This window comes from Pseudomonas sp. Tof1, from assembly GCF_055390395.1.
In genome coordinates this window covers 2,163,454-2,278,796 of sequence record NZ_AP024344.1, presented here as the reverse complement: position 1 = coordinate 2,278,796, position 115,343 = coordinate 2,163,454, and the positions used below count along the sequence as shown (strand labels likewise).

General features: G+C 64.3%; 86 protein-coding genes, 7 tRNA genes and 9 pseudogenes (2 of these 102 only partly in view). 31 read left to right on the top strand and 71 right to left on the bottom strand.

The window, feature by feature from the left end; all coding sequences use genetic code 11:
• Nucleotides 1-265, top strand: a pseudogene (gene ydiJ, locus ACZ5KU_RS10535) (D-2-hydroxyglutarate dehydrogenase YdiJ); it begins 2,788 nt to the left of the window's first position.
• Here the strand turns inward: ydiJ and ACZ5KU_RS10530 are convergent.
• The 8 genes from ACZ5KU_RS10530 to ACZ5KU_RS10495 all read right to left on the bottom strand — a co-directional run bounded on the left by ACZ5KU_RS10530 (nt 252) and on the right by ACZ5KU_RS10495 (nt 9,447).
• The gene (locus ACZ5KU_RS10530; RefSeq protein WP_464737106.1) at nt 252-1,241 is read right to left on the bottom strand and encodes a 2-hydroxyacid dehydrogenase; all 990 of its coding nucleotides are present in this window, start codon (nt 1,239-1,241) and stop codon (nt 252-254) included. The pseudogene ydiJ and the gene ACZ5KU_RS10530 overlap by 14 nt on opposite strands.
• An 11-nt stretch (nt 1,242-1,252) precedes the next feature.
• Nucleotides 1,253-2,533: an MFS transporter gene (locus tag ACZ5KU_RS10525; RefSeq protein ID WP_054061479.1), complete on the bottom strand. Its 1,281-nt coding sequence runs from the start codon at nt 2,531-2,533 to the stop codon at nt 1,253-1,255.
• Nucleotides 2,534-2,596: 63 nt separating this feature from the next.
• Nucleotides 2,597-3,547, bottom strand: a complete 951-nt coding sequence (locus ACZ5KU_RS10520; RefSeq protein ID WP_464737105.1) for a sugar kinase — start codon at nt 3,545-3,547, stop codon at nt 2,597-2,599.
• The gene (locus ACZ5KU_RS10515) at nt 3,540-4,319 is read right to left on the bottom strand and encodes a sugar phosphate isomerase/epimerase family protein (RefSeq protein ID WP_464737104.1); all 780 of its coding nucleotides are present in this window, start codon (nt 4,317-4,319) and stop codon (nt 3,540-3,542) included. Before ACZ5KU_RS10515 ends, ACZ5KU_RS10520 begins: the two co-directional genes overlap by 8 nt.
• A 61-nt stretch (nt 4,320-4,380) precedes the next feature.
• A complete protein-coding gene (locus tag ACZ5KU_RS10510; RefSeq protein WP_416772655.1) occupies nt 4,381-5,403 on the bottom strand; it encodes a LacI family DNA-binding transcriptional regulator in 1,023 nt (340 codons plus the stop codon).
• Nucleotides 5,404-5,606: 203 nt separating this feature from the next.
• Nucleotides 5,607-6,905 (bottom strand): c-type cytochrome, encoded by a 1,299-nt coding sequence (locus ACZ5KU_RS10505; RefSeq protein ID WP_464737103.1) that lies wholly within the window; start codon nt 6,903-6,905, stop codon nt 5,607-5,609.
• 13 nt (nt 6,906-6,918) lie between these two features.
• A complete protein-coding gene (locus tag ACZ5KU_RS10500) occupies nt 6,919-8,703 on the bottom strand; it encodes a GMC family oxidoreductase (RefSeq protein WP_464737102.1) in 1,785 nt (594 codons plus the stop codon).
• 3 nt (nt 8,704-8,706) lie between these two features.
• A complete protein-coding gene (locus ACZ5KU_RS10495; protein ID WP_054056574.1) occupies nt 8,707-9,447 on the bottom strand; it encodes a gluconate 2-dehydrogenase subunit 3 family protein in 741 nt (246 codons plus the stop codon).
• 335 nt (nt 9,448-9,782) lie between these two features.
• On the opposite strand from ACZ5KU_RS10495, the pseudogene ACZ5KU_RS10490 reads away from it, so the two are divergent.
• From ACZ5KU_RS10490 to ACZ5KU_RS10480, 3 genes and pseudogenes are all read left to right on the top strand, one after another.
• A pseudogene (locus ACZ5KU_RS10490) lies at nt 9,783-11,872 on the top strand (TonB-dependent siderophore receptor).
• A 15-nt stretch (nt 11,873-11,887) separates the two neighbouring features.
• Nucleotides 11,888-12,610, top strand: coding sequence for a DUF4198 domain-containing protein (locus ACZ5KU_RS10485; protein ID WP_054063700.1), 723 nt, complete (start codon nt 11,888-11,890; stop codon nt 12,608-12,610).
• A gap of 337 nt (nt 12,611-12,947) precedes the next feature.
• The gene (locus ACZ5KU_RS10480) at nt 12,948-14,657 is read left to right on the top strand and encodes an amidase (RefSeq protein WP_054056577.1); all 1,710 of its coding nucleotides are present in this window, start codon (nt 12,948-12,950) and stop codon (nt 14,655-14,657) included.
• A gap of 70 nt (nt 14,658-14,727) precedes the next feature.
• Here ACZ5KU_RS10480 and ACZ5KU_RS10475 read toward each other — a convergent pair whose 3' ends face one another.
• The 5 genes and pseudogenes from ACZ5KU_RS10475 to ACZ5KU_RS10455 form a co-directional block, all read right to left on the bottom strand.
• Nucleotides 14,728-16,254, bottom strand: a complete 1,527-nt coding sequence (locus ACZ5KU_RS10475) for an APC family permease (protein ID WP_054056578.1) — start codon at nt 16,252-16,254, stop codon at nt 14,728-14,730.
• Nucleotides 16,255-16,313: 59 nt separating this feature from the next.
• On the bottom strand, nt 16,314-17,069 hold the full coding sequence (locus tag ACZ5KU_RS10470; protein WP_054056579.1) for a gamma-glutamyl-gamma-aminobutyrate hydrolase family protein: 756 nt from the start codon (nt 17,067-17,069) through the stop codon (nt 16,314-16,316).
• A gap of 47 nt (nt 17,070-17,116) precedes the next feature.
• The gene (locus ACZ5KU_RS10465; RefSeq protein WP_054056580.1) at nt 17,117-18,394 is read right to left on the bottom strand and encodes an NAD(P)/FAD-dependent oxidoreductase; all 1,278 of its coding nucleotides are present in this window, start codon (nt 18,392-18,394) and stop codon (nt 17,117-17,119) included.
• Between the two features lie 33 nt (nt 18,395-18,427).
• Nucleotides 18,428-19,920, bottom strand: a pseudogene (locus ACZ5KU_RS10460) (aldehyde dehydrogenase).
• Nucleotides 19,921-19,931: 11 nt separating this feature from the next.
• Nucleotides 19,932-21,316, bottom strand: a pseudogene (locus tag ACZ5KU_RS10455) (glutamine synthetase family protein).
• Nucleotides 21,317-21,522: 206 nt separating this feature from the next.
• Between ACZ5KU_RS10455 and ACZ5KU_RS10450 the strand changes: the two are divergent.
• Entirely contained in the window at nt 21,523-22,410 is an 888-nt protein-coding gene (locus ACZ5KU_RS10450) for a LysR family transcriptional regulator (protein WP_464737101.1), read from the top strand.
• A gap of 35 nt (nt 22,411-22,445) precedes the next feature.
• On the opposite strand, the gene ACZ5KU_RS10445 is transcribed toward ACZ5KU_RS10450, so the two are convergent.
• Together ACZ5KU_RS10445 and ACZ5KU_RS10440 are read right to left on the bottom strand one after the other, a co-directional pair.
• Nucleotides 22,446-22,739 carry a metal-sensing transcriptional repressor gene (locus ACZ5KU_RS10445; RefSeq protein WP_054056584.1) on the bottom strand — a complete coding sequence of 98 codons (294 nt, stop codon included), beginning with the start codon at nt 22,737-22,739 and terminating at the stop codon, nt 22,446-22,448.
• 58 nt (nt 22,740-22,797) lie between these two features.
• The gene (locus ACZ5KU_RS10440) at nt 22,798-23,148 is read right to left on the bottom strand and encodes a DUF3147 family protein (RefSeq protein WP_054056585.1); all 351 of its coding nucleotides are present in this window, start codon (nt 23,146-23,148) and stop codon (nt 22,798-22,800) included.
• 213 nt (nt 23,149-23,361) lie between these two features.
• Here ACZ5KU_RS10440 and ACZ5KU_RS10435 point away from each other — a divergent pair, with 213 nt between their 5' ends.
• Nucleotides 23,362-23,712 (top strand): DUF7693 family protein, encoded by a 351-nt coding sequence (locus ACZ5KU_RS10435; protein ID WP_464737100.1) that lies wholly within the window; start codon nt 23,362-23,364, stop codon nt 23,710-23,712.
• A 138-nt stretch (nt 23,713-23,850) separates the two neighbouring features.
• Nucleotides 23,851-24,852 (top strand): tRNA dihydrouridine(20/20a) synthase DusA, encoded by a 1,002-nt coding sequence (gene dusA, locus ACZ5KU_RS10430; protein WP_081005861.1) that lies wholly within the window; start codon nt 23,851-23,853, stop codon nt 24,850-24,852.
• Between the two features lie 176 nt (nt 24,853-25,028).
• On the opposite strand, the gene rssC is transcribed toward dusA, so the two are convergent.
• Together rssC and rssB are read right to left on the bottom strand one after the other, a co-directional pair.
• Nucleotides 25,029-25,511, bottom strand: coding sequence for an anti-sigma factor antagonist RssC (rssC, locus tag ACZ5KU_RS10425; protein WP_054056588.1), 483 nt, complete (start codon nt 25,509-25,511; stop codon nt 25,029-25,031).
• Entirely contained in the window at nt 25,511-26,692 is a 1,182-nt protein-coding gene (gene rssB / locus ACZ5KU_RS10420; protein WP_054056589.1) for a two-component system response regulator RssB, read from the bottom strand. The genes rssC and rssB overlap by 1 nt, the downstream gene beginning before the upstream one ends.
• Nucleotides 26,693-26,967: 275 nt before the next feature.
• Between rssB and ACZ5KU_RS10415 the strand changes: the two genes are divergently transcribed.
• On the top strand, nt 26,968-27,264 hold the full coding sequence (locus ACZ5KU_RS10415; protein ID WP_054056590.1) for a PilZ domain-containing protein: 297 nt from the start codon (nt 26,968-26,970) through the stop codon (nt 27,262-27,264).
• Nucleotides 27,265-27,393: 129 nt separating this feature from the next.
• Here the strand turns inward: ACZ5KU_RS10415 and ACZ5KU_RS10410 are convergent, their stop codons facing one another.
• Nucleotides 27,394-28,080, bottom strand: a complete 687-nt coding sequence (locus ACZ5KU_RS10410; protein ID WP_054056591.1) for an MlaA family lipoprotein — start codon at nt 28,078-28,080, stop codon at nt 27,394-27,396.
• 197 nt (nt 28,081-28,277) lie between these two features.
• Between ACZ5KU_RS10410 and ACZ5KU_RS10405 the strand changes: the two genes are divergently transcribed.
• Nucleotides 28,278-28,886 carry a hypothetical protein gene (locus ACZ5KU_RS10405; RefSeq protein WP_054056592.1) on the top strand — a complete coding sequence of 203 codons (609 nt, stop codon included), beginning with the start codon at nt 28,278-28,280 and terminating at the stop codon, nt 28,884-28,886.
• Between the two features lie 121 nt (nt 28,887-29,007).
• Nucleotides 29,008-29,271: a DUF4404 family protein gene (locus ACZ5KU_RS10400; protein ID WP_054056593.1), complete on the top strand. Its 264-nt coding sequence runs from the start codon at nt 29,008-29,010 to the stop codon at nt 29,269-29,271.
• A gap of 77 nt (nt 29,272-29,348) precedes the next feature.
• Here the strand turns inward: ACZ5KU_RS10400 and ACZ5KU_RS10395 are convergent, their stop codons facing one another.
• The 6 genes from ACZ5KU_RS10395 to ACZ5KU_RS10370 all read right to left on the bottom strand — a co-directional run bounded on the left by ACZ5KU_RS10395 (nt 29,349) and on the right by ACZ5KU_RS10370 (nt 41,371).
• On the bottom strand, nt 29,349-34,205 hold the full coding sequence (locus ACZ5KU_RS10395) for an NAD-glutamate dehydrogenase (RefSeq protein WP_054056594.1): 4,857 nt from the start codon (nt 34,203-34,205) through the stop codon (nt 29,349-29,351).
• A 298-nt stretch (nt 34,206-34,503) separates the two neighbouring features.
• The gene (locus ACZ5KU_RS10390; protein ID WP_054056595.1) at nt 34,504-38,184 is read right to left on the bottom strand and encodes a rhamnan synthesis F family protein; all 3,681 of its coding nucleotides are present in this window, start codon (nt 38,182-38,184) and stop codon (nt 34,504-34,506) included.
• A gap of 15 nt (nt 38,185-38,199) precedes the next feature.
• On the bottom strand, nt 38,200-39,000 hold the full coding sequence (locus ACZ5KU_RS10385; protein WP_464737397.1) for a Wzt carbohydrate-binding domain-containing protein: 801 nt from the start codon (nt 38,998-39,000) through the stop codon (nt 38,200-38,202).
• Nucleotides 38,918-39,553, bottom strand: a complete 636-nt coding sequence (locus ACZ5KU_RS10380; RefSeq protein ID WP_464737099.1) for an ABC transporter ATP-binding protein — start codon at nt 39,551-39,553, stop codon at nt 38,918-38,920. Before ACZ5KU_RS10380 ends, ACZ5KU_RS10385 begins: the two co-directional genes overlap by 83 nt.
• Nucleotides 39,543-40,292: an ABC transporter permease gene (locus ACZ5KU_RS10375; protein ID WP_419737588.1), complete on the bottom strand. Its 750-nt coding sequence runs from the start codon at nt 40,290-40,292 to the stop codon at nt 39,543-39,545. Before ACZ5KU_RS10375 ends, ACZ5KU_RS10380 begins: the two co-directional genes overlap by 11 nt.
• 158 nt (nt 40,293-40,450) lie before the next feature.
• Nucleotides 40,451-41,371 carry a glycosyltransferase family 2 protein gene (locus ACZ5KU_RS10370; RefSeq protein ID WP_342633371.1) on the bottom strand — a complete coding sequence of 307 codons (921 nt, stop codon included), beginning with the start codon at nt 41,369-41,371 and terminating at the stop codon, nt 40,451-40,453.
• Nucleotides 41,372-41,683: 312 nt separating this feature from the next.
• Between ACZ5KU_RS10370 and ACZ5KU_RS10365 the strand changes: the two genes are divergently transcribed.
• The 10 genes and pseudogenes from ACZ5KU_RS10365 to ACZ5KU_RS10320 all read left to right on the top strand — a co-directional run bounded on the left by ACZ5KU_RS10365 (nt 41,684) and on the right by ACZ5KU_RS10320 (nt 54,758).
• The gene (locus tag ACZ5KU_RS10365; RefSeq protein ID WP_054056597.1) at nt 41,684-42,040 is read left to right on the top strand and encodes a hypothetical protein; all 357 of its coding nucleotides are present in this window, start codon (nt 41,684-41,686) and stop codon (nt 42,038-42,040) included.
• A 178-nt stretch (nt 42,041-42,218) separates the two neighbouring features.
• Nucleotides 42,219-43,178: an AAA family ATPase gene (locus ACZ5KU_RS10360; protein WP_054056598.1), complete on the top strand. Its 960-nt coding sequence runs from the start codon at nt 42,219-42,221 to the stop codon at nt 43,176-43,178.
• A gap of 8 nt (nt 43,179-43,186) precedes the next feature.
• Nucleotides 43,187-44,131, top strand: a complete 945-nt coding sequence (locus ACZ5KU_RS10355; RefSeq protein ID WP_054063801.1) for a DUF58 domain-containing protein — start codon at nt 43,187-43,189, stop codon at nt 44,129-44,131.
• Entirely contained in the window at nt 44,128-44,622 is a 495-nt protein-coding gene (locus tag ACZ5KU_RS10350; RefSeq protein ID WP_464737098.1) for a DUF4381 domain-containing protein, read from the top strand. The genes ACZ5KU_RS10355 and ACZ5KU_RS10350 overlap by 4 nt, the downstream gene beginning before the upstream one ends.
• A complete protein-coding gene (locus ACZ5KU_RS10345) occupies nt 44,615-45,691 on the top strand; it encodes a vWA domain-containing protein (RefSeq protein ID WP_054063803.1) in 1,077 nt (358 codons plus the stop codon). The genes ACZ5KU_RS10350 and ACZ5KU_RS10345 overlap by 8 nt, the downstream gene beginning before the upstream one ends.
• Nucleotides 45,688-47,451, top strand: a complete 1,764-nt coding sequence (locus ACZ5KU_RS10340; RefSeq protein WP_464737097.1) for a vWA domain-containing protein — start codon at nt 45,688-45,690, stop codon at nt 47,449-47,451. The genes ACZ5KU_RS10345 and ACZ5KU_RS10340 overlap by 4 nt, the downstream gene beginning before the upstream one ends.
• Entirely contained in the window at nt 47,451-49,097 is a 1,647-nt protein-coding gene (locus tag ACZ5KU_RS10335; protein WP_054063941.1) for a BatD family protein, read from the top strand. Before ACZ5KU_RS10340 ends, ACZ5KU_RS10335 begins: the two co-directional genes overlap by 1 nt.
• A 159-nt stretch (nt 49,098-49,256) precedes the next feature.
• Complete coding sequence (locus ACZ5KU_RS10330; protein ID WP_054063805.1) at nt 49,257-50,501, top strand: exonuclease SbcCD subunit D C-terminal domain-containing protein; 1,245 nt, start codon at nt 49,257-49,259, stop codon at nt 50,499-50,501.
• Nucleotides 50,498-54,139 (top strand): AAA family ATPase, encoded by a 3,642-nt coding sequence (locus tag ACZ5KU_RS10325; protein ID WP_464737096.1) that lies wholly within the window; start codon nt 50,498-50,500, stop codon nt 54,137-54,139. The genes ACZ5KU_RS10330 and ACZ5KU_RS10325 overlap by 4 nt, the downstream gene beginning before the upstream one ends.
• Nucleotides 54,136-54,758 (top strand): annotated as a pseudogene (locus tag ACZ5KU_RS10320) (glutathione S-transferase). Before ACZ5KU_RS10325 ends, ACZ5KU_RS10320 begins: the two are co-directional and overlap by 4 nt.
• Nucleotides 54,759-54,779: 21 nt before the next feature.
• On the opposite strand, the gene ACZ5KU_RS10315 reads toward ACZ5KU_RS10320, so the two are convergent.
• The 12 genes and pseudogenes from ACZ5KU_RS10315 to ACZ5KU_RS10260 form a co-directional block, all read right to left on the bottom strand.
• Nucleotides 54,780-54,986: a hypothetical protein gene (locus tag ACZ5KU_RS10315; protein ID WP_054059167.1), complete on the bottom strand. Its 207-nt coding sequence runs from the start codon at nt 54,984-54,986 to the stop codon at nt 54,780-54,782.
• Nucleotides 54,987-55,267: 281 nt separating this feature from the next.
• On the bottom strand, nt 55,268-55,447 hold the full coding sequence (locus ACZ5KU_RS10310; protein WP_054059168.1) for a hypothetical protein: 180 nt from the start codon (nt 55,445-55,447) through the stop codon (nt 55,268-55,270).
• Between the two features lie 157 nt (nt 55,448-55,604).
• Complete coding sequence (locus tag ACZ5KU_RS10305; RefSeq protein ID WP_054059169.1) at nt 55,605-56,777, bottom strand: lactonase family protein; 1,173 nt, start codon at nt 56,775-56,777, stop codon at nt 55,605-55,607.
• A complete protein-coding gene (locus ACZ5KU_RS10300) occupies nt 56,767-57,051 on the bottom strand; it encodes a DUF5629 family protein (protein ID WP_054059170.1) in 285 nt (94 codons plus the stop codon). Before ACZ5KU_RS10300 ends, ACZ5KU_RS10305 begins: the two co-directional genes overlap by 11 nt.
• Before the next feature lie 194 nt (nt 57,052-57,245).
• Nucleotides 57,246-59,620 (bottom strand): annotated as a pseudogene (locus ACZ5KU_RS10295) (efflux RND transporter permease subunit).
• Nucleotides 59,621-59,641: 21 nt separating this feature from the next.
• Entirely contained in the window at nt 59,642-60,694 is a 1,053-nt protein-coding gene (locus ACZ5KU_RS10290) for a WD40/YVTN/BNR-like repeat-containing protein (RefSeq protein ID WP_416772625.1), read from the bottom strand.
• A 435-nt stretch (nt 60,695-61,129) separates the two neighbouring features.
• Nucleotides 61,130-63,787 (bottom strand): aminopeptidase N, encoded by a 2,658-nt coding sequence (pepN, locus tag ACZ5KU_RS10285; protein ID WP_464737095.1) that lies wholly within the window; start codon nt 63,785-63,787, stop codon nt 61,130-61,132.
• 12 nt (nt 63,788-63,799) lie between these two features.
• The gene (locus ACZ5KU_RS10280; RefSeq protein WP_054059174.1) at nt 63,800-64,630 is read right to left on the bottom strand and encodes a DUF2797 domain-containing protein; all 831 of its coding nucleotides are present in this window, start codon (nt 64,628-64,630) and stop codon (nt 63,800-63,802) included.
• The gene (locus ACZ5KU_RS10275) at nt 64,627-64,887 is read right to left on the bottom strand and encodes a YeaC family protein (protein ID WP_054059175.1); all 261 of its coding nucleotides are present in this window, start codon (nt 64,885-64,887) and stop codon (nt 64,627-64,629) included. Before ACZ5KU_RS10275 ends, ACZ5KU_RS10280 begins: the two co-directional genes overlap by 4 nt.
• Before the next feature lie 33 nt (nt 64,888-64,920).
• Nucleotides 64,921-65,799, bottom strand: a complete 879-nt coding sequence (locus ACZ5KU_RS10270; protein WP_464737094.1) for a rhomboid family intramembrane serine protease — start codon at nt 65,797-65,799, stop codon at nt 64,921-64,923.
• The gene (locus ACZ5KU_RS10265; RefSeq protein WP_192842730.1) at nt 65,796-66,770 is read right to left on the bottom strand and encodes a metallophosphoesterase; all 975 of its coding nucleotides are present in this window, start codon (nt 66,768-66,770) and stop codon (nt 65,796-65,798) included. Before ACZ5KU_RS10265 ends, ACZ5KU_RS10270 begins: the two co-directional genes overlap by 4 nt.
• A complete protein-coding gene (locus ACZ5KU_RS10260; protein WP_054063812.1) occupies nt 66,767-67,657 on the bottom strand; it encodes an NAD(+) kinase in 891 nt (296 codons plus the stop codon). The genes ACZ5KU_RS10265 and ACZ5KU_RS10260 overlap by 4 nt, the downstream gene beginning before the upstream one ends.
• 106 nt (nt 67,658-67,763) lie before the next feature.
• Between ACZ5KU_RS10260 and ACZ5KU_RS10255 the strand changes: the two genes are divergently transcribed.
• Nucleotides 67,764-68,714, top strand: coding sequence for a DUF1853 family protein (locus ACZ5KU_RS10255; protein ID WP_054063813.1), 951 nt, complete (start codon nt 67,764-67,766; stop codon nt 68,712-68,714).
• A 16-nt stretch (nt 68,715-68,730) separates the two neighbouring features.
• Here the strand turns inward: ACZ5KU_RS10255 and ACZ5KU_RS10250 are convergent, their stop codons facing one another.
• Nucleotides 68,731-70,014, bottom strand: coding sequence for an arsenic transporter (locus tag ACZ5KU_RS10250; RefSeq protein WP_054061558.1), 1,284 nt, complete (start codon nt 70,012-70,014; stop codon nt 68,731-68,733).
• A gap of 285 nt (nt 70,015-70,299) precedes the next feature.
• Between ACZ5KU_RS10250 and ACZ5KU_RS10245 the strand changes: the two genes are divergently transcribed.
• Nucleotides 70,300-70,851, top strand: a complete 552-nt coding sequence (locus tag ACZ5KU_RS10245) for a cytochrome b (protein ID WP_054061559.1) — start codon at nt 70,300-70,302, stop codon at nt 70,849-70,851.
• Between the two features lie 180 nt (nt 70,852-71,031).
• Here the strand turns inward: ACZ5KU_RS10245 and ACZ5KU_RS10240 are convergent, their stop codons facing one another.
• Together ACZ5KU_RS10240 and ACZ5KU_RS10235 are read right to left on the bottom strand one after the other, a co-directional pair.
• Nucleotides 71,032-71,949 carry a 1-aminocyclopropane-1-carboxylate deaminase/D-cysteine desulfhydrase gene (locus ACZ5KU_RS10240; RefSeq protein WP_464737093.1) on the bottom strand — a complete coding sequence of 306 codons (918 nt, stop codon included), beginning with the start codon at nt 71,947-71,949 and terminating at the stop codon, nt 71,032-71,034.
• Between the two features lie 82 nt (nt 71,950-72,031).
• Entirely contained in the window at nt 72,032-74,068 is a 2,037-nt protein-coding gene (locus ACZ5KU_RS10235; protein WP_054061327.1) for an NADPH-dependent 2,4-dienoyl-CoA reductase, read from the bottom strand.
• Between the two features lie 209 nt (nt 74,069-74,277).
• Between ACZ5KU_RS10235 and ACZ5KU_RS10230 the strand changes: the two genes are divergently transcribed.
• The 3 genes from ACZ5KU_RS10230 to ACZ5KU_RS10220 all read left to right on the top strand — a co-directional run bounded on the left by ACZ5KU_RS10230 (nt 74,278) and on the right by ACZ5KU_RS10220 (nt 77,842).
• Entirely contained in the window at nt 74,278-75,417 is a 1,140-nt protein-coding gene (locus tag ACZ5KU_RS10230; RefSeq protein ID WP_464737092.1) for a nitrilase-related carbon-nitrogen hydrolase, read from the top strand.
• Entirely contained in the window at nt 75,414-76,454 is a 1,041-nt protein-coding gene (locus tag ACZ5KU_RS10225; RefSeq protein WP_464737091.1) for an AraC family transcriptional regulator, read from the top strand. The genes ACZ5KU_RS10230 and ACZ5KU_RS10225 overlap by 4 nt, the downstream gene beginning before the upstream one ends.
• A gap of 350 nt (nt 76,455-76,804) precedes the next feature.
• A complete protein-coding gene (locus tag ACZ5KU_RS10220) occupies nt 76,805-77,842 on the top strand; it encodes a transketolase-like TK C-terminal-containing protein (protein ID WP_054061443.1) in 1,038 nt (345 codons plus the stop codon).
• 33 nt (nt 77,843-77,875) lie between these two features.
• Here ACZ5KU_RS10220 and ACZ5KU_RS10215 read toward each other — a convergent pair whose 3' ends face one another.
• Nucleotides 77,876-78,346: a MarR family winged helix-turn-helix transcriptional regulator gene (locus tag ACZ5KU_RS10215; protein WP_054061442.1), complete on the bottom strand. Its 471-nt coding sequence runs from the start codon at nt 78,344-78,346 to the stop codon at nt 77,876-77,878.
• Between the two features lie 175 nt (nt 78,347-78,521).
• On the opposite strand from ACZ5KU_RS10215, the pseudogene aceE reads away from it, so the two are divergent.
• Nucleotides 78,522-81,199: pseudogene (gene aceE, locus ACZ5KU_RS10210) on the top strand (pyruvate dehydrogenase (acetyl-transferring), homodimeric type).
• Between the two features lie 9 nt (nt 81,200-81,208).
• On the opposite strand, the gene ACZ5KU_RS10205 reads toward aceE, so the two are convergent.
• Both ACZ5KU_RS10205 and ACZ5KU_RS10200 read right to left on the bottom strand, forming a co-directional pair.
• Entirely contained in the window at nt 81,209-82,102 is an 894-nt protein-coding gene (locus ACZ5KU_RS10205) for a DUF2242 domain-containing protein (RefSeq protein ID WP_464737090.1), read from the bottom strand.
• Nucleotides 82,103-82,186: 84 nt separating this feature from the next.
• On the bottom strand, nt 82,187-83,086 hold the full coding sequence (locus tag ACZ5KU_RS10200) for a LysR family transcriptional regulator (protein WP_464737089.1): 900 nt from the start codon (nt 83,084-83,086) through the stop codon (nt 82,187-82,189).
• Between the two features lie 124 nt (nt 83,087-83,210).
• On the opposite strand from ACZ5KU_RS10200, the pseudogene ACZ5KU_RS10195 reads away from it, so the two are divergent.
• Nucleotides 83,211-84,404 (top strand): annotated as a pseudogene (locus tag ACZ5KU_RS10195) (MFS transporter).
• A gap of 94 nt (nt 84,405-84,498) precedes the next feature.
• Here ACZ5KU_RS10195 and ACZ5KU_RS10190 read toward each other — a convergent pair.
• From ACZ5KU_RS10190 to leuC, 19 genes and pseudogenes are all read right to left on the bottom strand, one after another.
• Nucleotides 84,499-84,575: transfer RNA gene (locus tag ACZ5KU_RS10190), tRNA-Asp, on the bottom strand.
• Nucleotides 84,576-84,692: 117 nt separating this feature from the next.
• Nucleotides 84,693-84,769, bottom strand: a tRNA-Asp gene (locus tag ACZ5KU_RS10185).
• A gap of 72 nt (nt 84,770-84,841) precedes the next feature.
• Nucleotides 84,842-84,917, bottom strand: a tRNA-Val gene (locus tag ACZ5KU_RS10180).
• 136 nt (nt 84,918-85,053) lie between these two features.
• Nucleotides 85,054-85,812, bottom strand: a complete 759-nt coding sequence (locus tag ACZ5KU_RS10175; protein ID WP_192842717.1) for an SDR family oxidoreductase — start codon at nt 85,810-85,812, stop codon at nt 85,054-85,056.
• A 17-nt stretch (nt 85,813-85,829) separates the two neighbouring features.
• Nucleotides 85,830-87,041 carry an O-succinylhomoserine sulfhydrylase gene (locus tag ACZ5KU_RS10170; protein WP_054058660.1) on the bottom strand — a complete coding sequence of 404 codons (1,212 nt, stop codon included), beginning with the start codon at nt 87,039-87,041 and terminating at the stop codon, nt 85,830-85,832.
• 197 nt (nt 87,042-87,238) lie between these two features.
• Nucleotides 87,239-88,744 (bottom strand): amidophosphoribosyltransferase, encoded by a 1,506-nt coding sequence (gene purF / locus ACZ5KU_RS10165; RefSeq protein ID WP_017904424.1) that lies wholly within the window; start codon nt 88,742-88,744, stop codon nt 87,239-87,241.
• Nucleotides 88,745-88,785: 41 nt separating this feature from the next.
• Entirely contained in the window at nt 88,786-89,343 is a 558-nt protein-coding gene (locus tag ACZ5KU_RS10160) for a CvpA family protein (protein WP_054058661.1), read from the bottom strand.
• Nucleotides 89,344-89,437: 94 nt separating this feature from the next.
• Nucleotides 89,438-90,151, bottom strand: a complete 714-nt coding sequence (locus tag ACZ5KU_RS10155; protein ID WP_416772604.1) for an SPOR domain-containing protein — start codon at nt 90,149-90,151, stop codon at nt 89,438-89,440.
• Complete coding sequence (gene folC, locus ACZ5KU_RS10150) at nt 90,135-91,442, bottom strand: bifunctional tetrahydrofolate synthase/dihydrofolate synthase (RefSeq protein WP_464737088.1); 1,308 nt, start codon at nt 91,440-91,442, stop codon at nt 90,135-90,137. Before folC ends, ACZ5KU_RS10155 begins: the two co-directional genes overlap by 17 nt.
• Nucleotides 91,439-92,358: pseudogene (gene accD / locus ACZ5KU_RS10145) on the bottom strand (acetyl-CoA carboxylase, carboxyltransferase subunit beta). Before accD ends, folC begins: the two are co-directional and overlap by 4 nt.
• 106 nt (nt 92,359-92,464) lie before the next feature.
• Nucleotides 92,465-93,085 carry a phosphoribosylanthranilate isomerase gene (locus ACZ5KU_RS10140; RefSeq protein WP_054058350.1) on the bottom strand — a complete coding sequence of 207 codons (621 nt, stop codon included), beginning with the start codon at nt 93,083-93,085 and terminating at the stop codon, nt 92,465-92,467.
• Between the two features lie 63 nt (nt 93,086-93,148).
• Nucleotides 93,149-93,973 carry a tRNA pseudouridine(38-40) synthase TruA gene (gene truA / locus ACZ5KU_RS10135; protein WP_054058349.1) on the bottom strand — a complete coding sequence of 275 codons (825 nt, stop codon included), beginning with the start codon at nt 93,971-93,973 and terminating at the stop codon, nt 93,149-93,151.
• A 138-nt stretch (nt 93,974-94,111) separates the two neighbouring features.
• Nucleotides 94,112-96,733: a motility hub landmark protein FimV gene (locus ACZ5KU_RS10130; protein WP_464737087.1), complete on the bottom strand. Its 2,622-nt coding sequence runs from the start codon at nt 96,731-96,733 to the stop codon at nt 94,112-94,114.
• A 208-nt stretch (nt 96,734-96,941) separates the two neighbouring features.
• Entirely contained in the window at nt 96,942-97,943 is a 1,002-nt protein-coding gene (locus tag ACZ5KU_RS10125) for an aspartate-semialdehyde dehydrogenase (RefSeq protein ID WP_054063825.1), read from the bottom strand.
• Between the two features lie 233 nt (nt 97,944-98,176).
• Nucleotides 98,177-99,289: an aspartate-semialdehyde dehydrogenase gene (asd, locus tag ACZ5KU_RS10120; RefSeq protein ID WP_054059667.1), complete on the bottom strand. Its 1,113-nt coding sequence runs from the start codon at nt 99,287-99,289 to the stop codon at nt 98,177-98,179.
• 67 nt (nt 99,290-99,356) lie between these two features.
• Nucleotides 99,357-100,439: a 3-isopropylmalate dehydrogenase gene (leuB, locus tag ACZ5KU_RS10115; protein WP_054063826.1), complete on the bottom strand. Its 1,083-nt coding sequence runs from the start codon at nt 100,437-100,439 to the stop codon at nt 99,357-99,359.
• A gap of 57 nt (nt 100,440-100,496) precedes the next feature.
• Nucleotides 100,497-101,261 (bottom strand): class I SAM-dependent methyltransferase, encoded by a 765-nt coding sequence (locus tag ACZ5KU_RS10110; protein WP_054063827.1) that lies wholly within the window; start codon nt 101,259-101,261, stop codon nt 100,497-100,499.
• A gap of 154 nt (nt 101,262-101,415) precedes the next feature.
• On the bottom strand, nt 101,416-102,060 hold the full coding sequence (gene leuD, locus ACZ5KU_RS10105; RefSeq protein ID WP_017906554.1) for a 3-isopropylmalate dehydratase small subunit: 645 nt from the start codon (nt 102,058-102,060) through the stop codon (nt 101,416-101,418).
• A gap of 10 nt (nt 102,061-102,070) precedes the next feature.
• Nucleotides 102,071-103,489, bottom strand: coding sequence for a 3-isopropylmalate dehydratase large subunit (leuC, locus tag ACZ5KU_RS10100; RefSeq protein ID WP_054063828.1), 1,419 nt, complete (start codon nt 103,487-103,489; stop codon nt 102,071-102,073).
• Nucleotides 103,490-103,643: 154 nt separating this feature from the next.
• Here leuC and ACZ5KU_RS10095 point away from each other — a divergent pair, with 154 nt between their 5' ends.
• Complete coding sequence (locus ACZ5KU_RS10095) at nt 103,644-104,534, top strand: LysR family transcriptional regulator (RefSeq protein ID WP_054063829.1); 891 nt, start codon at nt 103,644-103,646, stop codon at nt 104,532-104,534.
• A gap of 65 nt (nt 104,535-104,599) precedes the next feature.
• Nucleotides 104,600-107,872 carry a sensor domain-containing protein gene (locus ACZ5KU_RS10090; RefSeq protein ID WP_464737086.1) on the top strand — a complete coding sequence of 1,091 codons (3,273 nt, stop codon included), beginning with the start codon at nt 104,600-104,602 and terminating at the stop codon, nt 107,870-107,872.
• An 83-nt stretch (nt 107,873-107,955) separates the two neighbouring features.
• On the opposite strand, the gene ACZ5KU_RS10085 is transcribed toward ACZ5KU_RS10090, so the two are convergent.
• The 10 genes from ACZ5KU_RS10085 to gltX all read right to left on the bottom strand — a co-directional run bounded on the left by ACZ5KU_RS10085 (nt 107,956) and on the right by gltX (nt 113,926).
• Entirely contained in the window at nt 107,956-108,405 is a 450-nt protein-coding gene (locus ACZ5KU_RS10085) for an Hsp20 family protein (RefSeq protein ID WP_054059674.1), read from the bottom strand.
• A gap of 124 nt (nt 108,406-108,529) precedes the next feature.
• On the bottom strand, nt 108,530-109,489 hold the full coding sequence (locus ACZ5KU_RS10080) for a tRNA dihydrouridine synthase (protein WP_054059675.1): 960 nt from the start codon (nt 109,487-109,489) through the stop codon (nt 108,530-108,532).
• A 76-nt stretch (nt 109,490-109,565) separates the two neighbouring features.
• Entirely contained in the window at nt 109,566-110,000 is a 435-nt protein-coding gene (locus tag ACZ5KU_RS10075) for an acyl-CoA thioesterase (RefSeq protein ID WP_054063831.1), read from the bottom strand.
• 43 nt (nt 110,001-110,043) lie between these two features.
• Nucleotides 110,044-110,877, bottom strand: coding sequence for an alpha/beta fold hydrolase (locus ACZ5KU_RS10070; RefSeq protein ID WP_273824979.1), 834 nt, complete (start codon nt 110,875-110,877; stop codon nt 110,044-110,046).
• A gap of 30 nt (nt 110,878-110,907) precedes the next feature.
• On the bottom strand, nt 110,908-111,447 hold the full coding sequence (locus tag ACZ5KU_RS10065; RefSeq protein ID WP_054057980.1) for a TetR/AcrR family transcriptional regulator: 540 nt from the start codon (nt 111,445-111,447) through the stop codon (nt 110,908-110,910).
• Between the two features lie 187 nt (nt 111,448-111,634).
• Nucleotides 111,635-111,710 (bottom strand) — tRNA-Glu (locus ACZ5KU_RS10060).
• A 126-nt stretch (nt 111,711-111,836) separates the two neighbouring features.
• Nucleotides 111,837-111,912: transfer RNA gene (locus ACZ5KU_RS10055), tRNA-Ala, on the bottom strand.
• A 57-nt stretch (nt 111,913-111,969) separates the two neighbouring features.
• Nucleotides 111,970-112,045 (bottom strand) — tRNA-Glu (locus tag ACZ5KU_RS10050).
• 85 nt (nt 112,046-112,130) lie between these two features.
• Nucleotides 112,131-112,206: transfer RNA gene (locus tag ACZ5KU_RS10045), tRNA-Ala, on the bottom strand.
• Between the two features lie 238 nt (nt 112,207-112,444).
• Nucleotides 112,445-113,926 carry a glutamate--tRNA ligase gene (gene gltX, locus ACZ5KU_RS10040; RefSeq protein ID WP_054057981.1) on the bottom strand — a complete coding sequence of 494 codons (1,482 nt, stop codon included), beginning with the start codon at nt 113,924-113,926 and terminating at the stop codon, nt 112,445-112,447.
• Nucleotides 113,927-114,155: 229 nt separating this feature from the next.
• On the opposite strand from gltX, the gene ACZ5KU_RS10035 reads away from it, so the two are divergent.
• Both ACZ5KU_RS10035 and ACZ5KU_RS10030 read left to right on the top strand, forming a co-directional pair.
• A complete protein-coding gene (locus ACZ5KU_RS10035; protein ID WP_464737085.1) occupies nt 114,156-115,202 on the top strand; it encodes an HlyD family secretion protein in 1,047 nt (348 codons plus the stop codon).
• Nucleotides 115,192-115,343, top strand: the beginning of a protein-coding gene (locus tag ACZ5KU_RS10030; protein WP_054059724.1) for an MDR family MFS transporter. It continues 1,399 nt past the right edge of the window; 152 of the gene's 1,551 nt are visible here — the first part of the coding sequence; the start codon lies at nt 115,192-115,194; its stop codon lies off the right edge, out of view. The genes ACZ5KU_RS10035 and ACZ5KU_RS10030 overlap by 11 nt, the downstream gene beginning before the upstream one ends.

Here is a 115,343-nt window from a genome sequence, read left to right as displayed (position 1 = left end):
CGGCCTGAAGTTGCAGGTGCTGGCCAGCGGCTGCTGCGGCATGTCCGGCACCTATGGGCATGAAACCCGCAACGCGCAGACCTCGCAGGTCATCTACTCGCAGTCCTGGCAACCCCTGGTGGAGCGCTACCAGCCCAGCGGCCGCCTGCTCGCCGATGGCTATTCCTGCCGCAGCCAGGTCAAGCGCCAGGCCGGTAAAGTGGTGCTGCATCCGTTGCAGGCCTTGCTGGGCCAGCTTCGCCAGCACGCGCCTATCGAGGCGTGAGGGCGTCCCAGGCGCCTTCGTTGACCAGGTTGGCCGGGCGTTTCCCGGCCAGTGCCTGCAGCAGGTTCTCCACCGCACAGCGGGCCATCGCCTCGCGCGTCTCCTGGGTGGCGGAGCCGATGTGCGGCGTCGCCACGACGTTATCCAGGCCGAGCAGGGGCGAATCCGGCGCAAGGGGCTCCTGGCTGAACACGTCCAGGCCCGCCCCGCGAATGCGCCGCTCGCGCAGGGCGTCGATGAGTGCGGCTTCATCCACCACGCGGCCACGCGCGATGTTCACCAGGATCGCTTCGGGCTTCATCAGGGCGAGTTCACGTCGACCGATCAGGCCCTGGGTTTCGGCATTCAAGGGCACGGTCAGGCAGACGAAATCCGCCTGACGCAACAGCTCATCGAGGCTGCAATGACGCGCTGCGTAACGGGCCTCCACCTCGGGCCTGGCGCCTCGACTGTGGTACAGCACGCGCATGCCGAAGCCCGCCGCGCCGCGCCTGGCCAGTGCCTCGCCGATGCGTCCCATGCCGACGATACCCAGCGTCTTGCCATGTACATCGCTGCCAAACTGGGCCGGCCCCAGGCTCGCCCGCCAATGGCCGTCACGCACCCAGCCGGCCAGTTCGACGACCCGGCGGGCGCTGGCCAGGATCAGGGCGAAGCCGGTATCGGCGGTCGTTTCGGTCAGCACATCCGGGGTATTGGTCAACAACACGCGACGACGGCTCAGCTCGGCCAGGTCATAGTTGTCCACGCCCACCGACACGCTGGAAATCACCTCCAGCTGGGGCGCCAGGTCCAGCAGGCTGCCATCGATCCGCAGGCTGGCGCCGAGCAGGCCCCGGGCCCCGGGCAAGGCATCGCGCAAGCGCGCCAGCCCATCGGGCTGGGCGATGTCGACCCAGGTCACTTCGACCTGCTCCTGCAAACGCGCCATCAGTTCGTCAGACAGCCGCTTGTACAGCACGATTCTCTTCTTCATTGCAGTATTCCCTAGAGTGTCACGGCGAGACGGGCACCACGGCGCCGCGTCTGCGCGGGGTTGAGCACGGCCGTCAGCACCACGGCGGTCAGCAGCGCGCCACACATGAACAGGTAGGAGGCCCCCGGCCCGCCGGTGACCCCGTTGAGGTAGCCCACCAGCCACGACCCGCCAAAGGAACCCAGCGCGCCCATGCTGTTGATCAGCGCCATGGCGCCACCGGCGACGTTGCTGGGCAGGATCTCCGGCACGATGGCGAAGAACGGACCATAGGGGGCGTACATGCAGGCCCCGGCGACCACCAGCAGCGCGTAGGACAGCCAGAAGTGCTCGGTACCCAGCGCGTAGGAACCATAGAACGCCAGCGCGGCGATCAGCAGCGGCGGCCAGACGAAGCGCTTGCGCTTCTGCAGGCGATCGGAGGCCCAGGAGACGCCGATCATCGCCAGCACCGCCGCCAGGTAGGGCACCGCCGACAGCCAGCCGGCCTGGACGATGTCGACCTTGGCCGCCTGCTTGAGAATGGACGGCAGCCAGAGCACGAAGCCGTACACGCCAATGCTCCAGCAGAAATACTGCAGCGACAGGACGATCACCTGCGGGGTGCGGAAGGCCTCACGGTAATTTTTCACCGGCCGGATGCCCTGCTGCTCGGCCGCCAGCGCCGCCTGCAGATTCGCCTTGTCCGCCTCGCTCAGCCAACGGGCCTGGGCCGGCCGGTCGTCCACCAGGCGCCACCAGAGCAAGGCCCAGATCACCGCGGGCAAGCCTTCGATGATGAACATCCAGCGCCAGTCGAAGTGCTGGATGAGATAGCCGGACACCACCGACATCCAGAGGATGGTGGCCGGGTTGCCGAGGATCAGGAAGGTGTTGGCCCGCGAGCGTTCCGCCCGCGTGAACCAGTGGCACAGGTACACCAGCATGGCCGGCATCACCGCCGCCTCCACCACCCCCAGCAGGAAGCGGATGGCGACCAGCATGTAGACGTTGCTGACCATGCCGGTCAGGGTCGCCAGGCCACCCCAGAGGATGAGGCTGACGAAGATCAGTTTCTTCACGCTGCGTTTTTCGGCGTAGATGGCCCCCGGCACCTGGAAGAAGAAGTAGCCGAGGAAAAACAGCGCCCCCAGCAGCGACGACAGCGCCGGGGTGATGTGGAGGTCTTCGGCCATGCCCGAGGCAGCGGCGAAGCCGTAGTTGGCGCGGTCCAGGTAGGCCAGGCTGTAGGTGATGAAGACGATGGGGATGATGTACCACCAACGGCGACGGGCGAGGCTTGTCGTTTGCATGATTCACTCTCCTGAGCTTGTTATTGTTGTCGCAACAGGTTTCGGCAATCCGGTCGGAATGGCTCAAGCGCTCCGGCGCTTGTCCCGATCCTCGAGTTCATGCCGCAAGGGCAGGCCCTCCATGTCTCCGCGGAACTGGACGGCGCGGCTGCCGCACCAGTTGCCACGCGCAACCGCCATCGGCAGCTCCAGCCCTTCGAGCAGGCCACTGAGCACGCCGACGGCAAATGCATCGCCGGCACCGACCGTGTCCACCACCTGCGGCACCGGCACGGCGGCGACCTGTCCCTCATCGCGCAGCGTACGGAAGTAGGCGCCCTGCTCTCCCAGCTTGATCACCACCCCTTGCGCGCCTCTATCCAGGTAGAACGCCGCGATGTCGGCAGGTTCGCGCTGCCCGGTCAGCAGGCGCCCTTCCTCCAGCCCCGGCAGCAGCCAGTCGGCCTTCAGCGCCAGGGCGTTGACTTCACGCACCATGGTGGCGGTGTCCGGCCACAGGGACGGACGCAGGTTCGGGTCGAAGGAGATGCTCCGACCGGCTTCACGCATGGCGTCCACCAGGGCATGGGAGAGCGCCCGGCAGGTCGGTGACAGCGCCAGGGGAATGCCGGTGGCATGCAGATGCCGCACCTGGAACCGTTGCCCGGCGATCATCGCCGGCGACAGGTGGCTGGCCGCCGAGTTGCGCCGGAAGTACTCCACGCTCGGGTCGCGGCCATCGTCGCGGCGCTCCTTGAGCTGGAAGCCGGTGGCGTGGCGCGGGTCAACCTCGACGCCTGCGCAATCCAGGCCTTCCTGGCGCAGGCTGTCGATGACGAAACGCCCCAGCGAGTCGTCACCGACGCGGCTCAGCCAGCGCACCTTGAAACCCAGCCGGGCGAGGCCGATGGCGACATTGCTGTCCGCACCCGCGATCCGTTTGCTGAACTGGCTGACATGGGCCAGATCGCCAGGCTGTTGCGCGACGAACATCGCCATGGTTTCCCCGAAGCACAGCACATCGTGTTCAAACATGGCTGACCTCCGCCACCAGCCCGAGCCGGGCCAGGTTGTCGACCTGGGCCCGTGTGACCGCCAACAGGTCATCGCCCACCAGGGGGTACTCCACGGCCCGCACGACGCCGGGGGTGAATTCACCCAGCAGCGCATCCCAGGCCATCAGGTCCGCCGCACGCGGCCTTACGGCGACCAGGCGCCCGGTGGGTTGGCGCTCCACCGCCTTGCAGTGCACATAGCGCACCCAGCGACCGAGCTGCCGGGCGGCCTGGGTCGCCGACTCGTTCTGCCACTGCCAGTTGCCGATATCGAAGGTCATGCCCACGGGAAGCGCCAGGGCCTCGACCTGTTCGAAGAACGCCAGCAGCGCCGCGATCCGCCCGCCTTGCGGGGTCTGGTCATTTTCCACCAGCAGCCTGGGGGCGTCCCGAGACACCAGCCCGCGCAAGGCCGAGACATCGCAACGGGGTTGGTAATGCCCCAGGGACACCTTCAGCGCTACCGCCCCCAGTCGGCTTGCCAACGCCAGCTTCTGCGACAGCAGCGGGTTGAGTTCGCCCTGTTCGGTCCACAGTTCCAGCGGCGAGGAGAACAGGCACTCCAACTGCAGTGCGCCTATCGCGCCGGACAGGGCCGTGGTGTCCGGTACGCCATCGAACAGCTCCTCGCGCAGCTCGACACGCGCCACACCGGCAGCCGCCAGCAACTCAAGAAAACTCTCCTGGCCGGACTGCCGAACGAAGTCGGCGCCATAGCTGGAGAGACTGATGGAAACGGGGTTCAAGCGCATTGTTGTGATCCTTTGAAACCGGTTTCATTTTTAGTCGGCAGGCAACCCCCTGCGCAACCGCTCACATACTCAGGTGGGTGGATCCTCGAACGATCAGTTCAGCCTTGAGGTCGATTCGCTTCGGCGCGTCGCCTTCTCCCCGCAGGCGCGCGAGCAGGCATTCGAACGCCGTCACGCCAATCGCCTCGGTCGGCTGGGCCAGGGCGGTGATGCCGCTGCCCACCAGCGGGTACCAGTCCAGCTCGTCCAGCGCCAGCAGGCCGACGTCGTCGAACAGGCGGCAGCCCCTGCTGTGCAGGGCACGCGTGACGGCCAGGGTGGCCACGCCGTTGCAAGTGAAAATGGCCTGTGGGCCGTGGCCGTTCGAGCCGAGGAACCTGGCCAGGTCCGCCTCCAGTTCCGCGCTGATCTCGAGGATCTGCTGGCGAATGCCCGCACGGCGCTGAAGGGATGCGCTAAAGGCCCGCACCCGCTCCAGGCGCGAGCTGGTGCCATCGAGGGGTTCGGTCACCGCCAGGATGTCGCGATAACCGCAAGCCTGCAGGTGATCCAGGGCCTGCTCGACCGCATCGGCATTGTCCAGGCCGACCATGTCGACATTCAGCTCCGGCAACTGGCGGTCGATCAGCACCATGGGCACGTCCCGCTGCAGCTCGACCAGTTCACCCCGATGGTGCCCCAGGGTGTTCACGATCAGGCCTTCGATGTTGTACGACTGCAGCATCTGCAGGTGATGGCGCTCCTGCTCGTCGTCGCGGTTGGTGTTGCACAGCAGCAGGGTGTAGCCATGCTGTCGGCAGGCTTTCTCGACGCCGCGCATGACCGCGACCGAATAGGGATTGAGGATGTCGGCCACCAGCATGCCGATCAACCGCGTCTGACCACGCTTGAGCCCCCGGGCCATCTGGTTGGGGCGGTAGCCCAGTTGCTGGATGACGTCTGCGAGGCGTTGTGCGGTCGCTTCGGCCAGCAACTGACGATCGCCGCCGATATAGCGGGAAACGGTCGCTTTCGACACACCCGCGGCGCGCGCGACCTGGCTGATGGTGACTCGCTCGCGCGAGCTGGAAGGAAAATCCGTCATCGAAGGGCTCTTGTGATTGTGGTCCGAGACGATGAATGAAACCGGTTTCAATACATCAAAACTGGCTCCAAACGTCATCTACCGTTCGTCGGATGTTAACAAACATTCGACGTCCACAAGCCGCCCGCCTTCGCCGGACCCTCCCGGCAGCACCGCGCAGAACCCGGGCCGGCCAGAGAGCACCGGCCGGCCCGGGTGGCCTGCTAGCGGTTGGCGTTCCCCGTGTCGCTGCCCGCGGTCCTGGCCGTTTCAGGCGTGCGCAGCCGGGCCACGTCGGCAGCCGTCACGGCAGCGCCCTGGTTGCCCCAACTGGAGCGGATGAAGCTGACCACTTCGGCCACCTCCTGATCGCTCAGGCGCCAGCCGAAGGCCGGCATGCTGATGGTCGATGGCGCCGCGTGCGTCGCCGGCACGGTGCCACCGGCCAGCACCACGTGGATGAGCGAGGTCGGGTCCTGGGTCTGCAGCACCGGGTTGCCGGCCAACGCCGGGAAGAACCGGGTGTAGCCATGGCCGTCGGTGCGGTGGCAGGCCGCGCAGTTGTCGATATAGATCGACGCCCCCGGCTGGCTGTCATCGCCCTTCCACAAGGCGTCCGCGACCTGCTTGTCATAGACGTGAGGCCCGTCGTCCGCCCGGCTCGGCGGCAGCGTCTTCAGGTAGCGGGCGATGGCGGTCAGGTCGGCATCGGTCAGGTACTGCAGGCTGTGCTCGACCACGTCGCTCATGCCGCCGAACACCGCGCTGCGCTTACTGCGACCGGTCTTGAGGAACTGTACCAACTGCTCCTCGCTCCAGTTGCCCAGGCCATCCTTGTGGTCACCCCGCAGGTTCTTGGCAATCCAGCCCTCGAGTGGCGCGCTGCCGGCCAGGAACTGCTCGCCGTCCTGCGGGTTGAGGGCCTTTTCCTGCATGGTCAACGCCCGCGGGGTATGGCAGGCACCACAATGCCCCAGGCCCTCGACCAGGTAGGCGCCCCGGCTGACGACCGGATCGGCGTTGGCGGGAGCGACCCAGGCCTTGGCTTCTGGCGCGAACAACCCACGCCAGATCGCCAGCGGCCAGCGCATGCTCAGCGGCCAGGGAATATCGGTGGCCCGGTTCGGCTGCGCGACAGGTTCGACACCCTTCATGAAGTAGGCGTAGAGCGCCTGCATGTCTTCGTCAGTGACGCGGGCGTAGGACGGGTACGGCATGGCCGGGTACAGCGTGCTGCCGTCCTTGCCGATACCCTTGCGCACCGCCTGGTCGAACGCTTCGAAGCTGTAGTGACCAATGCCGCTGGCATCCGGGGTGATGTTGGTGGAGTACACGGTGCCGATCGGCGTCGGCATCGCCAGGCCGCCGGCAAAAGGCTTGCCGCCCTTGGCGGTATGGCAGGCCACGCAGTCGCCGGCACGGGCCAGGTACTCGCCGCGCTTGACCAGCGCAACGTCGGTTTCGGCAGCCTGGGCCGTAGCGCCGGCACCGACCAGGAGGGCTGCGATCAACAGTCTCTTCATGTTCTCTCGCTCCTCAAGCCTGGACCAGCGGGCCGGGATTTTTCAGGTACTGCTCGCGAATGGCCCGGGCGGACCAGTAGGTCAGCGCCGCCACCAGGCCGGTCGGGTTGTACCCCAGGCCCTGGGGAAACGCCGAGGCCCCAGGGACGAACACGTTGTGCACGTCCCAGCTCTGCAGGTAGCGGTTCAGGGCGCTGGTCTTCGGGTCGGTGCCCATGATCGCGCCGCCGTTGAGGTGGGTGGTCTGGTAGCTGGCCGTGTTGAAGTGCTCCTTGACCTTCTTGCCGAGGATGGCAATGGACTTGGGGCTCATCGCCTGGGCGATCCTGCTCAGCTTGTCGACCATGAACCGGTTCATCCTGATGTCGTTTTCCTGCCAGTCGAAGGTCATGCGCAACAGGGGTTGGCCGTAGGCATCGCGGTAGGTCGGGTCCAGGTCCAGGTAGTTGCCGCGGTACGACTGGTGCGCGCCGTGGGCGTCCATCGAGACCTGGTGGGTGTAGTAGTCGGCGGTGGCCTTTTTCCAGGCACTGCCCCAGGCAGGGGTACCCGGCGGGTTGGCAACCCCGGCGATCGGCCGGCTGCCGGCCTGGTTCACCCACATCGGCGAGCCGCCGACGAAACCATGGGGGCCGTGGTCGAAGTTGTCCGCGTTGAAGTCATCGATCGCGATACCGTTGCCGCCAGCACCGATGAAGTTGTTGGTGTAGGTGTCCTTGTCGAAGAACGCCTTGACCGTGCCCATGTTCTGGTAGGCGAAGTTGCGCCCGACCACCCCTTCGTTGCTGATCGGGTCGTAGGGCTTGCCGATGCCGGAGAGCAGCATCAGGCGCACGTTGTTGAACTGGAAGGCGGCGAGAATCACGAGGTCCGCCGGCTGTTCGATTTCGCGGCCCTGGGCGTCGATGTAGGTCACGCCGGTGGCCTTGCGCTTGCTGTCGTCGAGGTTTACCCGCAACACATGGGCGTTGGCGCGCAGCTCGAAGTTCGGCACCTGGCGCAGCGCTGGCAGGATGTTCACGTTCGGCGAGGCCTTGGAGTACATGTAGCACACATAACCGCTGCAGAAACCGCAGAAGTTGCACGGCCCCATCTGCGCGCCGTAGGGGTTGGTGTAGGGCCCGGAGGTGTTGGCCGAAGGCAGGTTGTACGGCTTGTAGCCCAGGCTGGTGGCGGCCTGCTCGAACAGCCGGGCCGACACCACGTTCTTCTGCGAGGGCAGCGGGAACGGGTTGGAGCGGTCCGGCGCATAGGGGTTGCCGCCCTTGCCTTCGCCGACCACCTGACCGTTGACGGTCCAGGCCTGGCCCGAGGTGCCAAAGACCTTTTCCGCGAAGTCGAAATAAGGCTCAAGCTCCTCGTAGCTGACACCGAAGTCCTGGATGGTCATGCCTTCGGGAATGAAGCGCTTGCCGTAGCGTTCCTCGTAGTGGCTGCGCAGGCGCAGCTCGATCGGGTCGACGCGAAAATGCACGCCGGACCAGTGCAGCCCCGCCCCGCCGACGCCCTTGCCCGGCAGGAAGGCGCCCAGTTGTCGATTGGGCAGTGCCACGTCATTGACGCTGTGGCGGATGGTCACCGTCTCCTTCGAAACATCGACGAACAGCTTCTTGCGCACACTGTAGGTCAGCTCGTCGATGACCTGCGGGTAGCTGCCCTCCGGGTAGGTGTCCTGCATCGGTCCGCGCTCCAGCGCCACCACCTGCAGCCCGGCCTCGGTGAGTTCCTTGGCCATGATCGCACCGGCCCAACCGAAACCGACGATCACCGCGTCGACCTTTTTCATTGCGTTAGCCATGCCTTATGCCCTCTCGCCGCGAATCGAGACGGCCGGGAACGGGTAAGGCTCGTTGCGCTCGACCCAGTCCATGAAATCTGCCCGGGCACCGGGGAAGCCGATCTGCGTCCAGCCGACCATGCCGCGGTTGCCGCCGTGAATCGGGTCGCAGAAAAACCCTTCGCGGGTGTTCTGCACCAGCAGACTGAAAAACACCTTGGCCGGCACTGGCTCGAAAACGGCCTCACCAGACTCGATCTGGCGAAGAACATGGTCTCGGGTAGCGCTGTCTTGCTCGGCAAAATTTTTACCGGTGGTGGTTTTGCACCAGGCCTGCGCGGCGGCGATGCCCAGGCGGTAGATCTGCTGCGGACTGAGTTGCAACTGGTAGCCCAGCTCCGGGGCGGCGTCGGCCTTGAACGGGCCTTGCATGTACCACTGGGCACCCGTGGCGTAGGGCGTATTCATCTGCCGGTCGATGAACTCGGCAGCGCCCGCTTCCAGTGCCCCTGGACCGAGCTCGTCGGCCGGGATGATGCGTGACACCGCCGCCTGCAGGAATGCCCACTCTTCAGTGGTGAAAAAGGTTGGCTGGTACTGGCTGGGCGGCGGCGTCGCCGGAACCCGCGGCTCGCGCACGGGCGCCGCACTCAGCGGGCTGGAGCCGAGGCTCAGTCCGGTGCTCGCCACCGTCACGACGGGTATGAGGGTCAGCGTTTTGCGCAGGAAGTCCCTGCGCGGGTTATCGGGAGCATGCTCGGGCATTTTGATTCCTCATCGACTTCGGGCGACTGCTGAGCGACGCCTTCTGATTTTCGACTGGTCAGGGCTAAAGGGAGGGGGACTGCGTACAGCCGGCTAATTTAGCGTTTTTGCAGGGGCTTTGAAACCGGTTACATCCGCGATACCACTGGAAAGGCTCCAGCCTCCCCGGATCGCCCGATACGCCATCAGCGGTGGAACGCTGGCTGGCCTGGTGGTCGTCAACCCGTTGCCGGCGAGTCCTGGCCCTCCAGCCAGGGTTGCCACCCCCAATCCCGGGCATGGAATTTCCTCGCCTCACAATGTTATGTTATTACGTAATTAATGGAGATTTCACCTTGAGACAACGCGCACCGCTGCTGGCAGGCTTCACCCTCGGACTTCTCGGGCAACCGGTATCAGCAGCCCCCACCCTGATGCTGGAAGACATCACCATCACCGATTCGTACGTCGAAGAACGCGCCGAAGGCCCCGTGCGGGGCTATCGAGCCACCCGCTCGGCCACCGCAACCCGCACCGACAGCGACCTGCGCGACACCCCACAGAGCATCGACGTGGTGCCGGCCCAGGTGATCAGGGATCTCAATACGACCCGTATCGACCGTGCGCTGGACTTTGCCGGCGGGGTCTCGCGACAGAATAACTTCGGTGGCCTGACCTTCCTCAACTACAGCGTGCGCGGCTTCACCACCGGCGAACTGTACAGGAACGGATTCGCCATCAACCGCGGCAGCTACAGCGCCCCCGACACGTCCGGCATCGAACGCATCGAAGTGCTCAAGGGCCCCGCCGCCAGCCTCTACGGGCGCGGCGATCCCGGTGGCCTGGTGAACATCGTGAGCAAACGTCCGCAGGCCGAAACCTTCAGCACCCTGAACATCAGCGCCGGCTCCTGGGACCGCTACCGCGGCAGTCTCGACGTCAACTCGCCACTCGACAGCGAAGGCCAGTTGCTGGGGCGGGTGAACATGGCGGTGGAGGACAACGGCAGCTTTCGCGACCATGTCGACAGCGAACGCCGCATCGTCAGCCCGTCATTGAGCTGGCAGCTCTCGCCGGATACCCGGCTGATGCTCGACAGCGAATTCTCCCGCACCGAAGCGGTGTTCGACCGCGGCATTCCGGCCGTCAACGGAGAACTGGGTTCGGTCGGGCGTTCGACGTTCATGGGGAACCGAACGACGGACAGATCCGCAACGATAACCAGACCCTCGACCTGGCCCTCGAGCACTACCTGAACGATGACTGGAAGCTGCGCCTGGCCAACCACTACACCCAGGGCACGCTCAAGGGCGCAAGTTCCGAACCGCAGGCGCTGGTCGGTACCACCCTCACCCGCTTCTACCGCGAGCGCGATTTCGAATGGAATGACAACATCACCCAGGCCGAGCTGCATGGCACCTTCGACTGGGCCGGATGGCAGCACCAGACCCTGACCGGCCTGGAGTACGAAAACTACCGCAACAGCCAGAAGTATCCGCAGAGCGCCACGCTGCTGAGCTATGGCCTGGATATCCACAACCCCGTCTACGGCCAGCCCAAGCCGGCCCTGACCCGGCCCAACGACTTCTTCGAGCGCACCGAGAGCTACGCCCTCAACCTGCAGGACCAGATTGCCTTCACCGACCGCCTGCGCGGCCTGGTGGGCGTACGCCTGGAGCGGATCAGGCAGACCTCGCTGAACCGCGCGACGGCGGTCAGCAACAGCCAGGAGAAGAACGTGGCCACGCCACGCGCCGGCCTGCTCTACCAGCTCACCCCGCAGGTCGGTGTGTTTGCCAATGCCTCGACCTCCTTCAAGCCCAACGCCATCGGCACCCAGGGCCAGGTGTACCAGCCGGAGAAAGGCCTGGGTTATGAAACGGGGCTCAAGCTCGATCTGTTCGACAGCCGTATCGGTGCCACGGTCGCGCTGTTCCGGATCGACAAGGAAAACGTCGTCACCACCGATGCCACGGGTGAAAGCGTCGCCGCCGGCAAGGCCCGCAGCCAGGGGCTGGACCTGCAGTTCAGCGGCCAGGTCAGCGATGCCGTGCGGGTGATCGGCGCCTATGCCTACATCGACGCCGAAGTCACCCAGGGCGACACCGCCGTCCCCAAAGGCAGCGACCTGCTCGGCATCCCACGGCACAGCGGCAGCCTCCTGGGCGTCTACGAATTCCAGGACGGCCTCCTGCACGGCTCGGACATCGGCGCCGCCTTCAATTACGTCGGTGAGCGCTCCGGCCAGGCCGGCAGCCGCTTCACCCTGCCCGCGTACAGCACCGTCGACCTGCTGGCGCACTACAAGGCCAGCGAACAGCTCACCCTCGGCCTGAACCTGAACAACCTGTTCGATCGCCATTACTACGAGCGCGCCTACAACAGCACCTGGGTACTGCCTGGCGAACCGCGCAACTTCAGTCTCAGCCTCACCCTCAACCTCTGACAGAAAGGACTCACCATGCAACTGCCACTCAAACTTGTCGGCGTCCTGGCGCTGCTCACCGCCACCCACGTGAACGCCCACGGTCTATGGACCGAACAGCGTCGGGGCAATATCGAAGTCGTCTACGGGCACGGCGCGGAAGACGATGCGTTCCAGGCGCAGAAGGTCAAGCGCGCCTGGGCCTTCGACACGGCCGGCAAGATGATACCGGTGACCGTCCAACGCCTGTCCGACCATGCCCGCCTGCAGCCGCTGAAGCCGGCGGCGGTGATGGCGGTGGTGCTGGACAACGGCCCCTGGTCGCAGACCCCGGACCAGCGATGGGTGAACAAGGACCGCACCCAGGTGCCCAACGCCATCGACTCGACCCATGCGCTCAAGTACAGCCTGGCCATCAACCAGCCAGGCGCCCGCTTGCCCAAACTGGACATGCTGCGGTTGGCGATCATTCCGCAAACCGATCCGCTGACGGTCGGCCCGGGCAATGAACTGGACGTGCAGGTGCTGGTCGATGGCAAGCCCGCTGCGGGCATTGAGCTGTATGCGGATTTTCGCGGGGCGCCTGATGAAATCGGCGGCAAGACCGACGAGGCCGGCCGCGCCCGCATCAAGGTCCGCAACGAAGGCCTGAACGTCATCGCGGCCAAGGCCACGCTGACACTGCCCGACAACGGACCGGTGGCCAAGGAGAGCCTGTTCGCCTCGCTGACGTTCCTCGGCGAGGAACACCATGAATGAGCCGTGCCCGGGCTGAACCGATGCCCGCCCTGGAGAACCTCCCGCCGCCCTGCCATGGCGGCGTGTCCGGCACCTGATCGCAGCCAGGCGACTGCCGGGCAGGCAAGGCCGCCTTCCTGCCCGGCACCACCGAAAGCTTGCACCGCTGAAATGTCACCTTTCGGCCTTGCCAATGTCGCCCCCGACGCCATGCACTTATTCTGCCTGCGAACGGCCAGGCCTGGGAGGCAGGGCGCTGCCGGGGCCCTGGTCCGCTTCCGGCAGCGCCCCCATGCCCATGGGCAAGCGTCTCCAGACCCGCGGCGGATCTCTCTATAAAAAGCAAATGGCATACACCATGATCGAAGTGACCGAACGCTCCATCGCCGAGCTGCGCGATGCCCTTGAATCCGGCAGAACCACTGCGGTGCAGTTGGTAGAAGCCTATCTGGCGCGGATCGACGCCTATGACACCCCGGATACCGCCACCGCACTGAACGCCGTGGTGGTGCGCAACCCTTACGCGCTGGACGAGGCGGCCGCTTCGGACGTGCGTCGGGCGCAAGGCAAGACCCTGGGCCCACTGGATGGCATTCCCTACACCGCCAAGGACAGTTACCTGGTCAAGGGCCTGACCGCGGCGTCGGGCAGCCCCGCCTTCAAGGACCTCGTCGCCCAGCGGGACGCCTTCACCATCGAGCGCCTGCGCGCCGCCGGGGCGATCTGCCTGGGCAAGACCAACATGCCGCCGATGGCCAACGGCGGCATGCAGCGTGGCGTCTATGGCCGGGCCGAGAGCCCGTACAATGCCGACTACCTGACCGCGCCCTTCGCCTCCGGCTCGTCCAATGGTGCCGGTACCGCCACCGCGGCCAGCTTTTCCGCTTTCGGCCTGGCCGAGGAAACCTGGTCCAGTGGCCGTGGCCCGGCTTCCAACAACGGGCTGTGCGCCTACACGCCGTCGCGCGGAGTGATTTCGGTCCGCGGCAACTGGCCGCTGACGCCGACCATGGACGTGGTGGTGCCGTACGCCCGGACCATGGCCGACCTGCTGGAAGTGCTCGACGTGGTGGTCGCCGACGACCCGGACAAGTCCGGCGACCTGTGGCGCCTGCAGCCGTGGGTGCCGATCCCGGCTGCCTCGACCGTGCGTCCGGCTTCCTACCTGAAGCTCGCCGCCACTGCCGATGCCCTGGCTGGCAAGCGTCTCGGCGTGCCCCGCCTGTTCATCAACCGGGACCCCGAAGCCGGCACCAGCGAGAAGCCGGGCATCGGTGGCCCGACCGGCCAACGCATCCATACCCGCCCCTCCGTCATCAAACTGTGGGAAGCGGCCCGCCAGGCTCTCGAAGCGGCGGGCGCCACGGTGGTGGAGGTCGACTTCCCGCTGGTGTCCAACTGCGAAGGCGACCGCCCCGGCGCGCCGACGGTGTACAACCGCGGCCTGGTTTCGAAAGCGTTCCTGCATGAAGAACTGTGGGAGCTGTCCGCCTGGGGTTTCGACAACTTCCTGCGCGACAACGGCGACCCGGCGCTGAACCGCCTGGCCGATGTCGATGGCCCGAGCATCTTCCCCCACGACCCCGGTACCCTGCCCAACCGCGAGGACGACCTCGCCGCCGGCATGGCCGAATACGTGCGCATGGCGCAACAGGGGATCAAGCCGTGGCATGAACTGCCGTCGTTGCCGGACGGACTGCGCGGCCTGGAACGGACCCGCCAGGTCGACCTCGAGGACTGGATGGAGGACCTGCAGCTCGACGCCGTGCTGTTCCCGACGGTCGCCGACGTCGGCCCGGCCGATGCCGATGTGAATCCGGTGTCCGCGGACATCGCCTGGAGCAACGGGATCTGGGTGGCCAACGGCAACCTGGCGATTCGTCACCTGGGCGTGCCGACCGTGACCGTGCCCATGGGCATCATGGAGGATATCGGCATGCCGGTCGGCCTGACCTTCGCCGGCCGCGCCTATGACGACAACGCGTTGTTGCAACTGGCCTCGGCCTACGAGTCGACCGGTTCGAAACGGCTCATCCCGCCACGCACCCCGCCGCTCAAACGCGGCTGACCCTGCCATGCCTCGCAGCAGGCTCATCGGTTGCCGATGACGCCTGCCGCGAAGGACCTGCGCCCTCTTCTCAGTGCCTGGTCACCACCGACAAGGTACTGCCCAGGAAAAACGCCGGGGTCCGCCAACGGGCGAACAGCATCAGCACCAGGCCCAGCAGCAGGATGGTCATGGCGATGATGAACACCAGCCCCACGCCCGCGATATGCGAACCACTGCCGAACTCGGGGGAGATGCTGTCGAACGCCGTCTGCCAGAAGATCACCGAGAGCATCGTCGCCCCGAGCAACGGGCACAGGCCGCGCATGAGGAAATGCCGCAGGCTGAAGAACAGGCTGTGGCGGAAATACCAGACGCAGGCGAACGCCGTCAGCGAGTAGTAGAAGCAGATCATCATGCCCAGGGCGGTGATGGTGTCCGCCAGCACGTTGTCGCTCAGGGTGCGCATGGTCACGTAGAACGCCCCGGTGGCGATGCCCGCGGCGATCGTGGCGTAGCGCGGAGTGCGCGAGCGTGGGCAGATGCTGGCGAAACGTTGCGAAACCGCCCCGTAGTAACCCATCGCCAACAGGGTGCGCGCCGGCGAGATGAAGGTCGATTGCAGCGACGCGGCAGTACTCGCCAGTACCGCCACCGACATCAGGATCGCCAGCGGCCCCATCACCGGACCGGCCAGGTGGGCGAAGACGTTTTCCTGGATCTGCGGATTGCCCAGGCCCCAGCCCGTCTCGCCAATGCCGGCGAACTGCAGGGTCGCGGCAGCGGTGAACAGGTACAGCGCCAGGATCACCAGCACCGTCAAGGTGGCGGCACGTCCGGGCACTTTTTCGCTGCCGACCGATTCCTCACTGACGGTCAGGCACAGGTCCCAGCCCCAGAAGATGAAGATCGACAACGACAGCCCCGCGGCGAAGGCCGAGAACGACTCGATGTTGAAGGGGTTGAACCATTCGGCATGGAACACCACCGGTGCCGAGGGGGGCGCGGCCTGGAACGCCGCGACGGAGAAGCCGATCAGCACCAGCAACTGCAGGGCGACCAGGGCATACTGCACGCGCATGGTCATGCCGATGCCGCGGCAACTGATCCACACCGCGATGGAGATGAACACGCAGCAGGTGACGATGTTGACCAGCAGGTTTTCCCGCATCTGCGCCAGTTCCGGGATACCGGTGAGCTGGGCGAGGAACAGGTAGAAGAAGTCCACGGCCACGCCGGCGAGGTTGGACAGCACGATGGTGGTCGCCGTGACCAGCCCCCAGCCGCCGATCCAGCCGATCATCGGGCCGAACGCCCGGGCCGACCAGGTGAACGAGGTGCCACTGTCCGGCTCGGCCGCGTTCAGTTCGCGATAGCCCAGCGCGACCAGCAGCATCGGCAGGAAGCCGACGATGAACACCGCGGGCAGATACACGCCCACTTCCCGCACGGTGGGCCCCAGTGCGCCGGTCAGGGTGTAGACCGGCGCGATGGTCGATATGCCCAGCACCACACAGGCCAACAGCCCAACCTTGCCCTGGGCCAGGCCCTTGGCGTTCACGGAGTCGTCCGTGCCAGTTGTCTCGCGGCCCCGGGCGGCCTCGATGTATTCACTCATAAGCCTTTGTCACCTTTTGGAATTATTTTCAGTGCCGCTGGATCAGGTCCAGGTTCCCGTCAGCGCGCCGCACGTGCCTCGGCGTAGCGTTGGCAGGCCGCCCTGAATGCCTGGAACAGCGTGCGCGACTCGGGGTTGTCCTCCAGGCGCCACTCCGGGTGCCATTGCACGCCCACGACAAAGCCTCGCGAGTCATGGACGGAAACGGCTTCGACCAGACCATCCGGGGCCAGCGCCTCGACCCGCAGGGCGGGCGCCAGGCGGTCGATGCCCTGGCTGTGCAGCGAGTTAACGCGAAACTCGGCTGGCAGGCCGAGCTGCTCGAACACGCCGCCGGGTTGCACGTGGACCGCATGTTGCGGCGCGTAGTGTTCGGCCAGCGTTTCCCCTTGCGGTTCGCGGTGATCGAGGAAACCGGGCAGCTCCTGCACGCGCTGGTGCAGCGAACCGCCCAGGCTGACGTTGAGTTCCTGGAAGCCGCGGCAGATGCAGAACACCGGGATGCCCCGGTCGATCGCCAGGCGCAGCAGCGGCAAGGTGTTGGCGTCGCGGGCCGCATCGTGGGCGGTACCTTCCAGGCTCGGCTCGCCCTGGTAGAGGGAGGGATGGACGTTGGAAGGCGAACCGGTGAACAGCAGGCCATCGAGGTGTTCCAGCAGATCCCGCGGATCGCTGGGCCTGCTGCGCGCCGGCAGCAACACCGGCAGCCCGGCCTGGGCTGCGGCTTCGACATACTTGTCGCCGACGGTGTGGGAATCGTATTTGCCGAGCAGTTGTCGGCAGGCGGTGACACCGATCAGGGGCACGCGGGACATGGTCAATCTCCAGAAAATGCCGCCGGCGCAGGGCCGACGGCCGACACTCAGATACCCAGGCGATCACGCAACTGGTAGTAGGCGGCGCCCATGGCCGTGAACGGCACGCGCAGCAGTCGCCCACCGGGGAATGGGTAGTGGGTCAGGCCCGCCAGGGCGTCGAAACGCTCGGCCTGGCTGCGCAGGGCCTCGGCCAGCACCTTGCCGGCCAGGTGGGTGTAGGTCACACCGTGCCCACTGCAGCCCTGGGAGTAGTAGATGTTGTCGCCCAGGCGACCGACCTGCGGCAGGCGCGACAGGGTCAGCAGGAAGTTGCCGGTCCAGGTGAAGTCGATCTTCACGTTCTTGAGCTGCGGGAAGGTCTTGAGCATTTTCGGCCGGATGATCGCCTCGATATCCGCCGGGTCACGCGCGCCATAGACCACGCCACCGCCGTAGATCAGGCGGCGGTCGGCGGTGAGGCGGAAGTAGTCGAGCAGGTAGTTGCAGTCCTCCACGCAGTAGTCCTGCGGCAGCAGGCTGCGCGCCAGGTCCTCGGGCAGCGGCTCGGTGGCGAGCACCTGGGTACCGCACGGCATGGACTTGGCAGCCAACTCCGGCACCAACCCGCCGAGGTAGGCGTTGCCGGCCACCACGACGAACTTGGCCCGCACCTGGCCTTTCGGTGTGTGCACCACCGGGTGCTCGCCCCGCTCGATCCGGGTCGCCGGGCTCTGTTCGTGGATGGCGCCACCCAGCGAGGCGACGGCCGCCGCTTCACCCAGGGCCAGGTTGAGCGGATGAATGTGACCGCCGCTCATGTCGAGCATGCCGCCGACATAACGGTCGGTGCCGACCACCTCGCGGATCCGCCGCTCGTCCATCAGTTCGAGCTGGGTGTGCCCGTAACGCTCCCAGAGCTTCTTCTGCGATTCCAGGTGAGCCAGTTGCTTGGGGGTGATGGCGGCGAACACGCCGCCGTCCTTCAGGTCGCAGTCGATACCGTAGCGCGCGACGCGCTCACGGATGATCCGCCCGCCCTCGAAGGCCATTTCGCCCAGCAGTTGTGCCTGGCGGGCACCGGTCTGGCGCTCGATGACATCGATATCGCGGCTGTAGCTGTTGACGATCTGCCCGCCATTGCGGCCCGAGGCGCCGAAGCCGACCCTGGCCGCCTCCAGCACCGTGACCCTGAAGCCGTGCTCCAGCAGGAACAGCGCGGTGGACAGCCCGGTGTAGCCCGCGCCGATGATGCAGACATCCGTCTCCACCGACTCGGTGAGGGCTGGATAGTCGGTGTTCAGGTTACGCGACGCCGCGTAGAAACTTGCAACGTGATTGTTCATAGCGAAATTCCTCGAACATGAAAGCGATGCCCGTCAGAGCTTGATCCAGGTCGCCTTCAGCTCCGTGTATTTGTCGAAGGCATGCAGCGATTTATCGCGGCCGTTACCGGACTGCTTGAAGCCACCAAACGGCGCGGTCATGTCACCGCCGTCGTACTGGTTGACCCACACGCTGCCGGCGCGCAACGCCCGCGCCAGGCGATGGGCCCGCGACAGGTTCTGCGTCCACACGGCAGCCGCCAGGCCGTAGGGGTGTCGTTGGCGATACGCACGGCTTCGGCCTCGTCGTCGAAATCGATGACCGAGAGCACCGGTCCGAAAATCTCTTCCCGAGCGATGCGCATGGCGTTGTCAACGCCGTCGAAGACCGTCGGCTCGACGTAGCTGCCACCGGTATCCTGCAACGCCCGCCGGCCACCACTGACCAGTTGCGCCCCCTCCTGCCGGGCGGACTCGATGAAGCCCAGCACCGTTTGCAGGTGGCCGTCGTCGACCAGGGCACCGACGCGGGTGTCCGGGTCCAGGGCGTGGCCGGGTTTCCACTGTTGCAGCGCCTTAATCACCAGGGGCAGGAAGCGGGCCTTGACCGAGCGCTCGACCAGCAGGCGCGAGCCGGCGATGCACACTTCGCCCTGGTTGAAGGCGATGGCCGCGGCGGCGGCTTCGGCGGCGGCCTGCAGGTCCGGCGCATCGGCAAACACAATGTTCGGGCTCTTGCCACCGGCCTCCAGCCAGACCCGCTTCATGTTCGACTCGCCGGCATAGACCAGCAGTTGCTTGGCGATGCGGGTGGAGCCGGTGAACACCAGGGTGTCCACGTCCATGTGCAGGGCCAGGGCCTGCCCGACGGTGTGGCCGAAGCCCGGCAGCACGTTGAACACACCCGCCGGAATGCCTGCTTCGAGGGCGAGCTGGGCGATACGAATCGCGGTGAGCGGTGATTTCTCGGAAGGCTTGAGGATCACCGAGTTGCCGGTGGCCAGCGCCGGGCCGAGCTTCCAGCAGGCCATCATCAGCGGGAAGTTCCACGGCACGATGGCCGCGACCACGCCGACCGGCTCACGGGTGACCAGGCCCAACTGGTCAGGGGGCGTCGGGGCGACTTCGTCATACACCTTGTCGATGGCCTCGGCGCTCCAGCGAAGAGCGTTGGCCGCCGCAGGCACGTCGATGCTCAACGAGTCGCCGATGGGCTTGCCCATGTCCAGGGTTTCCAGCAGCGCCAGCTCCTCGGCATGGGCCAGCAGCCGGTCGGCGAAACCGATGAGCACGCGCTTGCGTTGCGCTGGCGCCTGGTTGCGCCAGTCACCGCGCTCAAAACTGGCCCGGGCGGCCTGCACCGCCAGCTCGGCGTCTTCGGCCATGCAACTGGCGATGTCCGCCAGCAGCCGACCGTCCACCGGGCTGGACTTGGCGAATGAACCACCGGCCACAGCGTCCCGATAGCTGCCGTCGATGAAGGCCCGACCTTCGATGCTCAAGCCGTTGAAGCGCTGTTCCCACTGTTCACGTGTTGTCGCTTTCATTGCCGGCTTCCTCAGACGGTGTGCAGGTACCAGTTGTATTCGAGGTCCGAAATGGTGGTTTCGAACTCCTGCATCTCGGCCTCCTTGCACGCCACGAAGATGTCGATGTACTCGGGGCTGATGTACTGGTTCAGCACCTCGCTGTCGTCCAGCTCGCGCAAGGCGTCGCGCAGGTTGTTCGGCAGGCTCTGCTCCAGTTGCTCGTAGGCGTTGCCATCGATGGGGTCGGTGGGTTCGAGCTGGTGGGTCAGGCCGTGATGAATACCGGCCAGGATCGACGCCATCATCAGGTACGGGTTGGCATCGGCACCGGCGACGCGGTGTTCGATACGAATGGCATCGGCGCCACCGGTGGGCACGCGTACAGCCACGGTGCGGTTGTCCAGCCCCAGCTCGGCGCGTTGGGCACATAGAACTGGGCGCCGAAACGGCGGTAGGAGTTGACGTTGGGGCAGAGAAAGGCCATCGACGCCGGCATGGTTTCCAGCACCCCGGCGATTGCGTGGCGCAACGGCGCGTGGGTCTGCGGGTCGTCGGTGGCGAAGATGTTCTTGCCGGTCTGCTTGTCGATCAGCGAGATGTGCACATGCAGGCCGTTACCGGCCTGGCCCGGATAGGGCTTGGCCATGAAGGTCGAGTCCATCTCGTGGTCGTAGGCGATGTTCTTCACCAGGCGCTTGAGCAGCACCGCGTAGTCACAGGCCTTGAGCGCATCCTCCACGTGGTGCAGGTTGACCTCGAACTGCGCGGGGGCACTTTCCTTGACGATCGCGTCGGCCGGGATGCCCTGCTCCTTCGCCGCTTCGAGCATGTCCTGGAGGCAGTCGACGTACTCGTCGAGGTCGTCGATCAGGTACACCTGGGTCGACATCGGCCGCTTGCCGGAGATCGGCGAGCGTGGCGGCTGCGGCCGGCCGTTCACGTTTTCCTGGTCGATCAGGTAGAACTCCAGCTCGAATGCCGCGCAGATGGTCAGCCCCAGCGCATCGAACTTCTGCACCACCTGCCGCAGCACTTCCCGCGGGTCGGCGAAGAACGGCCGGCCGTCAAGCTCGTGCATGGTCATCAGCAATTGCGCGGTCGGGCGCTTCTGCCAGGGCTCGGCGCTCAGGGTGTTGGGGATCGGGTAGCAGATGCGGTCGGCATCGCCGATGTCCAGGCCCAGGCCCGAGCTTTCGACGGTGGAGCCGTTGATGTCCAGGGCGAATAGCGAAGCGGGAAGATTGATGCCTTTCTCGTAAACCTTGTGCAGGCTGCCGCGCTCGACGCGCTTGCCACGCACGACACCGTTCATGTCGGTGATCAGCAGGTCGACGAACTGGATGTCGGGGTTCTCCTTGAGGAAGATGTTCGCTTCATTGAGCTGCACGACACGAGGGGAGACTGGGGAATTCATGACGGGGTACATCCTTGGCGCTGACGGGCTCCAGCGAAACGGTTCGCGAGCCTGCACAGCGTATTTGTTATTTGGCCAACGGCGGGCGGTGGTCCTGCACAGACCTGCGCGCCCGTCCGTGTGCCATTGATTCGCAGTAGCACGCCGAGTATAAGGTGGCACCAACGCAAGCCACATCGGCAAACTGGCAAAGGAAGATTGCAACGATGCAATATCAAGTCACCCACAGTGACCTGCACCTGGTGCTGGCACTGGTGCGCGGACGCACCCTGGCCAGGGCCGCCGAGCAACTGCAGGTGGACGTCTCGACGGTGTTCCGGGCGATCCGCAAGCTGGAGGCCAACCTGGAAGTCGCGCTGTTCGACAAGAACCGCCGCGGCTACACCCCCACCGAAAGCGCCAAGGCGATCGCCGAGCAGGCCGAACGGGCCGAGCAGGCGCTGGAGACGGCGCGCATCGCCCTGGCCCATGGGGAAAACGTCATCAGCGGCACGGTGCGCCTGACCTGCACCGATGCGGTGCTGCGCAGCCTGCTGCTGCCCGGGCTCTCGACGCTGATGCCGCGCTACCCGGCCATTTCCTTAGAGATCGCCACCTCCAACAACTTCGCCAGCCTGAGCCGGCGTGATGCGGACATTGCCCTGCGCCTGTCCAACTCGCCCCCCGAGCACCTGGTGGGACGGCGCCTGGGCAAGAGCTCCTACTTCGTCTGCGGGCACGCGAGTTTTCGCGAGGGCTATCGGCAGTCACCCACCGAGCAGCCCTGGATCGCCCCGAACGACTCCCTGGCCGAGCATATCTCGGTGGTATGGCGCCAGCAGGTCTACCCTGGCCTGGTGCCACGCTATCGTTGCAGCAGCATGTCCTCGGTCGGCGGCCTGGTCGGTGCCGGCCTGGGCGTGGCGGCCCTGCCCGACTTCATGGTCAACAGCCTGGAAGGCGTGGAACGGCTGAGCGGGCCGCTGGAGGGGTGTGATACGGATATCTGGCTGCTGACGCGGCCGGACAACCTGTCGTTGCGTTCGGTGCAGATTTTGTTCGACGAGATGGCCAACCTGCTCAGGAGCATGATCGAAACCGGCGGGGCACAGTAGACAACTGGCCGGTCACGCAGATGGCGCGCAGCGCCTTACAGGTACTTGGTGATCTGCCGGAACTCTTCCAGCGGCGCCCTTTCGCCATCGGCCAAGGCACCGACGGCGTGCTCCAGGCAATGGTCGATATGATCCTGGATCAGCGTACGCTTGGCCTGGCAGACCGCCTTTTCGACCGCGTGCAGTTGCTGGGCGATATCCACGCAGGCACGGCCATGCTCGATCATCGTGACAATGCTGCGCAGGTGACCTTCGGCGCGCTTGAGGCGCTTCACGATGGCCTCATGCGATTGATGCGTGTGGTCATGCGGCGGTGTGGGTTGGCTCATGGCACGGTCCGGCGGGAATAAACACTCAGTATCCCCCAGGAGGGGTTGCTCTCCAAGCTCAAAGCAAGTCGATGCCGAATCGACGCAACACCAGGGCGAACAGCAGGAACGCCGCCAGGCTGATCAGGATCCCGACCAGCAGCGCCCACCAGAACCCCAGCCGCGCCAGCAGCAGCGGAAACACCAGGAACATCGGCAGCGTCGGCACGACGTACCAGAAGGTGTACCAGGCATGATTGGCGATCTTTTCCGGGCTCTGCTGCTCATAGTACAGCCAGATCAGCGTCAACAGCGTCACCAGCGGCAGCGCCGCAACCAGCCCGCCCAGCCTGTCACTGCGCCTGGCGAACTCCGACACCAGCACGACGATGGCGGAGGTGACGAAGTACTTGGTGAGTAGCCAGGTCATGGGCTTGGCGTCCGGGGGCGTAGTAGCTTGGGAATGCCCTCATCCTATCCCCCCAGGGGGGATACCTCAATACCTATCGACACTGATGGGAAATTGGGGAAATTGGGACGGACTTATTTTTATAAGTACGGCAGGTGTAAAAGTAAGCCTTCTCCCGTCTTCCAAATATATGCTACGCCAGGCTCTGAAAATGTATGCCGGAGGTAAGCTGCGATGAGTCCTTCCACCATGGTTGGCGATTGCGATGAGGTATTCACTGGCGTGCTCATGACACGGGAAGTCTGCCAAGTGCTGCGAGATGTCGTTCTTGGACGACGAACGATGGTGAAAGCCGGCAGACAAACCGGGAACGGGGCCGACACCGGCCACTTTGCGGTCGATGTCGAGGGGTGGCAAATCACGATTTGCAACGATGGCGATAAGCTCGACTACTGCGAGCAGGCTGAGAGCCCGGATGGGAGGAAATGGCAGCTCGCGCCTGGAGATCGATACGGGACTGATCCCATTGCCCTGCTCAGCACCTGGGAGCACAGGGTGCTGGAAGGACTACTGAGGGCGCTTTGATCGTAATCCTGCTCTCTTACCCTACCCCCTTCCTGTGAGCCACCCCATATTCTGGTAAACTCCCTCATTCAGCCCCACGCCACTCAAGCCAGCGCCCTACCCATTCGCGCCGGCCGCGCCCACAGCGACCGATTTTCCATGCCCTTGAACGACGTTACCTCCTCCCGCCCCGAGCCCTCGCGCCGCTTCAGCGTGGCGCCCATGATGGACTGGACTGACCGCCATTGTCGGTACTTTCTGCGCCTGCTTTCCAGGCACACCCTGCTCTACACCGAGATGGTCACCACCGGCGCCATTCTCCATGGCGATCGTGAACGCTTCCTGCGCTACAACGCTTCCGAGCACCCGCTGGCACTGCAACTGGGTGGCAGCGTACCGGCCGACTTGGCCGCCTGCGCGCGGCTGGCCGAGGACGCCGGCTACGACGAGGTCAACCTCAATGTCGGCTGCCCCAGCGACCGGGTGCAGAACAACATGATCGGTGCCTGCCTCATGGGCCATCCACAGTTGGTGGCCGATTGCGTGAAAGCCATGCGCGATGCGGTGTCGGTTCCGGTGACGGTCAAGCACCGTATCGGCATCAATGGCCGCGACAGTTATGAAGAACTCTGCGATTTCGTCGGCACGGTGCGCGAGGCCGGTTGCGGCAGTTTTACCGTGCATGCGCGGATCGCGATCCTGGAGGGGCTGTCACCCAAGGAGAACCGCGAGATTCCACCGCTGCGCTATGACGTGGCGGCGCGCCTGAAGCAGGACTTCCCGCAGCTGGAGATCGTGCTCAACGGCGGGATCAAGACGCTGGAGCAGTGCCAGGAGCACCTGCAGACCTTCGACGGGGTGATGCTGGGGCGCGAGGCCTATCACAACCCGTACCTGCTGGCTGAAGTGGATCAGCGGCTGTTCGGCAGCACGGCACCGGTGATTTCCCGGGCCGAGGCGCTGGCGCAGTTGCGGCCGTATGTGGCCGAACATATTGCCAGTGGCGGGGCCATGCATCATGTGACCCGCCATGTGCTGGGGCTGGGCACCGGCTTTCCGGGGGCGCGGCGGTTCCGCCAGTTGCTGTCGGTGGATATTCACAAGGCGCAGGACCCGCTGGCGTTGCTGGATCAGGCGGGGGCGTTGCTGGAGGGACGGTGATGCTGCCCCGGGAGTCAGCTGGAGCGGTGTTATCGTTCCCGACGCCTCGGTGAATCCTCCTCCCACAGCAGATCATCCCCTGGAAAACACGGACTAGCCTTTGACATGGCCAGCGCAAAAAGGGCGACATCCGTAGGGATGTCGCCCTTTTTTGTACGCCTTGAGGCGTCAGTGGCTCAACTGCGCTCCAGCGCGTTCACCAGGTCGTGAAACGCTTCGCGGTTGGAGTCGTTCAGCCCCATCAGGATCTTGTGCGCTTCCAGCACCTTGACCCGCACCACTTCTTCCGACTGGTCCTGCGAGGGCAGGTCGGTCAGGCATTCCGGGCACGGAATCGGGCGGTTCACGATGTTGAACACCTGGTCGAAGCCCATGGACTGCAGCAGGCGGGTAATGTCGTCGTGGACAGTCACCAGCGTCGGCAACAGGCCGACTTTCTGCCGCGACAGGATCGAAAGCTTGGCCAGCAAGCCCAGCGTGGTACTGTCGATGCTGCGGGTTTCGGTCAGGTCGATCACGATCGCGGTGAAGTTCAGCGCCGTGAAGATCTTCTCGATCGTGGCATCCAACGCCGAACACAGGGTCAGGCGCACTTCACCCACGAACTTCAGAACGAAGGTGCCATCCTGCTCGGCGAATTGGATTCTACCGGTACTCATCAAAGGTTCCTGCTCAACACTAACAGGGCGATATCATCCGGCATCTCCCCTAGCGTGGCCAATCCAAAAACCTGGCGCAAGCCATCCAGGCTGCCCCCGGCTGTTCTCACCAGTTCAGGCAAGGCAGCCTCTTTCTCTTTGAGTGTATCTTGTTGCAAAAGGTCCAGAATGCCATCAGACATCAGTGTAAGACTGAATGTCGGCGGCAGCTCCAGAATGTGATCCTCGTAGGCGGCCTCGTTGAACAGGCCGACCGGCAGACCACGCCCCTCCAGGTAACGCACGCTGTCCGGGGTGTAGAGCACCGGCAGCGGCAGGTGGCCACCGATGCTGTAGGTCAGCAGTCCGGTTTCCTCGTCGATCACGCCACCGACCATGGTCACGTGCTTGCCCAGCTTGCAGTTGATCAACCCGCGGTTGATATGGCCCAGCACCTGCGAGGGCTTGAACTCCGGCAGCGTGCCATTGCGCTTGGACTCGAACAGCAGGCGCGTGGTCATGAACTTCAACAGGACGGTGACGAACGCCGACGAAGCGCCATGCCCCGAGACATCCGCCAGGTAGAACGCCACCCGCCGCTCGTCGACCCGGAAGTAGTCGACGAAGTCGCCGGACAGGTACAGGGACGGGATGATCTGGTGGGCGAAGTGGAAATCGTCGATGCTCCACGGACTGACCGGCAGCATGTTCATCTGCACCTGGCGCCCGGCGTTCTGGTCTTCCTGCAGCAGGTGAAGGCTGGCTTCGAGTTCGCGGTTGGCGGCTTCGAGCTTTTCGCGGTAGCGCTGGTTCTCCAGCAGCAGGCGCGCCCGATCAAGGGCCCGGCGCACGGAGTGCTCCAGCACGGCGAGGTCTTCGAGGGGCTTGATCAGGTAGTCTGCCGCGCCCAGGCGCAGGGCCTCGACGGCATCGTTCATGACGCCAGCGCCCGAGACCACGATCACCGGGGTCTGCGGCGAAAGGTCGGAGACCTGGCGGATCAGTTCCAGGCCGCCCATCTGAGGCATGCGCAGGTCACAGATCACCAAGTCGGGCCTTGCTTGCTCGAATACCTGAAGTCCCTGCAGGCCGTTGCCGGCTTGCAGGACGCTGAATCCGCTGTCTTCCAAATAGGCCGCAAGGCTTGCGCGCACTACTTCGTCGTCATCTATTATCAGCAGCGTGGCACTGGTTTTCTGCATGTGGGCAAACGGCGCCAGAATTAGGTTGGCGTAGACAGCAGGGCCTGGACCCCGCTCGTACTACTGGATTCGCTTTCTAGCCTCTCCGGTTCGAGCCGACCGAACGATCAGGTCCGGTGCATCGGTATCAGAGGTGCCCTTCTAAGGCGCAGACGGTACTCTCATCCACCGGGCGTTTCAAGCTCATGCCGATGGTCGCTTGAGGTCTTTACACCTCAAATCACCGGGAGTTATAAGAAGTGTGAAAACCACAACGGAATCGAAGGATGGAGTCGATGAGCCAAACCGATCGTGACTACGAGGAAAAGCGTGATTACATCCGGATGCGCGTCGATGCCGACGTGACGCTGATCCATGCCGGGCTGGAGATTTCGGCGGTGTGCGTGGACCTGTCCAGCAGCGGGATGCAGGTGGCGGCGCCGCGGGCGTTCAAGGCCGGCGATCAGTTGCTGGTGAGGATCGACTCCGATCATCCGTCGCTGAGGGGGCTGGAGGCGGAGACCGAGGTGGTTTGGGTGCGGGATCAGGATGGTGGGCAGCGGTTGGGGTTGCACATTCTCAAGATGAGTTGAGGCAGATCCCCGGGATCTTGGCGGTTCGCCGGCAAACCCGGCGCCCGCAAGGGCCAGCGGCGCTTGCGAAGCGGGTGTGAAATGAAAAAGGCGACTCCAGGAGTCGCCTTTTTGTTGGCCGGCCGACAACTAGAAGTCGTCGACGACCTTGCCGTCCTTCACCTTGAACTCGCGGTTCTGCAGGTAGGCGTTGCGGATGAAGATGTACTTGTCGCCGCTGATCAGCTTCTCGCTCGACAGCAGGCTGGCACGGGTGTCGATCACGTCCAGGCCCATGGTGATGTTGCGCGCTGGCACGTCGTGGATATAGCGGTAGGGTTCGGTGTAGCTGTCGACCACCTTGGCCGGTGCATCGCGCAGGGTGCTCGGGCCGAAGAATGGAATGACCACGTAAGGGCCGCTGTCCAGGCCCCAATGGCCGAGGGTCTGGCCGAAGTCTTCGTCGTTGCGCTGCAGCCCCATTTTGGTGCCGACATCGAAGAAGCCGCCCACACCCAGGGTGGTGTTGAACAGCAGGCGCGCGGTATCGACACCCGCCGCCTGGGGCTTGAATTGCAGGACGTCGTTGACCAGGTTGCCGACGTCGCCGAAGTTGCGGAAGATGTTGTGGATGCCGTCTTCCAGGAACTGCGGGGTCACGGCCTGATAGCCCTGGGCCAAGGGTTTCAGGGCGTAGGTGTCCAGCGTATCGTTGAACTTGAAGATTGGACGGTTGACGCTTTCCCACGGATCTTCGTCGGCCGCGTGCGCGGCGAATGGCACCAGCGCCATGCTGGCACACAAAGACACTTGAGCTAGACGATCGATCCAGCGCATAAAAAGAAACTCCTTGGACGAGACGGGATGCGGGCGCCATGCCCTGACAATTGGGGTCAGTATAAAGCGGATACCTGCATTTAGGCAGTATGACCCAGACCAGTCCTACAAAGAATTACAAGTAGGACCGACAGCAAGGAGTCACTCAACTGTCATGGCAACGCCTTATTCTGCGAAGTTATTTCAAGGACGTTGCCATGCCACTCACCGCCGCCGCACCACTGCCCAACCCCACTGCCCTGCTGTTCGGCCTGACCGGCTGCCTGGTGGATTTCGGTGCCCGCGCCCGACATGGCCAACGCCCGGATGAACACAGCCACGCCACCCCTGGCGCACTGGAAGTGTTGCAGGATATGCAGCAGCTCGGCGTACCCTGCGCCTGGATGGATGAATTGCCCCATGAGGTCAGCACGCCCCTGGCCGCGACCCTGCCGGCCTGGGTGAAACCGGCTGGCGCCTGCCCTGACGCCCGTTGGCCATCGCCCAACGCCTGCTGGCAGGCATTGATGGGCCTTGGCGTGCCGCAACTGGAGGGCTGCGTGCTGGTCAGCGGCGAGCCGCGCCTGCTGCAGTCGGGGCTCAATGCCGGGCTGTGGACCATCGGCCTGGCCTCCTGCGGCCCGCTGTGCGGCCTGACCCCGGTGGAATGGCAGGCACTGAGCCGCCAGGAGCGGGAAAGCAAGCGCGGCAAGGCGACCGTGGAACTGTTCAGCCTCGGCGTGCATTCGGTGATCGACCACCTCGGCGAACTGTCCACTTGCCTCGCCGACATCGCCCTGCGTCGCCTCAAGGGCGAGAAGCCCTGATACGTGGCATTGATGGGGATCAGGCACGAATCGCCGCGGTGGATTACGCTGAAAGTCAGGCACCGACCTTTATCGCGTCACGAAGGTCTATGCCAGAGACTATCCATAGAAGGAAACCACCATGCCTGCCCGCGAACTGCAAGAACAACTCGACACCCTGCGCGAGCAACTTGAACAGAACCCGCCGCTGTCCGAGGCCGAGCGCGCCCATCTGCAGGACCTGATGCAGCAGATCGCACTGCAGTTGCAACTGGAAAGCGCAACCCAGGACACCAACCTGGCCGACGGGGTGAACCTGGCGGTCGAGCGCTTCGAACTCGAACACCCGACCATTGCCGGCACCCTGCGCAATATCGTGCGGACCCTGGGCGATATCGGTATCTGACCCTCCACCCGAACCCGAAAAAAAACCCCGACTCTCACGAGCCGGGGCTTTTTTTGATGACAGCTTGTTTCAGGCTATCACAGCCCTGATTGACCACTCAGGGCCAGGTCCATCAGCTCACGGTTGGCGACCGCGTACATGGCGTAGTCGGTGCCGCTGGCGGCACGGATCTCCACCAGCATCGCACGCCAGCGATCGGCCATGCTCGCGTTCTGCTCCAGCCACAGGGCCACACGGGCCTCCATGTCCTGCGGCGCATCGGCCAGCTTGAGCACCGAGATGGTGATCGCACGCTGCTGCCAGTCGACATCGTCGCGGAACGCCTCACGGGCCTGGGCCTGCCAGTTGTTGGCCACGCGCAGGTCGCTGATCTGCTGGGAGTACCAGGTCAGGTCCAGGGCACTGCCCACCGCGAAGTAGGCCTTGGCCACTTCGGCAGCGTCGTGACCGGTGACGTCGGCGGCTTCGATGATCGGCAACAGGGTGTACAGGTGCGTGGTGCCGGCCACCATGCGTGCCAGCAGTTCCGGTACGCCAGCCTTGACGTAGGCCTGGTAGCGGGTCTGCCAGACTTCACGGGTCGGACCTTCCAGCAGTTCGTCGAGCTTGAGGCCCAACGCCGCCAGGTGCGGACCGAAGTGCGCGACGTCACGGGCGGCGTCCTGCTCGTTGCGACGGCTACGCAGGAACCAGCGGGTGGCACGACGGCCCAGGCGCATCAGCTCGTCCATCAGTTCCAGCTGGGTCTCGGCCGCGACCTTGTAGTCCAGGGCCTCGATCTGACGGAACCAGTGCGGCAGGTGGAAGATGTCCCGCACGATCACGTAGGCACCGGCGACGTTCGCCGGGCTCATGCCGGTGGACTCCTTCAGGCGCTGCACGAAGGTGATGCCCATGTGGTTGACCAGGTCGTTGGCGATCTGGGTGCTGACGATCTCGCGCTTGAGGCGGTGACGGCGCATGGCATCGGCGAACTTGCTCACCAGCATCGGTGGGAACGCGGTTTCCATGTCGCGGGTCAGGTAGTCGTCATCCGGTACCTTGGAGTCGAGCAGCGCGGCCTTGAGGTCGATCTTGCTATAGGAGATCAGCACCGACAGCTCGGCACGGGTCAGGCCCTGGCCGGCGGCAACACGTTCGGCCATCTGCTCTTCCGACGGCAGAAACTCGATGGCACGGTCCAGCTTGCCACGGCCTTCCAGGTCGCTCATCAGGCGCTTGTACTCGGCGATGCGGTCGTAGGCACGCCGCGCTGCCAGGGACAGGGCCTGGGTCTGCTTGTAGTTGTTGCCCAGCACCAGGCCGCCGACTTCGTCGGTCATGCTGCCCAGCAGCTGATTGCGCTGCTTCTCGGTCATATCGCCGGCCTGCACCACTTCGTTGAGCAGGATCTTGATATTCACCTCGTGGTCGGAGCAGTCCACGCCACCGGCGTTGTCGATGAAGTCGGTGTTGGAGCCGCCGCCGTTGAGGCCGAACTCGACGCGACCGAGCTGGGTCATGCCCAGGTTGCCGCCCTCGCCCACCACCTTGCAGCGCAGTTCGTTGCCGTTCACCCGCAGGGCGTCGTTGGCCTTGTCGCCGACATCGGCATGGCTTTCGCTGCTGGCCTTGACGTAGGTGCCGATACCGCCGTTCCACAACAGGTCCACCGGCGCCTTGAGCAAGGCGTTGAGCAGTTCGGTCGGGGTCAGCTTGTCGGCGCTGATGTCGAAGCGCTCTTTCATCTGCGGGGTGATGGTGATGCTCTTCGCGCTACGCGAGAAGATACCGCCGCCCTCGGACATGATGCTGGTGTCGTAGTCCGACCAGGCCGAACGCGGCAGGTCGAACAGGCGCTTGCGCTCGGCGAAGCTGGCCGCCGGCTCCGGGTTCGGGTCGATGAAGATGTGCAGGTGGTTGAACGCCGCGACCAGCTTGAGCTTGTCGGACATCAGCAGGCCGTTGCCGAACACGTCGCCGGCCATGTCGCCGATGCCGACCACGGTCACGCTGTCTTCCTGGACGTTGATGCCACGCTCGCGGAAGTGACGCTGCACGCCGACCCACGCGCCCTTGGCGGTGATGCCCATCTTCTTGTGGTCGTAACCGGCCGAGCCGCCGGAAGCGAAGGCGTCGCCCAGCCAGAAGCCGTAGTCGATGGCGATGCCGTTGGCAATGTCGGAGAAGGTCGCGGTGCCCTTGTCCGCCGCCACCACCAGGTACGGGTCATCGTCGTCATGCCGCACGACGTTGGCCGGCGGCACCAGCGCGCCGTCCTTCAGGTTGTCGGTGATGTCCAGCAGGCCGGAGATGAAGATGCGGTAGCAGGCGATGCCTTCGGCCGCGATCTCGTCACGGCTGCCGCCCAGCGGCAGGCGACGTGGCAGGAAGCCGCCCTTGGCGCCCACCGGCACGATCACCGAGTTCTTCACCTGCTGGGCTTTTACCAGGCCCAGTACTTCGGTACGGAAGTCTTCCTCGCGGTCCGACCAGCGCAGGCCGCCGCGGGCGACGTTGCCGAAACGCAGGTGCACACCCTCGACCCGTGGCGAATAGACGAAGATCTCGAATTTCGGCACCGGCTTGGGCAGCTCGGGGATCGCGTGCGGGTTGAACTTGAAGCTGAAGTACGACTTGTTCTGGCCGTTGGCGTCGGTCTGGTAGAAGTTGGTCCGCAGGGTCGCCTTGATCAGGTCGAGGTAGCGACGCAGGATGCGGTCTTCGTTCAGCACCTGGACGTCGTCCAGCGCGGTCAGGATCGCCTGCTCCAGGCGCTGCTGCTTGTCGTCGAGGTCTTCGGCGCTGAGCTTGCGGGCCAGGTAGAAACGGGTCTTGAACAACCGGGTCAGCTCGCGGGCGATATCGGTGTGGTTGTTCAGGGTGCTGGCAATGTAGCCGAGGTCGAAGCCGAGGCGGATCTGCTTGAGGTAGCGGGCGTAGGCACGCAGCAGCGCCACATCGCGCCATGGCAGGCCGGCGGTCAGCACCAGGCGGTTGAACGCGTCGTTCTCGGCATCGCCACGAACGATGTGGACGAAGGCGTCCTGCAGGGTGTCATTGAGCTGCTGGATATCCAGGTCCAGGCCTTCGGCGGCGCTGAAGGCGAAGTCATGGATCCAGAACTCGCGACCGTTGCTGTGGCGCAGGCGGTAGGGGAACTCGCCCAGCACGCGCAGGCCGAGGTTCTCCAGGATCGGCAGCACGTCGGACAGCGCCAGCGGGGTATCGGCGTGGTAGAGCTTGCAATGCAGCTCACGCTGACCGACCTGGCCCAGCGGCTGGTAGAAGCTCATGACCAGCGGATTGGCTTCGGTCAGGCTCAGCAGGTGCTGCATGTCGACCACCGCCGAGTGCGCGGCGAAACGCTCGCGATAACCGGCCGGGAAGCCTTTCGGGAAGTCGGTCAGCACGTTGGTGCCATGGGCCTCGCCGAAGCTCTCGACCACCAGGCTGGCGTAATCGTCCTGCCAGCTGCGGCAGGCCTGGATCACTTCCTTCTCCAGCAGCACCGGATCGATGTCCAGTCGGTTCTTCGGGTCGACCCGCAGGATCAGTTGCACACGGGCCAGCACGGATTCGGAGAAGAAGGTCCAGAACTCGCAGTCGCTGGCCTTCAGGCGATCCATCAGCACCTGCTGGATCTTCTGGCGCACTTCGGTGGAATAGATGTCACGCGGCACATAGGCCAGGCAGTAGCAGAAGCGGCCGTACGGGTCCTTGCGCAGGAACACGCGGATCTTGTTGCGCTCCTGGATCTGCACGATCGACATCACGGTGCTGAACAGCTCGTCCACCGGGGTCTGGAACAGGTCGTCGCGCGGCAGCACTTCGAGTACCTGGGCCAGTTCCTTGCCCAGGTGGGCCTTGGACTGGAAGCCGGAACGGCGTTCGATTTCCTCGACCTTGCGACGGATGTACGGGATCACCCGCACGCTCTCGCCATAGACCGAGGAGGTGTAGAGACCGAGGAAGCGGCATTCCTTGATCACCTTGCCGTTGGCGTCGATCATCCGCACGGAGACGAAATCCGGATAGGCCGGACGGTGTACACGGCTTGGGTGGGCGGCCTTGGCGAACGACAGCGGGGTCGGTTCGGCCAGGTAGGCGACGGCGTAGTCCTCGATGCGCAGGTCTTCGGCGGTGAGGCCGGCGCGCAGCAGCTTGGTCAGGCCGAGGAAGGAATTGGGGTCATACTCGATGTGACCGCCGTCCTGGTCGCCGTGGACCACGAACTCCTCGTAGCCGAGGAAGGTGAAGTGGTTGTTCACCAGCCATTCGAGGAAGCTCTTGATTTCGGCCTTCTCATCGGCGGCGATGGCGAACTGGCTGTTGTCGATGCCCTGGATCAGCTCCTGGACCTTGGCCTTCATCGGCTCGAAGTCGGCGACCGCGACCCGGACTTCCGCCAGCACCTGCTCCAGCTCCTTGGACAGCACGTTCAGCTCGGCGGCGTTGGCGCAACGGTCGATCTCCAGGTACATCAGCGATTCGTTGAGAATCCCTTCGCCCTGGGTACCCTTTGGCAGAATCTCCAGCAATTCGCCCTTGCTGCCACGACGCACGCTGAGCACGGTGGTCTGCAGGGTATGGATGCTGTAGCCGCGGCGGTTGAGTTCGGTGCGCACCGAGTCCACCAGGAACGGCAGGTCGTGGTGCAGGACTTCCACGGCGGTGTGGGTCGATTGCCAGCCATGGCGTTCATAGTCCGGGTTGTAGACCCGTACTTGGGACTGGGCGTGGTCGAAGCGCTCGAGCAGGCGCCAGGCTGAGAGGGTGCAGCCGGCGAGATCGGAGAGTCGACGCTGGGTCAGTTCGTCCAGGGAAATGATGCCGAAGAACTGTTCAGCAAACAGCGCCACTTGTGGCAGTGCCTGCTCGCTGATGTGCTGCGCCAGTGCCGCTTGCAGTTGATGCTGGAAGTCGGCCTTGCTGGCTGCGGTGAAGAACGCCATCTGTGGTACTCCGCTTGGGCTTTGTTTTATATAGAGAGAAGCGTCGCGAGTTTCCCCCGCAAAAGGGGGCCTTCATCACTGGGCAGGTGTAGCTTGGGCAGTGCACAGTGACAGGTTGATGATGCTGATCGCGACCCAGGGGTCACATCCACGTTCGAAGATTAGCCTCTTCCACGGCCGCCGCCGGTTTTACAGGCCGGGGCCGGGGAAAAACTATCCGTTGCGAAGCTTAACGAGAGGGCCGACAGGCGTTCTTGCGACGCTGCGACATATTCGGACATTGACAGGTATACCAGCGTCAAGACACAGAAACACGCAACCCGAGGAATTGCGAGACGTTCAACTCGCCATTACCGCAAAAATCATCCTCGACCGTAAATTGGCGGGAGAATTTTTCGGGCAGAACGATACCGCCGCTGATCATCAACTCGAAGGGGTATTGCGCCGTCAACGGAGAAAAATCCACATCCAGCACCGACTCACCATAGGCATCGAGCAGCATGGAAAAATACCTGCCAATACCTTCCTGCAAGGCCTGAGCCAGGGTCTGCGCCGACTGATTCCTGTCAGAGAAAACGATACCTGCCGGGACGTAGCCGGTCACTTGGCCATGAGGCGCGGAAAAAACCGCCTCCAGCGCCAGGCTGTGAGCTTCGACCGGCTGTATGGACCTGTCCAGGCCGAGAGCATCATTGAAAAAGCCGTGGATCCGCCCTCCCTCGTCGACAACTTGCTGAGCGGCCTTATTCGTAACCATGTAGAAGCCATCCAGCGGGCACTGAAGAATCCTCTGCAAGCGATACTGAATGGTGCCGGCGTACCCCAGGTCGATCACCGCATAGCGTCCCCCGGAATGGATGCCCAGCCTGTCCAGGTAATGGGTGAACGCCAGCCTTTGCCCCGCACAGTAATGGGCGATGGCCTCACGATGCGCCGATACATACTGCCGAACGCGAGCCTCATCGCCCGGCAGAACAATGAGGTCACCACTATCCGAGGTTTCGAAACCCAACCTGGCCTTCAGCAAGGCGCTCATGCTGCCGCGGAAATGTCCACCGCTGAGCAAATCCTCGACGACGATACCCCCTGCCCATAACACGGCAAGTAAAGATTGCCGCGAGCAAAAGAAGTACTCGGTTCTTTCCCTGCACACGCTGGAATAATACCGATTGAAAAGCTCCTTGAGGTAGAAGCCGTCCCTGGCCAGGAACAACACGCGCTCATAGCGTCCGGCAACCAGTTTTTTATCCAGCCAATTCAGAAAGCTCATGACCAGCGGGCCGTAGACCAGACACCCGACATCGACCAGGCTGTTCAGGACAAGAGGCCTGAAACCCTCCTCCAGTAACGGGTCATTGGCAATCACCTGAACCGCCGGCCCCAGAAGGATGCCATCACGCCAATCATGCTCGGCCTCACGCCAACCGGGCGGTAGCCTGAGTCCGCGCTCCTGGGCCAATACGGCCGGATTCAAGATCCCCACCGGCGACAAACCATTGCGCAATGCCTGCTGGATGTCCGACTGCTCGTTGTCACCGATATGCCGGATGGAAACGCCCTCGATACCGATCAGATAAGGCCAGATGTCACCACGATCCTTGCGACGCCCAACCTCACAGGACACGTACACTTCATCGACACAGTCCATGACCGCGAAGCGTTTCAACACGTCCAGGAGAAAGGTACGTTCGAAATAACTGTCACTGACAATGATTACCCGCTTACCCTGGCGCTTCAGCCGGACCAGCACATCCACCACCGCCTGACGCGGAACCAGGCAGCGCCTCTCGATTTCCAGTTCCAGAACCATGGCTGTCCTGGAGCACGCAGCGCCCCAGCCGAACAGGGAAAAACAATCGTAGATATCCGACAACCTGACATCGCCGGTTTTCGAGAGCTCGCGAGCTCGCGCCTCTGCCGCCCTTCGAACGGCATAGAAGCCCTGAGCGACAGGTGCCCCCAAACGCTGCTCCAGCTCAAAACCGATGTAATGCTGAACATCCTCGGGTGATACCGAAACCCTGGAGAACAGCGTATCGAAGAAGTCGAAAGACACTACCGGGAACCCACCGGCATCACTGATCCGCCTACTGGTAACCCGGTAATGACTCAACAGCTTGCTACCCGCTCCCCACAGAAATCGCCCGGCCTGCGGATTGATCTCGCCATAGATGTAGCCGGAGTGCTCCGCGATGACCCCGATGGCACGCTCGATCAGGTGGGGCAATGTACCATCGTCCGCGGCCGGCTCGACCTCAAAATCGTCGTACGTCCATTCAACCGCCAACAAAGGCCGCAGGGCATCAACACGTGCCCAGAACATGCCACCCACCGGAAAGTCGATTAGGCCACGTCGTGGATAGTGATCAATGCCCAATCGGGAGAAAAATCCCGGTAACAAGTGCCCTACGGATAACCAGTGATGAAACCAGTAGCTGGCTCCTCGCTCATAGGTTTCGGGAGCGATAACACCTGCTTGCGGTCGATCCCGATAGATCCCTCGGATCAGTTCGACAACCGTTGGGCTGCCAAGCAGGCAATCGAACAGGTGAGTCCGCCAGGCCTGCTGGTCCTCTCCAGTTCGTAGCGACTTCTTGGTATGCAGATGCAACATCAGGTCGTGAGTGCGGATCTGCTCGCGGTACTCCACCAGCCAGGGGGCAAAGTTTCGCCCACGGTTCCGACAGATCGTCAGTTCATAGCGTTCGATTCCCTGATGCCGCAGCGTCTGCATTACCTGGGTTCGACCCGCCTCATCCGCAACCGAGATGTAAAAGTGGCACTCATCACCCAAATGGTGAAAATAAGTTGCCATCTCCTGGAAGACATCCGGATAAAAAACATGAATCACCACCGCGACACTCTGCCCCCGGAGCATCGGAGCAGCCCGCGTGCGCTCCACTAACTCCCGATAGTCCAGGCTACACACAGGCTCTCTCGGCAAACCGGTCATGACAGGCCCGGGTCCACGCAACAGGTGCTCGCCGAAGAGCCTGAACGCGACCCGGAACAGGAATGGTCGTATCAGGGCAGGTGCGCGGTGATAGGCAGAACGCCCCAGCGAGCGCAACGTCTTCAATAACCGGCGTCTGAACGTAATGCCGGATCCCGATAGCCATTGCTTGACCCTGCGCAAGGGTGCCGTCAGGCGCCAGGACCTGGAAGCCAGCAACGCATCATGCAAGCCTTTCAGTTGAGAAACACGACTGCGCAGGACTTCGTTGGCCTGCTCCAGACCGCCGATTCGCCGTCCCAGGTCGACACATTGCCTCTGCAACCCGCTGACCTGTCCGTTCAGGGTGGCGTTGGCCTGCTCCAGCCCGAGGATATTCAACAGATCCTCAGGTTCACTGGGCTCGGCTTGCCAAACATCGACTCCGTAGCGCTGCAAATGCCTGACCTGTCCGGACTTTTCCGAAAGGCGAAAACCGAGATGCGAAACGCTGGCCGTAGTCTTGCCGAATACGCCCACATAATCACTCCAGCGCTGTTCGGGACGGTTTCCCATCTGAGCACCGATGAAGGATTCAATCAGTACTGGCGAGTAACCATTTCGCTGTCCCCACTGCACCAGCGAGCGGCCCGAATCCGGGTAGAAACGCCAACTGTCCACCGGGTGACGATGAACATAACCGTTGCTGGGGGTGTTCAGGTAAAACAGGCCATCGTCCTTCAATACCCTGAGAATCTCCAAGAACAATAGCCAGAACATGTCGGAGTGCTCGAAACAGGAACTGGCGATCACCACGTCGACAGAGTCGTCGGCAAAGGGTAGACAATAGGGATCCTCCAGGACCAGGTCGACATTGCTGCCTTCAACAAAATCACAGCCAGTGTAGTGATAGGTTTCAGGTATGAATGCCCTGAGCGACCCATTCACATCCTGGGAGCCCACTTCAACTATCCTGACCCGTCGGTTGTCCGGGTATTGGATCGACTCGATGAAATTTCTGCCGTGAAGCATGGCCGATGGGTGCATGGGTTTCCTTGATGCTCAGTAGCGATCGACGCTGAGGCTTATATTAAGAAAGGGAATGCCAATGATTCCGGTCGACACCGGATCGTGGTGCGACCTTATGAGCAGGCCCTCGTGGCACCAGTGCAACTGCTTGTGGTCATGCTGTTCGCCATTGGCGATAGCGACCTGAATGACGTAGTCGCCCTTGGCCAGCCAAGGCATGAAAAACTCGAACTCCGCAGTCAATGTCGACCCCGCCTGTGCGGTGCGGATGTTGCCCAGTTGACTGATGTAGGTGTTGTCGCCAAACAGCGTCTGCCCCAGACGATCCTTGACGAAGAAGCCGATGATGGGACGATCGAGAAAAACCGATGTCTGGGCCTCGATTCTGAGGTTGACCCGCTCTCCGCCCAGTACCCAGGTCAGCCCGGCGCCAGTGGAATCGGTCAGCCGCACCTCGGTGATGCGGGCTTCTTCCCCGCCGAATGCGCCAGGAGTCTGCGGATCGAAGCGGAATACCTCGAGGTCATTCCTGAGGTTACTCGAATTGATATAGTCTGCACGCTGATCGCGCCACTCCAGAGCAGCCTGACCGTGACGCTTCGTTGCACTGGCATGCCGAGGCCGAGATTGCCCGGCACTGATCGGATGATCGCCACCCACAGTGTGGAACAGGTCGTTCAGATAACGCTCACACACCCATCGCGCCTCTCCCAGCTCCCTTGGATGTCCCTGGTCCAGCCACAGCACCCGGTCACAGAGATTGATCACCGAAGCGGTGTCGTGACTGACAAAAATCAGCGAATGCCTTTCCTTGAACTGACGGATAAAACGCATGCATTTCTGTGCGAAATAGGCATCCCCCACCGAAAGCGCCTCGTCGATCACCGGCGTCGACATGAGCGACGACCGCAAACGCCAGACGCACATACATCCCACTCGAATAGGTCTTGACCGGCTGTTCCATGAAACCGCCGATATCGGCAAAGGCTGCAATGGCGGAAAAGCGCTGATTGATCTGCTCGACACTCAACCCGTATAGCGCAGCCGACATGTAGATATTTTCGCGGCCGGTGAACTCGGCATTGAAACCGGCACCCAGCTCCAGCAAAGCCGCCACCCGCCCCTGGACACGCAGGTTTCCCGACGTCGGCGCCAGGGTCCCGCAAATCAGTTGCAGCAGGGTCGATTTGCCAGAGCCGTTGCGACCGATGATGCCGAGGGACTCTCCCTTCTTCATTTGGAACGACACTCCGTTCAGGGCCCAGAACTCCCGACAACGGGACTGGTGCCGCTGAAACAGCATCTGCAACAGCCGATCGCTGGGTTTGTTGTAGATCGGGTAGCACTTGCAGAGCCCTTCGGCAGCGATGGCAATATCAGAGGACATCGGCAAATCCCCCACGCGTTTTCTGGAAAAATCTCAGACCAAGCCAAGCCACCAGCGCCCCGACCAGCAATGACAGGCACCAGACTCCGGGGTCCGGCAAGCGGCTCCAGATGCAAACCTGCCGGGTGTTCTCGATCACCTGAGCCAGGGGATTGAGCGTCATGAAGTATTGGAAACGCTCGGGCAGGGCCGTGACGGGATAGAAAATCGGAGAGAGGAACAGCAGCGCGGTCACCAGCACCCCGACCAGATGACCGATATCGCGCAGATAAGCCCCCAGTGATGCCAATACCCAGCAGACTCCCAGGGTGAACAGCAGCAACGGCAGAATCGCCACGGGCAACAGCACGGTCGTGAGAGGCGGAACCCGGAAAAACAACGCGCAGAACACCAGCCAGACCCCCAGGTTGACCAGAAACTGGAACATCGCTCCCAACAGCAGCACCACCGGCAGAATCTCCAGCGGAAAAACGATTTTCCTGACATAGCTGGCATGAGCCGAGATCACTCCCGGCGCACGGCTGACGGATTCGGAGAACAAGTTGAAAACTATCAGCCCTAGAAACAGCACCAGGGCGAACTCCAACGGCGAACTGTCACCCGCTCCCCAGTGCGACTTGAATATCCCACCAAAGACAAAAGAGTAGATAGCCAGCATCAATAGCGGATATATAAGCGACCAGACAACTCCCAATATCGACCCGCGATAGCGCCCGATAATGTCACGCCGCGCCAACATCAGAATGAGACTTCGATGGCGCCAGATCCCTCTCGACATATCACTCGATTCGTTCGTGAGTTCATACATTCAATCAGCACCTCTGAAGAAAAAATGACGCAATCGCCTCTCACCGTTTCCAATGAACAGGCAGTAGAAAACTGAAAATTTTTAGAAAATCAGATCTTTCGGAGCAGCGCTGCAAACAGCAATCCGAGATTGCCGCCCAGTGTCTGCCGATAGACGCCGCAACGCCTGATACCGGATATTCGATGCCAAAGCGGCAGCTCACGGGCATTCTTGAATGCCGAAAGCAATTCGATGTTTTGCTGGTCCAGTCGATGGCTCATCAACTCCAGAGCCCTGATGTTCTGCCGGTTCCACTCATGGAAACGCCCATGGATCAGCATGCGGATCCGATAGAGCCGGGCCAGCCACCCGGCATTGCTGCCGACCAGGTTGGCCTTGTGCTGGCGATAGAGCGTCTTGGGCTGTGGGTCGTAGAAAACCACCCCGTTCCGGGCTCCGGACACCAGTTGGTAGGCCCACCAGTCATGGGAAGGAATGCGGACATCGGCCCCCGCTTCGCGCAGCAGTTCGCGTGCGGCATGGTTGAACACCATGGTGTTGCCGCCGCCGATGCTCTGGACCAGGGCATTGGCAAAATCCGGCGGCAGCGAGAAACGCGGGGATCGGCCGGTGCCGATCCCCAACTCCGAAATCAGTTGGGTACGCCCGCAATACAGCGCCGGCACATGCCCGGGTACACTCTGCAACCACATCAGCGCGGTTTCGAGCTTGTCTTCGTTCCAGATATCGTCCTGATCCGACCAGGCATAGAAATCCGCCTGAACTTCGGGACGAAAGGTCAATGACAGGAAGTTGGCGACAAAGCCCTTGCGCGGACCGGAAAAGACCTTCAGCCGTCCTGCTGGCCAATCACCGGTACAACTGTCGACTATTTCCAGTGTGGCATCACTGGAGCCATCATCGGATACCGCCAAGCTCCAGTTGCAATGACTCTGGCGTTCAAAGGAGTTGATCTGCTCGGCCAGAAATCGTTGGCCATTGTAGGTACACATCAGGATCGAGACTTTCAAGGCCTTATTCCTCCGTTAGAAGATTTCCAGGAAAATCTTGAACCGGACAACGCAGGAACTCGGCTTGGCGATGATTATCAAGACTTCGTCGCACATCGTCTACTGTCAGAAATGACAGGTCTATACGAGAACTCTGAACACAAAATGGAATGAGTGAAGTTAGAACCAAGACACTTCCTACATAATGTCTCCTGGCGGTCGGCGAAGCGAAACCGCGAGCCGATTGCCGGGCCGTCGCCATCGGTTCCTGAAAAATATTGCGGATACAGGCAAAATATCGCCTCTCCCCCGCTCCCCACAGGACACCAGCCCATGCCGTTCAGTACCGCCCACCTCATCGCCAACCCCTGCGACGATGAAGAAGACAACATGGCCATGCTCTGCTGCCACAGTGACAAGGGCGAGATGTTCCTGATGACCCGCTACCCGGACGAGGACGAGCTGGAAATCACCCTGGACGGCGAACCGTCGACCCTGGACGGGGTCAAGGTCACCTTCGGCGCCACCCGCCTGCTGATCGAAGTCGCACCGGGTGACGCCGATGCGCTCAATGGCGCGGACCACCTGGAAATCCTGCACCGCACCGACGCCGCGGAACTGGCCGAGATCGAGCAGACCCTCAGGAACATCCTGGAAGGTACCGGCACCTACGTCAGCGAACTGGGCTGAAAAGCGCAGGTGCGCTGCATCCGTGAGAAATGACTCTCAACAACGCAGGATTTTTCCCGAAAAATCAGAAAAATCCCGTTGTCCGTTAGTCGCCACGACCCTCGATGGATTAAAGTAACGCCCCCGGCGACGACATTTATCCGCATGCCGTCGCCCCCCTCTCCAGGAACACTCATCGATGGAACATCGTGAAGCGCTGCTGGCGCTGCGAACCTTTCTCTCAGCGCAGATTCTCGGCCAGGAAAAGCTCATCGAGCGCCTGCTGATCGCCCTGCTGGCCGACGGCCACATGCTGGTCGAGGGCGCCCCCGGCCTGGCCAAGACCAAGGCCATCAAGGAGCTGGCCGAAGGCATCGAAGCGCAGTTCCATCGCATCCAGTTCACGCCCGACCTGCTGCCCGCCGACATCACCGGTACCGAGATCTATCGGCCCGAAACCGGCAGCTTCGTGTTCCAGCAGGGGCCGATCTTCCACAACCTGGTGCTGGCCGACGAGATCAACCGGGCCCCGGCCAAGGTCCAGTCGGCGCTGCTCGAAGCCATGGCCGAGCGCCAGGTCAGCGTTGGACGCAGCACCTATGACCTGTCGCCACTGTTCCTGGTGATGGCGACCCAGAACCCGATCGAGCAGGAGGGCACCTATCCATTGCCGGAAGCCCAGCTCGACCGTTTCCTGATGCACGTCAAGATCGGCTTCCCGGATGCCGCCGTCGAACGGCGGATCCTGCAGCAGGCCCGCGGTGAAGCGCTCAACGGCGAGGCCAAGCCCGAACGCCGGGTCAGCCAGCAGGCGATCTTCGCCGCGCGCAAGGAAATCCTCGGCCTGTACATGGCCGACGCCGTGGAGGAGTACCTGGTCCAACTGGTGATGGCGACCCGCAGCCCGGCCAAGTTCGACGCGGAAATGGCCGAGTGGATCGCCTACGGCGCCAGCCCCCGCGGTTCGATCGCCCTCGACCGCTGCGCCCGCGCCCACGCCTGGATGGCCGGACGCGACTTCGTCAGCCCGGAAGATATCCAGGCGGTGCTGTTCGATGTACTGCGCCACCGCATCATCCTGTCGTTCGAAGCCGAGGCGGCGGGGATCGACCAGGATCGGGTCGTCCAGCGGATTCTCGACGTCGTCGCCGTCGCCTGACCCCGACAATGATCACCCCGCTACCCGCCGAGCCCGGCATCCGTACCACTCTCGCCGAGTTGATCGAGATGCGTCATCGCGTGCGCGAAGTACGGCTGTTCTCGACGCCGAGCCAGCGCAGCCCGCTGATCGGCCTGCACCATTCGAAACTGCGCGGCCGTGGTGTGGACTTCGACCAGGTGCGGGTCTACCAGGCCGGCGACGACGTGCGCACCATCGACTGGCGGGTCACCGCGCGAACCCAGGAACCGCATACCAAGCTGTTCCACGAGGAGCGCGAGCGACCGATTTTCATCCTCGTCGAGCAGAGCCGGCAATTGTTCTTCGGCTCCGGGCAGATGTTCAAATCGGTGCTCGCCGCCCAGGCCGCCAGCCTGATCGGCTGGGCCGCGCTGGGTCATAACGACCGGGTCGGCGGGCTGGTCTACGGCGACAACGAGCACTATGAAATCAAGCCGCGGCGCAGCAAGCAGAGCCTGTTGCAACTGCTCAACCGGCTGGTGCGGGTCAACCATTCGCTGCACACCGACGTCGCCGCCGGCCAGGATACCCTGGGCCAGGCGCTGATCCGTGCGCGGGAAGTGCTGCGCCCGGGCAGCCTGGTGATCGTGATCTGCGACGAGCGCGCGCTGACCGATGCCGCCGAACGTCAGTTGAGCCTGCTGTCGCGTCATTGCGACCTGTTGCTGCTGCCGGTGTCCGACCCGCTCGACCACGCCCTGCCCGCCGCCGGCCTGCTGCGCTTCGCCGACCGTGGCGCGCTGCTGGAGCTCGACACGCTGAACCCGGAACTGCGCCAGGCCTATCGTGCCCAGGGCGACGCGCGGGCCGCCCGCTGGGAACTGCTGGCGCAGAAGCTGCGGGTGCTGTTGATGCCCCTGAGCACCCAGGGCGAAATGGTCGAGCAGTTGCGCGAGTACCTCAACCCGCAACGGCCGGGAAAACCGTCATGAGCGGCCTGGACCAGTTGCAACCGCTGATCACCCCACCGGTACAGGGTTTCTGGCCGCCAGCACCGGGCTGGTGGCTGCTGGCGCTGTCGATGCCGCTGCTGGGCGTCGGCCTCTGGTACCTGCGGCGCTGGCTGCTGGCCCGACGTCCGCTGCCGCGTGCCGAACAGCCGCTGGACCCGTTACGGCTGGCCGCGCTGGAGGAACTCGCGCGCCTGCCCAAGCCCTATGACGGCGCACCCGCCGGTGCCTGGCTGCAGCAACTCAACGGGCTGCTCAAGCGCCTGTGCCGCAACCACTATCCGGGCAGCCAGAGTCATACCCTCAATGGCCGCCAGTGGCTGGCCTTCCTCGACAACCGCTGCCCGGCCGCCGGCCTGACGCGCTGGATGGTGCTGGTGGAGGGCGCCTACAAGCCCGAGTGCAAACTCGACGACAAGGCCATCGCCGGCCTGAACCAGGCCATCGACACCTGGATCCGCAAGCATGTTTGAGTTCGCCTGGCCGTGGATCTTCGCCCTGTTCCCGCTGCCCTGGCTGCTGCGGCTGGTGCTGCCGGTGGCCGACAGCGGCGAGGCGGCGCTGAAGGTCAGTTTTCTTGCCGATCTCGAAACCCTGGCCCGCCGTCGTGCCCGCCTCAACCTGCCCGGCTGGCGCCAGCAGGCGCGCTTCGTGCTGCTCTGGCTGCTGCTGTTGATCGCCGCCGCCCGCCCGCAGTGGCTGGGCGAACCCTTGCCGATCGCCGCCAGCGGCCGCGACCTGCTGGTCGCGGTGGACGTCTCCGGCTCCATGGAATATCCCGACATGCGCTGGCAAGGTGAAGACGTCAGCCGCCTGAGCCTGGTCCAGCACCTGCTGGGCGACTTTCTCGAAAGCCGCGAAGGCGACCGGGTCGGGCTGATCCTGTTCGGCAGCAAGGCCTACGTCCAGGCGCCGCTGACTTTCGACCGGCGCACCGTGCGGGTCTGGCTGGATGAAGCGAAGATCGGCATCGCCGGCAAGAACACCGCCATCGGCGATGCCATCGGCCTGGCCCTCAAGCGCCTGCGCCAGCGGCCGGCCCAAAGCCGGGTGCTGATCCTGGTGACCGATGGCGCCAACAACGGCGGCCAGATCGACCCGATCACCGCGGCCCGTCTGGCGGCCGAGGAGCAGGTGAAAATCTACCCGATCGGCATCGGGGCCGACCCGGAACAGAGCGGCAGCCTGTCGATGCTCGGACTGAACCCGAGCATGGACCTCGACGAACCGGCCCTCAAGGAAATCGCCCAGGTCACCGGTGGCCAGTATTTCCGCGCCCGCGACGGCCAGGAACTGCAAAGCATCCGCAGCACCCTGGACAAACTCGAACCGGTGGCCCAGCAACCGACCCAGGCCCGCCCCGCCCGCGCCCTCTATCACTGGCCGCTGGCCCTGGCATTGGCCCTGAGCCTGCTGCTGGTGGCCCGCGAGCAGTGGCCGGACAACCTGCTGCAACGCTGGCTGGCGCGTCGCCAGTTCCTCCCGCAGCACCCCGAGTGGCGTGAACGCCTCAAGCGCCTGCGCCTGCGGAGGCGCCGATGAGCGGCGAATTCCTCTCAGGCCTCTGGCCACACTGGTTCCGCCCCGCCTGGCTGGTGCTGTTGCCCCTGCTCGGCTGGTTGCTGTGGCGGCTCTGGCATCGGCAGAAACGGGCCGGACGCTGGCAGATGATCCTGCCGCCGGCCTTCCATCGCGTACTGCTCGGTGGCGGCAGCGGTCGCGAGAGCCGGCTGCCATGGGTGGTCCTCGGCCTGGGCTGGGCCCTGGCCCTGCTGGCCCTGCTCGGCCCGAGCTGGCAGCGCATCGAGCAATCGACCCAGAAGCCCCAGGACCCGCTGGTGGTGCTGCTGGAGCTGACCCCGGACATGCTCGCCACCGATATCGCACCAAACCGCCTGGAACAGGCCCGGCGCAAGCTGTTCGACCTGATGCGCGCGCGCAGCGATGCGCAGACGGCGATCATCGTCTATGCCGGCAGCGCCCACACCCTGGTGCCGCTGTCCGATGACATGGGCACCAGCCGCAACCTGCTGGATGCGCTGAAGCCATCGATCATGCCCGAACCGGGCCATCGCGCCGACCTCGCGGTCGCCAAGGCGCTGACCCTGCTCGAACGCGGCGCCCAGGGCCAGGGACGGCTGCTGCTGATCGGCTCGTCCCTCAGTGAACAGGAACGCGAAGGCATCCGCCAGGCCCTGGCGCAACAGCCCCACAGCCTGCTGATCCTCGGTGTCGGTACGCGCGACGGTGCCCCGGTCGCCGAGGAGAATGGCGGTTTCCTCAAGGATGCCCAGGGCGCGATCCGCGTACCGCGCCTCGACAGCCCGGGCCTCAAGGCCTTCGCCACGGAAGTCGGCGGCCGCTATCGCCAGAGCCGTGTCGACGAAAGCGACCTGCGCGGCCTCGGCCTGCTCGACGGGCCACGGCATCTGCGCGACGATGGCCAGTTCGTCCAGCTCGACAGTTGGGAAGACCAGGGCTACTGGCTGCTGCTGCCCTTGCTGGTGCTGGCCGCCTGTGCCGGCCGGCGCGGCTGGCTGTTCTGCCTGCCGCTGTTGCTGCTGTTCCCGCCACCGAGCCAGGCCTTCGAATTCACCGACCTGTGGCTGCGTCCGGATCAACAGGGCATGCGGTTACTGGAGCAGCAGCGCCCGCTGGAGGCAGCCAGGCATTTCGACGACCCGCAATGGCAGGGCCTGGCGCTCTACGAAGCCGGCGACTATACGGCAGCGGCCCGCAAGTTCGCCGAAGGCGACGATGCCAACGCCCATTACAACCGCGGCAATGCCCTGGCCCAGGGCGGCGAGCTGGAGGCCGCCCTGGACGCCTATGAACAGGCCCTGGAACGCCAGCCCGACCTGCGCCCGGCGCTGAGAAACAAGGCCCTGGTGGAGCAGATACTGGAAGAGCAACGCAGCCGCTCCGAACCCCAGCCGGTCAAGCCCGACGAAACCGCCGCCACCGGCGAGCCGTCCTCCACTCTGCACGACGCCTCCTCCAGCAGCGCCACACCCGCGCAGCCACAGGCAGCCGAGGCCGTGCCACAGACCCAGGACCCGCCGCCGAACACTGCATCGACCGATGCCTCGGCCGCGCCAACAGGTGATAATGAGGTACCGGGCAGCGAGCTGGACGACGAACGGACCACCCGCCCACCGCTGCGCAGCGCCGCGCAGAATATCGAGGGCGAACAGCGCCAGGCCCTCGAACAATGGCTGCGGCAGATCCCCGACGATCCGGGCGAGCTGCTCAGGCGCAAATTCTGGTACGAACAACAGCTCCATCAGGACAAGACCCGATGATCAACCGCTTTTCCGCCCTCTTGCTGTGGCTGCTCTGCTGGAGCCTGCCGGCCCATGCCGACGGGCTGCTCGCCAGCGTCGACCGCACGCGCGTGAATTCCGGTGAATCGGTGGAACTGACCCTGGAATCGCGGGATGTCACGCAGTTCGGCAAGCCGGACCTGGAGCCGCTGGCCGGCGAGTTCGAAGTGCGCGGCACGCGCCAGGTCAACCAGTTGACTACCCTGGGCGGCGACAAGCAGGCGACGACCCGCTGGATCATCACCCTGCTGCCACGACACAGCGGCGACGTGGTGATTCCCGCCTTGCAACTGGGCGAACTGCAGAGCCAGCCGATCACCCTGCAGGTGGTGCAGAGCGACCAGCAGGAACCGGCCAACAGCCTGGCCTCGGTGTTCATCGAAACCAGCCTTGACCAGGACAGCGTCTATGTCCAGGCCCAGGCGGTGCTGACCCTGCGCATCTACCATTCGGTGTCGCTGTATGACGACAGCAACCTCAGCCCGCTGCAACTGGGCGATGCACGTATCGAGCAGTTGGGCGAATCGCGCACCTACGAGAAGCTGATCAACGGCGTGCGCCATGGCGTGATCGAGCTGCGCTATGCCATCTACCCGCAGCACAGCGGCAAGCTGGCGATTCCGGCGCTGGTGTTCAGCGCCACCCTGGCGGAGACCGGCCAGGGCCAGAATCAGGGCCAGACACCGGCCGGCCCCAAGCCCGGCAAGCTGATTCACGTCAGTTCGGCCGAGATGACCCTCGACGTCAAACCGCAACCGGCGGCCTGGCCCGCCGATGCACCATGGCTGCCGGCGCGCAGCCTGAGCCTGGGCGAAAGCTGGAGCCCGGAGCCGGACCACAGCCAGGTCGGCGACTCGCTGACCCGCAGCCTCACCCTCAAGGCCGAAGGCCTGTCCAGCGCCCAGTTGCCACCGCTGCCGGCCACCAGTATCAGCGGCCTGCGCCGCTACCCGGACCAGCCGCAACTGAGCAACCAGAACAGCGAACGCGGCCTGATCGGCAGTCGCGAAGAACGTGAAGCCCTGGTCCCGACCCACAGCGGCACCTTTGAGCTGCCGGCGATCAGCGTGGTCTGGTGGAACACCCACGAAGAGCACGTGGAGCGCACCACCCTGCCGGCGCGCAGCCTGCAGGTCACGAACAACCCGAGCCTGGCAGTGGATACGCCGGTCAACAGCGTACCGGCGAACATCGCCGCCGACGCGGCGAGCCTGTGGATCTGGAAGCTCAGCACGCTGCTGCTGGCCTGCACCACCCTGCTCGGCTTCGGCCTGTGGTGGCGCGCCCGCTCGCAGCCGGCGGTGCACCGCGCCGCCCAGGCCGGACCGAGCCCGCGGACCCTGCTCGACGACCTCAAGCGCACCTGCCTGGCCAACGATCCCCAGGCCACGCGCCAGGCGCTCGATGCCTGGGCCCGGCAGCAGCCGGAGACCCTGGCCGAGATGGCCGCGCGCTTCGTACCGCTGTCCGATGCCCTGGACGGCCTGAATGGCGCGTTGTACAGCGAGACCGGCCAGTACTGGCAAGGCGAGGAACTGTGGCGGGTGGTTCGCGCCATCCCGGCGGCCGAACGGGTCCAGGCCCCGGTCGGCGACAGCGGGCTACCGCCGCTGTACCCCAAGTAAGCCCGGCACAGGGGAAGGCGAAAAAAGGGCGCCAAGGCGAAATTTCCTGATGCCTCAAAACCCGTATCGCCACTCCCCGCGGATTTACCAGTAGACTTGTCGGTCTTTCGCACCGCCACCTTGTCCTGAGCGGTCGCCACCGTCTTCGCGGAGTTTGCCTTGCGCCTGTTTCATACCTCCGACTGGCACCTGGGCCAGAACCTTCATGGCCAGGAACGGGATTTCGAACACGCCTGCTTCCTGACCTGGCTGCTCGCCCAGCTGGCCAGCCAACGACCGGACGTACTGCTGATCGCCGGCGATATCTTCGACACCGTCAACCCGCCGGTCAAAGCCCAGGAGCGCCTCTACGACTTCATCGTCAGCGCCCACGAGCAACAGCCGCAACTGACCATCGTGATGATCGCCGGCAACCATGATTCCGGCTCGCGCATCGAACTGCCAGCGCCGTTGATGCGCCGCCTGCGCACCCACGCCCTGGGCCGGGTGCTCTGGCTAGAGGACGGCCAGCTCGACAGCGAGCGCCTGCTGATCCCGCTGCCCGCCGCCAACGGCGAGATCGCCGGCTGGTGCCTGGCCCTGCCCTTCCTGCGCCCGGCCGAAGTCACCGGCGCGCTGCTGGGCGACGATTACCTGCGTGGCATCGGCCAGGTCCACCGCTGGCTGATCGAGGCGGCCAAGGCCAGGCGCCAGCCCGGCCAGGCACTGGTCGCCATCAGCCACGCGCACATGGCCGGCGGCTCGGTTTCCGAAGACTCCGAACGCAGCCTGATCATCGGCAGCGCCGAGGCCCTGCCCGCCAGTCTGTTCGATGCCAGCGTCAGCTACGTCGCCCTGGGTCACCTGCACAAGCCGCAGAAGGTCAACGGCGAAGAACGTATCCGCTACAGCGGCTCACCCATCCCGCTGTCGTTCTCGGAGATCGGCTACAAACACCAGATCCTCGATATCGTGCTCGACGGCGAAACCCTGGTCAGCGTCGAACCACGCCTGGTACCACGCGCCGTCGACCTGCAACGCCTGGGCCCGCTGCCCTTCGCCGAAATCCTGGAAAGGCTCGCCGAGCTGCCCGATGTCGACCTGCTGGCCGACCTGCAACGCCAACCCTGGCTGGAGGTGCGGGTACGCCTCGACGAACCGCAGCCGGACCTGCGCCAGCAGATCGAAAGTGCCCTGCAGGGCAAGGCCGTGCGCCTGGTGCGCATCGCCGCCGAATACGCCGGCCGCGGTGCACGCGAAGACGAGGAAGATAACGCACGCCTGGTCGAGCTCGACCAGCTCAGCCCCCAGGACCTGTTCAGCCGCGCCTGGCAGGACCACTACGGCAACGAAGTGGACGCGCAGACCCTCGACGACTTCGCCCTGCTGTTGCAGGAAGTGCAACTGGAGGACGAGCAGCCATGAAGATTCTTGCCATTCGCCTGAAGAACCTCGCCTCCCTGGCCGGCCCGTTCGAACTGGACTTCACCGCCGAGCCGCTGGCCAGCACCGGCCTGTTCGCCATCACCGGACCGACCGGCGCCGGCAAGAGCACCCTGCTCGACGCCCTCTGCCTGGCACTGTTCGGCGCCGTCCCCCGGCTGAACACTGCCTCGCGCGATGCCAAGGTGCCGGATGCCGATGGCGAAATCAGCACCGGCGATCCCCGCACCCTGTTGCGCCGCGGTACCGGTGCCGGCTTCGCCGAAGTCGATTTCGTCGGGATCGACGGTCGCCGCTACCGCGCCCGCTGGGAAGCCAACCGCGCCCGGGACAAGGCCAATGGCAAGCTGCAGGCCAGCCGCCAGAGCTTGCGCGACCTCGACAGCGATCAGTTGCTGGCCAGCCAGAAAGGCGAATACAAGGCCCAGCTGGAAGCCTGCCTCGGCCTGAACTTCGAGCAGTTCACCCGCGCCGTGCTGCTGGCCCAGAGCGAGTTCAGCGCCTTCCTCAAGGCCGATGACAACGAACGCAGTGAACTGCTGGAAAAGCTCACCGACACCGCGCTCTACACTCGCCTCGGTCGCCGCGCCTTCGACAAGGCCAAGGAAGCCCGCGAAGCCCACAAGCTGTTGCAGGACCAGGCGGTGGGCCTCACCCCGATGAGCCCCGAAGCCCGCGCCGAACTCGACGAACGCTTCGACAGCGCGCAGCGACAGTTGGAACTGCACAAGGCCCGACTGCGCCAGCTCGAACAGCAGCACGGCTGGCTCAAGGAATTGCAGCAGTTGCAGGACGCCCGCCAGGCGGCTGCCGAACAACTGGAAAGCCTCCGGCAACAAGAGCAGGCACTGGCCGACGAGCGCCTGAAGCTGACACGGCTGGAGCAGTTGGCCCCGCAACGGCACCAGTTTGCCCGCAAGCTGGAAATCGATGGGCAACTGCCGCCCCTGGCCGAGCAGATCACGCAGCAGCGCCAGCAGCATGAGGCGCTGAGCGAACGCCAGGCACAGCTGAAACAGGCTCTGACCACCGCCCAGGCCGCACTGAACAGCGCGCAACAGCAGCAGAGCGGCAGCGCCCCGCTGCTGCGCCAGGCCTTCGACGAGCAAGGCAACCTCGCCCGACTGGCCAGGGATGCGGCACTCGCCGCCCAGGCACAAGACACTGCGCAGCAGGCCCGGGACCAGGGCCAGGCGACCATCCAGGCCCTGCAGGAGCGGCAGCAGCAGGTTGCCGAGCGCCTGCAACAGATTGCCACGCAACTGGAGCACAGCAGCGATCTCGCGCCCTTGAGCGAGGCCTGGACTGCCTACCGCGAGCGCCTGCAGCAATTGATGCTGATCGGCAACCGGCTCAACCAGGGCCAGGCCGAACTGGCCGGCCTCGAACGCACCGCCGGCGAAACCGCGCAGGCGCTGGGCACCCAGAAACAGCAACTGGAAGTCCTCTATCAGGAGGCTGCCGCTGAACCGGACGCCGTGGCCGAGCAGATCGGCATTCTCGGCAGCCTGCTGCAGGACAACCGCAAGCAGTTGCGGGCCGTCGAGGACCTGGCCCGGCTATGGTCCAGCCAAAAGGACCTGGACCAACGCGCCGCCCAATTGCAGCAACGCCTGAGCAGCGCCCAGCAGGAGCGCGAGCGCCTGACCCAGGACGGAGTCAGGGCCAAGGCCGAACTGGAGGTGGCCGAACAGACGCTCAACGTCACCCGCGAACTGCTCGAACGTCAACGCCTGGCCCGCAATGCCAGCGTCGAGGAACTGCGCGCACAGTTGCAGGATGACCAGCCCTGCCCGGTCTGCGGCAGCCACGAACATCCCTACCATCAGCCCGAGGCACTGCTGCAGAGCCTTGGCCGCCACGATGAAAGTGAACAGGCCAATGCCCAGGCTGCCGTGGACCGGCTCAAGGAACGGCTTACCGAACTGCGTGCCGAGGTGGGTGGGCTGATCGCCCAGCAGAAGGAACTGCTGGCCCAGCAGGAGCACTTGACGAGCCAGCAGCAGGCCCTGGCGCCCAGCCTGGAAGCGCATCCGCTGGCGGCCCAACTGCTGGACCAGCACGCCGACCAGCGCGATGCCTGGCTGGAGCGGCAAACCAGCCAGTTGAACCAGAACCTGACACGCGACGAGCAGCGCCAGAACGCCCTGCTCACCCTGCAACAGGACGCCGCGCGACTGACCCAGCAACTGCGCCAGGCCGAAGCCGCGCACCAGCAGGCCGCCCGGCAACTGGAGCAGCAGCAGCGCGAACTGGCCGGCGACCGCCAGCGCCTGGACGATGAACTGGCGGCCTTCGCCACCCTGCTGCCGGCCCCGACCCTGGAGGCCCTGCGCAACGAACCGGCGGCGACCTTCCTGCAACTGGACCGGCAGCTCGCCGAGCGCCTGCAGCAACGGGAACAGCAACGCGATGAACTGGCCGAACAGCAACAGCGCCAACAGGCCCTGGAGCTGGAACTGGAGCGCCAGCAAAGCCGCGAACAGCAGTGGCAAGGCGCAAGGCAACAGTTCGAGGCACTGGCCGCGCAGCAGCAGGCCAGCCAGCAGCAACTGAGCCAATTGCTCGGTGGACACGACAGTGCCGATCACTGGCAGCAGCAACTCGAGCAGGCGGTGGAACAGGCGCGCCAGGCCGAGAGCAGCACCACCCAGGCGTTGCAGGACACGCGCACGCAACGGGTACAAATCGCGACCGAGCTCAAGGCCCGGGAGGAGCATCAGCAGGCCCTGGAACAGGAGGCCAACGCGCTGGCGGGGAAGATCGCCGAATGGCGCACCGGCCACCCGGAACTGGACGACAGCGCCCTGCAGAGTTTGCTGGCACTGGACGACAGCCAGGTCGCCGAGTTGCGCCAGCACCTGCTGCGCAACGAAAAGGCCGTCGAACAGGCCCAGGTTCTGCTGCAGGAGCGCGAACAGCGCCTGCAGGCGCACCAGGCCCAGCACAACGGCAACCCCGACGCCGAGCAGTTGGCCAGCGCCTTGGCCGACTGTCAGCAGCAGTTCGCCGCCAGCGAACAGCACTGCGCCGAACTGCGGGCCGAACAGGTCGACGACCAACGTCGGCAGGATGCCAACCAGGCGCTGGCGCAGCGCATTGCCCATGCCTATGCCGAGTACCAGCGCTGGGCGCGCCTGGATGCGCTGATCGGCTCGGCGACCGGCGACCGCTTCCGCAAGCTGGCCCAGGCCTACAACCTCGACCTGCTGGTCCACCATGCCAACGTGCAACTGCGTCAGTTGGTGCGGCGCTACCGCCTCAAGCGCGGCGGCAGCATGCTCGGGCTGCTGGTGCTGGACACCGAAATGGGGGACGAACTGCGCTCGGTGCATTCGTTGTCCGGCGGCGAGACGTTCCTGGTGTCGCTGGCCCTGGCCCTCGGGCTTGCCTCGATGGCTTCGAGCACGCTGAAGATCGAATCGCTGTTCATCGACGAGGGCTTCGGCAGCCTCGATCCGCAATCGCTGCAACTGGCGATGGACGCCCTCGACGGTCTGCAGGCCCAGGGGCGCAAGGTCGCAGTGATTTCCCACGTGCAGGAAATGCACGAACGCATCCCGGTGCAGATCCAGGTGCAACGCCAGGGCAACGGCCTGAGTACCCTGGAGGTGAAATGAAAACGGCGCTGCTCTACTCCTTCCGCCGCTGCCCCTACGCCATGCGTGCGCGCCTGGCGCTGCGCTACTCGGGCGTGGCGGTGCAGATCGAGGAAGTCAGCCTCAAGGCCAAGCCGGCGGCGATGCTCGCGCTGTCAGCCAAGGGTACGGTGCCGGTGCTGGCCTGCGGCGATGGGCAGGTGATCGAACAGAGCCTGGAGATCATGCACTGGGCGCTGGCCCGGCATGACCCTGAAGATTGGCTGCTACAGGGCGACCCGCTGGCCGCCCGGGCCGCAATGGCCCTGATCGAGGAAAACGACGGCGACTTCAAGCGGCGGCTGGACCGCTACAAATACGCGGTGCGCTACCCGGCGTTTCCGATGGAGCACTACCGGGCCGAGGCCGAGCCGTTCCTGCGTAAACTGGAAGATCTGCTGCAACAGCGCGACTGGTTGCTGGCCGAGCATCGCAGCCTGGCTGACATGGCCCTGGCCCCTTTGTCCGGCAGTTCGCCCATGTCGATCGGGAGTGGTTCGCGCAGACACCCTATCGGCGACTGCGGGACTGGCTGGAGCGGTTTCTCGCCTCACCGCTGTTTATCGCGGTAATGGCCAAGCCGGCTACAGCTGCCGACTGACCCGCTAGCGTCAGCCGTGAATCAGGCCCCGGCGTCGGCGTTGTGCGCGAGCACGCCGGCGGACTGAGTCTTGTGTTCGAGCGGAATGCTCGGCGTCGCCAACTGGATCGCCGCATCGTCCGAGCCGTGCAGCAGGCTCGACAGACTGATGACGAGCACCAGCGCCACATACAGGCCAATAGCCAGGTAGGCGCCGTGTCGGGCAGATGTCAGGAGGTTGCTGGCCATGGTGTTCTTTCTCCACAGGCGAATGTCATGCCTATAGGATCCATCATAACCGCATAACTAAGTAGGCAACTATTTAAATAGTCGTTATCAGCAATATTAATCGCCAAGAGTCAATAAGCCAGCGTCAAATTTAATCCCGGCTTATATGAATCCTGTTATCGGGTTGAAACAAAAACGGCAGAAACGACAACGCCGGGGCGAATTCACTCTCATGGCAGGCGGTCAATGGACCAACTGCCGAATGAGTGAATTCGCTCCGGCGTTGCGGGCTGGTTCAGCGCTCAGTGTTGAGCCTTGTGATCCAGGGCGGCGTAGAAGTTGGCGCTTTGTTGCAGGTACTTGGGGGTGTAGCTCTGGGTATGGGATTTTTTCTCGCTGATCTCGACGCTGGCACTGGCTGGCAGGGCAACGCTGGCAGAGATGGCGGAAGCGGCGATGATGGAGAAGAGATTGAAGTTCATGTCGAAAACCCTCGAATGTCAGTTGGCTTGCTTGCCCTTTCAGGCCGTGAGTCCAAAGTACATCCGAGAGCTGTTCGGGTTGAAATTCATTGCAGCAGTAGCGGATATCAGCGTGATTAATAGAAGTGCAAGCCCCTTGTAAACCGGGGCCTGCGGTCTATTGTCGCGGCAGGAAGCCGAGGTAGCTCGGCGCCTCGAAGGGCAAGGTCTGCACGGTTTTGCCCAACAGGCCGGTGTCGGCATCGCGCTCGATGACCACGATCTGGTTGCTCTTCTGGTTGGCCACTAGCAGGAACCTGCCGCTCGGATCGAGGGTGAACTCACGCGGGTGATCGCCTTCCACCGAACGCCGTTGCAGTTCCTTGAGCTCGCCGCTGGCCGGGTCGATGGCGAACACCAGCAACTGGTTGGCGGTGCCACGGTTGCTGGCATAGAGGAACTTGCCGTCCTTCGAGGCATGCAGGGCCGCGGCGGCCTTGTCCGACAGCGGCTGCTGGTCAGCCAGTTCCACCCGCTGCTTCTGGGTGAGCTTGCCGTCCTGGTAGTCGAACACGGTGATCTGCGCGCTCATTTCGGTGCTCAGCCAGGCATGCTTGCCATCGGCGCTGAACAGCAGGTGTCGTGGACCACTGCCCGGCGGCAATTGCACGTAGGCCGGGTTGGCCGGGGTCAGCGGCCGTTCCGGGTTGGCCTTGGGGTCATACCGGTAGACGAAAATCCTGTCCGCACCCAGGTCGCTGGCGAAGACGAAACGCCCGTCCGGCGACGACACCACCGAATGCACATGGGCCGAAGCCTGCCGCTCCAGGTTGACCAGGCTGGCCGGGTGGCTGCTGAGCTGGACCGGCGGCGACAGCTTGCCCTTGGCATCCACCGGCAGTACCGCCAGGCTGCCGCCCGGATCTTCCAGTACCGAATAGTTGGCGACGAACAGGTAGCGCTGGTCGCCGCTCAGACTGGCATGGGTCGGCTCGCTGCCCAGGCTCTGCACCTGGTTGATCGGCTTGAGCTGGTGGCTCCTGGGGTCGATCGAGTAGCTGCTGACCCGGCCGACCGGGTCCTTCTGGCCGGGGCCGTTTTCATTGACCGCGTAGAGCCGACGCTGGTCGCCGGAGAGGGTCAGCCAGGAAGGATTGGCGGTCTTGATCACCTGCAGCGGCTTGGGGTCGAGCTTGCCGGTGCGGCTGTCGAACTGCAGGCGGTAGATGCCTTCGCTCCTGCCGGCGGTGTAGGAGCCGACCAGCAACTGGACGGTGTCGCCTGGGGCCGCCAGGACCGGCATCGAGCCGATGCTGCCGGCCATCAGCAGGGGCCAGAACTTACGCATCATCCTGTTCATCCTCCGCTTGCTCCCGGGCACTGAACGCACTCAGGCACACCAGGCGATGCTCGCCGGAGTCGCCGACCACGACCCAGCTCTGCAGGGTCTCGTCGAAGGTGGCCGCCTGCACCTGGGCCAGGCTGAAGCTCCAACGCTTGGCGGCGCGCCCGTCCATGCACTCGATCAGCAGGCCGGCATCGTCGAGGGTGAAATCGAAGGCGTGCAGGCCGTCGATTTCCAGCATGTCGCAGGCTTCAAGGGCAGTGGGCAAGGTGTCGGTCATGGCGGTTTCTATCATTTTTCGGGAAAGGGGCAATGATAGGCGATATTGCATCGCAGCGGGTGCCCGCCAGGGGCGGTTCGCGGGCAGGCCCGGCGCCTACAGGTCCGTGCCAGGCACAAGACCGAGATGCACACCGCCCTGTAGGAGCCGGCGGTGCGGCGATCCGACTTGCCCGCGAAGCTTTTCTGACGGTCTCAATGGGCCAGCAAGGATCCCCCACCTTGCCCGCCAGCTTCTGCGGCTTGATCAGGAACCGCGCCAGCGCCGGCAGCAGCCACAGCGCCCCGAACATGTTCCACAGGAGCATGAAGGTCAGCATCAGGCCCATGTCGGCCTGGAACTTGATCGCCGAGAAGATCCAGGTGCAGACACCGATCGCCAGGCACAGGCCGGTGAACAGCACCGCCTTGCCGGTGGAACGCAGGGTCTGGTAGTAGGCCTCCTGCAACGACAGCCCGGCACGCAGGAAACTCTCCAGACGGCTGTAGATGTAGATCCCGTAGTCCACGCCGATACCCACGCCCAGCGCCACCACCGGCAGGGTCGCGACCTTCACGCCGATCCCCATGAAGGCCATCAGCGCGTTGCCCAGTACCGAGGTCAGCACCAGCGGCAGGACGATGCACAGGGTCGCCGCCCAGGAGCGGAAGGTGATCATGCACATGGCCGCGACGCAGATGTACACCAGGATCAGAATGGTCAGTTCCGCCTGTTTGATCACCTCGTTGGTCGCCGCCTCGATCCCGGCGTTACCGGCCGCAAGCAGGAATTCCAGGCCCTCCCTGCTGTTCTCCTTGGCAAAGTCCTGCACCGCATGAACCGCCCGGTCCAGCGTGGCAGCCTTGTGGTCGTTGAGGAACACCAGCACCGGTGCCAGCGAGCAGTCGGCGTTGTACAGGCCATCGGCGCGGGAGATGGAGTTGTTCAGCACATCCGGGTTGCGCGACAGGGTCTCCCACTTCAGGTTGCCCTCGTTCATGCCCTTGATCATCTGCTTGGACACGGTCACCAGGGAGATCGCCGACTGCACGCCCTCGGTGTTCTGCATCTTCCACATCAGTTCGTCGATCGGGGCCATGGCCGCGTAGCGCGAGCAACCCTCGGACGTGGTCTTGACCATCACCACCAGCACGTCGGAGCTGGTGGAGTAGTTGTTGATGATGAAGCTGTTGTCCTTGTTGTAGCGCGAGTCGGGACGCAGTTCCGGCGCACCCTGGTCGAGGTCGCCGATCTTCAGGTTCTGGCTGTACCAGAGGCCGCCACCGAAGGCCAGCAGGGCCAGGAAAATCGACACCGGGGCCACCCTGGGGCTGGCGAAGTTCGACAGCAGGCGCCAGAACGGGTGTTCGCGGGTCGCGTCCTTCTTGCTGCGCTCGACCGCCTTGCCGCTGATGCCGACATAGGAAATCGCCACCGGCAACAGGATCAGGTTGGTGAACACGATCACCGCCACGCCGATCGACGCGCCGATCGCCAGTTCGCGGATCACCCCGATATCGATGATCAGCAGCGTGATGAAGCCCACGGCATCGGCCAGGATCGCGATCATCCCCGGCAGGAACAGTTGCCGGAAGGTTCGCCGCGCCGCCGTCAGGGCATTGTCGGCCTCACTGGACTGCAAGGCGATACCGTTGATTTTCTGCACGCCGTGGGAGATGCCGATGGCGAAGATCAGGAACGGCACCAGCATCGAGTACGGATCCAGGCCGAAACCGGCGGCATGCATCAGCCCCAGTTGCCAGATCACCGCCACCAGGGTGGTGATCAGCACCGCGATGGTGCTGCGGATACACCAGGTGAACCAGTACAGCAGCACCAGGGTGATGACGAAGGCCACGCCGAAGAACATCACCACCATGATCAGGCCGTCGATCAGGTCGCCGACCTTCTTGGCGAAACCGACGATGTGGATCTTCACGTTGGGGTTCTGCGCTTCGAACTTGTTGCGGATCTTCTCTTCGAGCTGGTGCGAGAACTTCTGGTAGTCGAGCTTGAGCAGCTTGCCCTGGTCCTGCGGGTCCGGGTAGGACTCCAGCAGCGGGATATCGACGATGCTCGACTTGAAGTCGTTGGCCACCAGGCGCCCGACCTGGCCGGACTTGAGCACGTTGTTGCGCAGCTGGTCGAGACTGTCGGCCGAGCCGTTGTAGCTCTGCGGGATCACCTCGCCGCCGGCGAAGCCCTCCTCCGTCACTTCGGTCCAGCGCACGCTGGGGCTCCACAGCGACTTGAGGCCGGAACGATCGACGCCGGGGATGTAGAAAACCTCGTCGTGGATCTGGCGCAGGGTGTCCATGTATGCCTTGCTGAAGATGTCACCGTCCCGGGCCTCCACCGAAATGCGCACGGTGTTGCCGAGGTTGGCCAGGTCGTTGCGGTGCTCCATCATCTTTTCAATGAACGGATGCTTGAGCGGAATCATTTTCTCGAAGCTGGTGGACGGACGGATCAGCGTCGCCTGCCAGAACAGGAAGATGCTGACCAGCAGGCAGATCACGATCACTGCCGGGCGGTTGTTGAAAATCAGGCGTTCGAGAAACGTCGCCTTGTCCTGATGATGACTGCTCATGTGAAACTCCCCGCCTTCTTGTTATTTGCCCTGCTCACTGCCGGTTGGCGAGGCGACATGGGCGCCCCCCTGGCCGACCAGGATCAGGTTGCCGTTGCCGGCCGTGGTGACCGCCGATAGGGAAATGCGGTCGGGACGATTGAAGACACTGAAGGTCACGCCGTCATCGGTGCTGCGGATCACACTGCCACCATTGCCGACGATCACCAGCGAACCGTCGGCCAGCAGGGCGCCGCCGGACAGACCGAACTCCAGCGCCCCGCGGGCGGCCTTGAGTTCGACCGGCTCCCAGTTGGAGCCGAAATCGCTGGAACGATAGAGGTTGCCGCGCAGGCCGTAGGCCAGCAGGGTGCTCGGCTCGGCGGTACCGAGCACGCCGAACAGCGAGCCCTGGTAGGGACCGTCGAGGCGTTCCCAGGTCTGGCCCCAGTCGGCCGAGCGGAACATGCTGCCCTGCTCGCCGACGATGAACAGGCCGGAGTCCTTGACCGCGGCGATGGCGTTGAGGTGGTACTGGTCTTCGTTGTCGAGGCGGTCGCTGGCATCTTCCCAGTGCTGGCCGCCATCGGTGGTTTCGAGCAGGGCCCCATAGGCGCCGACGGCGAAACCGGTATTGGCATCCTTGAACCAGACGTCCAGCAATGGCGCTTCGCGCTTGAGGTCTTCGAACTGCTTGCTCCAGGTGGCACCGCCGTCGTTGCTGGCGAGGATCTGCGCATCGTGGCCGACGGCCCAGCCGTGCTTGTCGTCGACGAAATAGACCGCCGTGAGCAGTTGTCGGGTCGGCACCCGGGCCTGGGTCCAGGTCGTGCCCTGGTCATCGGAAAACAGGATATGCCCGCGATCCCCCACGGCGACCAGGCGGGCACCGGCGTGGACCACGTCGAGCAACAGGCCCTTGGCGGCCTTGGAGGATTCGATGGAGTAGACGCCGTCGGCCGTGCCGGCCTCGGCGGCGCAAAGCGAACCGGCCGGCAGCCCCAGCCCGGACAGAGAGAGCATCGAGGTCAGCAAGACCGCACGCCGCCAGCTCGGCGGACGACGGGAACCCGTACTCTTCACAGGCTCATTCATAGACCTTTTCCCCCTTATTATTGTTAGGTCATCCAACCCTTCAGGGCGCCTTCGAGGGCGTTTTCAGCACTGCCGATCGTCTGAAACCGGCAATCTAGAGCCCCTTCCAAGGCTGGAACTATCCTATCGGGCTTTGGAATCGTCTGACAATCGACGCCACGTTATCTTTTGTTAACCGGGGGTATCGCGGGGGACATGAATATCGGGGCATCAGGAGGGATGATGAACAAGGACTACGGATGATGCTTCACACGCTCTGCCTGGGAGCACAGCCGTGATGCTGTGCGTCACAAGAGCGGACGCCGAGCGTCCGGGGAGGCATTCCCACGCGGAGCGCGGGAACGATCACAGGCCAGGGGAACAGGATTCATCCGCGAAGGGGCCTTCCGAGCGCTAAAGGCTTCGCGGATAAATCCTGCTCCCACCCGGTACGGGTTAGGCCAGGCTCTTGCTGACCACCTCGAAGACGTCCGCCGACAGCTCGCCCGAAGCACGGATACGCTCCAGCTCGGCCTTCATCAACGCCTGGCGGGCCTTGTCGTATTTGCGCCAGCGGGTCAGCGGCGCCAGCTGGCGCGAGGCGATCTGCGGGTTCAGCGCGTTGAGCTGGATCACAATGTCCGCCAGGAAGCGATAGCCGGAACCGTCCGCCGCATGGAAGTTGACCAGGTTCTGCCCGGCGAACGCACCGATCAGCGCACGCACCTTGTTCGGGTTGCGCAGGGTGAACGCCGGGTGCTCCATGAGTGCCCTGACCCGCTCCAGGCCACCGGGCAGCGTGCTGCCGGCCTGCACGCTGAACCACTGGTCCATGACCAGCGGGTTGTCCTTGAAGTGCTCGGCGAACACCGCCAGGGCCTTGGCTTTCTCCTCCTCGAACGGCGAATTCACCAGCACCGCCAGGGCGGTCAGGCGTTCGGTCATGTTGTCGGCGGCGTCGAACTGCTCCAGGGTCGCGGCCAGTACCTGCGGCTGGCCACTGAGCATCAGGTAGGACAGCGCGATGTTCTGCATCGCACGACGGGCGAAATGCTCGTTCTCGGCGATGTAGGCGGTGTTCCTCGATACCTCGCGGTTGGCCTGGTAACGCTGCCACAGGCCGTCGAACAGTTGCTCCGCCAGTTGCCGGCGGGCAAATTCGCGGGCCGCGTGAATCGAGTCGACCTCGGCCACTTCGCTGATCTCGGTGAGGTAGGCTTCGCTCGGTAGCGACAGCATCTCGGCGACCATCGCCGGGTCCAGTTGCTCGTTGGCCAGCACACTGCGCAGGGCCACGACCAGGCGCTGGTCGAGCACCAGTTCCTCGCCCTTGCGGTGCTGCCCGATCAGGTCCTGCAGCACCTGCACCGACAGTTGCTGGCCGGCATCCCAGCGGTTGAAACCGTCGCTGTCGTGCTGCATCAGGAACATCAACTGATCGCGGTCGTAGGGGAAGCTCAGCCTGACCGGGGCCGAGAAGCCGCGCAGCAGCGACGGCAACGGCTTGGCGGCAATGCCGACGAAGGTGAAGGTCTGCTCGGCTTCGCTCACCGAGAGCACGCGACTGGTGGCCCCCGGCACCGCCTCGCCCGCCAGTTGCAGAGCGATCTCGGCGCCCTGGGCATCCAGCAGGCCCAGCTCCACGGGTATCACAAACGGCAGTTTTTCCTGCTTGTCCGGTGTCTGCGGGCAGCTCTGGCGGAAGGTCAGGCTGTAGGTCTGCGCCTGCGCATCGTAGCTGTCGCTGACCGCCAGGCGCGGGGTGCCGGCCTGGCTGTACCAGCGCTTGAACTGGGTCAGGTCGACACCGTTGGCGTCCTCCATGGCCTTGACGAAGTCGTCGCAGGTCACCGCCTGGCCGTCGTGGCGCTCGAAGTACAGGTCGCTGCCCTTGCGGAAGCCTTCGGCACCGAGCAGGGTGTGGATCATGCCGACCACTTCAGAGCCTTTCTCGTAGACGGTCAGGGTGTAGAAGTTGGAAATCTCGATGAAGCTGTCCGGCCGCACCGCGTGGGCCATCGGGCCGGCGTCCTCGGCGAACTGGTGGGTGCGCAGGTAGGCGACGTCCTGGATGCGCTTGACCGTGCGCGAGTTCATGTCCGAGGAGAACCCGGCATCGCGGAACACGGTGAAACCTTCCTTGAGCGACAGCTGGAACCAGTCGCGGCAGGTCACGCGGTTGCCCGACCAGTTGTGGAAGTATTCGTGGGCGACGATCGCCTCGACCCGCTGGTGCGCCGCGTCGGTGGCGGTTTCGGCACGGGCCAGCACGGCGCTGGAGTTGAAGATGTTGAGGCCCTTGTTCTCCATCGCGCCCATGTTGAAGTCGTTGACCGCGACGATCATGAAGATGTCCAGGTCGTACTCGCGGCCATAGACCTCCTCGTCCCAGCGCATGGACTTCTTCAGGCTGTTCATGGCGTGCTGGCACTTGTCGATGTTTTCCGGTTCGACATAGATGCGCAGCGCGACATTGCGCCCGGTCATGGTGGTGAAGCTGTCCTCGACGCACCACAGGTCACCGGCCACCAGCGCGAACAGGTAGGCCGGCTTCATGAACGGGTCTTCCCAGGTCGCCCAGTGCCGTCCGTCTTCCTGCGGGCCGCTGCCGACCGGGTTGCCGTTGGACAGCAGTACCGGGTACTGGTGCTGCTCGGCAATCACCGTGGTGGTGAATTTGCTCATCACGTCCGGACGATCGAGGTAGTAGGTGATCTTGCGGAAACCCTCGGCTTCGCACTGGGTGCAGAACATGCCGCTGGACTTGTACAGGCCTTCCAGGGCGGTGTTGCTCTCCGGGTGGATCTTCACGCTGGTATCGACGGTGAAACGCTCATTCGCCGGTTGCAGGGTCAGGTGATTCTCGTCCAGCTGGTAGTCCGCGGCGCCCAGCTCGCGGTCGTCCAGGCTGACCGACAGCAGTTCGAGCAACTGGCCATCAAGCACCAGCGGCGGCAGGCCCGCCCCGCGTACCGGGTTGCGGCGCATCAGCAGTTGCGCATGGACCAGGGTATGGTCCTCGAACAACTCGAAGGTCAGGTGCGTCTCGTCGATCAGGTACTCGGGGGCCTGATAGTCCTTCAGATAGATCATCTTCGGCTGTTCGGTGCGCATGGGTGCGTCCTTTTACTGATGCACGGCGAGCTGGTAGGCCGTGTATTTACGGATATTGATCACGCCGGTATCGAAGATCAGGTATTGGCCCTTGATCCCCATCAGCGTGCCTTCGGCAATCGGGTTCTTGTCCAGGTTGAAGCTGACGATCTTGGTCGGGTAGGCCTCGATCGGGTAACGGATTTCCAGTGGCTCGACGTCCCGCACCGGCTGGATCGCCTGCAGGCCGAAACGCTCCTGCAGGGCCAGCAGGCCCTCGGCGCAGGACTCGAAGAGCTGGTCGCGCACCTGGCGCAGGTCCACCGCCGGCGCATCGCCCTTGAGCAAGGCGCGCCAGTTGGTCTTGTCGGCCACCTGGCTGCGAAACAGGTCCTCGACGAAGCCAGACTGCTGGCGGGTCGCCACGCGCATGATCGGCAACGCCTGGCTGGCGCCCTGGTCGAGCCAGCGGGTCGGCAACTGGGTGGCCCGGGTGATGCCGACCTTGATCCCCGACGAGTTGGCCAGGTAGACCACGTGGTCGGTCATGCAGAACTGCTCGCCCCAGGCCGGCTCGCGGCAGGTGCCGGCATCGTAGTGGCAGCGTTCCGGGCTCATGATGCAGGTGTCGCACTGCGCCAGTTGGGTCATGCACGGGTAGCAGTAGCCCTGGCTGAAGCTGGTCTTGGTCTTGCGCCCGCAGTGGCTGCAGTGAATGGCGCCGAGGAACTCCAGGCGCAGCTTCTGGCCGATCAGCGGATTGACCGGCACCTCGCTGTCGCCCAGGCGGAACGTGTATTGCACGGTCGACGCGTCCAGACGCGTCGCCATCTTGCTGACTGCACCACGGCCGAGCTCGATCAATGGATGGCATCCGACTTGAACAGGATGTTCGGAATCGGCGCCGACTTCGACGCGCACTCCTGCGGGCCCATGTAGCCGGTGCGTTCCTCTTCCGGCAGGTTCTGGGTCTCCCAGGCGATCATCGCCTGCAACGACAGCTCCCGCTGTTCGGTGGTGAGCTTGCGGCCGTCGGACCATTTGCCGATTTCCACCGCCAGTTTCAGGCTCTGGTAGATATCGGGGGTGATGTTTTCAATCATTTCGATGAAAGAGGACATTGAAAGTCTCCAGACTTTTTCAAGACATTCGAATCAGGCGGCCAGTTTACGCCGGGACCACAGCCCACCCAACAGACCGGTGAAACATCCGATGAGCAGTCCACCGACGTGGGCGCCGTTGGCGATCTCGCCGAAACCGATGAGAGAGATCACTCCGGACAGGCACACCAGCAACCAGATCAGCATCATCGCCAGCACCCCGCGGGGCAACCGGTAGACCGGGTTGGGCGCCAGCCACTGGTAGATCCAGCAATGCCCGAGCAGGCCGTAGAGCACACCGGACAGGCCGCCGAACAGGGTCGGGCCACTGACGTAGTATTGGGCGAAGTTCGACACCAGGCTGAACAGCAGGGTCAACCCCAGCAGGTTGATGCCGCCCTGGCGCAGTTCGATGCGCTTGCCCAGTTCCCAGTACCACATGCCGTTCATGGCGATGTGCAGGAAACCGAAGTGCAGCAGCATCGGCGTCACCAGGCGCCACCACTGCCCCGCCGCCAGGCCATCGTCCAGGGGGGTGAACTGGATGTATTCGCCGCTCACGCGGAAATCGAGAAAGGTGAACCAGTGCAGCGTCGCCAGGCTGTCGCCCAGCCAGGTGATCGCACCGACCACCAGGGTCAGCAACAGCACCAGTGCGGTGACCGGGCTGCGCCGTACCTGTTGGGCCAGGCTCGGCCGAACGGGCGCCTGCGCCACGGGCAGTGACGGCACCTCCAGTTGATTGTGCGGATCGCCGTCGGGGAAGCGCTGATAAAGCGCCAGCACATCGGCACTGACCGACTCCGGCACCCACAGCACCTGCTCCCCGCGTTCCTCGTTGACCCGATGCGGCACCTGCAGGCGCTGCAGCAATTGCACGAAGCCGCTGAGATCGGTGCCCAGTGGCAGGCGCAGGACAGCGGTGGCGGTCATTTCGGAACCTCGGGGCGTTCGACGTCGACCCAGACGAACTTGTTCGGGTCGAGTCGGGTTTCCTGGTCCAGCCGATAGGCCGCCAGCTTGCCGTAGAGCACCGCGCTGTAGTCCAGGCAGGCCAGGTTGGGACGGATCGGCATCGGCCGGCCACTGCGCCAGTAGTGACCGACGAACAGCATCGGTTCCTCCAGGCCGTAGCGCAGCAAGGCGCTCTTCTCCCGCGGCGACAGCGGCTTGCGCGCCACCTGCTCGGGCAGGGCGTCGGGCTGGAAGACGATGTCGCCGTAGGTCTGCGGATCGTCCTCCCAGAACTTGGTGCGGAAGAACGCGCGGGTCAGGCCGTCGCCACCGGTCAGGGTCAGGCCGTCCGGCAGGCGCATGTCGGTGCCGCGCAGCAGGCGATCGAACACGGTGCAGGCAAAGCTGCCGGACACCGCCGACGCCTGGACGAAGTGCTCGTCGATGCGGCCGTGCGGATACTGCGCGCGCAGCGGCTCGATCAGCCCGCCGTCCCAGCAGGCATGGACGACGCGGAAACGCCCGGCATCGAGAAACAGCGGCAACTCATAGAACCAGCCGAGGAAATCGTGCCAGTCGGCCGGGTGCCCCTCGAACTGGGTCAGGGTCTCGTGCAGCAGCCGCGCATGGCGCGGCGTGTGCTCACGGACGAACTGCTTGCCACTCTCCGGCGGCGCCGGCGTGGTCCAGCCCAGGGCGTTGAACTCGTGGTTGCCCATGATGCACAGCGCCTGCCCGGCCTCGACCATGTCGTGGACGATGTGCAACGCCTCGCGAATGCGCGGGCCGCGGTCGATGATATCGCCGAGGAACACCGCCATGCGCGAGGCATGCCGCCAGACACCGCCCAGCTTGTGATAGCCGAGCATGTCCAGCAGATGTTCGAGAGTATGAGCGCAACCGTGCACATCACCGATCAGATCGTAGCCACGTGCGGGATCGAGCATCAGTCGCCTCCACCACCCAACCGGCTGCCCCAGCCGAGCTTGGTCCTGCAGACTTCGTAATAGTTGTGATCCAGCGGGTGGATCAGGCGCAGTTTCTGCGGCTTCTTGCTGATGGTCACCGTATCACCCGGCGCGCAGGTGAAATGGTTCTGGCCGTCGCAGGAGACTTGTGGGTAGATCTGCATGTCCCGGGATACCACGATTTTCAGTTCGCTGTTGCCATCCACCACGATGGGGCGGCTGGACAAGGTATGGGGGTACATCGGCACGATCACAATGGCATCGAGCTTGGGATGCATGATCGGGCCGCCGGCCGACAGCGCGTAGGCGGTGGAACCGGTAGGAGTGGCGACGATCAGGCCGTCGGCCTTCTGGCTGCAGACGAACTGGCCGTCGATGTACAGCTCGAACTCGATCATCCGCGTCGACTTGCCGGGGTGCAGCACCACATCGTTGAGCGCATCGCCCTGGCCGATGGCTTCCGCGTGGCGGCGCACCTCGGCCTGCAGCAGGAAGCGGTTCTCCACCAGGTAGTGGCCGTCGAGGACCTTGGCCACCTCGACCTCGAGGTCGTCCGGACGGATATCGGTGAGAAAGCCCAGGTTGCCGCGGTTGATCCCCAGCACCGGCACGTTGTGCCGCGCCAGCGCGCGGGCGGCGCCCAGCAGGCTGCCGTCGCCGCCGACGACGATGACCATGTCGCAGACCTCGCCGAGCATCTTCCGGGAAGACGTCTGCAGGCCGTGGCCCGGCAGCACTTCGGCGATGGTGTCCTCGAGGATCACATGCATGTGCCGCTCGAGCAGGAAACGCTTGAGACGGCGAACGGTATCCAGCACCTGCGAACTGCCCAGGCGGCCAATGATGCCGATATTGCGAAATTGCTCCATGGGGCTCCTGAAAAAGGTTCTGCGGCAGGCAAAAGAACGATTATGGGCGAAACCCGGTCCGAGACAAAATCCTTTCAGCCTCGAAGCAAACGGCTATGCTCGCAGAATGATCCTGTTTCCCGGCTTGCTCAACCTTCCCCGGCAGTTGCGCCACCCCGAAGTGCGCGACCTGGCCTGGGTCATCCTGGCGCCGCCGATGCTCCTCGACACGCCCTGGCCCCAGCGCCACCCGCTGGCCGGCAGCGACTGGGTGCAGTCGCCCGCACAGCTGGAACACTGGCTGCGCGAACTGGATCGCGACAGTGCCGGGCTGCAGCACTGGCTGGCCCAGGCCACCACCCGGCGACTGGGGCTGTACTACGAGCGGCTCTGGCAGTTCGCCGTGCGCCACGCGCCGGGTATCGAACTGATCGGTGCCAACCTGCCGATCCGCCGCGAAGGCCATACCCTGGGCGAACTCGACCTGCTGCTGCGCGACCGCGACGGCGTGCATCATCTGGAGCTGGCGATCAAGCTCTACCTGGGGCCGCAACAAGGCCGTGGCGAAGCGCCGGAGCGCTGGCTCGGCCCCGGCTGCCATGACCGCCTGGACCGCAAGCTGGCACACCTGAGCGAGCACCAGTTGCCGATCTCCGCCCGCCCGGAAAGCCGCGAAGCGCTGGCGGCGCTGGGAGTCGGGCACTTCAGTGCACAGCTGTGGCTCGGCGGTTATCTGCTGTATCCGTGGCCCGGCAATTCGTGTCCGCCGCGCGGGGTGCACCCACAGCATCTGCACGGGCGCTGGCTGCATCAGCGCGACTGGGCGGACTTTCGCGTGCAGAGCCCGCCAGGGCGCTGGCAGCCGCTGCCGCGCCACGCCTGGCTGGCTCCGGCGCACTACGGCGAGGAGCAGGCCTGGACCGAAGAGCGGCTGGATGACTGGCTGGACCAACTCGCCCCCCAGGCGCCGGCGCAACTGCTGGTACGCCTGACCCGCAATGGCGCGGGGGACTGGGAGGAAGCCGAGCGGCTGTTCCTGGTGGCCGATCTGTGGCCGAACGTGCCGGGGTCGGTTTGAGGGCCCTCGCGGCGATCTACACGGACAAGCGCAGGGCCAGCGCCGCCAGGGTCACCAGCAGCACCGGCAAGGTCAGCACGATCCCGACCCTGAAGTAGTACCCCCAGCCGATGCGAATATCCTTGCGCTCCAGCACATGCAGCCAGAGCAGGGTCGCCAGGCTGCCGATCGGGGTGATCTTCGGCCCCAGGTCGCTGCCGATGACGTTGGCATAGATCATCGCATCCTTGACCACCCCGCCGGCATGGCTGGCGTCGATGGACAGCGCGCCGATCAGCACGGTCGGCAGGTTGTTCATGATCGACGACAGAAACGCGGTCAGCAACCCGGTCCCCATGGCCGCACCCCAGACCCCGTGCTCGGCGAAACGGTCGAGCCAGCCGGCGAGATAGCCGGTCAACCCGGCATTGCGCAGGCCATACACCACCAGGTACATGCCCAGGGAGAAAATCACGATCTGCCACGGAGCCTCGCGCAACACCTTGCGCGTGGAGATCCGGTGGCCACGGGCGGCGATCCCCAGCAGCAGCGCGGCGCAGACCGCCGAAATGGCGCTGATGGGAATGCCCAGCGGCTCGAGGGCGAAACAGCCGACCAGCAGGATACCCAGCACCCACCAGCCGGCAATGAAGGTTGCCCGATCGTGGATCGCGCTGGTCGGAGCCTCCAGTTGCTCGGGGTCGTATCGCGCCGGGATGTCACGGCGGAAAAACACCATCAGCACCAGCAGCGTCGCCGCCACGCTGACCAGGTTCACCGGCACCATGACCGCCGCATAGGCGTTGAAACCGATGTGGAAATAGTCCGCCGAAACGATATTCACCAGGTTCGACACCACCAGCGGCAGGCTGGCGGTGTCGGCGATGAAGCCGGCGGCCATGACGAAGGCCAGGGTCGCCGCCTTGGAGAAACGCAACGCCAGCAGCATGGCGATGACGATCGGGGTGAGGATCAACGCCGCGCCATCGTTGGCGAACAACGCCGAGACCAGCGCCCCCAGCAGGACGAAGGCGGCGAACAGGCGGCGTCCGCTGCCCTGCCCCCAGCGGGCGACATGCAGCGCCGCCCAGGCGAAAAAGCCGGCCTCGTCGAGCAGCAGGCTGATAATGATCAGGGCGATGAAGGTCGCGGTGGCATTCCAGATGATTTGCCAGACCAGCGGGATATCGCTGAGTTGGACCACTCCACTGAGCAGGGCCAGCAGCGCACCGAGCATGGCGCTCCAGCCCACGCCGAGCCCCTTGGGCTGCCAGATCACCAGGGTAATGGTCAGCAGGAAAATCAGTACGGCTATCAGCATGAAAACAGGGTCCGTGGGTTCGGCGGGAGATTCGTGGAGGACGGTTCAGCAAACAGAGTGCCGGACCGGGGAGATAATTCCGCAGGCAGGCGATAAAACACCATCGCCTCTTCACGGGCAAGTCCGCGAAGGGAGCCACAGGGAAAAAGTCATTTTCATTCACGAAACTTCGCAACGCCCCTGCCAATCTGCCTCAGGCAAAGGGCACGAAAGCGTATTAGAGTGTAGGAACGACTCCGCCGCTCAAGAACGGAGCGTCACGCCCTGATGAGTGAGGAACAATCCATGCCCTGGAAGAACACCGACAGCCGCTACAGCAGCATGTCGATCGCCCTGCACTGGTTGATGCTGGTGCTACTGGTCATTGTCTATGGCTGCATCGAGTTTCGCGGCCAGTTTCCCAAAGGCAGTGGTGGCCGGGCGCTGATCGTCGAATTCCACTACATGCTCGGGCTGACCGTGTTCGCCCTGGTCTGGCTGCGGCTGGTGGCCCGGGCCATCGGCGTGGCGCCGAAGATCGTACCGAACCCGCCGACCTGGCAAAGGCTGCTGTCGAAGCTGATGCACATCGCGCTGTACCTGTTCATGATCGCCACGCCGCTGCTCGGCTGGCTGGTGGTCAGCGGCCTGGGTCACCAGGTGATGTTCTATGGCATCGACCTGCCGACCCTGATCGCCGAGAATCGCCCGCTGGCCAAGGAAATCAAGGGCTGGCACGAACTGGCCGGCACCCTGGGCTACTGGTTGATCGGTTTACACGCCCTGGCCGGGCTCTATCACCACTATGTGGTGCGCGATAACACCCTGGTGCGGATCATCCCCGGCCGCCCATCCTGAGGCACCGCGCCGGCGGCCGAGAGTGGGCCATGCATGGCCCGCCCTGAACGGCTCCACACCAAATTCATGGCCCACACGCACCTGTGGGAGCCCGGCTTGCCGGCGAAGAGGCCCTTGGATCGCCAGGAGGCTGGCAAGCCAGGCGCCTGCGGGTTCGCATGGCCCGTGGAGGGCGTGCCGCTACAGGATCAGACCCCGGCGGCCCTGCAGGCCACCGGTGTGTACGAAGACCAATCGCGTACCCGCAGCGAAGCGTGCGGCCTCCACCTGTTCCCGCAAGGCCAGCAGGGCCTTGCCTGTGTACAGGCACTCCAGCGGCACGCCGCCTTGTCGCTCGCTCTCGGCGACAAAGGCCTGCAGGTGCGGATCGACCCTGGCGAAACCGCCACGGCAGGCATCGACCAGTTCGTAGCCGCTGTCCGTCACACCGGCCTCGTCGAGGATCTTCGTCATCGAGGGCGCGACACCGTGGTCTGCCGGTACCGCCAGTGCGGCATGGACCCCTCGCCGGCCCGCCTCGGCCAGCACCAGTCCGGCGGCGGTGGTGCCGGTTCCGGCCGCCAGCCACCAGCCGTGGAAGTCATCCCAGCCGAGCCTTGGCAACTGTGCCTCGACCATGGCGGGCAGCACCGTGCAACCGCGCGCGCCCGCCAGTCCGCCGCCGCCCTCGGGCACCCCATGCAGATGCGGGTAACGGCTGCGCCAGGTCGTCCAGAAGTCCGGCGCATGGCGCTTGCGATAACCCTCGTAGCCGAGCCAGTGCAACTCCATGCCAAAGGCCTGGAGATCGAGCACCGTCGGGGTTTCGACTGGATGACCACGCAGCAGCCCGACGGTGGCAAAGCCCAAGCGCTTGCCGGCGGCGGCCAGGGCGTGCAGGTGGTTGGAGTGGGCGCCCCCCAGGCTGATCAGGCCTGTGGCATTGACCTGGCGGGCGGCGGCAATGTGCTCGGTGAGCTTGAACCACTTGTTGCCGCTGATCAGGGGATCGATCAGGTCCAGGCGCAAAACCGCCACCTCGACGCCGGCCCGGGCGAGCCAGTCGAGGTGAAGGGGTTCAAGTGGCGCGTGGGGACGCCAGTCGGGCGGAGGCAACATCGGGGGACCGCAACCTGGAAAACGGCGCCCAGTCTATCAAACTGCCCCCCCCTCTGAAGTCAATTGCGGGACACGGCCGGGATCAGAGTTCGGCGGCCAGGCGCGAACCCTGGTTGATCGCCCGCTTGGCATCCAGCTCGGCCGCAACATCCGCACCACCGACCAGATGCACGTTCTGCCCTGCTGCCACCAGGCCTTCCTGCAGCTCGCGCAGCGGGTCCTGACCGGCACAGATGACCACGTTGTCCACCGGCAGTACCTGCGGCTCGCCCTCGCCGATACGGATATGCAGGCCTTCGTCATCGATCTTCAGGTACTCGACGCTGTTGAGCATCTGCACCCGCTTGTTCTTCAGCCCGGTGCGATGAATCCAGCCGGTGGTCTTGCCCAGGCCATCACCGACCTTGGAAGCCTTGCGCTGCAACAGGAACACCTGGCGCGCCGGCGCATGAACCTCGGGCTTGATCCCGGCGATGCCGCCCCGTGCCTCGAGCCCGGTGTCGATCCCCCACTCGTGCCAGAACGCCTGGCGATCCTGGCTGGTGGCAACGCCCTGGTGCACGAGGAACTCCGAGACGTCGAAGCCGATGCCACCGGCGCCGATCACCGCCACCTTGTCGCCCACCGGCTTGCGCCCGAGCAGCACGTCCAGGTAGCTCAGCACCTTGGCATGCTCGACGCCCGGAATGGCCGGCACCCGCGGGCTGATGCCGGTCGCGAGGATGATCTCGTCATAACCGCCGGCCACCAGTTGCGCGACGTCCACGCGGGTGTCCAGGCACAGTTCGACATGGGTGGTCTGCAGCTTGCGCTTGAAGTAGCGCAGGGTTTCGTAGAACTCCTCCTTGCCGGGCACGCGCTTGGCGACGTTGAACTGGCCGCCGATTTCGCCGGCCGCATCGAACAGCGTCACCTGGTGCCCACGTTCGGCCGCCACGGTGGCCGCCGCCAGGCCGGCCGGGCCGGCGCCGACCACGGCGATCTTCTTGATCTGCCTGACCGGCAGGTAGTTCAGCTCGGTCTCATGGCAGGCCCGCGGATTGACCAGGCACGAGGTCAGTTTGCCGCCAAAGGTGTGGTCCAGGCAGGCCTGGTTGCAGCCGATGCAGGTGTTGATCTCGTCGGCACGCCCGGCAGCGGCCTTGTTGACGAAGTCCGGGTCGGCCAGAAATGGCCGGGCCATCGACACCATGTCGGCATCGCCCTCGGCCAGCACCTGCTCGGCGACTTCCGGGGTATTGATGCGGTTGGTGGTGATCAGCGGGATCGACACCGAGCCGCGCAGCTTGGCCGTGACCTTGGTGAACGCGGCACGCGGGACCTTGGTGGCAATGGTCGGGATCCGTGCCTCGTGCCAGCCGATCCCGGTATTGATGAGCGTCGCACCGGCGCCTTCGATGGCCTTGGCCAATTGCACGATCTCGTCCCAGGTGCTGCCGCCTTCCACCAGGTCGAGCATCGACAGGCGGAAGATGATGATGAAATCGGTACCGACCGCCTCGCGCACCCGCCGCACGATTTCCACCGGCAGGCGCATGCGGTTCTCGTAGCTGCCGCCCCAGCGGTCGGTGCGGTGGTTGGTATGGGCCGCCAGGAACTGGTTGATGAAGTAGCCTTCCGACCCCATGATCTCGACGCCGTCGTAACCGGCGGACTGCGCCAGGCTCGAGCAGGTGACGAAATCGGCGATCTGCTTCTCGATGCCCGCCTCATCCAGTTCCCTGGGCTTGAACGGGTTGATCGGTGCCTGGATCGCGCTCGGCGCCACCTGTTTCGGGCTGTAGGCATAACGCCCGGCGTGAAGGATCTGCATGCAGATCTTGCCGCCCGCCTCGTGCACCGCGCGGGTGACGATGCGGTGCTGCTCCGCCTCCTCGCGGGTGGTCAGCCGGGCCGCCCCGGAGTAGACCCCACCCTCCTCGTTCGGCGCGATGCCGCCGGTGACCATCAGGCCGACACCGCCACGGGCGCGTTCGGCGAAATAGGCCGCCATGCGCTCGAAACCACCGGGTTTTTCCTCAAGGCCGGTGTGCATGGACCCCATCAGGGTGCGGTTGCGCAGGGTGGTGAAACCCAGGTCGAGCGGGGCCAGCAGGTGCGGGTACGAAGTGGCGGTCATGGCAAACTCCAGGACAGGCTAGATCACGGAATGCGGGGGCTCTGTGGCTCCCGTCTGATGTATGACTGGCACATTAAAGAGCCGTCGAGGGCGGCTCAATGATCGAAACTGACAAGTTATTGATCCAAATGCGCAGCCCTGCTTGGCAACTGCCGCCATCAGCCCTACCCTAGTCGATGAATTCCGCCCACGGCCGCCAGCTTTACCCCATGCGCAAATTTTTCGTCGGTACCCTTCTCGTGGCCCTGATCGCCGCACTGACCAGCTACGGCCTCTGGACCAGGCAACGCAGCAGCGGCCACTACCTGTCCGACCTGCGGATCCGGCTCACGCTGAACCAGGGCGTGCCCGGCGAGCATGGCAACCTGCTGGGCATCCAGCCGGAACTGTTCCCCAGCGACTACCAGAGCCTGCCTCGCCTGCACCGCAAGCTCGCCGCCTACCTGCAACAGGCGCGCAGCCTGGGCCTGCTCAACGCCAAGACCGTGGTGGTATTGCCCGAGCATGTCGGTACCTGGCTGGTGCTGCGTGGAGAAAAGGACGACCTGTTCCAGGCCCTCGACCAGCAGGAAGCCATGAACTGGCTGATGGTCAGCAACCCGCTGAAATTCACTGGCACGCTGTTCAAGGCCAAGGGCCGCAGCCGCCCGGACGATGCCCGGCTGCGCATGAAGGCCAAGGCCATGGCCAGCGACTACCAGGCGCTGTTCGGCGGCCTGGCGAAGGAATTCGGGGTGACCCTGGTGGCCGGCACCATCCTGCTGCCCACTCCGTTCGTCGAGCAGGGCACGCTGAAATTCGGTCGCGGCTCGCTGTACAACGCCAGCCTGACCTTCGGCGCCGATGGCCTGCCCCTCGGCCAGCCACAACGCCAGCTGTACCCGACCTTCGAACAGCGCGGCTACGTGCTGGGCGCCGCCGACCAGGGGATGAACGTCGTCGACACCCCGGCCGGCCGCCTGGGCATTCTCATCGGCAGCGACAGCTGGTACCCGAACGCCTACAGCCAGCTCGACGCCCTGGGGGTCAAGCTGATCGCGGTACCGGCCTATGTCGCCGGCAAGGGTAGCTGGGACCGGCCCTGGCGTGGTTTCAGAAGTGCCGTCACCCCGCCCGAGATCAGCCTGCGCCCCGGTGAACTCAGCGAGGGCGAGGCCTGGCACCGCCTGACCCTGATCGGTCGGCCCGCGGCCAGCCAGTCCATCGCCGGCATCAGTGTGTTCCTGCGTGGGCAGCTCTGGGACCAGCGCAGCTCGGGGCAGAGTTTCATCAGCTATAACGGACAGACCTTCACCCAGGACGACGCTGCCGGTCGCGGTGCCCGCCTGATCAACCTGTGGTTGCCATGAAGCCGGTCGCCATGCGCCTCGGCGACCTGTCGGTGGGCTTCGTCCACAGCCTCGCCGACGCGGTGCGCGAGCTGGGCCGCGGCCCCGGCGAGTTGCTGGAACAATATGGCCTGGACCCGGCCCGCCTGGCCGAGCCCGGTGCCCGGCTGTCGATCCCGCGCTACATGCGTCTGGGCCACGCCGCCATCCAGCTCACCGGCAACCCGGCACTGGGCCTGCACATGGGTCGCCTGAGCCGCCTGAGCCAGGCCGGCCTGGCCGGCATCACCGCGGCCCAGGCGCCGACCGTGCGCGAGGCGGCCCGCACCCTCACCCGTTTCGAACCGCTCTACGGTTCCAACTACCGCGGCCAGTCGAGTTTCCACGAGGATGCCGAGGGTGCCTGGCTGCGTTTCTATTCCATCAGCCCGTACAACGCCTATAACCGCTTCGTGGTCGACTCGATCATCGCCGGCTGGCTGAAACAGCTGTCCAGCGTCGCCGGCCAGCCCTTGCGGGCCGCACGGATCGACATTGAATTCGGCGCCCCCGACTACGCCGCCGAGTACCACCTGCTCGGCGAGTGCCCGCTGCAGTTCGGCGCCGACATCAACCAGCTACGCCTGGACCAGGCCAGCCTCGGCCTGCGCAATCCGGAACATTGCCCGAGCACCTGGCGACAGCTGCTGCAACTGTGCGAACGGGAACTGGAGCAATTGACCCGCACCCGCAGCCTGCGTGAACGCATCACCCGGTTGCTGGGGCCGTTGCTCAATGGTGGCCGGGAACCCGACCTGGAAGAAGTGGCGGCACGCCTGAAGCTGCCGACCTGGACCTTGCGGCGCAAGCTGGCCGAGGAAGGCACGCAATTTCGCGCGATTCTCAACGATACCCGCCGCGACCTGGCGATGACCTACATCCGCGATACGGAACTGGCCTTTGGCGAAATCGCCTACCTGCTCGGCTTTGCCTCGGCCGAAGCCTTTCAGCGTGCCTTCAAGCGCTGGAACGGCCAGACGCCCGGCGAGTTCCGCCGCAGCCAGCGACATTCCGCCTGAGCAAAAAAAAACGCCACCGTTTACAGCTCGGTAGCGTCGTCTGCCGGTTCGACAGGGTCCATCTCGAAAGCGTGGAATTCCAGCAGTTCTTCTTGATAGTCATCCATTGTGAAGCTCCTTGTATTCGCAGGTAAAAGCGCTTGTATTACCGACCCGCCGGGCCAGCATAAGTTGCCCGTATGAAGAAAAAATGAAGCGCTCCCTTACCAGACGAACTCCTCCCTGAAAAAACTAGCAGATGGGTCAGGTTTTTTTCCAGTCATTTTTCATTCATGACACACTTGATTGCATTTGCAATCAAATGCACAACTGCCTTAGGGTAGAAGGCCCTCCTCCAGGCAGCCCCGAACATGAATGCACTACCCAGCACCACCGAGACCGCCCGTGCCTGTATCGAGGCATTGCAGGCCCTGCCCCAGGTCGGCGGCTCACCGCTGTCCAGCGTGCTGGAGATCGCCGACCGGCTGGAGCATGACCTCGCCGTACCGCAGCGGGCCTGGGTGATCCGCAACCACCGACACCCCGCGGCGACACCGTCGTCCCGGATCAGCGGCTGGTCGATCCGCTTTTCCCGCCAGCACGCTGAAAGGCCCCTGCTGTACCTGCTCAGTGTGGAGCATTCCGCCGGGCTCTGCGCGGTGGCCGAGGAAACCCGGCAGCGCGGCATCTTCTGCAACGATATCGAGACCCTGCCCTCGCGCTGGCCCAAGGGCGCGCAGCCTTCGCTGCCGTTGTGGCTGGCGGGCAATCCGCGCTGCCAGCCGTTCGATCCGGCGTCTGCGGCCGAGGCCAGGGCGATCGTGCTCGGCGCCCTGCAACGGCTGTATGTCGAGGGGGATCCGGGTTTCTACTACCTGGCATTGCATGATCGCGAACAGGGGTCGGCGCTGACACCAGAGCAGGCACGGGATGCGTTCAACGGCATGTATTGCCTGGGCGAACGGCATTCTGCGCAGATCCGCCTGCTTGGCGCGGGTCGCGCACTTGAAGAAGTGTTGGCGGCCGCCCGCCTGCTGGAGCAGGACTGGGGCGTGACGGCACAGGTCTGGAGTTGCCCCAGCTATACCCGCCTGGCTCGCGATGCCAGTCGTGCCGAGCGCTGGAACCGCCTGCATCCGAGCGCCCGGAAGCGGCGCTCGCACCTGGCGGACTGCCTGGGAGACAGCAAGGCTCCGGTGATTGCGGTGACCGGTTATCCGCAGACCGTGGTTGCGCCGTTGGCCGGGCCTATCGGCGTGCGCTTCGTTGGGCTCGGCGCGGGATCGGTCGGGCCGGGGGCGCCGGATCGATACTGGATCACCGCCCTGGCCCTCGGGGCGCTGGCGGATGAGCACCAGGTGACCGCGCAGATCGTCAGGCAGGCGCATGGGCGTTATGGGTTGGGTTGACTGTGGGGGCCGCTATCGCCAGCAAGCCGATGCTCAGGCCTTGCCGCGCTTGCGCGACGCGCTACCGGCACTGCGCGCCAGCTCGGCGGTACGCTCCAGCGCATCGGCAAAGCCACGGCGCTGACCATCGTCGAGTTGCGACAGAAACAACTCGGCCACTGCCTCCTCGTAGATCGCCCACATGCGTTTGCGCAGCACCCGCCCCGACTCGGTAATCGATGCCAGGGCCCCACGCCCATCGCCCTCGGAACGCGAGCGCTGCACCAGGCCATCCTTCTCCAGCCGGTCGACCAGCCGCGTGAGGTTATAGCGCTCGATGGCCATGACATCCGCCAGCTCATGCATCCGCCGGCTGCCATCCGGGCCGCTCTCCAGCCCCCACAGGGCGTCGTACCAGGCATAGGGCGGCAGCCCGGCCTCGGCCAGGCGCCGCTCTATCTCACGGATGACCGTGCGGTGAGCCCGGACAAAGCGAAACCATACATCGGGCTCGTTGGAAGCCATGAATACCCTCCGGGGAAATCAGGAAGGTTGCAATGGTAGCGCATGGCGGGATAAATTCGGACATGTAGTTGCAATTGCAATAATTTACGGCGACAGCGCGACACCACCCACCCGGTTCGAGCGTCACCTGCGCGCCGCCATCACGCTGCCCATCGGCAGCCTCCAGGAGCCCGGCATGACTCACCCCAACGCCCTGATTCTCGACGACGACCCACAGGAAACCCGCGAGTGGCTCGAATCGATCGAGTCCGTCCTGTCCACCGAGGGTCGCCCTCGCGCGCACTACCTGATCGACCAGTTGCTGGATTTCGATGTCGCCCGTCATGGCGACTTCCACGGCCGGGTCACCACCCCTACGTCAACACCATCAGCCCCGAGCGGCAGAAACCCTACCCCGGCAACCTGGCCATCGAGCGCCGGCTGAATGCCTACATCCGCTGGAACGCGATGGCCATGGTGCTGCGCGCCGGCAAGCATTCGGGCGTAGGCGGCCATATCGCCACCTACGCTTCGGCGGCGGTGCTATACGACGTCGGCTTCGATCACTTCTTCCGTGGCCGCACCGACAGCTTCGACGGCGACCTGATCTATATCCAGGGCCACTCTTCGCCAGGCATCTATGGCCGTGCCTACCTCGAAGGCCGGATCAGCGAAGCCCAGCTCGACAACTTCCGCCGCGAAGTCGGTGGCGACGGCCTGTCGAGCTATCCGCACCCGCGGCTGATGCCGGACTTCTGGCAGTTCCCCACCGTGTCCATGGGCCTCGGCCCGATCACTGCGGCCTACCAGGCGCGTTTCATGCGCTACCTGGAATATCGCGACCTCAAGCCGCACCAGGGGCGCAAGGTCTGGGCCTTCCTCGGCGATGGCGAGATGGACCAGCCGGAATCCCTGGCGGCGATCTCCCTGGCCGGGCGGGAAAAGCTCGACAACCTGATTTTCGTCGTCAACTGCAACCTGCAGCGCCTGGACGGCCCGGTACGCGGCAACGCCAAGGTGATCCAGGAATTCGAAAGCCTGTACCGCGCCGCCGGCTGGAACGTGATCAAGGTGATCTGGGGCAGCGGCTGGGATGCACTGCTGGAGAAGGACCGCAGCGGCCTGCTGCGCCAGCGCATGATGGAATGCGTGGACGGCGAGTACCAGAACTACAAGTCGCAGGACGGCGCCTATGTGCGCGAACACTTCTTCGGCAAGTACCCGGCACTGCTGGAACTGGTGGCCGACCTGAGCGACGACGAGATCTGGAAACTCTCCCGTGGCGGCCACGACCCGGAGAAAGTCTACAACGCCTACGCCGCCGCGATGCGCCACAGCGGCCAGCCGACGGTGATCCTCGCCAAGACGGTCAAGGGCTTCGGCATGGGTGAAGCCGGTGAAGGCCAGAACATCAACCATCAGTTGAAGAAAATGGACCTGGACGCGGTCAAGGCCTTTCGCGACCGCTTTGGCCTGGAGGTCTCGGACGAACAACTGGCCGAGGAAATCCCCTACCTCAAGCCGCCGGTCGACAGCGAGGAAGCCCGCTACTTCGCCGCCCGCCGGCAGCAGCTCGGCGGTTACCTGCCGGCCCGCAGTTCGCGGTGCGAAAGCCTGCCGATTCCGCCGCTGGACAGTTTCGAGGCGCAGTTGAAAGGCACCGGCGAACGCGCGATCTCCACCACCATGGCCTTCGTGCGCATCCTCGGCACCCTGCTCAAGGACCGGCAGATCGGCAGGCTGGTGGTACCGATCGTGCCGGACGAGTCACGCACCTTCGGCATGGAAAGCCTGTTCCGCCAGATCGGCATCCACTCGGCCGTAGGCCAGCTCTACACCCCGCAGGATGCCGGGCAGTTGAGCTATTACAAGGAAAGTCGCGACGGCCAGATTCTCCAGGAAGGCCTCAACGAGTCCGGCGGCATTTCCTCGTGGATCGCCGCCAGCACGTCCTACAGCAACCACGGCCTGATGACCGTGCCGTTCTACATCTACTACTCGATGTTCGGTTTCCAGCGGGTCGGTGACCTGGCCTGGGCCGCCGGTGATGCCCGGGCGCGCGGTTTCCTGCTCGGCGCCACCTCGGGCCGCACCACGCTGATGGGCGAAGGCCTGCAGCACGACGACGGCCACAGCCACGTGCTGTCCGCGACGATCCCCTGCTGCGTCTCCTATGACCCGACCTTCGCCTTCGAACTGGCGGTGATCATCCGCGAAGGCATGCGGCGCATGTACGTCGAGCAGGAAGATATCTACTACTACATCACCCTGCTCAACGAGAACTACCCGCACCCGGCGATGCCCGAGGGCATCGAGGACGGCATTCTCAAGGGGCTCTACCTGCTCGAACGTGGCGCCGAACCGGTCGACGGGCAGCCCCGCGTGCAGTTGATGGGCAGCGGTTCGATCCTGCGCGAAGTGCTCGCCGCGGCCCAGTTGCTGCGCAGCGATTTCGGCGTGACCTGCGATGTATGGAGCGCCACCAGCCTGACCGAGCTACGACGCGAAGGGCATGCGGTGGAACGCTGGAACCTGCTGCACCCGCAGGAGGAACCGCGCAGCAGCTACGTGGAAAGCTGCCTGGGCGGGCACGAGGGACCGCTGGTGGTGGCGACGGACTACATGAAGATCTTCGCCGACCAGATTCGCCCGTTCGTCAACGACCGGCGTTTCGTCGCCCTGGGCACCGACGGTTTCGGCCAGTCGGATACCCGCGAGGCCCTGCGGCAGTTCTTCGAGGTGGATCGCCACTTCATCGTTCTCGCTGCGCTCAAGGCCCTGGCCGATGACGGGCAGGTTCCGCGCAGCAGCGTGGCGCAGGCTATCAGCCGCTACGGAATCGAGGTCGACAAACCCGATCCCGCGGCGATCTGAAGCGACGCCTCACTGGGCCGGCGCAGCCGGCTCGGTGGTGGCCGGCGTGGTGGCCGGAGCGGACTCGGTGGCCGGCGGCGTCGTTGCCGGCTGGACCGGTTTTTCATTGGCCGGTGCAGATTCGGCTGGGGCTGCCGGTGTGGCAGGCGCGGCTTCCGGCAGCGGCTTGATCTGCTCTGGAACGGCTGGAGCGGTCAAGGCAGGCGCGGCGGGGCTTGGCTCTACATGGGCAGGTTCTGTATGAGCCGGTGCCGCATGGGCCGGCTCGGCCGCCTTGGCCGGTTCCGGCGCCGCTTCAGGCCGGGTCGCCGCGGCACTCTCCGGCACGCCGAGATCGGCCTTGGGTTTCTCGTCGGTGTGCTGCTCCTTCTTCACCTCGGGCGGCAGGAACAGCTCCACCAGGTTGAAGAAGCGGTCATAGAAGGTCGCCGAGGACACCGTCTCACTGGCCACCTTGACCATCGAATCATCCGTCGAGCCGATCGGCATCGACACCGAACCCAGCACACCCACACCCAGGCTCGCCGAGTTGTTGAGCTTCTTCAGCGCGTAACGGTCCTGCAGGGCATTGGCGAACACCGTCGAACGCTTGCCACTGCTGCCATCGGCCGCACAGACGATGCTGAAACTGATCTGCAGGTGGGTATCGCCGGTCTGCTGGAAACTCTTGTTGCCGGTGATCAGCTTGGGGTCGGTGCTGGTGATGATATAGCCCTGGCTGAGCAAGGCGCGTCGGGCCGCCTCGCAGGAGGCCTTCTCGTTCACCGAGTAGTTGCGCGAGAAGGTTCCGGAATCGTCGAAATTCTCATGTTCATAAACGGCGGTCTTGGGCGAGGAGCAACCTGCGGCGCCCACCAGCACCAGGGCCAATGCCAGGGTACGCAAGTGGAATGATGTCGACATTGATAATCCTGAGTAAAACGGTCCGGGGCGTATTGTGCATCAGATCGCCATTCCAGAGCGCGCGCTTTTAGTGTCTTAAATACCTTACGACAGCGATTTTTCAGGAAAAAGACCTTCGCTCAGGTGGTCGATCAGTACCCGCAGTTTTGCAGAGGCATGACGACTTGACGGCCAGAGCATCCAGAAAGTTCCGCTGTGCTCCAGGTAATCGTCAAGCACCCGCACCAATCGTCCCTCGGCCACCGCCTCGTGGATCATGTAGTCCGGCAGGCAGGCGATCCCCAATCCTTGCTGGGCCACGTAACCCAGCACCTCGATCGGCGAGGAGATCATCAGCGTCTTCATCGCCGGCTCCGCCTCGCCCGGAGCCAGGCGCAGCGGCCAGGGTTCCAGCTTGCCGGTGGCGCAGAACTTGTGCCGCAGGCTGGCATGCCCGGCCAGGTCGGCCGGCACCCGTGGCGTGCCGTGCTGGCGAAAATAGTCGGGCGCCCCCACCAGTGTCAGCTGGTAGCGCCCCAGGGCGCGGGACATCAATCGCGAGTCCTGGGGCTGGCCGGTGCGCACCACGGCATCGAAGCCCTCCTCGATCACGTCCACCATGCGATCGGACAGGTCGACTTCCAGCTCGATCTGCGGGTAACGCCGCATGAACGCCACCAGCACCGGCATCACCAGCTCGCGCGACTGCGGCAGGCTGATGCGCAGCTTGCCATGGGGCTCGCGGGTGGTGTCGATCAGTTCCTGCTCGGCGGCCTCGGCCTCGGCCAGGATCCGCCGGCTGCGTTCCAGGAACAGTGCGCCCTCGGCAGTGAGCGTGATACTGCGGGTACTGCGGTGAAACAGCCGCACACCGAGCCGGGCTTCAAGACGGGCAATGCTTTTGCCCACCGCCGAGGAGGACACCCCGAGCACCCGGCCCGCCTCGGTGAAACTGCGGGTGTCGGCAACCTGCACGAACACCGAAATACTGCCCAGGCTATCCATCGTCTGGCTCTCCAGGATTACGGACATCAACGTCCGATAAGTTTGGAACTCTAGCCTGTTTTTCTCCCTGGCGCCGTTCTCTAACCTCGCAGCCTTGTCTCGCCCATCACCGACAAGGACTCCCATGAACACACAGCGCTGTAGCGCCACCTCTTCGGCAGAAACCGACCGCCTGCCGCTTTCCGGGCTGCTGGCCCTGGCCGCGGCCGGTTTCATCACCATCCTCACCGAGGCGCTGCCGGCCGGACTGCTGCCGCAGATGAGCACTGACCTGGGCGTCAGCCAGGCGCTGGTCGGACAATTGATCACCGCCTACGCCCTCGGCTCGCTGCTCGCCGCCATTCCCCTGACCCTGCTGACCCAGGGTTGGCGGCGTCGGCCGCTGTTGCTCGGCGCTGTCGCCGGCTTTGCGCTGGTCAATGCGGTCACCGCGGTGTCGAGCCACTACTGGCTGACGCTGCTCGCCCGGTGGCTGGCCGGAGTGTTTGCCGGGCTGCTGTGGGCATTGCTGGCCGGTTATGCCAGCCGCATGGTGGCCAGCCACCTGCAAGGCCGGGCAATCGCCATCGCCATGCTCGGAGCGCCCTTGGCCCTGTCCCTGGGCATTCCCCTCGGCACCTTCCTCGGCAACAGCTTCGGCTAGCGCCTGAGCTTCGCGATCATGAGCGCGATGACCCTGCTGCTGATCGGCTGGGTCCGCTGGCAGGTGCCGGACTTCGCCGGGCAGAGCGCCAACCGACGCCTGCCGCTGCTGAAGGTGGCCAGCCTGCCCGGCGTGCAGGCGGTGTTGCTGGTGACCTTCCTCTACGTGCTGGGACACAACATCCTGTACACCTACATCGCGCCGTTCCTGGCACCGGCTGGCCTGGTCGAACGGGTTGACCAGGTGCTGCTGGTATTCGGCCTCGCCGCCCTGCTCGGCATCTGGGGGACCGGCCTGCTGATCGATCGCTGGCTGCGGCAACTGACGCTGATCAGTTGCATGCTGTTCGGCGGCTCGGCCGTGGCACTGGGATTATGGAATGCCTCGGCCATCCCGATTCATGTCGCTGTCGCGGTCTGGGGGTTGTCCTTCGGTGGCTTGCCGGCGCTGCTGCAGACCGCCCTGGCGAAAACAGCCGCAGAAGCCGCCGACATCGCGCAATCGATGCTGGTCACGGTGTGGAACCTGGCAATTGCCGGTGGCGCCATGAGTGGCGCGTTGGCGCTCAATGGACTGGGCGTGCAGGCCCTGCCGTGGATAGTGGCCGGCTTGCTGGCCGTGGCGTTACTGACGACCGCCCAGGCCCGGCGCAGTGGCTTCCCCGCCAGTGGCTGAAGCGTCGAAGGCGTTCTCGCAGGCAAAAAAAAGCCCCGATAAATCGGGGCTTCTTCTTTCGCTTCGAGGAGTTCAAGGGCCTCGAAGCCTTGTATGGCGCAGCGGACGGGACTCGAACCCGCGACCCCCGGCGTGACAGGCCGGTATTCTAACCGACTGAACTACCGCTGCGTATCGCTCGGACTTGCGTCCGTTTGAAACTTTCAAACCCGTGACAAGGAAAGCTTCGGTACCTTCCCTGTCGCAGATCGTTCGTTTGCTTACCAAACAATCGATCTGTACAAAATATGGCGCAGCGGACGGGACTCGAACCCGCGACCCCCGGCGTGACAGGCCGGTATTCTAACCGACTGAACTACCGCTGCGCGTCGGTTGGAGGTTCTTCACAGAACTTCCGATTCTCTTGCGAGATGCTTTCTTGCGAAAGACTCGAGAAGTGGTGGGTGATGACGGGATCGAACCGCCGACCCTCTGCTTGTAAGGCAGATGCTCTCCCGGCTGAGCTAATCACCCTTTGCTTCGTCGAGGCCGCGAAATTTACGCAGGTAGAGAACCTAAGTCAATAGCCTGCTTGAAGTTTTTCTGAAAAAGACACATTCATGTCAGTTCCGGTACCACGAAAACCTCATGCCAAGCGGGCTGCAGCGCCCTACTCGGCGTAAATCATCTTCCGGCTCATGCCGCCATCGACCACGAATTCCTGGCCGGTGACAAAACCCGCGCCCTTGGACAACAGCCATGCCACCATTGCCGCCACATCCTCGACCGTGCCGACCCGGCCCACCGGGTGCTGGGCATGGTCGCTCTCGCTCAACGGCTCGGCCCGACGCTGCGCCGGGTCACGAGCATCGATCCACCCCGGGCTGACCACGTTCACCCGGATCTCCGGCCCGAGGCTCATCGCCAGCGCATGGGTCAATGCCAGCAGGCCACCCTTGCTCGCCGCATACGCCTCGGTATCCGGCTCCGACTGCGTGGCCCGGGTCGAGGCGATATTGACGATGGCCCCGCAATGGGCGCGCAGATACGGCGCACAATGCTTGGCCAGCAGCATCGGCCCGCTGAGGTTGACCGCCAGCACCCGATTCCAGTGCGCCAGGTCGAGGCTTTCGAGGGTGATGTTGTGCGGATCGGCAATCGCCGCGTTACAGACCAGCGCATCGAGCCGGCCGAAGCGCCCGAGCACCTCGGCCACGCCCCGGGCCACTTGCGCCTCGTCGGAGACGTCCATGGCGATGAAGCAGGCGTTCTCGCCAAACACCTCGGCCACCTTGCCACCGCGCACCGGATCCAGGTCCGCCAGCACCACCTGCCAGCCCTCGCTGATCAGCCAGGCCGCGATGCCCAGGCCGATGCCCCGCGCCGCGCCGGTCACCAGCGCGACGCGGCCGTTGTTGCCAACGCCCACCTCGAAACCCAACTCGATCACAGTGCAGCCAGGCCGCGCGCCAGGTCGGCCTGCAGGTCAGCCACGTCTTCCAGGCCGACCGCAACGCGGATCAGGCTGTCGCGGATCCCCGCCGCTTCTCGCTCCTGCGGCGACAGACGGCCGTGGGAAGTGGTGCTCGGGTGGGTGATGGTGGTCTTGCTGTCACCCAGGTTGGCGGTGATCGAGATCATCCGGGTGGCGTCGATGAAGCGCCAGGCGCCCTCCTTGCCCCCCTTGACCTCGAAGCTCACCACCCCGCCGAAACCACGCTGCTGGCGCTGGGCCAGTTCGTGCTGCGGATGGCTCTTGAGGCCGGCGTAATGGACTTTCTCGATGCCGTCCTGCTGCTCCAGCCATTCGGCCAGGGCCAGGGCATTGGCACAGTGGGCACGCATGCGCAGGTTGAGGGTTTCCAGGCTCTTGAGGAAGATCCAGGCGTTGAACGGACTGAGGCTCGGGCCAGCGGTGCGCAGGAAGCCGACGACTTCCTTCATCTGCTCGTTACGACCGCAGACCACGCCCCCCATGCAACGGCCCTGGCCGTCGATGTACTTGGTCGCCGAATGCACCACCACATCCGCCCCCAGCTTCAGCGGCTGCTGTACCGCTGGCGTGCAGAAGCAGTTGTCGACCACCAGCAGCGCGCCCTTGGCGTGGGCGATTTCCGCCAGGGCGGCGATGTCCACCAGCTCGGCCAGCGGGTTCGACGGCGATTCGACGAACAGCAGCCTGGTGTTGGGCCTGATCGCCGCATCCCAGCCGGACAGTTCCGCCAGCGGCACGTAGTCGACCTCCACGCCAAAGCGCTTGAAGTACTTCTCGAACAGGCTGATGGTGGAACCGAACACGCTGCGCGACACCAGCACATGGTCGCCGGCGCTGCACAGGCTCATGACCACGGCCATGATCGCCGACATGCCGGTCGAGGTCGCCACGGCCTGCTCGGCACCTTCCAGCGCGGCAATGCGCTCTTCGAAGGCACGTACGGTCGGGTTGGTGTAGCGCGAATAGACGTTACCCGGCACATCGCCGGCAAAGCGCGCGGCCGCGTCGGCGGCGGTGCGGAAAACGTAGCTGGAGGTGAAGAACAGCGGATCGCTGTGCTCACTCTCCGGGGTACGGTGTTGACCGGCACGGACGGCCAGGGTGTCGAAGGCTACGCCGTCGAGATCGCTGTCCAGCCGACCGGCATCCCATTCCTGACTCATGCTGCCACTCCTTGCTCTCAATCTTTGGAAGATACGGAACCGGCCCCTGGAGAGACGCATATGACTGTAGGAGCAGGGCTTGCCCGCGAAGAGGCCGCCCAAGGCCGCCAAAAGCTTCGCGGGCAAGCCGCGCTCCTACAGGGATCGCGGCCTGGAACGCGGCATACCAGACGCCGCGCCACAGGGCCGGGTTCCAATCAGTTGTTGTACAGATCGATAATCGCGCTGACCGCCTGGGTCTTGGCCTTGGCCGCGTCGTTGCGCGCCTGCTCGATCCGGTTCAGGTAGTGCTCGTCGATATCGCCGGTGACGTACTTGCCGTCGAATACCGCGCAGTCGAACTGTTCGATCTTGATCTTGCCACCGCCCACGGCTTCGATCAGGTCCGGCAGGTCCTGATAGACCAGCCAGTCGGCACCGATGAGGTCGGCAACGTCCTGGGTGGTACGGTTGTGGGCGATCAGTTCGTGGGCACTCGGCATGTCGATGCCGTAGACGTTGGGGTAACGCACAGCCGGGGCCGCCGAGCAGAAGTAGACGTTCTTCGCCCCGGCTTCACGGGCCATCTGGATGATCTGCTTGCAGGTGGTGCCGCGAACGATGGAGTCGTCCACCAGCATCACGTTCTTGCCGCGGAATTCCAGCTCGATGGCGTTGAGCTTCTGCCGTACGGATTTCTTGCGCGCCGCCTGGCCCGGCATGATGAAGGTCCGGCCGATATAGCGGTTCTTCACGAAACCTTCGCGGAATTTCACGCCCAGGTGGTTCGCCAGCTCCAGGGCCGCGGTACGGCTGGTGTCCGGAATCGGGATGACCACGTCGATGCCATGGTCGGGACGCTCGCGCAGGATCTTCTCGGCCAGCTTCTCGCCCATGCGCAGGCGCGCCTTGTACACCGACACACCGTCGATGATCGAGTCCGGACGCGCCAGGTAGACGTGTTCGAAGATGCACGGGGTCAGGCTCGGGTTGGTCGCGCACTGACGGGTGTGCAACTTGCCGTCTTCGGTGATGTAGACCGCTTCGCCCGGAGCCAGGTCACGGATGAGGGTGAAGCCGAGCACGTCCAGGGACACGCTCTCGGAGGCGATCATGTACTCGACGCCTTCATCGGTGTGACGCTGGCCGAACACGATCGGACGAATGCCATGGGGGTCGCGGAAGCCGACGATACCGTAGCCGGTGATCATCGCCACCACCGCGTAGCCGCCGACGCAACGGTTGTGCACGTCGGTCACTGCGGCGAACACGTCTTCCTCGGTCGGCTGCAGCTTGCCGCGCAGGGCCAGCTCGTGGGCGAACACGTTGAGCAGCACTTCCGAGTCGGAGTTGGTGTTGACGTGACGCAGGTCGGACTCGTAGATCTCCTTGGCCAACTGTTCGACGTTGGTCAGGTTGCCGTTGTGCGCCAGGGTGATGCCGTAAGGCGAGTTGACGTAGAACGGCTGGGCCTCAGCCGAAGTCGAGCTGCCGGCAGTCGGGTAGCGCACATGGCCGATGCCCATGTGGCCCACCAGGCGCTGCATATGGCGCTGCTGGAATACGTCACGGACCAGTCCGTTGTCCTTGCGCAGGAATAACCGGCCGTCATGGCTGGTCACGATACCGGCAGCGTCCTGGCCGCGGTGCTGGAGCACGGTTAGCGCGTCATACAGCGCCTGATTGACGTTCGACTTACCGACGATACCGACGATGCCACACATGCGACGCAACCCCTACTTAATGAATCTGAACTGAACGACTCTTACTGGGCGGGTTTGCCCGGCAAGAGATGCTCCTTGAACGGAATATCAGCGGGTACGCTGATTCCGCTGGCCAGCCACTGACTGCTCCACCCCAATATGAGGTTCTTTGACCAATCTGCAACCATTAAAAATTGTGGCACGAGCCGGGACTCCTGCCACCACGGATCCTGCTGTACCGGCCCGAGGCTGAGCAGCCCGACCGCGACGACCACCAGCAGCGCGCCACGCGCGGCGCCGAAGGCCATGCCGAGAAAGCGATCTGTCCCGGACAGGCCGGTGACGCGAATCAACTCGCCGATAAGGTAATTGATCATGGCGCCGACCAGCAGGGTCGCGACGAACATGATTGCACAGCCAGCGATCACGCGAGCCGAAGGTGTCTGGATGTAGTCGGTGAGGTACACGGACAGCGAGCCACCGAACATCCAGGCGACCACACCGGCGATGATCCAGGTGAGCAAGGACAAGGCTTCCTTGACGAAGCCGCGACTCAAGCTGATCAAAGCAGAAACGACGATTACCGCGATAATCGCCCAGTCAACCCAGGTAAATGGCACAGTGCAGCCTACAGACGGATAAGGCGGCGCATTTTAGCAGAGCGCCGCCTTGCTGGTAAGGCAGTTGTTCGGTGGATTTCGTACAACCCGGCGCTTAACCGCGCTCGGGCTGGAAACGAACGACAAAACCCTTCAGGTTCTGCTGGCGACCGAGCAGGTCGCGCAGGCGATCAGCCTCCGCACGCTCGATCAGGGGACCGACGAAGACCCGGTTCTTGCCATCGGCGGAACGGATATAGGCGTTGTAGCCCTGGCTGCGCAAGCTCTTCTGCAGGCTCTCGGCACCCTCCCGGCTCGACAGGCTGGCCAGTTGTACCGACCAACTGATCGGCAGACCGTTGGGGTCGACGCGATTCTGCGTGGTATCGAGCTTCGCCGGAGCCTGCGCCACCACCTGGGCCGGCGTCTGCGCGGGCACCGCGGCGGGCTTGGCCGCCGAAGCAGGCACGGACGCCGGGGTCGCCGGCTTGGTCGCCGCAACCGGAGCCCCCGGCTTGGTCGCAGGGACAACTGGAGCGACCGGCGTCGCAGTGGCCGGCTTGGCCGCAGGCGCTGCCGGAGCAGCCACTACCTCATCATCCTCTGGCGGCAAGGGGTCCTGGGGCAGGTTTTGCGGCTCCGGCACGGCCACCGGCTCGACATGCACCTGGGGCACCACGGGGGCCTGTGGCGCCGCTGGCGGGTCGACACGCACCTGGCGCTGTTCATCCTGACGGGAAAACAGCATCGGCAGAAAGATCACCGCCAGCGCCACCAATACCAGCGCGCCGACCATCCGCTGCTTGTACGCCCTATCCAGCAATGCCATCTGCAGCTTCCTCCGTGGCGCGCCGGGCCAGCCATTCCAGCGCCTCGGCTACGCAAAAGAACGATCCGAACAACAGAATCTCATCATCGACCGCGGCCTGGGCACACTGCCCTTCCAGCGCCGTGGCCACGCTTTCGTACACCGTCACCGCCGCGCCGCGGGCCTGCAAGGCAACCTGCAGGTCCGCAGCCGGGCGGCTGCGCGGCGACTGCAGCGGCGTGACCGCCCAATGCTGCACATGGCCATCCAACTGCGCCACCACGCCGTCGAGATCCTTGTCCGCCAGCAGGCCGAACACCGCCAGGCGTCGCCCGGCCAGCGGCTGGCGTGCCAGACGCTGGGCCAGGTACTCGGCGGCATGCGGGTTATGCCCGACATCCAGCATCAGCCTGACCTGCCTACCCTGCCAGTTGACGGTCCGCCGGTCCAGTCGACCCACGATCCGCGTCGCCTGCAGGGCGGCAACGATGCGCTCGGGCTGCCAGGGCAACCCCATCAGCGCATAGGCCTGGAGTGCCAATGCGGCATTCTCCATCGGCAGGTCCAGCAACGGCAGGTCGTGCAGTTCCAGCGGCTGGCCCTGGCCGTCGACACCGCGCCACTGCCAATGGCGGTCGGTGGACGCGAGGTCGAAATCGCGGCCGCGCAGCAACAGCGGGCTGTTCAGCTCACGCGCCTTGTCCAGCAGCGGCTGGGGCGGATTCAGGTCACCGCACAGCGCCGGCCGGCCCGCACGGAAGATCCCGGCCTTCTCGTAGGCCACCGACTCGCGGGTGTTGCCCAGGTACTCGGCATGATCGACGCCGATACTGGTCACCAGGGCGAAGTCGGCGTCGACCACATTGACCGTATCCAGGCGCCCGCCAAGACCGACTTCCAGCACCACGGCATCCAGCTGTTCACGCTCGAACAGCCAGAACGCCGCCAGGGTGCCCATCTCGAAGTAGGTCAGCGAGGTATCGCCACGGCCGGCTTCCAGCGCGACGAAGGCCTCGCACAGCTGGGCATCGCTGGCCTCGACACCGTTGATCTGCACGCGCTCGTTGTAGCGCAGCAGGTGTGGCGAACTGTAGACGCCGACCTTGAGACCTTGCGCCATCAACAGCGAGGCGACGAAGGCGCAGGTCGAGCCCTTGCCGTTGGTGCCCGTAACGGTCACTACCCGGGGCGCCGGCTTGCCCAGCCCCATGCGGTTCGCTACCTCTTGCGAGCGCTCCAACCCCATGTCGATGGCCGATGGATGCAGTTGCTCCAGGTAGGCGAGCCAGTCGCCCAGGGTACGTTCGGTCATACTTTTGCCGGTGCCGGTGGAACAACGACAGGCTCGACAGGTGCCGCCACGTACACAGGCGTCGGCAGGCCCATCATCTGCGCCAGCAGGCTACCCAGGCGCGGACGCAGCTCCTGGCGTGGGATGATCATGTCGATGGCACCGTGTTCCAGCAGGAACTCGCTGCGCTGGAAGCCTTCCGGCAGTTTTTCCCGTACGGTCTGCTCGATCACGCGCGGGCCGGCGAAACCGATCAGCGCCTTCGGCTCACCGACGATCACATCGCCGAGCATCGCCAGGCTGGCGGAAACCCCACCGTAGACCGGGTCGGTCAGCACGGAGATGAACGGCAGGCCTTCTTCGCGCAGGCGTGCCAGCACGGCCGAGGTCTTGGCCATCTGCATCAGCGAGATCAGCGCTTCCTGCATCCGCGCACCGCCGGAAGCCGAGAAGCAGACCATCGGGCAACGTTTTTCCAGGGCGTAGTTGGCCGCACGAACGAAGCGCTCGCCGACGATGGCGCCCATGGAGCCACCCATGAACGAGAATTCGAACGCCGATACCACGATCGGCATGCCCAGCAGGGTACCGCTCATCGAGACCAGGGCGTCTTTTTCGCCGGTCTGCTTCTGTGCCGCGCTCAGGCGGTCCTTGTACTTCTTGCCATCGCGGAACTTCAGGCGGTCGACCGGCTCCAGGTCAGCCCCAGCTCGACGCGGCCTTCGGCGTCCAGGAAGATATCGATGCGGGCGCGGGCGCCAATACGCATGTGGTGGTTGCACTTGGGGCAGACGTCCAGGGTCTTTTCCAGCTCCGGACGATAGAGCACCGCGTCGCACGACGGGCACTTGTGCCACAGGCCCTCGGGCACCGAGCTCTTCTTCACCTCGGAACGCATGATCGAAGGGATCAGTTTGTCTACTAACCAGTTGCTCATGCTTTCTTTCTCCAATTCGTTTTCGGCCCGTCGGACAACCGGGCCCGCCTGTTTTCTGTGGCGGTAAGCATGGACGGCGGCAGATTGCCGCCCGTCACATCGGCAATCAACTGGCGCGCACCGCCTGGATGAATGCCTTGATCTTCGCGGGGTCCTTGATGCCCTTGCTCTGCTCGACCCCGCCGCTGGTATCCACGGCATACGGCTTGACCTGGGCAATGGCCTGCGCCACGTTGTCCGCAGTCAGGCCACCGGCCAGGATGATCGGCTTGCTCAGGCCCTGCGGCACCAGAGACCAGTCGAAGGCCTCGCCGGTTCCACCCGGCACGCCTTCGACATAGGTGTCGAGCAGGATGCCGCTGGCACCGGGATACGCCCGGCAGGCCGCAGCGATGTCGTCACCGGCCTTGACCCGCAGCGCCTTGATGTACGGCCGGTTGAAGCCCTCGCACTGCGCGCCGGTCTCATCGCCATGGAACTGCAACAGGTCCAGCGGCACCGCATCGAGAATCTCGCCCAGCTCGCAACGACTGGCGTTGACGAACAGGCCCACGGTGGTGACGAACGGCGGCAGTGCGGCAATGATCGCCCGCGCCTGTTGGAACGTCACCGCCCGCGGGCTCTTGGCATAGAACACGAAACCGATGGCATCGGCTCCGGCCTCGACCGCGGCCAACGCATCTTCAATGCGGGTGATTCCGCAAATTTTGCTGCGAACGGCGGACATGTCGTCAGAACCCCAAGGTTTTCCGGATAAAGGCCCGGATGGTAGCAAATGCTTTTCCAGGCGTCAGCCGGCAAGCTCCGAGAAACCGGTGAGGAAGTGTGGCCCGATATAACGTTCGGGCAACTCGAACTCGTCGCGGTACTCCACCTGCACCAGGTACAACCCGAACGGATGCGCCGTCACCCCACCCGTACGACGGATGCGACTCTCCAGCACCTCACGCGCCCATTCGACCGGGCGCTCACCGGCACCGATGGTCATCAGCACCCCGGCGATATTGCGCACCATGTGGTGCAGGAAGGCGCCGGCACGGATGTCGATGACGATCATCTTGCCGTGCCGGGTGACCCGCAGGTGGTGCACTTCCTTGATCGGCGACTTGGCCTGGCATTGCCCGGCGCGGAAGGCGCTGAAATCGTGGGTACCGACCAGGTAGCGTGCGGCCTCGGCCATGCGCTGCTCATCCAGCGGCCGATGGTTCCAGGTGATTTCCTCATTGAGGTGCGCCGGACGGATCTGGTCGTTGTAGATCACGTAGCGGTAGCGCCGGGCGATGGCCTTGAAGCGGGCATGGAAATGCGCCGGCATGACCTTGGCCCAGGTGACACTGATGTCATGGGGCAGATTGATATTGGCGCCCATGGTCCAGGCCTTCATCGAACGCTCGGCGCGGGTATCGAAATGCACCACCTGCCCGCACGCATGCACACCGGCGTCGGTGCGCCCGGCGCACATCAGCGAGACCGGCGAGTCCGCCACCTTCGACAGCGCATCCTCCAGGGTTTCCTGGACCGACAGCACGCCCGAGGCCTGGCGCTGCCAGCCACGGTAGCGCGAGCCTTTGTATTCCACTCCCAGGGCGATGCGGAAAAAGCCTTCGGCCGCCATTTCGGCAGCCGGGTTATCTATATTTGCCAAGAACTTGCAGCCTGATGATTAACGCAAAGGCGTGCATTATAAGGCGCGCGCCCATAACGACAACGGCAGCCCGTGGGCTGCCGCTGTTTTTACCGTTATCGGATCGACTCAAGCCAGGCGCTTGAGCATCTCCCTGGCTTCGCTCTTCTGCGCATCGCTGCCTTCGCTGATGACCTCGGCCAGAATATCGCGGGCGCCATCCTTGTCATCCATGTCGATGTAGGCCTGGGCCAGATCGAGCTTGGTCGCCGCCTCGTCGGTTCCGGCCAGGAAATCGAACTCCGGCTCATCATCCCCCAGGGCGGCGTCCTGCTCGGTAAAGCTCGGCGTCGCCAGCGGCGGCTGCTCCAGGCTCTGGGACAGGCGATCCAGCTCGGCGTTGACATCGTCGAGCTCGTCGGTGAAGGCGTTCGGCCCGGTGTCGGCCAACAACTCGTCAGCCAGCAGATCATCCGCCGCCAGGTCGTCAGTCGCCAGGTCATCGGCCAGCGAAAGATCGAAGTCCGCCGGCAGCCCCAGATCATCCAGCGCGTCGAGGGTCGGCACCTCACCCTCCGGTGCCTTGGGATCATCGGCCAGCCCGAGCAGGAAGTCGTCATCGGCCTGGGCCGCAGCCACCGGTTCGTCACCGCCCAGATCCAGGTCGAAGTCGGAGAGATCGTCCAGACCGCTCAGATCATCCTTGGCTTCGGTCTGCTGCGCCAGTACCGACTCGAAGCTCAGATCGTCGTCGAGCTGCAGGTCATCCAGGCTTTCCTCGACAGCCGGAGCGGCGACTGGCGCCACCGACGGAGAGACGGCCTCCAGGTCATCCAGGCTGAGGTCGAAGTCGTTGTCGAATTCATCCACAACCGGCTCGGGTGCCGCAGCAACCACAGGCTCCGGTGCAGCGACCGGGGCCGGCTCGTCATCCTGCAGCAGCTCCTGGACGAACTGCTCGTCCAGTTCGGCGGCGGCAGCGGCTGCGCCCAGGCCTGCCGCAGCAGCGGCGGCCACGGCCACCATGGCAGGGAAGCGGCTCTTGAGCTGTTCGACCCGAGCCTGGTTATCGCCATTGGCCGGCAGTTGCCGCTCCTGGCGCACGAAGGCATCGCGGTCACCCTGGCGACCGTAGACTTCCATCAGTTTCAGGCGCAGATCGCTGCGCTGCGGCTCGAACTTGACCGCCTCCTCCAGCAGATCGGCGGCCTGGTTCAGATGACCGCGTTCGATGTGCAGCTCAGCCTGACCCAGGACATCGGTCGGACGTTCAGCGACGGGAGCCGGCGCCGGGGCCGGCGCCAACTTTACATTGGGCGCGGGTACCTCCAGGCCCTCGAAGCTGCTTTCCGGCATGTCCAGGTCGGCCGCGAAGTCGGTCTCTTCCGACAACGCCTTGGCCATGCGCTGATGCTTCTCGGCTTCCTGCTGGGCCTTTCGACGACGGACCAGCAACAGCAGGAGCAGCAGCGCCACCAGCACCACGGAACCGGCAATCAGCCCCATCAGGATCGGGCTGGACAGCAGGTCGTCGAGCTTGCGCTCTTCGCTCGGTGCCGGCTGGACCGCTGGCTCGACCGGCTTGGCCGCCTCGGCGGGAGCCGGTGCAGGGGTGGCGACGACCGGAGCGGGCTCAGGCTTGGCCACCAGTTCGGCCGACACCGCCGGCTGGGTCGGCGCAGGTGCCGGAGCGGCAGCGGCGGCCGCCCCTTCGGCCTGCAGCTTGGCCAACTGGTCGTTCTTCAGATCGATGAGGCGCTGCAGCTTGTCCAGCTGGCTCTGCAGGTCTTCCATGCGGCTTTTCAGTTCGGCGTTGTCGCGACGGGTCGCGTCGAGGCTCTCCTGGGTCACCGCCAGCTTGTCGCTCAGGGCCTTGCTATCGCCGGCCGCCCCCTTGCCGCCCTTCTTGCCGTTCTCGGCGGAAACCAGGCTCAGCTTGTCCTTGCGCTCGCCCGCGACAGGCGCGCCCTCCCCGCCCTTGTGCCGGGTGGCGTCGAGCTGCTGCTTGCCAGCGGCATGGCCGGCACGACGTCCCTGGCGCCAGGCGGCGTTCTGCGCGGCCACCTCGGCGATCGCCTTGGACTGCGGCAGCGCAGTGCTTTGTACGGTATCCGGCAGACGCAGCACCTGGCCGGTCTTGAGGCGGTTGATGTTGCCATCGACGAAGGCCCCCGGATTCAACGCCTGGATCGCCAGCATGGTCTGCTGCACGGAAGCGCCATTACGCTCCCTGGCAGCGATTTCCCAGAGGGTATCCTTGGCCCCGGTGGTGTACTGCTTGGCCCGGGTCGGTGCGGTGACCGGCGCGTTCGGCGCGACAGCCGGCTTGGCGGCCTCGCCTGCCGGTGCGTATCTGGATGGATCGAGCAACACGCTGTAGTCGCGCATCAGCCGGCCCTGGGGCCACTGCACCTGGACCAGGAAGCGTACGTAGGCCTCGGACAGCGGCTTGCTGGAGGTCACTCGAACCACGCTGCGACCGTTGGGATTGACGACGGGCGTGAAGGTCAGGTCATTCAGGAAATCCTGGCGGTTGACGCCGGCATCGCTGAACGCCTGGGGAGAAGCCAGGCTGGGCACGATATCGGAAGCGCTGAGACCACCGACATCCTGCAATTCGATTTCCACCAGCAGCGGCTGGTTCAGGGTCGACTTGAGGGTCATCTCCCCAAGCCCGAGGGCATGCGCCATACCGGAAGACAGCGCCGAAGCGGCCGCTATTGCTAACACCAGTTTGCGAACTTGAACCATCAGCCTCTTCCTTTGTTTGTGCGTTCCTCGGCCAGCGAGAAGGTGGTGTAGCTGCCTTGCGGCATGGTGTGCGGCCGTGGAAATACGAGCGCATCACCCTGTTGTCGCCGATGCCCCTGCAAGTGCCCGTGGGGCAGCTCACCTTCAGCAACCAACCTGAGCATAGCGTCAGGCCAGAATCATTCTGCAAATTGTCGCCAAGTATCTTTTACAGCGGGTCTTTTATCAACAGCTCGGCCAGTTGCACGGCGTTCAGCGCGGCGCCCTTGCGCACGTTGTCCGTGGTCAGCCACAGGTTGAGCTGTGCCGGATCATCCACGCCATGACGAACCCGTCCGACATAGACCACATCCTGGCCCACGGCGTCACCGACCGCGGTCGGATAATCGTCGCCATCGACCAGCTCGATACCCTCGGCGGCCTCGAGCGCCGCGTTCACCGCTTGCAGATCGACGTCGGCAGCGGCCTGCAGGGACACACTATAGCTATCGCCAAAAAACACCGGGGCTTGAACGCAAGTGACTGAAATTTTTAGTAAAGGTGCTTGCAGCAGTTCGCGCAACTCGTTGACCAGGCGTTTTTCCAGGGGAACATGGCCCCGGGCATCCGGCTTGCCGACCTGGGCCAGCAGGTTGAAGGCCACCTGACGGTCGAAAACCCGGGGTTCCAGCGGGCGCATGTTCAGCAGTTCGGTGGTCTGCCGGGCCAGCTCGCTGACCGCTTCACGCCCCTGGGTGGACATTGCCAGGCAGGCGGTCAGGCTCACCTGGCGAATCTCCAGCAAACCCTTGAGCGGTGCCAGGGCCACGGCCAGCGCGGCGGCCGAAGCGCTCGGGCTGCCGACCTGCAGCGGCCTGCCCAGGCCCGACAGCACCTCGGCATTGGCTTCCGGCACCACCTGCGGCGCCGGCAAGGCGCCCGACAGGTCGATCACCGTGCAGCCAGCCGCCGTCGCCCGTGGCGCAAAACTGAGGGTGACCGCCGGACCCGCGGCAAAAAACACCAGTCGGGCCTTGGCGAAGTCGAACTCATCGACTTCGCGAACACGCACGTTCTTGCCCCGGAATGGCACCGATTGCCCGGCCGACTCGCTGCTGGCCAGCAGATGCAGGTTGGCCACCGGAAAATCCCGCTCTTCGAGGATCTGCACCAGGGTTTCGCCGACCGTGCCGGTGGCACCGATCACGGCAACATCAAGGGACTGGCTCATGGGATTCTCCTCAGGCAAAACGGGGGGGTGCGCACTTTACCCGTGACCGCGCGGTCAGGCAATTTGCCGGTACCTCTGTAGGAGTGGGCTTGCCCGCGAATACGCCCCTGAAATACCGGAAGCTTCGCGGGCACGCCCGCTCCCACAGGGACCACGCGACCGTGAGCGCACCACAGGAAATAAAAAGCCCGCGGCTCTTGCGAGTCGCGGGCTGTCTTCGAGCCTTCAGCGAATCAACGCTCCAGCAGGATCCGCAGCATGCGGCGCAGCGGTTCGGCAGCACCCCACAGCAGCTGGTCGCCGACGGTGAACGCGCCGAGGAACTGCGAGCCCATGTTCAGCTTGCGCAGACGGCCCACCGGGATGTTCAGGGTACCGGTGACCTTGGTCGGGCTCAGCTCCTGCATGCTGATCTCGCGCTGGTTCGGCACCAGCTTGACCCAGGGGTTGTGCTGGCTGATCAGGCCTTCGATGTCGGCCATCGGCACATCCTTGTTCAGCTTGATGGTCAGCGCCTGACTGTGGCAACGCATGGCGCCGATGCGCACGCAGATGCCGTCCACCGGGATCGGGTTCTTGAAGCGACCGAGGATCTTGTTGGTCTCGGCCTGGGCCTTCCACTCTTCGCGGCTCTGGCCGTTCGGCAGTTCCTTGTCGATCCACGGAATCAGGCTGCCGGCCAGCGGCACACCGAAATTCTCGGTCGGGTAGGCATCGCTGCGCATGGTCTCGGCGACCTTGCGGTCGATGTCGAGGATGGCGCTGGCCGGGTTGGCCAGGTCATCGGCGACCGCCGCGTGGGTCGCGCCCATCTGGCGGATCAGCTCACGCATGTTCTGTGCACCGGCACCGGAAGCGGCCTGATAGGTCATGGCGCTCATCCACTCCACCAGGCCAGCCTCGAACAGGCCGCCCAGGCCCATCAGCATCAGGCTGACGGTGCAGTTGCCGCCGATGAAGTTGCGGGTACCGGTATCCAGTTGCTGGTCGATGACCTTGCGGTTGACCGGGTCGAGGACGATCACCGCGTCATCCTGCATCCGCAGGCTGGACGCGGCATCGATCCAGTAGCCCTGCCAGCCGGCTTCGCGCAGCTTGGGGAAGACCTCGCTGGTGTAGTCGCCACCCTGGCAGGTCAGAATCACGTCGAGGGTTTTCAGCTCTTCAATGCTGTAGGCGTCCTTCAGCGGAGCAATATCCTTGCCCACGGCAGGGCCCTGGCCACCGACATTGGAAGTGGTGAAGAACACCGGCTCAATAAGATCGAAGTCCCGCTCTTCCAGCATCCGCTGCATGAGCACGGAACCGACCATACCGCGCCAACCGATCAGACCTACACGTTTCATCGCAACTACACCTTTTACAAAAGTGGGTCACCGCTTCCGGGATGAAAGAGGCGGTGGGCCCGAGAGATTACAGATTCCGCAGCGCCTCGGCTACTGCGTTACCCATTTCCTGCGTTCCGACCCGGGTACAACCCTCGGACCAGATATCGCCGGTGCGCAAGCCGCGGTCCAGCACCAGGCTTACCGCCTGCTCGATGGCGGCGGCCGCTTCGTGCAGGTTGAAGCTGTAGCGCAGCATCATCGATACCGACAGGATGGTTGCCAGCGGGTTGGCAATGCCCTGCCCGGCGATGTCCGGAGCCGAACCGTGGCAAGGCTCGTACATGCCCTTGTTGTTGGCATCCAGGGACGCCGACGGCAGCATGCCGATCGAACCGGTGAGCATCGACGCCTCGTCGGAGAGGATGTCGCCGAACATGTTGTCGGTGACGATCACGTCGAACTGCTTCGGCGCACGCACCAGTTGCATCGCCGCGTTGTCGACGTACATGTGGCTCAGTTCGACGTCCGGGTAGTCCTTGGCGACCTCCTCGACCACTTCACGCCACAGCTGGCTGGATGCCAGGACGTTGGCCTTGTCCACCGAGCAGAGCTTCTTGCCACGCACGCGGGCCATGTCGAAGCCGACCCGGGCGATACGGCGGATTTCGCTTTCGCTGTACGGCAGGGTGTCGTAGGACTGGCGCTCGCCATTCTCCAGCTCGCGGGTACCACGCGGGGCGCCGAAGTAGATGCCGCCGGTCAGTTCGCGCACGATCAGGATATCCAGGCCGGCGACGATTTCGCGCTTGAGGCTCGAGGCATCGGCCAGTTGCGGGTAGAGGATCGCCGGACGCAGGTTGCCGAACAGGCCCAGTTGCGCACGGATCTTCAGCAGGCCGCGCTCCGGGCGGATGTCCCGCTCGATCTTGTCCCACTTCGGCCCGCCAACGGCGCCCAGCAGCACCGCATCGGCAGCGCGGGCACGTTCCAGGGTCTCGTCGGCCAGGGGCACGCCGTGCTTGTCGATGGCCGCGCCACCGATCACGTCGTGACTCAGTTCGAAGCCCAGGTCGTACTTCTCGTTGGCCAGTTCCAGCACCTTGACCGCTTCGGCCATGATTTCCGGACCAATACCGTCGCCTGGGAGAATCAGAATCTGCTTGCTCATGCTTTCCTCATGTCATCTGTCGGCGCACCGGTGATACCGGGCGACCTGGAAAAAAGTCTATCGCTCGGCCCACAGCACCAGTACATCTGTACTGAACGAACCATCGGCCTCAATCTCAAAATATTCCCGCACTTCGGCGCCCATCGCCTGCTGCAGCTCGCGAATCGCCACCCGCAACGCTGCCGGGGTGCGCATGCGCTCGACCCAGGAGGTGTACTCCAGACGCAAGCGCTGGCGGCTGGTGCTGCGCACGTGCAGACCCGCCTCGCTGACCTGGCGCGCCCACTCGGCGGCCGAATAATCGCGCACGTGGCTGGTATCGCGCAGCACCTCGACGGCCTGCAGGTAGGTGTCGAACAACGGGCTGCCAGGCGACATGACGTCGATAAAGGCTGCGACGCCACCGGGTTTCAAAACCCGCCGCACTTCCCGCAGGGCCAGGCCGAGATCGCTCCAGTGATGCGCCGAGTAGCGGCTGAAGACGAAATCGAACTCGCCATCGGCGAACGGCAGGCTCTCGGCCGCGCCGCGCACCGTCACGATGTTGTCCAGGCCACGCTCCGTGGCGGCCGCGGCGACCACGTCGAGCATCTGCTGCGACAGGTCATAGGCCGCCACCTTGGCCACCAGCGGTGCAACGTGGAAGCTCACATGACCGGCGCCGCAGCCCAGATCCAGCACCCGCGCGTCGGCGCGCCCGGCCAGTTCGGCCTGGAGCAGCGCGAACTCGGCGCCCTGGGCGTGTACGGCGCTGCTCAGGTAGGCAGCCGCCTGTTCACCGAACTGCTTTTGTACCACTTGGCTGTGGGCATTGCTGGTCATGGGGTGGTCCTTCTGTCGGGTTGCCAGGGCGTTACAGGGGTTTGAGGGCCTCTTCGCGGGCAAGCCCGGCTCCTACAGGTTGGGTGCGTATATTCGGCACAACTCTGTAGGAGCCGGGCTTGCCCGCGAAGAGGCCCGCCCCGCCTACATCGGATCAGGCGTCGCGAAACAGCCAGGGCTGGCTGGCACGATGCCTGGCCTCGAACGCCGCGATCGCGTCGCCGTCCTGCAGGGTCAGGCCGATGTCATCCAGGCCGTTGAGCAGGCAATGCTTGCGGAACGCATCGACTTCGAAGTGATAGACCTTGCCATCCGGACGGGTCACGGTCTGGGCCGCGAGATCGACGGTCAGTTGGTAACCCGGGGTGGCCTCGACCTGCTGGAACAGCTCGTCGACTTCGCTGTCGCTGAGAATGATCGGCAACAGGCCGTTCTTGAAGCTGTTGTTGAAGAAGATGTCGGCATAGCTCGGCGCGATGATGCTGCGGAAACCGTACTCGTCCAGGGCCCACGGCGCGTGCTCGCGGCTGGAGCCGCAACCGAAGTTCTCCCGGGCCAGCAGCACACTGGCACCCTGGTAGCGCTCGGCGTTGAGCACGAAGTCCTTGTTCAGCGGACGCTTGGAGTTGTCCTGGTAGGCATAACCGACGTCCAGGTAGCGCCACTCGTCGAACAGGTTGGGACCGAAGCCGGTACGCTTGATCGACTTGAGGAACTGCTTGGGAATGATCTGATCGGTATCGACGTTGGCACGGTCCAACGGCGCGACGAGACCGGTGTGCTGGGTAAAGGCTTTCATGTGTTTTTCCTCAGATCAATTCGCGAACGTCGATGAAACGGCCATTGATGGCAGCCGCCGCGGCCATGGCCGGGCTGACCAGGTGGGTACGCCCACCGGCACCCTGGCGCCCTTCGAAGTTGCGGTTGGACGTCGAGGCGCAGTGCTCGCCGCTTTCCAGGCGGTCCGGGTTCATCGCCAGGCACATCGAGCAGCCCGGTTCACGCCACTCGAAACCGGCTTCGAGGAAAATCTTGTCCAGGCCTTCCGCTTCGGCCTGGGCCTTGACCAGGCCGGAGCCCGGCACCACCAGCGCCTGCTTGATGGTCGAGGCCACCTTGCGGCCCTTGGCGATCGCCGCCGCCGCCCGCAGGTCCTCGATCCGCGAGTTGGTGCAGGAACCGATGAATACCCGGTCCAGCTGGATGTCGGTGATCGCCTGGTTGGCGGTCAGGCCCATGTACTTGAGCGCGCGCTCGATGGAACCGCGCTTGACCAGGTCCGGCTCCTGGGCCGGGTCCGGTACGTTCTGGTCGACGGCGAGCACCATTTCCGGCGAGGTGCCCCAGCTGACCTGCGGCTTGATCTGGGCGGCATCGAGCTCGACCACGGTGTCGAACACCGCATCGGCATCGGACACCAGGTCCTTCCAGGCCTCGACGGCACGCTCCCACTCCGCGCCTTTCGGAGCGAACGGACGGTCCTTGACGTAGGCGACGGTCTTTTCGTCGGCCGCCACCAGGCCCACGCGGGCACCGGCCTCGATGGACATGTTGCAGATGGTCATGCGGCCTTCGATGGACAGGTCGCGGATGGCGCTGCCGGCAAACTCGATGGCATGGCCGTTACCGCCAGCGGTGCCGATCTTGCCGATGACGGCCAGCACGATGTCCTTGGCGGTCACGCCGAGCGGCAACTGCCCCTCGACGCGGACCAGCATGTTCTTCATCTTCTTCGCGACCAGGCACTGGGTGGCGAATACGTGCTCGACCTCGGAGGTGCCGATACCGTGGGCCAGGGCCCCGAAGGCGCCGTGGGTCGAGGTATGCGAGTCACCGCAGACCACGGTCATGCCCGGCAGGGTCGCGCCCTGCTCCGGGCCGATCACGTGGACGATGCCCTGGCGCACGTCGTTCATCTTGAATTCGGTGATGCCGAACTCGTCGCAGTAGTCGTCGAGGGTCTGCACCTGGATACGCGACACCTGGTCGGCGATCGCCTCGATGCCGCCCTTGCGCTCGGGGGTGGTCGGCACGTTGTGGTCCGGCGTGGCGACGATCGAATCGACCCGCCATGGCTTGCGCCCGGCCAGCTTGAGGCCTTCGAACGCTTGGGGCGAGGTCACTTCGTGGATGATGTGACGGTCGATGTAGATCAGCGACGACCCATCATCGCGCCGTTTCACTTCATGGGATTCCCAAAGCTTGTCGTAAAGCGTTTTGCCGGCCATCAGACGTTTCCTCATCAGCTTGTTTCTATGCCCCGGGCTTATTGATGACTGTTCTCAATAACCCTTTGGCTTGTGAGGTCGATGCTATGAGGTTAGAGTGAATAACTCAAATTCATAATTTTTATGCTTCGGATAGCCATCTGGAATACCGATCATGGACCTGGCCAACCTCAACGCCTTTATCGCCATCGCCGAAACCGGCAGCTTCTCCGGGGCCGGCGAACGCCTGCACCTGACCCAGCCAGCCATCAGCAAACGGATCGCCGGCCTGGAGCAGCAACTCAACGTGCGCCTGTTCGACCGACTGGGCCGTGAGGTCGGCCTGACCGAGGCCGGTCGCGCCCTGCTGCCCCGCGCCTACCAGATCCTCAACGTGCTCGACGACACCCGCCGGGCCCTGACCAACCTCACCGGCGAAGTCAGCGGCCGCCTGACGCTGGCCACCAGCCATCACATCGGCCTGCACCGCCTGCCTCCGCTGCTGCGGGCCTACACCCGGCAGTACCCCAAGGTGGCGCTGGACATTCAGTTCCTCGATTCGGAAGTCGCCTACGAGGAAATTCTCCACGGCCGCGCCGAACTGGCGGTCATCACCCTGGCGCCGGAGCCCCATCACCTGGTCCGTGCCGTGCCGGTGTGGGACGACCCACTGGATTTCGTCGTCGCCCCCGAGCACCCGTTGGCCAGCAACGACCAGGTCAGCCTGCGGGACATCGCCCACCGACCGGCGGTCTTCCCCGGCGGCAACACCTTCACCCACCACATCGTCCAGCGCCTGTTCGAGGCCCAGGGCCTGACGCCGAACATCGCCATGAGCACCAACTACCTGGAAACCATCAAGATGATGGTGTCCATCGGCCTGGCCTGGAGCGTGCTGCCACGCACCATGCTCGACGACCAGGTCGCGCGCATACCTTTACCGGGCATACAGCTCAGTCGCCAGCTAGGCTATATCCTGCATACCGAACGGACGCTGTCGAATGCCGCACGGGCCTTTATGGCTTTATTGGATGCGCAGACGGATTTGCCGACCCTTACGGCATAAGCCGGCTCGTCTCAGCCCAGGCCTCTTGCAGCAATAACGTGCCTTTCACCCAAGGACTGCCGTTGATGCCCAAGAACGCTAGCCGTATTCCGCCCTTGCCGCGCATCCATGCCCTCGACCCTCACGAGTCGGAAAAGAGCTGGGAAAGCGCCCCGCAGTTGCTGGCCGCCCTCAACGGTGCGCGCCTGGGAGCCTGGTCCTGGGACATCGAGAACGGCCAGGTCAGTTGGTCCCGCGGCACCCAGGCGCTGTTCGGCTTCGACCCGCACCAGCCACTGCCCAAGGATATCGACTACTTCGACCTGCTGCCGCCCGAGGACCGCGCCCGCACGCTGCGCGCCTTTCACGCGGTACTCGCCGGCGAGCCGGTGGAACAGGCGATGCACCACCGCATCCGCTGGCCGGACGGCAGCCTGCACTGGCTGGAAATCAGCGGCAGCCTGCTGCCGGACAAGAACGGCAAGCAGCGGATGATCGGGGTGATCCGCGAGGTCACCCAGCAGCGCCAGCGCGAGCAGGCCCTCAGCAGCTCGGAAAAACGCTTTGCCACCCTGTTTCACCTGAGCCCCAACATGGTGCTGCTGACCCGTGAGGAAGACGGCCTGATCAGCGAGGCCAACCAGTATTTCGAAAGCCTGTTCGGCTGGCCGGCGCTGCAGGTGATCGGCATGACCACCCTGGAACTGGGTCTGTGGGTGCACCCGGAAGAACGGGCAAGGCTGGTCAGGTCCTTGCGCGGCAGAACCGACCCGGTCAGCCAGGAGGTGCAGTTCCGCGCCAGCAACGGCCAGATCCACGACGGCATTCTGAGCGCCCAGCGGGTCGAACTGGAGGGCCAGGCCTACCTGCTCAGCACCTTTCTCGATACCACCGAGCGCAACAACGCCGCCCAGGCCCTCAAGGACAGCCAGGAGCGCCTCGACCTGGCCCTGGACTCGGCCCAACTGGGTACCTGGGACTGGCACATCCCCAGCGGCATGCTCTATGGCTCGGCACGCGCGGCGCAATTGCACGGCCTGGAACCACACCCCTTCCATGAGTCCTTCGATGCCTTTTTTGACGGCGTCCCTCCCGAAGAACGCGAAAACATGCGCGATGCCTATCGCAGCCTGCGCGAAGGCCCGGCGGGCAGCTACCAGGTCACCTACCGGGTGCAACTGGAAAATGGCACCTCGCGCTACCTGGAAAGCCGCGCCAGGCTTTACCGCGACAGCGAAGGCAAACCGCTGCGCATGGCCGGAACCCTGCTCGACATCACCGAGCAGGTAGAGCGCGAGCAGCGCCTGCAGGCTTCGGAAGAAAAGTTCGCCAGCCTGTTCCAGGCCAGCCCCGACCCGATCTGCGTGACCCTGCAGGACACCGGCCAGTTCATCGAGATCAACCCGGCCTTCACCCAGACCTTCGGCTGGAGCCTGGACGAGATCCGCCACCGCAGCGCCGACCAGATCGGCCTCTGGGAAGACTCGGCCAAGCGTCTGCAACGCATCCAGCAGGTGATCCGCGACCAGGCGCTGAACAATGTCGCGGTGGTCGTGCACCACAAGAGCGGCCAGGCCCTGACCTGCGTGATCAGCAGCCGGCAGATCGAGGTCGAGCAGCGTCCCTGCATCGTCACCACCCTGCGCGACATCACCCAGCAGCAACGGGCCGAAGCCGCACTCAAGGCCAGCGAGGAGAAATTCGCCAAGGCCTTCCACTCCAGCCCCGACGCCATCACCATCATCGAACGCCAGAGCGGCCGCTATCTGGAGGTCAACGATGGCTTCTGCCGGCTGACCGGCTATTCCAACGCCGAGGTCATCGGCCGCACCGTGTATGAACTCGGCATCTGGGCCGACCACAAGGAGCGCACCTCACTCCTGGAGGAGCTCAAGGAACGCGGCCACGTTCCCCATCGCGACATGCTCGGGCGCAACAAGCGCGGCGACGTGCTGACGGTGGAGATCTCGGTCGAGCCGATCACCCTCAACGAAACCGCCTGCCTGCTGCTGACCGCCCGGGACATCAGCCAGCTGAAGAACGCCCAGGCACAGATCCGTCACCTGGCCTACCACGACCCGCTGACCAACCTGCCCAACCGGGCCATGCTGACCGACCGCCTGAGTCAGCAGATCGCCCTGCTCAAGCGCCACAACCTGCGCGGCGCCCTGCTGTTTCTCGACCTCGACCACTTCAAGCACATCAACGATTCACTCGGCCACCCGGTGGGCGATACCGTGCTCAAGGTGGTCACCGCCCGCCTGGAGGCCAGCGTGCGCATCGAAGACACCGTGGCGCGGCTCGGCGGTGACGAATTCGTGGTGCTGCTCAGCGGCCTGGAAGGCTCACGCAGTGAAGTGACGCAAAAGGTTCGCGACCTGGCGGACACCATCCGCGAGCTGCTGGCCGAACCGATGTTCCTCGACGGCCAGCGCCTGCAGGTGACCCCGAGCATCGGCGTGGCACTGATCCCGGACCATGGCTCGACCCCCGCCGACCTGCTCAAGCGCGCGGATATCGCGCTGTACCGGGCCAAGGACTCCGGCCGCAACATCACCCAGATGTTCCACAGCACCATGCAGAAGGCCGCCAGCGAACGCCTGCGCATGGAGAACGACTTGCGCCAGGCGCTTTCCCGGGGCGAGTTCAGCGTGCACTTCCAACCCCAGGTGGACGCCCGCGACAACAGCATCGTCGGTGCCGAGGCGCTGGTGCGCTGGCACCACCCGGAACTCGGCGCACAATCGCCCACCGAATTCATCAAGGTCCTGGAGGACAGCGGGCTGATCCTCGAAGTCGGCACCTGGATTCTCGACCACGCCTGCGAGGCCTTTGGCGTGCTGTTGCGCGAAGGGTTGATCGCCCACTCCTTCAGCCTGTGCGTGAACATCAGCCCGCGGCAGTTCCGCCAGGCCGATTTCGTCGAACGGGTGGAGCGCTGCCTGCTGCAGCACAACGTGCCATCCTCGATGCTCAAGCTGGAAATCACCGAAGGCATCGTGATCCAGAACATGGAGGACACCATCAACAAGATGCGCCGCCTGAACAAGCTCGGCGTCAGTTTCGCCATGGATGACTTCGGCACCGGCTATTCGTCGCTGACCTACCTCAAGCGCCTGCCGGTGGATGCGCTGAAGATCGACCAGTCGTTCGTGCGTGACGCCACCCACGACCCCAACGATGCGGAGATCATCCGCGCGATCGTCGCCATGGCCCGCAGCCTGGGGCTGACGGTGATTGCCGAAGGGGTGGAACTGCCGGAACAGTTGATGTTCCTCGAAGGCCTGGGCTGCCATCTGTACCAGGGTTACCTGCACAGCCGGCCGTTGCCGCTGGAAGACTTCAAAAGACTTTTGTGAACCCCGCAGCCCCCTTGCGGGAGACAGCCGGGCCGCCAACAAAAAGCCCCGCCGAAGCGGGGCTCTGTCCTGCAGACTCGAGCTTAGTGCTGCAGGGCCGGTTGCTGCGTCCCACCGATCGGGATGCGCTTGGCTTTCGCCTCTTCCGGTACGACCCGCAGTAGGTCGATGTTCAACAGACCGTTGCTCAGGCCGGCAGCCTTGACCTCGATATGGTCGGCCAGGCGGAAGGACAACTTGAAGGCACGCTGGGCTATGCCCTGGTGCAGGTAGCTGACGTGTTCAGCCTTGGCTTCGCGCTTGCCGCCACTGACGGTCAATACGCCCTTCTCGACTTGCAACTCCAGGTCTTCTTCCTGGAAACCGGCGGCCGCGACGACGATGCGGTACTGGTCTTCGCCGTGTTTTTCAACGTTGTAAGGAGGGTAGCTGCTGCCCGGCTCGTTGCGCAGCGCGGTTTCGAACAGATCGTTGAAACGGTCGAAGCCAACGGAGGAACGGAACAGTGGAGCCAGGGAAAATGCGGTAGTCATGTCAATCTCCTGAAATTCAGCGAGTGGTTTGATTCGCGACCCGAATTCGGCATCGCGTACCCCTTAGATAGGAACGCCCAAACGCATTTCAAGAGATTGTCGAAAAATTTTTCTGGCGCCCGCGTCAGGCCGCTTCGGACAGCGGCACCTGCAGCAGACGGCTGACCGTGTCGCAGTCGGTCTCGCGGCGCACATGGCTGAACAGCTCAACCGCCTCCGGGTAGTTGCGCGTCAACATCGCCAGCCACTGCTTCAGGCGACCCGGCGCCTGGCGCGGCGTGAGCTGCGCCCGGGCCTGCAGCCAGAAGTCCTGGAGCAGCGGCAACAATTCGCCCCAGCTCATCTCGACCACTTCTTCACCGGCGCTCTCGGCCGCGATCTGCCGGGCCAGGTCCGGGCGCGACACCAGACCGCGACCGAGCATGAAATCCTTGGCGCCACTGACCTCGCGACAGCGCCGCCAGTCTTCCAGCGACCAGATGTCACCGTTGGCGAACACCGGCACCTTGACCACGTCCTGCACCCGCGCCACCCACTCCCAATGGGCCGGCGGCTTGTAGCCATCGACCTTGGTGCGCGCATGCACGACGATCTGCGCGGCACCGCCTTCGGCCAGGGCCGTACCACAGACCAGCGCGCCATCCGGGCTGTCGAAACCCAGGCGCATCTTCGCCGTCACCGGAATGTGCGCCGGTACCGCCCGGCGCACATGCTCGACGATGCTGTTGAGCAGTTCCGGCTCCTTGAGCAGCACCGCCCCGCCCCGGGACTTGTTCACGGTCTTGGCCGGGCAACCGAAGTTCAGGTCGATCACCTGCGAGCCCAGCTCGCAGGCCAGCGCCGCGTTTTCGGCCAGGCACACCGGATCGGAACCGAGCAGTTGCACGCGCAGCGGCACGCCGGCGGCGGTGCGGGCGTCGGTGAGCAGTTCGGGGGCGAACTTGTGGTAGTAGGCCGGCGTCAGCAGCGAATCGTTGATACGGATGAACTCCGTGACGCACCAGTCGATGCCGCCGACGCGAGTCAGGACATCGCGCAGGATGTTATCGACCAACCCCTCCATGGGCGCCAGGGCAATTTGCATGGGTGACTCTCATTGAAAAAGGCGGATATCGAAAGGCGCGGCAGTTTACGGGGTTCCGCAGCAAACCGGTACACCCTCAGGCCGACTGCAGCGCCGGCCCGTATCCCTGGAGAAACTCCTCAGGCATGCGCCTGGGCTTGCCGCTGGACAGCTCGATGCAGACGAAGGTGGTCTGCGCACGCAATAGGGTCAGGTTGTCGCTGGGGCGTACCAGCTGGAAGCGTCGGGTCATTTTCAGGCGCTGGTCCCAATCGACGATCCAGGTCGCCAATTGCAGTTCATCACCTTCGTAGGCGGCAGCCAGGTAGTCGATTTCATGACGCACCACGGCCATCGCCCGGTCCAGTCGGCGGTACTCGCTCAGGTCCAGCCCCAGGCGCTGGGAATGCCGCCAGGCACAGCGCTCCAGCCAGGTGACGTACACCGCGTTGTTGGCGTGCCCGAGGCCGTCGATGTCCTCGGCGGCCACCTGCAGGTCGAGGATGAAGGGTGTCGCCAGATCCCAGCTCATGTACCGCTCCCGGTCGATTCAAAGACCGGGCCAGTGTAACGGATCAGGCCGACTGGCGCTGCGCCATGCTACGCCCGGCCAGCAGCGCGAGCACGCCATCGATCAGCCGCGGATCGGCCAGCACCCGCTGATGGCCGCCGCTTTCCAGGCGCAACAGGCGGCTGTCGAACCAGGCTTCGTGAATACGTCGCGATTCATCCACCGCCACCAGTTGATCGTCTTCGGCATGCACGATCAGGCCGGGCATGTCCATCTGGTAATGCCCGATATCCAGGTGCTCGGCACGCATCCCGACATCCCGTTCGACTTCCCGGATAAACGCCGAACGCGCCCGTGGCGGCAAGCCGACATGCCGGGCGAAGCCCCGCAATACGCCCAGCACCCGTGCCGGAGCGGCAATGCTGACCAGCGCCTCGGTACGCAGCCCGAGCTGGGTGGCGAGCATCGCGCTGGCACCGCCCATGGAATGGCCGATCACCGCCTTGAGCGGCGGCAGCTCGGCGGCGGCCTCGAGCAGCGCGCGGGCAAACGCCACCACATTCGCTTCGTGCCCGGGCGACTGGCCATGAGCCGGGCCGTCGAGGGCCACGGCGGTGTAACCGGCGGCCACCAGCGCCTCGATCAGGCTCGCGAACTGCGTGGGTCGCCCTTCCCAGCCATGCATCAGCAGCACGGTGGGGCCTTGCCCCCAGCGCAGCGCGGAAAGACCGAAACGCAGGGTGATCCTTTCGGCCGTCGCCAGCAACGGCAACTCCCAATCCCGCGGCGAACGCTCGCGGGGCGTCATGAAAACCTGACGCATCCGGCTCGCGGCCACCCGCGGTGCCACTCGTCCCAAGGTGCCATTGATGCCACGTATCCAGCGCAAAGTGTTCATCGGGTATTACCTCAGGCCAGGTCGAAACCTTCAGCGCACCGCCGACTTGGCGGCACGCAGCAATCTGTCGGACAACTCTCCCGGGCCCAGCGCCCGGGCCACGGCCAGGCCACCGATCATCAGGGCGATATCGGCCAGGGCCTTGTCGGTGTCCTCGGGACTGGCCGCCAGTTGCGCGACCATCAATTCCACATGTTCGTTGAGCGCCTCGCGAAAGCACTCCGGCAGGCTGCCGATCTCTCCCACCACCGCCGGCAGCGGGCAGGCATGGTCGACCGCATCGCGATGCTTGCGCGACAGGTAGAACGCGGCAAACAGGGCCCGCCGTTCTTCGCCGCTCAGCGCGTCGTCGACTTCATCCATTTTCGCCCGACGCTGCGCCAGCAATTGCTTGAATGCCTCGAGCATCAAGGCGTCCTTGCTCTCGAAATGCGCGTAGAAGCCACCCACGGTCAGACCGGCGGCGGCCATCACCTCACTGACACTCGGCTCGGCCGGGCCACGCTGGATCAACGCGGCACTGGCAGCCTGCAGGATGCGCTCACGGGTCTGGGCCTTTTTGTCGTTCATTGCCATCTCCAGATATTACATCGGAAATATTATTCTCATAATATTTTTTCGCAAGGTCTTCGCATGACCGCTGGTCTGACTGAAAAATGCGAAAAGGAATTCAGTGCGGAAAATAAAAATTTCGGAAAAAACAAAAGGGTCATTCAAAGATGAATGACCCTTAAAAATCCCGCAGAGCGGGTAATCGTGGCGTCCCCTAGGGGACTCGAACCCCTGTTACCGCCGTGAAAGGGCGGTGTCCTAGGCCACTAGACGAAGGGGACGCAAACCCTTCTTTCATTGCAGGAGTCGGCTTGTTGGCGACTTTTACTGCCCCGGTGACTGGATGCACCTGCAGTATCCTGCAACATCAGTTCAGTACCGGTGTGGCCAGGTGCTGAACCGTAAATTGGTGGAGCTAAGCGGGATCGAACCGCTGACCTCTTGCATGCCATGCAAGCGCTCTCCCAGCTGAGCTATAGCCCCGGATTTTTTCGCCTCTCGGCGCAGCGACATCAAGCTGCAATGTCACTTGTGTGAAACTGGCGTCCCCTAGGGGACTCGAACCCCTGTTACCGCCGTGAAAGGGCGGTGTCCTAGGCCACTAGACGAAGGGGACGTAACCCTTGTGTACCCTATCGGCGCTGGTTCCGATTCGCGGTACAAACTCCAGATCAGTGTAGCGTAACCTGAAGCTTCTAATTTGGTGGAGCTAAGCGGGATCGAACCGCTGACCTCTTGCATGCCATGCAAGCGCTCTCCCAGCTGAGCTATAGCCCCACAGTGTCAGACTTCACATCATCTCAGCGTTGTCGCTGTGTTTCCGTGTTGTCTTGTGGACGGGGCGCATATTAAGTGCGACCCACTCCCCTGTCAAACTTTTTTTGAACATTTTTCAAAAATTTTTTCCGCGATAACAATCACTTACCGCGATCCCCCGGAAAACCGGGGGTTGTCGGCCACGTCCACAACCGGCAAAGACGGCTATGACGTGGCCACTACCGGCTCAGGCGCCGATTCAGGCAATAGTGCCCAGCAGCTTTTCCCATTCCTTGTTTTCCTTCTTCGACACGCCACCCAGCAGTTCCAGGGCCTGGCGCAGACGGAAGCGCGTCAGGTCCGGGCCGAGGATTTCCATCGCGTCGAGCACCGACACCGAACTCGCCTGCCCGGTGATCGAGGCGAAGATCAGCGGCATGGCATCACGCAGCTTCAGCTCCAGGGCATCGACCACCGCCTGGATGGTCGCGGTGATGCTGTCCTTCTCCCACTGGCGCAGGCTTTCCAGTTTCCACAGGATCAGTTGCATCAGCTTGCGCACATCCTCCGGCGAGAGTTTCTTGTGCTCGAACAGCTTGGCATCCAGCGGCAGGCTGCCGGCGAAGAAGAAATTCGCCAGGGGCGCGACCTGGCTGAAGGTCTCGACGCGGCTCTGCACCAGCGGCGCGATCTTCATCAGGTACTCGGGGTTGAACGCCCAGTTCTGCACGCGGCGGGCGAACTCTTCCACCGGCAGGTCGCGCAGCCACTGGCCGTTGAGCCAGGACAGCTTCTCGATATCGAAGATCGGCCCGCCGAGGGAGACGCGGGACAGGTCGAAGTGGTCGACCATTTCCTGCAGCGAGAACTTCTCGCGCTCGTCCGGCATCGACCAGCCCATGCGGCCCAGGTAGTTGAGCATTGCCTCGGGCATGAAGCCCATGCGCTCGTAGAAGGTCACCGAGGTCGGGTTCTTGCGCTTGGACAGCTTGCTCTTGTCCGGGTTGCGCAGCAGCGGCATGTAGCACAGCTTCGGTTGTTCCCAGCCGAAGTACTCGTAGAGCAGGATCAGCTTGGGTGCCGATGGCAGCCACTCTTCACCGCGCAGCACGTGGGTGATGCCCATCAGGTGGTCGTCGACCACGTTGGCCAGGAAGTAGGTGGGCAGACCGTCGGTCTTCATCAGCACCTGCATGTCCATGCGATCCCACGGGATCTCGACATCGCCACGCAGCATGTCCGGCACCACGCAGACGCCTTCGGTCGGCACCTTCATGCGGATCACATGGGGTTCGCCGGCGGCCAGGCGACGGGCCACCTCCTCTTTCGACAGCAGCAGCGCACGACCGTCGTAGCGTGGGGTTTCGCCGCGGGCAATCTGCTCGGCACGCATCTGGTCCAGCTCTTCGGCGGTGCAGAAGCACGGGAAGGCATGGCCCATGTCGACCAGTTGCTGGGTGTACTTCCTGTAGATCTCGCTACGCTCGCTCTGCCGGTACGGACCGTGCGGGCCACCGACGTCCGGGCCTTCGGCCCAAGTAATGCCCAGCCAGTTCAACGCATCGAAAATCTGCTGTTCGGACTCGCGGGTCGAGCGCAACTGATCGGTATCTTCGATCCGCAGGATGAACTCGCCACCATGCTGCTTGGCAAAGCAGTAGTTGAACAGGGCGATGTAGGCGGTACCAACGTGGGGATCGCCAGTGGGCGATGGCGCGATGCGAGTGCGGACAGTGGTCATGGATGGTCTCGAAATAGAGATAAAACAAAGGGCGAATGGTAACAGGCCGACCGCCCTCGCCTCCAGCATGGGCGGCAGGCAGAGGGCATATAAGCCAAGCTTCGGTCGAAAAAGGGTCCCAGGCCACTAAAACCGGGGGTTTCTCAATTGGTGGCATTTACCCACTAAGGGCGCTGTGCCAGATTTATCTACCGAGAAGTTCACTAATTATTCCGATCGTTGCCTGCCCATGCCCGCCCAACTCAAACGCCGCCTGTTCGTGTTCCTGCTGCTCGTCCTGCTGCTCGCCCTGGGTCTCTTCGCCGAGTGGTTCTGGCGCGGGCGCTTTTATGAAAGCACCGACAACGCCTACGTCCAGGGCGAGATCACCCGGGTTTCCAGCCAGCTCGCGGCGCGCATCGACCAGGTGCTGGTGGCCGACAACCAGCCTGTCGAGCAAGGCCAGTTGCTGGTCCGGCTGGAAGCGGCCGACTTCCAGCTGGCGGTCGAGCGCGCCAACGCCACCCTCGCCACCCGCGAGGCCGAACGGCTGCAGGCGCAGAGCAAGCTGACCCAGCAGGCCAGCCTGATTGCCGCGGCCGATGCCCAGGTCGCCGCCAGCCAGGCCAGCCTGGGCCGCTCGCAGCTCGACCTGTCGCGGGCCCAGACCCTGCGCAAGCCCGGCTACGTTTCCGAGGAGCGGGTCACCACCCTGTCCGCCGACAACCACATCGCCCGCTCCCAGGTCGCCAAGGCCCAGGCCGACCTGCAGAGCCAGCGCCAGCAGGTCAACGCCCTGACCGCCGAACTCAAGCGTCTCGACGGCCAGATCGCCAGCGCCCGCACCGAACTGGCCCAGGCCGAACTGAACCTGAGCCGCAGCGAAATCCGCGCGCCGATCAGCGGCCTGGTCGGCCAGCGCGCGGCACGCAACGGCCAGTACGTGCAGACCGGTGCCTACCTGCTGTCCATCGTTCCGGACCAGGCCATCTGGGTCCAGGCCAACTTCAAGGAAACCCAGATCGGCCACATGCACCCCGGGCAGAACGCCACGCTGCGGTTCGATGCCTATGAGGACACGCCAATCCAGGGCCGGGTCGACAGCCTGTTCGCCGCTTCCGGCGCGCAGTTCAGCCTGCTGCCGCCAGACAATGCCACCGGCAACTTCACCAAGGTGGTGCAGCGCATTCCGGTCAAGCTGGTGTTCGCCGCCGACAACCCGCTGCACGGCCTGATCCGTCCGGGCATGTCGGTCACCGTCAAGGTCGATATCCGCGATAACGGCAATGGCCGGTGATGCCCTGATCCGCCCGGTCGGCGAACCGACCCGGCGCGACTGGATCGCGGTGATGAGCGTGATGCTCGGTGCCTTCATGGCGGTGCTCGACATCCAGATCACCAACTCCTCGCTCAAGGACATCCAGGGCGCCCTGTCGGC

Coding starts and splice junctions, on each gene's coding strand:
- ACZ5KU_RS10235 (WP_054061327.1), bottom strand. CDS start 74,068: ATGACCGCCACTTCGTACCCGCACCTGCTGGCCCCGCTCGACCTGGGT.
- ACZ5KU_RS10480 (WP_054056577.1), top strand. CDS start 12,948: ATGATCGAAGTGACCGAACGCTCCATCGCCGAGCTGCGCGATGCCCTT.
- asd (WP_054059667.1), bottom strand. CDS start 99,289: ATGAAACGTGTAGGTCTGATCGGTTGGCGCGGTATGGTCGGTTCCGTG.
- ACZ5KU_RS10470 (WP_054056579.1), bottom strand. CDS start 17,069: ATGTCCCGCGTGCCCCTGATCGGTGTCACCGCCTGCCGACAACTGCTC.
- ACZ5KU_RS10355 (WP_054063801.1), top strand. CDS start 43,187: ATGATCACCCCGCTACCCGCCGAGCCCGGCATCCGTACCACTCTCGCC.
- ACZ5KU_RS10505 (WP_464737103.1), bottom strand. CDS start 6,905: ATGAAGAGACTGTTGATCGCAGCCCTCCTGGTCGGTGCCGGCGCTACG.
- ACZ5KU_RS10200 (WP_464737089.1), bottom strand. CDS start 83,086: ATGGATAGCCTGGGCAGTATTTCGGTGTTCGTGCAGGTTGCCGACACC.
- dusA (WP_081005861.1), top strand. CDS start 23,851: ATGCCCTTGAACGACGTTACCTCCTCCCGCCCCGAGCCCTCGCGCCGC.
- ACZ5KU_RS10140 (WP_054058350.1), bottom strand. CDS start 93,085: ATGTCCGCCGTTCGCAGCAAAATTTGCGGAATCACCCGCATTGAAGAT.
- rssC (WP_054056588.1), bottom strand. CDS start 25,511: ATGAGTACCGGTAGAATCCAATTCGCCGAGCAGGATGGCACCTTCGTT.
- ACZ5KU_RS10085 (WP_054059674.1), bottom strand. CDS start 108,405: ATGACTACCGCATTTTCCCTGGCTCCACTGTTCCGTTCCTCCGTTGGC.
- ACZ5KU_RS10395 (WP_054056594.1), bottom strand. CDS start 34,205: ATGGCGTTCTTCACCGCAGCCAGCAAGGCCGACTTCCAGCATCAACTG.
- truA (WP_054058349.1), bottom strand. CDS start 93,973: ATGGCGGCCGAAGGCTTTTTCCGCATCGCCCTGGGAGTGGAATACAAA.
- ACZ5KU_RS10130 (WP_464737087.1), bottom strand. CDS start 96,733: ATGGTTCAAGTTCGCAAACTGGTGTTAGCAATAGCGGCCGCTTCGGCG.
- ACZ5KU_RS10035 (WP_464737085.1), top strand. CDS start 114,156: ATGCCCGCCCAACTCAAACGCCGCCTGTTCGTGTTCCTGCTGCTCGTC.
- ACZ5KU_RS10385 (WP_464737397.1), bottom strand. CDS start 39,000: ATGCGTTTTATCCGTCAGTTCAAGGAAAGGCATTCGCTGATTTTTGTC.
- ACZ5KU_RS10250 (WP_054061558.1), bottom strand. CDS start 70,014: ATGCTGATAGCCGTACTGATTTTCCTGCTGACCATTACCCTGGTGATC.
- ACZ5KU_RS10350 (WP_464737098.1), top strand. CDS start 44,128: ATGAGCGGCCTGGACCAGTTGCAACCGCTGATCACCCCACCGGTACAG.
- ACZ5KU_RS10340 (WP_464737097.1), top strand. CDS start 45,688: ATGAGCGGCGAATTCCTCTCAGGCCTCTGGCCACACTGGTTCCGCCCC.
- ACZ5KU_RS10255 (WP_054063813.1), top strand. CDS start 67,764: ATGATCCTGTTTCCCGGCTTGCTCAACCTTCCCCGGCAGTTGCGCCAC.
- ACZ5KU_RS10220 (WP_054061443.1), top strand. CDS start 76,805: ATGAATGCACTACCCAGCACCACCGAGACCGCCCGTGCCTGTATCGAG.
- ACZ5KU_RS10305 (WP_054059169.1), bottom strand. CDS start 56,777: ATGATGCGTAAGTTCTGGCCCCTGCTGATGGCCGGCAGCATCGGCTCG.
- ACZ5KU_RS10275 (WP_054059175.1), bottom strand. CDS start 64,887: ATGTCCTCTTTCATCGAAATGATTGAAAACATCACCCCCGATATCTAC.
- leuC (WP_054063828.1), bottom strand. CDS start 103,489: ATGGCCGGCAAAACGCTTTACGACAAGCTTTGGGAATCCCATGAAGTG.
- ACZ5KU_RS10495 (WP_054056574.1), bottom strand. CDS start 9,447: ATGCCCGAGCATGCTCCCGATAACCCGCGCAGGGACTTCCTGCGCAAA.
- ACZ5KU_RS10440 (WP_054056585.1), bottom strand. CDS start 23,148: ATGACCTGGCTACTCACCAAGTACTTCGTCACCTCCGCCATCGTCGTG.
- ACZ5KU_RS10240 (WP_464737093.1), bottom strand. CDS start 71,949: ATGTTGCCTCCGCCCGACTGGCGTCCCCACGCGCCACTTGAACCCCTT.
- ACZ5KU_RS10110 (WP_054063827.1), bottom strand. CDS start 101,261: ATGACCAGCAATGCCCACAGCCAAGTGGTACAAAAGCAGTTCGGTGAA.
- ACZ5KU_RS10290 (WP_416772625.1), bottom strand. CDS start 60,694: ATGAATGAGCCTGTGAAGAGTACGGGTTCCCGTCGTCCGCCGAGCTGG.
- leuB (WP_054063826.1), bottom strand. CDS start 100,439: ATGAGCAAGCAGATTCTGATTCTCCCAGGCGACGGTATTGGTCCGGAA.
- ACZ5KU_RS10390 (WP_054056595.1), bottom strand. CDS start 38,184: ATGCACCCATCGGCCATGCTTCACGGCAGAAATTTCATCGAGTCGATC.
- ACZ5KU_RS10405 (WP_054056592.1), top strand. CDS start 28,278: ATGCCACTCACCGCCGCCGCACCACTGCCCAACCCCACTGCCCTGCTG.
- ACZ5KU_RS10530 (WP_464737106.1), bottom strand. CDS start 1,241: ATGAAGAAGAGAATCGTGCTGTACAAGCGGCTGTCTGACGAACTGATG.
- ACZ5KU_RS10270 (WP_464737094.1), bottom strand. CDS start 65,799: ATGACCGCCACCGCTGTCCTGCGCCTGCCACTGGGCACCGATCTCAGC.
- ACZ5KU_RS10510 (WP_416772655.1), bottom strand. CDS start 5,403: ATGACGGATTTTCCTTCCAGCTCGCGCGAGCGAGTCACCATCAGCCAG.
- ACZ5KU_RS10310 (WP_054059168.1), bottom strand. CDS start 55,447: ATGAACTTCAATCTCTTCTCCATCATCGCCGCTTCCGCCATCTCTGCC.
- ACZ5KU_RS10065 (WP_054057980.1), bottom strand. CDS start 111,447: ATGAACGACAAAAAGGCCCAGACCCGTGAGCGCATCCTGCAGGCTGCC.
- purF (WP_017904424.1), bottom strand. CDS start 88,744: ATGTGTGGCATCGTCGGTATCGTCGGTAAGTCGAACGTCAATCAGGCG.
- gltX (WP_054057981.1), bottom strand. CDS start 113,926: ATGACCACTGTCCGCACTCGCATCGCGCCATCGCCCACTGGCGATCCC.
- ACZ5KU_RS10215 (WP_054061442.1), bottom strand. CDS start 78,346: ATGGCTTCCAACGAGCCCGATGTATGGTTTCGCTTTGTCCGGGCTCAC.
- ACZ5KU_RS10515 (WP_464737104.1), bottom strand. CDS start 4,319: ATGCGCTTGAACCCCGTTTCCATCAGTCTCTCCAGCTATGGCGCCGAC.
- ACZ5KU_RS10155 (WP_416772604.1), bottom strand. CDS start 90,151: ATGGCATTGCTGGATAGGGCGTACAAGCAGCGGATGGTCGGCGCGCTG.
- ACZ5KU_RS10315 (WP_054059167.1), bottom strand. CDS start 54,986: ATGGCCAGCAACCTCCTGACATCTGCCCGACACGGCGCCTACCTGGCT.
- leuD (WP_017906554.1), bottom strand. CDS start 102,060: ATGAAAGCCTTTACCCAGCACACCGGTCTCGTCGCGCCGTTGGACCGT.
- ACZ5KU_RS10475 (WP_054056578.1), bottom strand. CDS start 16,254: ATGAGTGAATACATCGAGGCCGCCCGGGGCCGCGAGACAACTGGCACG.
- ACZ5KU_RS10400 (WP_054056593.1), top strand. CDS start 29,008: ATGCCTGCCCGCGAACTGCAAGAACAACTCGACACCCTGCGCGAGCAA.
- ACZ5KU_RS10225 (WP_464737091.1), top strand. CDS start 75,414: ATGAAGCCGGTCGCCATGCGCCTCGGCGACCTGTCGGTGGGCTTCGTC.
- ACZ5KU_RS10435 (WP_464737100.1), top strand. CDS start 23,362: ATGAGTCCTTCCACCATGGTTGGCGATTGCGATGAGGTATTCACTGGC.
- ACZ5KU_RS10500 (WP_464737102.1), bottom strand. CDS start 8,703: ATGGCTAACGCAATGAAAAAGGTCGACGCGGTGATCGTCGGTTTCGGT.
- ACZ5KU_RS10380 (WP_464737099.1), bottom strand. CDS start 39,553: ATGTCCTCTGATATTGCCATCGCTGCCGAAGGGCTCTGCAAGTGCTAC.
- ACZ5KU_RS10070 (WP_273824979.1), bottom strand. CDS start 110,877: ATGAACACTTTGCGCTGGATACGTGGCATCAATGGCACCTTGGGACGA.
- ACZ5KU_RS10360 (WP_054056598.1), top strand. CDS start 42,219: ATGGAACATCGTGAAGCGCTGCTGGCGCTGCGAACCTTTCTCTCAGCG.
- ACZ5KU_RS10445 (WP_054056584.1), bottom strand. CDS start 22,739: ATGAGCCAACCCACACCGCCGCATGACCACACGCATCAATCGCATGAG.
- ACZ5KU_RS10450 (WP_464737101.1), top strand. CDS start 21,523: ATGCAATATCAAGTCACCCACAGTGACCTGCACCTGGTGCTGGCACTG.
- ACZ5KU_RS10325 (WP_464737096.1), top strand. CDS start 50,498: ATGAAGATTCTTGCCATTCGCCTGAAGAACCTCGCCTCCCTGGCCGGC.
- ACZ5KU_RS10080 (WP_054059675.1), bottom strand. CDS start 109,489: ATGCAAATTGCCCTGGCGCCCATGGAGGGGTTGGTCGATAACATCCTG.
- rssB (WP_054056589.1), bottom strand. CDS start 26,692: ATGCAGAAAACCAGTGCCACGCTGCTGATAATAGATGACGACGAAGTA.
- ACZ5KU_RS10485 (WP_054063700.1), top strand. CDS start 11,888: ATGCAACTGCCACTCAAACTTGTCGGCGTCCTGGCGCTGCTCACCGCC.
- ACZ5KU_RS10245 (WP_054061559.1), top strand. CDS start 70,300: ATGCCCTGGAAGAACACCGACAGCCGCTACAGCAGCATGTCGATCGCC.
- ACZ5KU_RS10090 (WP_464737086.1), top strand. CDS start 104,600: ATGCCCAAGAACGCTAGCCGTATTCCGCCCTTGCCGCGCATCCATGCC.
- ACZ5KU_RS10125 (WP_054063825.1), bottom strand. CDS start 97,943: ATGAGCCAGTCCCTTGATGTTGCCGTGATCGGTGCCACCGGCACGGTC.
- ACZ5KU_RS10375 (WP_419737588.1), bottom strand. CDS start 40,292: ATGTTGGCGCGGCGTGACATTATCGGGCGCTATCGCGGGTCGATATTG.
- ACZ5KU_RS10075 (WP_054063831.1), bottom strand. CDS start 110,000: ATGAGCTGGGATCTGGCGACACCCTTCATCCTCGACCTGCAGGTGGCC.
- ACZ5KU_RS10520 (WP_464737105.1), bottom strand. CDS start 3,547: ATGTTTGAACACGATGTGCTGTGCTTCGGGGAAACCATGGCGATGTTC.
- ACZ5KU_RS10525 (WP_054061479.1), bottom strand. CDS start 2,533: ATGCAAACGACAAGCCTCGCCCGTCGCCGTTGGTGGTACATCATCCCC.
- ACZ5KU_RS10230 (WP_464737092.1), top strand. CDS start 74,278: ATGCGCAAATTTTTCGTCGGTACCCTTCTCGTGGCCCTGATCGCCGCA.
- folC (WP_464737088.1), bottom strand. CDS start 91,442: ATGACCGAACGTACCCTGGGCGACTGGCTCGCCTACCTGGAGCAACTG.
- ACZ5KU_RS10300 (WP_054059170.1), bottom strand. CDS start 57,051: ATGACCGACACCTTGCCCACTGCCCTTGAAGCCTGCGACATGCTGGAA.
- ACZ5KU_RS10345 (WP_054063803.1), top strand. CDS start 44,615: ATGTTTGAGTTCGCCTGGCCGTGGATCTTCGCCCTGTTCCCGCTGCCC.
- ACZ5KU_RS10415 (WP_054056590.1), top strand. CDS start 26,968: ATGAGCCAAACCGATCGTGACTACGAGGAAAAGCGTGATTACATCCGG.
- ACZ5KU_RS10410 (WP_054056591.1), bottom strand. CDS start 28,080: ATGCGCTGGATCGATCGTCTAGCTCAAGTGTCTTTGTGTGCCAGCATG.
- ACZ5KU_RS10465 (WP_054056580.1), bottom strand. CDS start 18,394: ATGAACAATCACGTTGCAAGTTTCTACGCGGCGTCGCGTAACCTGAAC.
- pepN (WP_464737095.1), bottom strand. CDS start 63,787: ATGCGCACCGAACAGCCGAAGATGATCTATCTGAAGGACTATCAGGCC.
- ACZ5KU_RS10095 (WP_054063829.1), top strand. CDS start 103,644: ATGGACCTGGCCAACCTCAACGCCTTTATCGCCATCGCCGAAACCGGC.
- ACZ5KU_RS10170 (WP_054058660.1), bottom strand. CDS start 87,041: ATGAGTCAGGAATGGGATGCCGGTCGGCTGGACAGCGATCTCGACGGC.
- ACZ5KU_RS10260 (WP_054063812.1), bottom strand. CDS start 67,657: ATGGAGCAATTTCGCAATATCGGCATCATTGGCCGCCTGGGCAGTTCG.
- ACZ5KU_RS10365 (WP_054056597.1), top strand. CDS start 41,684: ATGCCGTTCAGTACCGCCCACCTCATCGCCAACCCCTGCGACGATGAA.
- ACZ5KU_RS10205 (WP_464737090.1), bottom strand. CDS start 82,102: ATGTCGACATCATTCCACTTGCGTACCCTGGCATTGGCCCTGGTGCTG.